General features: G+C 42.2%; 96 protein-coding genes and 2 tRNA genes (2 of these 98 only partly in view). 65 read left to right on the plus strand and 33 right to left on the minus strand.

The genetic code is table 11. The features are described 5' to 3' along the window. From MKO06_RS06675 to MKO06_RS06695, 5 genes are all read left to right on the plus strand, one after another. Window positions 1-533: the 3' portion of a UDP-glucuronic acid decarboxylase family protein gene (locus MKO06_RS06675; RefSeq protein ID WP_241549987.1), read on the plus strand. Its footprint begins 439 nt before the window's first position; the window shows 533 of its 972 coding nt (coding positions 440-972); its start codon lies off the left edge, out of view; its stop codon occupies window positions 531-533. Window positions 534-663: 130 nt separating this feature from the next. Next, a complete protein-coding gene (locus MKO06_RS06680; protein WP_241549988.1) occupies window positions 664-1,458 on the plus strand; it encodes a glycosyltransferase family 2 protein in 795 nt (264 codons plus the stop codon). 181 nt (window positions 1,459-1,639) lie between these two features. Continuing rightward, on the plus strand, window positions 1,640-2,908 hold the full coding sequence (locus MKO06_RS06685) for an exopolysaccharide biosynthesis polyprenyl glycosylphosphotransferase (protein WP_241549995.1): 1,269 nt from the start codon (window positions 1,640-1,642) through the stop codon (window positions 2,906-2,908). 30 nt (window positions 2,909-2,938) lie between these two features. Then, a complete protein-coding gene (locus MKO06_RS06690; protein WP_241550004.1) occupies window positions 2,939-3,703 on the plus strand; it encodes a polysaccharide biosynthesis/export family protein in 765 nt (254 codons plus the stop codon). Window positions 3,704-3,707: 4 nt separating this feature from the next. Next, window positions 3,708-6,071: a GumC family protein gene (locus tag MKO06_RS06695; protein WP_241550010.1), complete on the plus strand. Its 2,364-nt coding sequence runs from the start codon at window positions 3,708-3,710 to the stop codon at window positions 6,069-6,071. Between the two features lie 149 nt (window positions 6,072-6,220). Here the strand turns inward: MKO06_RS06695 and MKO06_RS06700 are convergent, their stop codons facing one another. After that, window positions 6,221-7,705, minus strand: a complete 1,485-nt coding sequence (locus tag MKO06_RS06700; RefSeq protein ID WP_241550011.1) for an aminopeptidase P N-terminal domain-containing protein — start codon at window positions 7,703-7,705, stop codon at window positions 6,221-6,223. A gap of 176 nt (window positions 7,706-7,881) precedes the next feature. On the opposite strand from MKO06_RS06700, the gene MKO06_RS06705 reads away from it, so the two are divergent. Further along, window positions 7,882-8,346 (plus strand): ArsI/CadI family heavy metal resistance metalloenzyme, encoded by a 465-nt coding sequence (locus tag MKO06_RS06705; RefSeq protein WP_241550012.1) that lies wholly within the window; start codon window positions 7,882-7,884, stop codon window positions 8,344-8,346. Window positions 8,347-8,391: 45 nt separating this feature from the next. Here the strand turns inward: MKO06_RS06705 and MKO06_RS06710 are convergent, their stop codons facing one another. Further along, window positions 8,392-8,958 carry a sigma-70 family RNA polymerase sigma factor gene (locus MKO06_RS06710; RefSeq protein ID WP_241550013.1) on the minus strand — a complete coding sequence of 189 codons (567 nt, stop codon included), beginning with the start codon at window positions 8,956-8,958 and terminating at the stop codon, window positions 8,392-8,394. Between the two features lie 57 nt (window positions 8,959-9,015). Further along, complete coding sequence (locus MKO06_RS06715) at window positions 9,016-9,882, minus strand: bile acid:sodium symporter family protein (RefSeq protein WP_241550014.1); 867 nt, start codon at window positions 9,880-9,882, stop codon at window positions 9,016-9,018. A gap of 220 nt (window positions 9,883-10,102) precedes the next feature. Here MKO06_RS06715 and MKO06_RS06720 point away from each other — a divergent pair, with 220 nt between their 5' ends. Further along, on the plus strand, window positions 10,103-12,139 hold the full coding sequence (locus MKO06_RS06720) for a protein-disulfide reductase DsbD family protein (RefSeq protein WP_241550015.1): 2,037 nt from the start codon (window positions 10,103-10,105) through the stop codon (window positions 12,137-12,139). 1 nt (window position 12,140) lies between these two features. Here the strand turns inward: MKO06_RS06720 and MKO06_RS06725 are convergent, their stop codons facing one another. Genes MKO06_RS06725 through MKO06_RS06735 form a run of 3 tightly spaced genes read right to left on the minus strand, consistent with a single transcriptional unit; the run spans window position 12,141 to window position 13,669 of the window. Next, window positions 12,141-12,638, minus strand: coding sequence for a hypothetical protein (locus MKO06_RS06725; protein ID WP_241550016.1), 498 nt, complete (start codon window positions 12,636-12,638; stop codon window positions 12,141-12,143). A 45-nt stretch (window positions 12,639-12,683) separates the two neighbouring features. Next, complete coding sequence (locus MKO06_RS06730; protein WP_241550018.1) at window positions 12,684-12,932, minus strand: hypothetical protein; 249 nt, start codon at window positions 12,930-12,932, stop codon at window positions 12,684-12,686. A gap of 11 nt (window positions 12,933-12,943) precedes the next feature. Further along, window positions 12,944-13,669 (minus strand): SDR family oxidoreductase, encoded by a 726-nt coding sequence (locus MKO06_RS06735; RefSeq protein WP_241550020.1) that lies wholly within the window; start codon window positions 13,667-13,669, stop codon window positions 12,944-12,946. Between the two features lie 146 nt (window positions 13,670-13,815). On the opposite strand from MKO06_RS06735, the gene MKO06_RS06740 reads away from it, so the two are divergent. The 8 genes from MKO06_RS06740 (at window position 13,816) to MKO06_RS06775 (ending at window position 24,497) form a co-directional block, all read left to right on the plus strand. Continuing rightward, entirely contained in the window at window positions 13,816-14,826 is a 1,011-nt protein-coding gene (locus tag MKO06_RS06740; protein ID WP_241550021.1) for a hypothetical protein, read from the plus strand. 149 nt (window positions 14,827-14,975) lie between these two features. Continuing rightward, complete coding sequence (topA, locus tag MKO06_RS06745; protein WP_241550023.1) at window positions 14,976-17,480, plus strand: type I DNA topoisomerase; 2,505 nt, start codon at window positions 14,976-14,978, stop codon at window positions 17,478-17,480. Between the two features lie 3 nt (window positions 17,481-17,483). Then, on the plus strand, window positions 17,484-18,644 hold the full coding sequence (locus MKO06_RS06750) for a formimidoylglutamase (protein WP_241550025.1): 1,161 nt from the start codon (window positions 17,484-17,486) through the stop codon (window positions 18,642-18,644). 116 nt (window positions 18,645-18,760) lie between these two features. Continuing rightward, window positions 18,761-20,125, plus strand: coding sequence for a T9SS ring complex lipoprotein PorK/GldK (gene porK, locus MKO06_RS06755; protein ID WP_241550027.1), 1,365 nt, complete (start codon window positions 18,761-18,763; stop codon window positions 20,123-20,125). Window positions 20,126-20,187: 62 nt separating this feature from the next. Further along, window positions 20,188-20,841, plus strand: coding sequence for a type IX secretion system motor protein PorL/GldL (gene porL / locus MKO06_RS06760; RefSeq protein WP_241550029.1), 654 nt, complete (start codon window positions 20,188-20,190; stop codon window positions 20,839-20,841). 52 nt (window positions 20,842-20,893) lie between these two features. Beyond that, window positions 20,894-22,438 (plus strand): type IX secretion system motor protein PorM/GldM, encoded by a 1,545-nt coding sequence (porM, locus tag MKO06_RS06765; RefSeq protein WP_241550031.1) that lies wholly within the window; start codon window positions 20,894-20,896, stop codon window positions 22,436-22,438. A gap of 12 nt (window positions 22,439-22,450) precedes the next feature. Then, the gene (gene porN, locus MKO06_RS06770; protein WP_241550033.1) at window positions 22,451-23,344 is read left to right on the plus strand and encodes a type IX secretion system ring subunit PorN/GldN; all 894 of its coding nucleotides are present in this window, start codon (window positions 22,451-22,453) and stop codon (window positions 23,342-23,344) included. A gap of 94 nt (window positions 23,345-23,438) precedes the next feature. Continuing rightward, on the plus strand, window positions 23,439-24,497 hold the full coding sequence (locus tag MKO06_RS06775) for an NAD(P)/FAD-dependent oxidoreductase (RefSeq protein WP_241550035.1): 1,059 nt from the start codon (window positions 23,439-23,441) through the stop codon (window positions 24,495-24,497). Here MKO06_RS06775 and MKO06_RS06780 read toward each other — a convergent pair. Further along, a complete protein-coding gene (locus MKO06_RS06780) occupies window positions 24,494-24,880 on the minus strand; it encodes a DUF983 domain-containing protein (protein WP_241550037.1) in 387 nt (128 codons plus the stop codon). The genes MKO06_RS06775 and MKO06_RS06780 overlap by 4 nt on opposite strands. A gap of 66 nt (window positions 24,881-24,946) precedes the next feature. Here MKO06_RS06780 and MKO06_RS06785 point away from each other — a divergent pair, with 66 nt between their 5' ends. From MKO06_RS06785 to MKO06_RS06825, 9 genes are all read left to right on the plus strand, one after another. Further along, window positions 24,947-26,863: an ABC-F family ATP-binding cassette domain-containing protein gene (locus tag MKO06_RS06785; RefSeq protein ID WP_241550039.1), complete on the plus strand. Its 1,917-nt coding sequence runs from the start codon at window positions 24,947-24,949 to the stop codon at window positions 26,861-26,863. 56 nt (window positions 26,864-26,919) lie between these two features. Next, window positions 26,920-28,071, plus strand: coding sequence for an efflux RND transporter periplasmic adaptor subunit (locus MKO06_RS06790; RefSeq protein ID WP_341849949.1), 1,152 nt, complete (start codon window positions 26,920-26,922; stop codon window positions 28,069-28,071). Beyond that, window positions 28,068-31,271, plus strand: a complete 3,204-nt coding sequence (locus MKO06_RS06795) for an efflux RND transporter permease subunit (protein ID WP_241550041.1) — start codon at window positions 28,068-28,070, stop codon at window positions 31,269-31,271. Before MKO06_RS06790 ends, MKO06_RS06795 begins: the two co-directional genes overlap by 4 nt. Further along, entirely contained in the window at window positions 31,255-32,589 is a 1,335-nt protein-coding gene (locus MKO06_RS06800) for a TolC family protein (RefSeq protein WP_241550047.1), read from the plus strand. Before MKO06_RS06795 ends, MKO06_RS06800 begins: the two co-directional genes overlap by 17 nt. 3 nt (window positions 32,590-32,592) lie before the next feature. Then, window positions 32,593-32,775 (plus strand): CPXCG motif-containing cysteine-rich protein, encoded by a 183-nt coding sequence (locus MKO06_RS06805; RefSeq protein ID WP_241550049.1) that lies wholly within the window; start codon window positions 32,593-32,595, stop codon window positions 32,773-32,775. Between the two features lie 61 nt (window positions 32,776-32,836). Beyond that, the gene (locus tag MKO06_RS06810; protein ID WP_241550051.1) at window positions 32,837-33,190 is read left to right on the plus strand and encodes a SpoIIAA family protein; all 354 of its coding nucleotides are present in this window, start codon (window positions 32,837-32,839) and stop codon (window positions 33,188-33,190) included. Between the two features lie 58 nt (window positions 33,191-33,248). Beyond that, window positions 33,249-33,321: transfer RNA gene (locus MKO06_RS06815), tRNA-Met, on the plus strand. A gap of 343 nt (window positions 33,322-33,664) precedes the next feature. Continuing rightward, complete coding sequence (locus MKO06_RS06820) at window positions 33,665-34,207, plus strand: hypothetical protein (protein WP_241550053.1); 543 nt, start codon at window positions 33,665-33,667, stop codon at window positions 34,205-34,207. 223 nt (window positions 34,208-34,430) lie between these two features. After that, a complete protein-coding gene (locus tag MKO06_RS06825; RefSeq protein ID WP_241550055.1) occupies window positions 34,431-34,805 on the plus strand; it encodes a hypothetical protein in 375 nt (124 codons plus the stop codon). A 65-nt stretch (window positions 34,806-34,870) separates the two neighbouring features. Here MKO06_RS06825 and MKO06_RS06830 read toward each other — a convergent pair whose 3' ends face one another. Beyond that, window positions 34,871-35,476 (minus strand): fasciclin domain-containing protein, encoded by a 606-nt coding sequence (locus MKO06_RS06830; protein ID WP_241550057.1) that lies wholly within the window; start codon window positions 35,474-35,476, stop codon window positions 34,871-34,873. A gap of 168 nt (window positions 35,477-35,644) precedes the next feature. On the opposite strand from MKO06_RS06830, the gene MKO06_RS06835 reads away from it, so the two are divergent. From MKO06_RS06835 to deoD, 6 genes are all read left to right on the plus strand, one after another. After that, entirely contained in the window at window positions 35,645-37,045 is a 1,401-nt protein-coding gene (locus tag MKO06_RS06835) for an amidohydrolase family protein (RefSeq protein ID WP_241550067.1), read from the plus strand. A gap of 464 nt (window positions 37,046-37,509) precedes the next feature. Further along, window positions 37,510-37,965 (plus strand): MgtC/SapB family protein, encoded by a 456-nt coding sequence (locus tag MKO06_RS06840; protein ID WP_341849950.1) that lies wholly within the window; start codon window positions 37,510-37,512, stop codon window positions 37,963-37,965. A gap of 17 nt (window positions 37,966-37,982) precedes the next feature. Next, window positions 37,983-38,609 carry a DUF4403 family protein gene (locus tag MKO06_RS06845; RefSeq protein WP_241550069.1) on the plus strand — a complete coding sequence of 209 codons (627 nt, stop codon included), beginning with the start codon at window positions 37,983-37,985 and terminating at the stop codon, window positions 38,607-38,609. Window positions 38,610-38,692: 83 nt separating this feature from the next. After that, window positions 38,693-40,060 carry an oxygen-independent coproporphyrinogen III oxidase gene (gene hemN, locus MKO06_RS06850; protein ID WP_241550070.1) on the plus strand — a complete coding sequence of 456 codons (1,368 nt, stop codon included), beginning with the start codon at window positions 38,693-38,695 and terminating at the stop codon, window positions 40,058-40,060. 43 nt (window positions 40,061-40,103) lie between these two features. Further along, window positions 40,104-40,754, plus strand: coding sequence for a deoxyribose-phosphate aldolase (deoC, locus tag MKO06_RS06855; RefSeq protein ID WP_241550072.1), 651 nt, complete (start codon window positions 40,104-40,106; stop codon window positions 40,752-40,754). After that, window positions 40,754-41,452, plus strand: a complete 699-nt coding sequence (deoD, locus tag MKO06_RS06860; protein ID WP_241550073.1) for a purine-nucleoside phosphorylase — start codon at window positions 40,754-40,756, stop codon at window positions 41,450-41,452. The genes deoC and deoD overlap by 1 nt, the downstream gene beginning before the upstream one ends. Window positions 41,453-41,454: 2 nt before the next feature. Here the strand turns inward: deoD and MKO06_RS06865 are convergent, their stop codons facing one another. Together MKO06_RS06865 and MKO06_RS06870 are read right to left on the minus strand one after the other, a co-directional pair. Further along, window positions 41,455-42,534, minus strand: coding sequence for a DUF6544 family protein (locus MKO06_RS06865; RefSeq protein WP_241550074.1), 1,080 nt, complete (start codon window positions 42,532-42,534; stop codon window positions 41,455-41,457). A 43-nt stretch (window positions 42,535-42,577) separates the two neighbouring features. Continuing rightward, window positions 42,578-43,414 (minus strand): universal stress protein, encoded by an 837-nt coding sequence (locus tag MKO06_RS06870; RefSeq protein ID WP_241550075.1) that lies wholly within the window; start codon window positions 43,412-43,414, stop codon window positions 42,578-42,580. Between the two features lie 218 nt (window positions 43,415-43,632). On the opposite strand from MKO06_RS06870, the gene MKO06_RS06875 reads away from it, so the two are divergent. The 14 genes from MKO06_RS06875 (at window position 43,633) to MKO06_RS06940 (ending at window position 60,422) form a co-directional block, all read left to right on the plus strand. Further along, window positions 43,633-43,854: a hypothetical protein gene (locus MKO06_RS06875; protein WP_241550076.1), complete on the plus strand. Its 222-nt coding sequence runs from the start codon at window positions 43,633-43,635 to the stop codon at window positions 43,852-43,854. 137 nt (window positions 43,855-43,991) lie between these two features. Further along, window positions 43,992-45,242: a PAS domain-containing sensor histidine kinase gene (locus MKO06_RS06880; RefSeq protein WP_241550077.1), complete on the plus strand. Its 1,251-nt coding sequence runs from the start codon at window positions 43,992-43,994 to the stop codon at window positions 45,240-45,242. 12 nt (window positions 45,243-45,254) lie between these two features. After that, window positions 45,255-46,304, plus strand: coding sequence for a response regulator (locus tag MKO06_RS06885; protein ID WP_241550078.1), 1,050 nt, complete (start codon window positions 45,255-45,257; stop codon window positions 46,302-46,304). A 94-nt stretch (window positions 46,305-46,398) separates the two neighbouring features. Further along, window positions 46,399-47,214, plus strand: coding sequence for a universal stress protein (locus MKO06_RS06890; protein ID WP_241550079.1), 816 nt, complete (start codon window positions 46,399-46,401; stop codon window positions 47,212-47,214). Beyond that, the gene (locus tag MKO06_RS06895; RefSeq protein ID WP_425248407.1) at window positions 47,201-49,630 is read left to right on the plus strand and encodes a heavy metal translocating P-type ATPase; all 2,430 of its coding nucleotides are present in this window, start codon (window positions 47,201-47,203) and stop codon (window positions 49,628-49,630) included. The genes MKO06_RS06890 and MKO06_RS06895 overlap by 14 nt, the downstream gene beginning before the upstream one ends. A 69-nt stretch (window positions 49,631-49,699) precedes the next feature. Then, complete coding sequence (ccoS, locus tag MKO06_RS06900) at window positions 49,700-49,894, plus strand: cbb3-type cytochrome oxidase assembly protein CcoS (protein WP_241550085.1); 195 nt, start codon at window positions 49,700-49,702, stop codon at window positions 49,892-49,894. Between the two features lie 2 nt (window positions 49,895-49,896). Beyond that, window positions 49,897-52,098, plus strand: a complete 2,202-nt coding sequence (gene ccoN / locus MKO06_RS06905; RefSeq protein ID WP_241550086.1) for a cytochrome-c oxidase, cbb3-type subunit I — start codon at window positions 49,897-49,899, stop codon at window positions 52,096-52,098. 11 nt (window positions 52,099-52,109) lie between these two features. Further along, complete coding sequence (locus tag MKO06_RS06910; RefSeq protein WP_241550087.1) at window positions 52,110-52,319, plus strand: CcoQ/FixQ family Cbb3-type cytochrome c oxidase assembly chaperone; 210 nt, start codon at window positions 52,110-52,112, stop codon at window positions 52,317-52,319. Then, entirely contained in the window at window positions 52,316-53,281 is a 966-nt protein-coding gene (locus MKO06_RS06915) for a cbb3-type cytochrome c oxidase N-terminal domain-containing protein (RefSeq protein ID WP_241550088.1), read from the plus strand. The genes MKO06_RS06910 and MKO06_RS06915 overlap by 4 nt, the downstream gene beginning before the upstream one ends. A 6-nt stretch (window positions 53,282-53,287) precedes the next feature. Beyond that, window positions 53,288-54,703, plus strand: a complete 1,416-nt coding sequence (ccoG, locus tag MKO06_RS06920; protein WP_241550093.1) for a cytochrome c oxidase accessory protein CcoG — start codon at window positions 53,288-53,290, stop codon at window positions 54,701-54,703. A 25-nt stretch (window positions 54,704-54,728) separates the two neighbouring features. Continuing rightward, the gene (locus tag MKO06_RS06925) at window positions 54,729-55,178 is read left to right on the plus strand and encodes a FixH family protein (RefSeq protein ID WP_241550095.1); all 450 of its coding nucleotides are present in this window, start codon (window positions 54,729-54,731) and stop codon (window positions 55,176-55,178) included. Continuing rightward, window positions 55,178-55,888 carry a sulfite exporter TauE/SafE family protein gene (locus MKO06_RS06930; protein ID WP_241550096.1) on the plus strand — a complete coding sequence of 237 codons (711 nt, stop codon included), beginning with the start codon at window positions 55,178-55,180 and terminating at the stop codon, window positions 55,886-55,888. The genes MKO06_RS06925 and MKO06_RS06930 overlap by 1 nt, the downstream gene beginning before the upstream one ends. 21 nt (window positions 55,889-55,909) lie before the next feature. Continuing rightward, entirely contained in the window at window positions 55,910-56,038 is a 129-nt protein-coding gene (locus tag MKO06_RS06935) for a hypothetical protein (protein ID WP_256946155.1), read from the plus strand. A 523-nt stretch (window positions 56,039-56,561) separates the two neighbouring features. Next, window positions 56,562-60,422, plus strand: a complete 3,861-nt coding sequence (locus MKO06_RS06940) for a triple tyrosine motif-containing protein (RefSeq protein ID WP_241550098.1) — start codon at window positions 56,562-56,564, stop codon at window positions 60,420-60,422. Window positions 60,423-60,502: 80 nt separating this feature from the next. On the opposite strand, the gene MKO06_RS06945 is transcribed toward MKO06_RS06940, so the two are convergent. The 4 genes from MKO06_RS06945 to MKO06_RS06960 form a co-directional block, all read right to left on the minus strand. Further along, window positions 60,503-62,902 carry a glycoside hydrolase family 31 protein gene (locus MKO06_RS06945; protein WP_241550100.1) on the minus strand — a complete coding sequence of 800 codons (2,400 nt, stop codon included), beginning with the start codon at window positions 62,900-62,902 and terminating at the stop codon, window positions 60,503-60,505. Between the two features lie 63 nt (window positions 62,903-62,965). Then, on the minus strand, window positions 62,966-64,873 hold the full coding sequence (gene glgB, locus MKO06_RS06950; RefSeq protein WP_241550102.1) for a 1,4-alpha-glucan branching protein GlgB: 1,908 nt from the start codon (window positions 64,871-64,873) through the stop codon (window positions 62,966-62,968). Between the two features lie 9 nt (window positions 64,874-64,882). Beyond that, window positions 64,883-66,532 (minus strand): trehalose synthase, encoded by a 1,650-nt coding sequence (locus tag MKO06_RS06955; protein WP_241550103.1) that lies wholly within the window; start codon window positions 66,530-66,532, stop codon window positions 64,883-64,885. A 3-nt stretch (window positions 66,533-66,535) separates the two neighbouring features. Then, on the minus strand, window positions 66,536-68,479 hold the full coding sequence (locus MKO06_RS06960; RefSeq protein WP_241550105.1) for an alpha-1,4-glucan--maltose-1-phosphate maltosyltransferase: 1,944 nt from the start codon (window positions 68,477-68,479) through the stop codon (window positions 66,536-66,538). Window positions 68,480-68,709: 230 nt separating this feature from the next. Between MKO06_RS06960 and MKO06_RS06965 the strand changes: the two genes are divergently transcribed. After that, complete coding sequence (locus MKO06_RS06965; RefSeq protein ID WP_241550107.1) at window positions 68,710-69,702, plus strand: hypothetical protein; 993 nt, start codon at window positions 68,710-68,712, stop codon at window positions 69,700-69,702. 31 nt (window positions 69,703-69,733) lie between these two features. Here MKO06_RS06965 and MKO06_RS06970 read toward each other — a convergent pair whose 3' ends face one another. Continuing rightward, the gene (locus MKO06_RS06970) at window positions 69,734-70,363 is read right to left on the minus strand and encodes a c-type cytochrome (RefSeq protein WP_241550109.1); all 630 of its coding nucleotides are present in this window, start codon (window positions 70,361-70,363) and stop codon (window positions 69,734-69,736) included. A gap of 135 nt (window positions 70,364-70,498) precedes the next feature. On the opposite strand from MKO06_RS06970, the gene MKO06_RS06975 reads away from it, so the two are divergent. Continuing rightward, window positions 70,499-70,957, plus strand: coding sequence for an RNA methyltransferase (locus MKO06_RS06975; protein WP_241550110.1), 459 nt, complete (start codon window positions 70,499-70,501; stop codon window positions 70,955-70,957). Window positions 70,958-70,964: 7 nt separating this feature from the next. On the opposite strand, the gene MKO06_RS06980 is transcribed toward MKO06_RS06975, so the two are convergent. Next, window positions 70,965-72,413: a TonB-dependent receptor gene (locus MKO06_RS06980; RefSeq protein ID WP_241550111.1), complete on the minus strand. Its 1,449-nt coding sequence runs from the start codon at window positions 72,411-72,413 to the stop codon at window positions 70,965-70,967. A gap of 153 nt (window positions 72,414-72,566) precedes the next feature. On the opposite strand from MKO06_RS06980, the gene MKO06_RS06985 reads away from it, so the two are divergent. Together MKO06_RS06985 and MKO06_RS06990 are read left to right on the plus strand one after the other, a co-directional pair. Next, window positions 72,567-74,072: a carboxypeptidase-like regulatory domain-containing protein gene (locus tag MKO06_RS06985; RefSeq protein WP_241550112.1), complete on the plus strand. Its 1,506-nt coding sequence runs from the start codon at window positions 72,567-72,569 to the stop codon at window positions 74,070-74,072. A 36-nt stretch (window positions 74,073-74,108) separates the two neighbouring features. Then, the gene (locus MKO06_RS06990) at window positions 74,109-74,555 is read left to right on the plus strand and encodes a VOC family protein (RefSeq protein ID WP_241550113.1); all 447 of its coding nucleotides are present in this window, start codon (window positions 74,109-74,111) and stop codon (window positions 74,553-74,555) included. A 2-nt stretch (window positions 74,556-74,557) separates the two neighbouring features. On the opposite strand, the gene MKO06_RS06995 is transcribed toward MKO06_RS06990, so the two are convergent. After that, window positions 74,558-76,099 (minus strand): SulP family inorganic anion transporter, encoded by a 1,542-nt coding sequence (locus MKO06_RS06995; protein WP_241550114.1) that lies wholly within the window; start codon window positions 76,097-76,099, stop codon window positions 74,558-74,560. A 245-nt stretch (window positions 76,100-76,344) separates the two neighbouring features. On the opposite strand from MKO06_RS06995, the gene era reads away from it, so the two are divergent. From era to MKO06_RS07010, 3 genes are all read left to right on the plus strand, one after another. Beyond that, window positions 76,345-77,232 carry a GTPase Era gene (gene era / locus MKO06_RS07000; protein ID WP_241550115.1) on the plus strand — a complete coding sequence of 296 codons (888 nt, stop codon included), beginning with the start codon at window positions 76,345-76,347 and terminating at the stop codon, window positions 77,230-77,232. Window positions 77,233-77,314: 82 nt separating this feature from the next. Continuing rightward, complete coding sequence (der, locus tag MKO06_RS07005) at window positions 77,315-78,619, plus strand: ribosome biogenesis GTPase Der (protein WP_241550121.1); 1,305 nt, start codon at window positions 77,315-77,317, stop codon at window positions 78,617-78,619. Window positions 78,620-78,710: 91 nt separating this feature from the next. Then, window positions 78,711-81,479 carry an outer membrane beta-barrel protein gene (locus tag MKO06_RS07010; protein ID WP_241550123.1) on the plus strand — a complete coding sequence of 923 codons (2,769 nt, stop codon included), beginning with the start codon at window positions 78,711-78,713 and terminating at the stop codon, window positions 81,477-81,479. Between the two features lie 2 nt (window positions 81,480-81,481). On the opposite strand, the gene nhaA is transcribed toward MKO06_RS07010, so the two are convergent. Further along, window positions 81,482-82,798 (minus strand): Na+/H+ antiporter NhaA, encoded by a 1,317-nt coding sequence (gene nhaA / locus MKO06_RS07015; RefSeq protein WP_241550129.1) that lies wholly within the window; start codon window positions 82,796-82,798, stop codon window positions 81,482-81,484. Between the two features lie 335 nt (window positions 82,799-83,133). Here nhaA and MKO06_RS07020 point away from each other — a divergent pair, with 335 nt between their 5' ends. Together MKO06_RS07020 and MKO06_RS07025 are read left to right on the plus strand one after the other, a co-directional pair. After that, entirely contained in the window at window positions 83,134-83,283 is a 150-nt protein-coding gene (locus tag MKO06_RS07020) for a hypothetical protein (RefSeq protein WP_241550133.1), read from the plus strand. A 239-nt stretch (window positions 83,284-83,522) separates the two neighbouring features. After that, complete coding sequence (locus tag MKO06_RS07025; RefSeq protein ID WP_241550134.1) at window positions 83,523-84,359, plus strand: MBL fold metallo-hydrolase; 837 nt, start codon at window positions 83,523-83,525, stop codon at window positions 84,357-84,359. A 105-nt stretch (window positions 84,360-84,464) separates the two neighbouring features. Here the strand turns inward: MKO06_RS07025 and MKO06_RS07030 are convergent, their stop codons facing one another. Together MKO06_RS07030 and MKO06_RS07035 are read right to left on the minus strand one after the other, a co-directional pair. Next, the gene (locus tag MKO06_RS07030) at window positions 84,465-84,746 is read right to left on the minus strand and encodes a GIY-YIG nuclease family protein (protein WP_241550135.1); all 282 of its coding nucleotides are present in this window, start codon (window positions 84,744-84,746) and stop codon (window positions 84,465-84,467) included. Window positions 84,747-84,791: 45 nt separating this feature from the next. After that, window positions 84,792-84,864, minus strand: a tRNA-Phe gene (locus tag MKO06_RS07035). A 103-nt stretch (window positions 84,865-84,967) separates the two neighbouring features. On the opposite strand from MKO06_RS07035, the gene MKO06_RS07040 reads away from it, so the two are divergent. From MKO06_RS07040 to MKO06_RS07070, 7 genes are all read left to right on the plus strand, one after another. Continuing rightward, complete coding sequence (locus MKO06_RS07040; protein ID WP_241550136.1) at window positions 84,968-85,699, plus strand: type III pantothenate kinase; 732 nt, start codon at window positions 84,968-84,970, stop codon at window positions 85,697-85,699. Next, window positions 85,696-86,952, plus strand: coding sequence for a BamG family beta-barrel-assembly machinery protein (bamG, locus tag MKO06_RS07045; protein WP_241550138.1), 1,257 nt, complete (start codon window positions 85,696-85,698; stop codon window positions 86,950-86,952). The genes MKO06_RS07040 and bamG overlap by 4 nt, the downstream gene beginning before the upstream one ends. 19 nt (window positions 86,953-86,971) lie before the next feature. Further along, window positions 86,972-88,345 carry a tetratricopeptide repeat protein gene (locus tag MKO06_RS07050; protein WP_241550140.1) on the plus strand — a complete coding sequence of 458 codons (1,374 nt, stop codon included), beginning with the start codon at window positions 86,972-86,974 and terminating at the stop codon, window positions 88,343-88,345. A 1-nt stretch (window position 88,346) separates the two neighbouring features. Continuing rightward, window positions 88,347-88,916, plus strand: coding sequence for an LPS export ABC transporter periplasmic protein LptC (lptC, locus tag MKO06_RS07055; protein WP_241550141.1), 570 nt, complete (start codon window positions 88,347-88,349; stop codon window positions 88,914-88,916). Continuing rightward, window positions 88,909-89,100, plus strand: coding sequence for a hypothetical protein (locus MKO06_RS07060; RefSeq protein WP_156285037.1), 192 nt, complete (start codon window positions 88,909-88,911; stop codon window positions 89,098-89,100). Before lptC ends, MKO06_RS07060 begins: the two co-directional genes overlap by 8 nt. Before the next feature lie 5 nt (window positions 89,101-89,105). Next, the gene (locus tag MKO06_RS07065) at window positions 89,106-90,392 is read left to right on the plus strand and encodes a hemolysin family protein (RefSeq protein WP_241550143.1); all 1,287 of its coding nucleotides are present in this window, start codon (window positions 89,106-89,108) and stop codon (window positions 90,390-90,392) included. A 95-nt stretch (window positions 90,393-90,487) separates the two neighbouring features. After that, window positions 90,488-92,608 carry a peptidylprolyl isomerase gene (locus tag MKO06_RS07070; RefSeq protein WP_256946156.1) on the plus strand — a complete coding sequence of 707 codons (2,121 nt, stop codon included), beginning with the start codon at window positions 90,488-90,490 and terminating at the stop codon, window positions 92,606-92,608. A gap of 51 nt (window positions 92,609-92,659) precedes the next feature. Here MKO06_RS07070 and MKO06_RS07075 read toward each other — a convergent pair whose 3' ends face one another. Next, window positions 92,660-93,592: a GYDIA family GHMP kinase gene (locus MKO06_RS07075; protein WP_241550147.1), complete on the minus strand. Its 933-nt coding sequence runs from the start codon at window positions 93,590-93,592 to the stop codon at window positions 92,660-92,662. Beyond that, window positions 93,593-94,906 (minus strand): hydroxymethylglutaryl-CoA reductase, degradative, encoded by a 1,314-nt coding sequence (locus MKO06_RS07080; protein ID WP_241550149.1) that lies wholly within the window; start codon window positions 94,904-94,906, stop codon window positions 93,593-93,595. A gap of 187 nt (window positions 94,907-95,093) precedes the next feature. Between MKO06_RS07080 and MKO06_RS07085 the strand changes: the two genes are divergently transcribed. The 3 genes from MKO06_RS07085 to MKO06_RS07095 all read left to right on the plus strand — a co-directional run bounded on the left by MKO06_RS07085 (window position 95,094) and on the right by MKO06_RS07095 (window position 99,531). After that, on the plus strand, window positions 95,094-97,307 hold the full coding sequence (locus MKO06_RS07085) for a S9 family peptidase (protein ID WP_241550150.1): 2,214 nt from the start codon (window positions 95,094-95,096) through the stop codon (window positions 97,305-97,307). A 16-nt stretch (window positions 97,308-97,323) separates the two neighbouring features. After that, on the plus strand, window positions 97,324-98,901 hold the full coding sequence (locus MKO06_RS07090; RefSeq protein WP_241550151.1) for a peptide MFS transporter: 1,578 nt from the start codon (window positions 97,324-97,326) through the stop codon (window positions 98,899-98,901). Between the two features lie 78 nt (window positions 98,902-98,979). Next, window positions 98,980-99,531: a thioredoxin family protein gene (locus MKO06_RS07095; protein ID WP_241550154.1), complete on the plus strand. Its 552-nt coding sequence runs from the start codon at window positions 98,980-98,982 to the stop codon at window positions 99,529-99,531. A gap of 6 nt (window positions 99,532-99,537) precedes the next feature. Here the strand turns inward: MKO06_RS07095 and MKO06_RS07100 are convergent, their stop codons facing one another. Genes MKO06_RS07100 through surE form a run of 5 tightly spaced genes read right to left on the minus strand, consistent with a single transcriptional unit; the run spans window position 99,538 to window position 104,335 of the window. After that, window positions 99,538-101,574 (minus strand): ComEC/Rec2 family competence protein, encoded by a 2,037-nt coding sequence (locus tag MKO06_RS07100; protein ID WP_241550156.1) that lies wholly within the window; start codon window positions 101,572-101,574, stop codon window positions 99,538-99,540. A 34-nt stretch (window positions 101,575-101,608) separates the two neighbouring features. Further along, on the minus strand, window positions 101,609-102,148 hold the full coding sequence (locus tag MKO06_RS07105; RefSeq protein ID WP_241550158.1) for a C40 family peptidase: 540 nt from the start codon (window positions 102,146-102,148) through the stop codon (window positions 101,609-101,611). Window positions 102,149-102,161: 13 nt separating this feature from the next. Then, window positions 102,162-103,277: a lipid-A-disaccharide synthase gene (gene lpxB, locus MKO06_RS07110; RefSeq protein WP_241550160.1), complete on the minus strand. Its 1,116-nt coding sequence runs from the start codon at window positions 103,275-103,277 to the stop codon at window positions 102,162-102,164. 1 nt (window position 103,278) lies between these two features. After that, window positions 103,279-103,560: a hypothetical protein gene (locus MKO06_RS07115; protein WP_241550162.1), complete on the minus strand. Its 282-nt coding sequence runs from the start codon at window positions 103,558-103,560 to the stop codon at window positions 103,279-103,281. Beyond that, complete coding sequence (surE, locus tag MKO06_RS07120) at window positions 103,553-104,335, minus strand: 5'/3'-nucleotidase SurE (protein ID WP_241550163.1); 783 nt, start codon at window positions 104,333-104,335, stop codon at window positions 103,553-103,555. The genes MKO06_RS07115 and surE overlap by 8 nt, the downstream gene beginning before the upstream one ends. A gap of 145 nt (window positions 104,336-104,480) precedes the next feature. On the opposite strand from surE, the gene MKO06_RS07125 reads away from it, so the two are divergent. Continuing rightward, a complete protein-coding gene (locus MKO06_RS07125; protein WP_241550165.1) occupies window positions 104,481-106,622 on the plus strand; it encodes a carboxy terminal-processing peptidase in 2,142 nt (713 codons plus the stop codon). 138 nt (window positions 106,623-106,760) lie between these two features. On the opposite strand, the gene rodA is transcribed toward MKO06_RS07125, so the two are convergent. Genes rodA through purH form a run of 6 tightly spaced genes read right to left on the minus strand, consistent with a single transcriptional unit; the run spans window position 106,761 to window position 113,809 of the window. Beyond that, on the minus strand, window positions 106,761-108,008 hold the full coding sequence (gene rodA, locus MKO06_RS07130; RefSeq protein ID WP_241550167.1) for a rod shape-determining protein RodA: 1,248 nt from the start codon (window positions 108,006-108,008) through the stop codon (window positions 106,761-106,763). After that, window positions 108,009-109,877 (minus strand): penicillin-binding protein 2, encoded by a 1,869-nt coding sequence (gene mrdA, locus MKO06_RS07135; RefSeq protein ID WP_241550171.1) that lies wholly within the window; start codon window positions 109,875-109,877, stop codon window positions 108,009-108,011. After that, window positions 109,874-110,380 (minus strand): rod shape-determining protein MreD, encoded by a 507-nt coding sequence (locus MKO06_RS07140; RefSeq protein WP_241550172.1) that lies wholly within the window; start codon window positions 110,378-110,380, stop codon window positions 109,874-109,876. The genes mrdA and MKO06_RS07140 overlap by 4 nt, the downstream gene beginning before the upstream one ends. Beyond that, window positions 110,370-111,194: a rod shape-determining protein MreC gene (mreC, locus tag MKO06_RS07145; protein ID WP_241550173.1), complete on the minus strand. Its 825-nt coding sequence runs from the start codon at window positions 111,192-111,194 to the stop codon at window positions 110,370-110,372. Before mreC ends, MKO06_RS07140 begins: the two co-directional genes overlap by 11 nt. 14 nt (window positions 111,195-111,208) lie before the next feature. Then, window positions 111,209-112,237, minus strand: a complete 1,029-nt coding sequence (locus MKO06_RS07150) for a rod shape-determining protein (RefSeq protein ID WP_083643564.1) — start codon at window positions 112,235-112,237, stop codon at window positions 111,209-111,211. 39 nt (window positions 112,238-112,276) lie between these two features. Continuing rightward, a complete protein-coding gene (purH, locus tag MKO06_RS07155) occupies window positions 112,277-113,809 on the minus strand; it encodes a bifunctional phosphoribosylaminoimidazolecarboxamide formyltransferase/IMP cyclohydrolase (protein WP_241550176.1) in 1,533 nt (510 codons plus the stop codon). A 283-nt stretch (window positions 113,810-114,092) separates the two neighbouring features. Here purH and MKO06_RS07160 point away from each other — a divergent pair, with 283 nt between their 5' ends. Then, a protein-coding gene (locus tag MKO06_RS07160) for an ABC transporter permease (RefSeq protein ID WP_241550177.1) crosses the window boundary here: on the plus strand, window positions 114,093-115,343 show its 5' portion. 9 nt of this gene lie beyond the right edge of the window; 1,251 of the gene's 1,260 nt are visible here — the first part of the coding sequence; its start codon is at window positions 114,093-114,095; its stop codon lies off the right edge, out of view.

The raw sequence follows: 115,343 nt of genomic DNA on the forward strand, positions 1-115,343 counted from the left end.
GAAAGAGATGTGCAGAAACCCTGTTCATGGACTATCATACCCAGAATGCTGTGGATATTAAAATAGTAAGGATCTTCAATACCTACGGGCCGCGAATGCATCCACATGATGGCCGGGTAGTTTCTAATTTCATAGTTCAGGCTTTAAAAGGAGAAGATCTTACCATTTATGGAGATGGTAGTCAAACCCGGTCCTTCCAGTATGTTACAGATCTCATTGATGGAATGATTCGCATGATGCACACACCCAGGGGGTTCCTGGGGCCGGTGAATATTGGTAACCAGAACGAATTTACCATCGCTGAGCTGGCCGCAAATATTATCGAACTAACAGGGTCGTCTTCTAGAATTGTATATAAAAAATTGCCAAAAGATGATCCAAAAATGCGACAACCGGACACATCTTTAGCCCGGCATGAGCTGGAAGGTTGGGAATGTAAGGTGCAATTAAGAGAGGGATTGCAGGAAACAATATCTTATTTTGATTCTGTACTTTCTAAAAATGAAGTATTCAGGAATGTTATAAGGGTTTGAGAAGCCCAAGGTCAAATCTGTGTCTTCAGTTTCCCTAAAATTTCTTTAGCCTTCCCGCCCCGGGAATACCATGATATTCATCTGCTTTTTAAGCCAGGATTTCAAGTTTAACCATAGAAAACGTTAGAAAATGAAAATTTCAATAATTACGGTGGTTTATAATAATGTGGATACTATTTCAGAATGTATTCGCTCAGTTTTAAATCAATCTTATAAGAATATAGAACTGGTCATTATTGATGGGGGTAGTAGCGATGGTACCCAAAAGGAGATCGAAAAGTTCCAAGATAAACTGGGTTATTATATCTCCGAAAAGGATAAGGGAATTTTTGATGCCTATAATAAGGGGATACGAAAAGCCTCTGGAGACGTTATTGGCATTTTGAATTCAGATGATCTGCTTTTTGGAAATGAAACCATAGCCAGGATAGTAGCTGCTTTTAGTAATTCGAATGCCCATCTGGTTTATGGTCATGGCATGTATATAGGAAAGAGAAATTCAAAATTGATAAAACGTATTTATTCATGCAGGAAATTCAGGAAAGGATTTCTTAAATACGGATGGATTCCATTACACCCCACTATCTATGTCAAAAAAGAGGTCTACCAAAAACACGGATGGTATAGCCTGGACTATTCCATAGCGAGTGATTATGATATGTCGCTTAGATGGTTTGAAGATGAACACTTAAAAAAAGAATTCCTGAATGAATGGATCGTGAAAATGAGGATGGGTGGAAAAAGCACCACTTTGAATCTTCAAAAGCGCAAATCCACTGAAGATCTTGATATTATTCAGAAACATAGGCTTTTAGGAGTTTTTACGCTGTTCTGTAAAATAGGCAGAAAAGTACCGCAATATGTGCAACCACGATTTATGAACTTTGATTCGATATTGAAGTTGCCAGTTTCCCTTGAAAGATAAAATATCAATATCTAAAAAGTATTTGAGTTCGAGAAAGGGGAGAAAAGAATAGTTCTGCTGAGAGAATCAATAAAAGGGAACGAAGAAAATGGGAGCTGTGAGAAGTATCAAAGGGTCAGATTTTATAATTCCTATTTCATTAGGGATTCACTTGCTCATATTAAATCTTACGTTATATGTAATGACCCCAGAGACCTATATAGATAGGTTTGCCATAATTTTCTATAACCTTGGCTGGATTGTGATATCCATCATTTTAAGCTTCTATACGCTTGAGCGGAAGGAACGGTTTATTACGAGGTTTCACAAGTTTGTGATGCAGTACTTCATATTCACCCTGGCATATTTCGCAGTATTCGCTTTCCGTGAAGTTGAGCTAGACGCCAGGCGCCAGCTAATTATTTTAACTGTTATATTTTTCCTGTTAGCGATATTCAGATGGACATTTTTCAGGGTAAGAAAATGGTACAGAAAAAATGGAGGGAATTATGTAAATGTAGTGGTTATAGGTTGCGGAAGGAATTTTAACAAAGTCAGGAAGATTTTCCACCGTTCTGATTATGGTTATAGATATCTTGGTTATTTCCACCATTTCGAGACAGAAGCGAAAGATTACCTGGGAAACTTTGATACCTGTTTCGATTTTATCATTAAAAATAAGGTAGATGAGATCTATTGCCTGGTCTCGGAATTATCAGATTGCGAGGTGAAAAAACTGATACACTTCGCCGATAACAACTTTAAAAAGCTGAAGCTTATTCCAGATAATAAAGGGATATATACCAGATCCATGTATGCCGAACTCTTCGAAACATTACCGGTTCTGAACATAAGAAGTTCAGCTCTTGAGTTGAATTATGCCAGGTTTGGCAAGCGGGTTTTCGACACTGTTTTCTCTCTACTGGTGATCATATTTATAATGTCATGGTTAATGCCTCTTGTTTATATCGCGATGAGGCTGGAATCCAAAGGTCCTTTGTTCTTTAAACAATTACGGCATGGATATAATCAGCAATCCTTTTACTGCTATAAATTCCGTTCGATGAGGATTAACGAAGACGCCAATGCTAAAATGTGCACAAAAGGTGATTGCCGGGTGACACGTGTAGGACGATTTTTACGCAAAACCAGCCTTGATGAATTCCCTCAGTTTTTTAATGTTCTCAAGGGTGATATGAGTGTAGTGGGACCCCGTCCTCATATGGAAGCTCATACTATGGAATATTCAAAATCTGTTAATAAATACCTGGTAAGACATTACGCAAAACCTGGAATAACCGGCCTTGCCCAAATCAAAGGTTATAGAGGAGAAATCAAAAAAAAGTCGGATATTATTAATCGTACCAGGCTGGATATCTTCTACTTAGAAAAATGGTGCCCCATTCTCGATTTTAAAATTATTTATCAAACCGTGTACAATTGTTTTCGCGGTGAAGAGAATGCATACTAAAATTAGTTAAACACCAAAAATTCTTTTATTATGAAGCCCTCCCTAACCCATTGTATTTCGGGCATTTTTATGCTCATTGTATTTAGTTCCTGTGTATCCCGTCAGGAGATAGTTTATTATCAAAATGACCTGGATAATGTAAACTTCGATTTAAATAAAAACCTTAAGATTCAGCCTAACGACCAGCTTACTATTCGGGTATCCACACCCGAGCAGGAGGCTGCGATTCCGTTTAATCTAACCAAATCGGTTACCTCCCAGGCAAATATGGGGGCTAATGTAGAACTGGAGACTTATATGGTGGCAGCAGATGGCACCATAGAATTTCCAGTTTTAGGGACCATAGAGGTAGAAGGTCTCAATACTTTCGAATTATCAAAAAAAATTAAGGATGCGATCTCCATATATGTAAAAGATGCCATAGTAAATGTAAGGGTCCTTAACTTTAAGATTAGTGTACTGGGAGAAGTGCAGAATCCTGGAACTTTTATTATTCAGGATGATTATATCAGTTTAACCCAGGCCTTAGGCATGGCTGGTGATATGACCATTTTTGGCAGGAGGGATAATGTGATGGTGGTTAGGGAAAATGATGGATCCAAAACCAAGGCCTATCTCGATCTTACAGACTTTAAAACGGTGGATTCACCTTACTTTAACCTAAGGCAAAATGATGTAGTATACGTGGAACCCATAGGAACCAGGAGACAATCAGCCGGTGTTATTAATAATGCATCTGGATATATAGCTATTCTATCATTCCTTATTTCAACCGTAATACTGGTAACAAACTAATATCATGTCTTATACAGATAATAATTCGGTACGACAACAGGTTAGAAAATTCAACCTTCGTAAGGAGCTGCAGAAGTATCTTAAATACTGGTATTGGTTTGTGATAGGTGTGATTCTTTCGGTAATTGGAGGTGTGACCTATGTTCGATATTCTACTCCGGTGTATAGTGCTTCAGCAAGTATCATAATCAATGAGGAGTCCGGAAGCGGTTCCAGTTCTGAAATGCTTGATGTAGGTCTCGCCGCCGGTCTTAAAACAAACAATCTTGAAAAGGAAATTGCGATCCTTAAATCAAGGAGGTTGATGAAGCGCGTGGTTAAGGCATTAGACTTAAATATTTCCTATTACATTGAAGGTCAGGTTAGGGATGTGGAATTATATAAAGACCTTCCTTTTGACCTTAAGATCCTAAAGTTCAATGAAAATGAAGAACAGGGTACAGGAGGAGGAAGTTTCGAAATTTCCTATTCAAAGGGTAAATTGTCTATAATTGATTTGAGTAATCTTAAAGAAGTCAGGGCAAGCCCTGACTCACCAATAGACCTGGGTTTTACAAGTGTGGTGATTCATCCTGAAAATGGGGTGGAAAACTTTTCTCCTATTATTGTGAATTTTACAGATCTCGAAAAAGCAGCAGATAGGTATCGTACCCGTTTACAGGTCTTTAAGGCCGAAAATAATTCTAATGTAATCAATCTGGTGCTCGAAGATCCCGTTGTTGAGAAAGCGAAAGACGTCATAGACCAGGTCATCTTTGAGTTTAACCGGGATGCCATTGAAGATAAAAATCTACTGGTAGGAAATTCTGCTAATTTCATCAACGACCGCCTGGATATTATCAACGATGAACTGGAATATATCGAATCTGGAAAAGAGGAGTTTAAGGAAAGCAATCGCCTTACCGATATACAATCTGAGTCCCAGATGTTCGTTCAAACGGCAAGTGAATATAATCAAAAGCGACAGGAAGTAGGCACCCAACTCGAACTGGTGAATGCCATGCTGGATTATCTTTCTTCCAGCTCCAATTCAGAACTGCTGCCTGCAAATCTGGGAATTCAGGAAAGTGCCGTTAATTCCCAAATTGCTGAATATAACGATCTGGTGCTTCAGCGCAATCGCATCATGAAAAGCTCGACCGAACTGAATCCCGCAGTTATTAGCATTAATGATAACGTAACTCAGATCAAATCTAATATTCTTCAAAGCCTGCAGAGATTGCGTAATAATTTGCAGATCTCACAAAATGATCTAAGCAGGCAGGTTCAAAGCATTGGATCTAAAATCCTGGCAGTTCCTTCCCAGGAACGGGAGTACAGAGGTATCGAACGGCAACAGAATATCAAAGAGGCGCTTTACCTTTTCCTTTTGCAAAAAAGAGAGGAGAATTCACTGGAGCTGGCGGTGACGGCACCCAAGGCCAAAATTGTGGATAATGCCTTTAGCTCCGGGTTTATAGTTTCACCTAATTCAAGAAGCATTTTGCTTGGATCGGTTATACTGGGTCTCTTTCTTCCTTTTTCTGTGATTTACGTAAGAGATCTTTTAGACAATAAAATTCGAAATCGTGAAGATGTTGAGGAAATAACAAGAGATATTTCCATAATTGGAGAATTGCCAGCCGTAAAAAATAAAGAAGATCTTCAAATTGAACACAATGATCACTCCATGCTTTCAGAGGCATTTAGATTCCTAATTACCAATTTACATTTTCTACTGGTGAATTCTGATGACCAGAGTAAGGGCAAGAATATTTTGGTTACCTCTACTATCAAAGGGGAGGGCAAAACTTTTACAGCACTTAATCTTGCCCTTATTCTAAGTTATAATGATAAAAAGGTATTACTGGTGGGAGCCGATCTTCGAAACCCCAAATTGAATGAATATCAAAAAAACAAAAGTACCGGAAGGGGTTTGAGCGACTATCTTGCCAATGCCGAACAGGATATCAGGAATCTTATCAAAACGTCAAAGTTCAATCCTAACCTTGAGATCCTTGGGTCGGGGAGTATTCCTCCAAATCCTTCTGAACTTCTAAGACAAAAAAAGCTGGATACAGTATTAACCGATCTTAAGAAGGAATATGATTATGTCATTATAGACTCGGCGCCTACCATGCTGGTGACAGATACGCTATTACTCAATAAATACGCCGATGCTACCCTGTTCGTGATCAAAGCGAACTTCACTGATAAAGATGTACTGAATTATGTTTTGGAATCTAATAAAAGGGGGGTAATGCCAAACGTATCCTTTATACTCAACAACGTCTCAAAAAGTGACCTTGGTTTTGGGAATAAGTACGGTTATGGTTATATGAATAGCAAAAAATCAGCTTTTCAATGGCGAGCTTTTCTGCCTTTCTAATATTCGTACGATATTGAAAATAAAAATCCCACTAATTTCTAGTGGGATTTTTATTTTCAACCTTTTCGGTCCAGAATCGAAATTACTTCTTCTGAATTTTTGGCAATCCTATTTCTAACCTATTTTTTAATTGAAAAGTTATCCTTTGCTTAGTCAAGCTCAGGCAATTTATAATTGCTTAACGGGCTATCCTGTTTCATCAGTGCTTCGATCTCCTCCGATTTACGAGGCGCTTCACCCGAAAGGTTTATTGGCCCGTTTTCGGTAATAAGAATGTCATCTTCAATTCTTACGGCAATTCCCCACCACTTTTCATCACAGGGGCTACCTTCCGGAATATAAATTCCTGGCTCCACGGTTAGTACCATATTAGGCTCGAATTTTCCATAAACTCCGGGATCGTGTACGTCCAGGCCAATGTGGTGTGAGGTGCCATGAGGAAAATACATATGCTTGGCATTCACGCTGTCGATTATGCCGAGTTCCACAAGCCCTTCGTTGATGATCTTTTTGGTGGCCACATTGGTAGCGCTTATCTCGTTTCCAACCTGGCAGGCTTTAATCCCGGCTTCCTGGGCTTTGTAAACCAGGTCATAGATCTTCTTTTGTTCCGGGCTAAATTTGCCATTTGCAGGGATGGTCCTGGTAACATCGGCTGTGTAGCCATGGTATTCTGCTCCCAGGTCCATTAAAACAAGGTCGTTCTCAACCTTTGTTTTGGAATTGTCTATATAATGCAACACACATCCGTTTTCACCGGCACCAACTATCGAAGGATAACCTTCATACTCACTACCGTATTTTTTGTAAACATATTCGTGTATTCCCTGAATCTCGGTTTCAGACATGCCTGGATGCATGGCTTTCATAATCTCTCTTTGTCCCTGGGCCGAGATGCGTACAGCTTTAGTGAGTAATTTCAGTTCTTCTTCGGTCTTTACCTGTCTCAATTCTGCCATATATTGATTAAGGATCTTGGTATCGATATTGGCGGTTTCAGGCTTTACCTCTCTGCCCTGGTTGATTTCGATATTCACATTCTTATCTTCTGAAGTTTCCTTTGTAATTGCCATTTCATATCCGGTTTGATTCTTGAAATGACTAATCAGGTCAAAAAGATCTGATTCATCCCTGGTATTTCGATAATCATTCTGAAATGGCTTCAGCATTACCTTATCAAAACCCTTGAAATTGATCTTGTTTTCCAGGAATTCAGAATTATTGAAAGCCTGCTCAAATCCTAATTTCGATTTTGTGCCTTCGGCGCCAAGCCTTCTGCCGGTCCACATTTCAGCAAACTCATTTTTTGGCTGTACATAGATCATTTCATTAAAACTATTGCCATTTTCATCTGATTGTTCTTCAGAAAACACCAGCAATACAGCGTGAGGCTCCCTGTAACCGGTGAGGTAATAGAAGTTCGGGTCCTGGTGATAAACATAGTCCACATCATTCGCACGGTTTCTCACTGCATTAGCAAAAAATACGGCAACCGAGTTTGGCGGCATTTTTTCTCTCAAGGCCTGTCTTCTCTCTTTATGGAATTCTGAAGATAAAAAATCGGTTGGCTGGTTTTCCTGAGCAAAAATGATGCTCGAAACCAGGAATAAACAAATGCTGAAAAACGCTTTCATGGGATAAAAATTTGATTGTCTAAAAATAGCATTTTTCCCCATAAAATTAGGCAGGCTAGCCCTGTTAGATCAATTGCTGGAAAAAGAAGATGAAAAAAAGTAAAAAATTTTTGCGTCTTTTTTGATGCTTTCCAGTCATGGTAGAAAGGAAGAATAAAAATCAAATTTCTATCATTATGAAAACATTTCACGTACACATCAGGGTAAAGGATTTACAGGAGAGTATGAACTTCTATACCGCGCTGTTCGCAAAACAGCCAAGCGTTCAAAAATCAGATTATGCAAAATGGATGCTTGATGATCCCAAAATAAATTTTGCCATTTCTAATGGTCATGCTGAAAACGGGATCGAACACCTGGGGATACAAACCGAAAGTAAGGAAGAACTTCAGGAAGTTTACAGGAATTTTGAAAGTGCAAAAGGAGAGATCTTCGAAGAAGGCGATTGTTCCTGCTGCTATTCAAAGAGTGAAAAATCCTGGATCACCGATCCTCAGGGGGTAGACTGGGAAGCTTTTTTCACCTATGGCGAGACCACTGTGTATGGGGAAGGCAGGAATGCAAAAAAATCTCCTGAAAGTATGGAAAACTGGAAAAAGGATGAATCGGCCGTGGCCTGTGACGGAAGTTGTTCTGCTTAAGAAAACCTGGCATAAGAAAGCACCTCAAAGAGGTGCTCTTCTCTTTTATTTCCCGCTTTTTTGCAAAGGTTTGCAGCCTGATTTTAACTGGAAACCGGTAAGGTTTCCCTTGTCGTTGATTTCAACATTTCCACATTCGAGGATCTGTTCTTTTAACTTCTGGCGTGCCCGTTGTATCCTTGTTTTGGTAGCGGTAAGGCTTAATCCCAGTAAGTTGGCTACTTCCTCCTGTTTTAATCCCTGGATGTCTGAAAGCTCCAGTGGCTTACTGTACTTCAATGGAAGAAGATTGATGAGCGAACTCATTAATTCAGCGGTTTCCTCATAAGTAAGATCTTCTTCAATCGCTTTAAAATCACTTTTTATTTCGGTGGTTTTGTTTTCCTGTTTAAAATGATCCATACAGGTGGTGTAGCAGATCTGGAAAAGCCATGATCGAATGTTCTTAATATCTCTCCCGGAACAACAGGAAGCATACACTTTCATAAGTACCTCGTGAGAAAGATGGTTTGCGGTATCTGCATTCTTCACGAACCGGAAAATATAATTTCGCAAGGCATCCTGGTATTTTAGCCAGTGTTCAGAAATATCTTTATATCTGTTAAGCTCCATAAAAAATCGATTAGGAATTAATCTAAAATTCTGAAAAATAGGGATAGGTCCTATGTTTTAATCGAAATATTTTTTCAAAATATAGGCGATCCCGAAGGTGCTGATAAGCGAAAAACTGCCATAAAGAATTGCAATGAGGCTAAGATCGGGTTCTTCGAGCAACTGGTTGGCAATATATAAGGCCAGAACGCTGTTCTGAAGCCCGATCTCTATGGCAATCGTATAGGCCGAATCCTTGTTAAGCCTCAGTTTTCTGGAAATGAAATAACCGGCAAGCATACTTATAAGATTAAAAAATATCAAAGGAATGAACAACGGGATGTAATCCAGGTAATGAACATCTTTGGTGGAATCGTCAAAAAAGATCACAAAGACCACGGCCACGAGTAACATGGAAGGAAGTATATACTTCAGGGGTTGGTGCAGCCTTGTGCGTTGCGATTCACTTAATAGATTTCCGATTAAAATTCCGGCCAGGACCGGGGCCACCACGCTGGTGGTGATCTGTTGCATGGTTTCCCAGAAGCTCAGGTTTACGGTTCGGCTATCCGATCCAAAAATGAAATAGCTAAACTGGATTATTAGCGGAATGGTGAACAGGATCAAAAAACTATTGAACGCGGTCATGGAAACCGAAAGCGCCACCCTTCCCTTGAGCATTTTGGTCACCAGGTTAGAGGCCGTTCCGCCAGGACAGGCGGCTAACAGCATGATTCCAATTTTATACATTGGATCCATCGGCCAGAAATAGATCAGCGCCAGGGCGATAATAGGCAATAGCAGGATCTGGCTTGAAAGTCCCACCAGGATGGCTTTTGGGTACAGGAATACCCTTTTAAAATCTGAAAATTTCAATTCCAGGCCTATTCCAAACATGATGATGGCAATGGAAGCCGGCATGATAATGTCTACGAGGTTTGGCAATCGGTTGGATTAAAAATGATTGATTAGTTGTGACGGTTAAATTAAAAATTAAAGGCTGAATGCTTTCTAAGAGAACGTTAATAATCAGCAAATCCTAAAAAATACTAGTGGGTTTAGTTTCTTGTGTAGATTAGGTACTTTTGTGGCGGTAAGGAATTAGGGCTAATTTCCTTAATTTTGAGCTATCTCAAATAGAAACTATTTCAGTTACTGGATAAATATGATCATAAACCTGCTTAAGAAAAGTCTTCCGTTTTTCGCTTTTTTCCTATGTTTCCTGGCTCAGGCTCAAATTTATGATCCGGTTCAATGGGAAACCCAGGTCAGGGAAATTTCTGAGAATGAATATGAGCTGGTAACAACCGCCATAATCGAACCTGGCTGGCATTTGTATTCCCAGGATGTTCCTGAGAACGGACCGGTCCCCACTTCCTTTACTTATAATTTGGAAAATAAGGCTGAGCTGATAGGCGAAACCACCGAAGAAGAAGGAACTGAAATTGATGATCCTATCTTCGAAATGCGGATCAAATATTTTGATGAGGAGGCAGAGTTTGTCCAGAGAATATCGGTAGGTGAAACAGTAGGTTCCATTACTGCCGTTGTAGAGTATATGGTGTGCGACGATGAACGATGTTTACCGCCTACTGAAAAGGATCTCACCTTTATCATCAATGAAAATTTGGCTGCTGAAGAAGTGGCCAAAGATCCAAATGCAGCCGAAGAAACTAAACAGGAGCAGCAGGAGAGCGTTGCAGATATGGATCAACCTGAAGAAAAACGTTCCTTCTGGGGCATATTTATAGTAGCCTTTTTATCGGGCTTCGCAGCGCTTTTAACACCCTGCGTATTTCCTATGATCCCCATGACCGTGAGTTTCTTTACCAAGCAAAGCAAATCAAGAGCTGCGGGGATAAGGAATGCCATCTTCTACGGAGTTTCTATCGTGGTGATCTACGTTTTACTGGGCTCCCTCGTTACCCTCATCTTTGGAGCTGATTCGCTGAATGCTCTTTCTACCAATGTCTGGTTTAATTTAGCATTTTTCGTACTTCTTATTGTATTCGCGACCTCCTTCATGGGCGCATTCGAAATAGTACTCCCAAGCAGCTGGGGAACAGCCATCGATTCAAAAGCCGATAAAGGTGGTTTAATTGGTATCTTTTTTATGGCCCTGGCCCTGGCCATCGTATCTTTTTCCTGTACCGGGCCTATCGTTGGGACTTTATTGGTAGAGGCCGCTTCTAAAGGTGGGATCGCCCCAATAATAGGAATGTTGGGATTCTCCCTGGCCATTGCCCTGCCGTTTGCCCTTTTCGCTGCCTTCCCGGGCTGGCTGAACAGCCTTCCCAAATCTGGAGGCTGGCTTAATACTGTGAAAGTGTTCCTGGGATTCCTGGAACTTGCACTGGCTTTCAAATTCCTTTCAAATGCCGACCTGGTTCTGCAGTTACACCTGCTGGAACGCGAGGTTTTCCTTGCGATCTGGATCGCGATATTTGGTGCTCTGGCCTTTTATTTATTTGGAAAGATTCGCCTGCCACATGATTCCCCGCTTGAACATATTTCAGTTGGAAGATTATTGATGGGTCTTGTGGTGCTTTCCTTTACGATCTACCTGGTGCCAGGCCTTTGGGGAGCACCCTTGAAAATTATAAGCGGATTTCCACCACCGCTTCAGTACAGTGAATCACCTTACGGGGTAGGAAACTCAAAAGGATCTTCGGCTGGAATCAGCAATGAACTTCCCGAAGGTGCCAAATACGGTCCCCACGACCTGGTGTCGTTTCATGATTATGAAAAGGGCCTTGCCTATGCAAAAAAAGTAGACCTGCCTGTACTGGTAGATTTCACCGGTCATGCCTGCGTGAATTGCAGGAAAATGGAAGAACGGGTGTGGAGCGAGCCAGAAGTGCTTGAAATTTTAAGAAATAAAGTGGTTTTGGTATCGCTTTATGTTGATGACAAGCGTTCGCTTCCGGAGTCTGAGCAATATATTTCTGAAACTACCGGAAAGGAAATCGAGACAATTGGAAATAAGTGGAGTGATTTTCAAATCGAACGCTATGAGGCGAATGCCCAGCCTTATTATGTAATGCTGGATCATTCCGAAAAAAAACTGGTAGCGCCATCGGCCTATGAACCAGATGCCAATGAATTCCAGGCATGGCTGGAAAAAGGACTGGAGAATTTTAAAGAAAATGGGTCATCCGGGTCCACTATTTTTTCTGAAAATTCCGAATCGGTTTTCCAGTAGGTCAATCCTTCTTTCTATAAATTCCGTTGAAAGTTTCGGTAAGTAGTTTGTCGTTTTCGTCCATTATTTCCCATAACTGGCTAACGCTTCCATCCTGGTTTCTGGTCCAGGTGATCTGGTTGTAGTAATTGCCTTTTTTGTCTTTTACCATTTGGCTTTTTAGTACCATTTTTCCGGGTTCAGCCTTTCCTTTTAATTTCAGAATGGTGCCTATATTGCTGACCCATAACTGGTTCCAGGTTTCATCTTTAGGATCGTAATAATTGAAGCTTTTGCCAGATCCGCCGCGATCGCCCTGCCAGTTCTCGCTAACAAGACAATTGTTCTCCAGTTTTTTAATGTGGTTTTCTCCCAGTTTTTCTCCTTCTTCATTAAAGACTTCCCATTCCCCCAGCCAAAAATCGAATTGATTATGTTGTTGAGTGCAACAGGCGCAATCTTCCTGGGCAAAAAGCCATACCGGAAGAAATAAGAGACAGAAAACCGTGAGATATTTCATGAAAATCGAATTTGTTTCGATTAAAAGTAATGAAAAAACGGTATTCTATTCTTCCACACTTAGCAGCGCTTCATCAGATCCATCAATATCATCAGCCTCTGCCAGTTCCTCGTGGTTTTTCTCCCTTCGTTTTTTATCCTGTAAGAGTTCATAAGCAAGGTAGCCACCGGCGATCAATGCGCCAGCCGCAATTCCTACATTTCCACCCCTCACGGCAGCTTTTTTTCCCGCTTTAAAAATAAAGCCTCGAATGGCAAATTTTCCTGCTAGTTTTAAAATATGTGCTAAGCTCATAATTGTGATTTTTAAGATTTCTTTGTTGGTTTTACAAGTAACTCGTTTACGTTTACCATTTCAGGTTGAGATATGGCATAAAAGACAGCATTGGCGATATGCTCGGGTTTCAACTTTGGCTCGTCGCCGCCATAATCCTTGTCTTCGAGTAATTCCTCGTCGGTAATATCTTCACGCAAATCGGTGTCAACTGTTCCGGGTTCTATTGCAGTAACCCTAATGTTGAATTCAGGTGAAAGCTCCATTCGCATTGCTCTCGAAAGTTCAATGACCGCTGCCTTGGACGCCCCGTATATGGCACCGCCCTGGTAGATCTCCTTTCCGTCTACCGAAGCAATATTAACAATATGCCCTCCTTTATTGGCCTTCATGCTGGGTAGTACCGCGTAAATACATCGCAATGTTCCCTTTACATTCACCTCTACGGTAGACAACCATTCATCCAAATGCCTGTTCTTTAGATAGGTCAAAGGCATAATTCCAGCCGAGTTCACCAGTATATCTATTCGCCCGTAGATCTCCATAATATTATTGAAACCCCTGGTAACACTTTCGGTAGAACTTACATCTAGCTCTAGCACTTCACTTTTAAAGGGAAGTTCTTGTTGTATCTGCGCAAGTTTTTCTGTACTCCGGCTGGCGAGAACGACGATGTATTTTTCTTCGGAAAGTTTTTTTGCGATCGCCTTTCCAATCCCGCTGCTCGCACCGGTGATCAATGCTACTTTCTCTTTCATTTTTGGTATGTTTTGGCAATCCTTTAATATGAAGAATAGGAATGGAAATTGCGTTAAAATTCATTCAAATAACAGATTTTTAACTCCATTGAACTATCCTTTATATTTGTTCGTTATATTTTATATTCGCAAAAAAATGTATGCTTTTGAAAACCTATAGGTATTTCCTGTTTTTTTTGATTTGCACTGCCATTTCCTGCTCAAAGGATGATTTAAGTTCGGGTGTTGAAACTTCCTCTACGGCACATCTATATGCAACAGGTGGATCTGGACTGGTTAAGAGATACGATATTAACACAGGGGAGGTTACCACCTATAATACGGGTGCTGTAAATGCTTCAGGGATCAAATTCTCGGCCGAGGGAGACGGATTTAGCCTGGTTTCTGCTGGCAATTCCAGGCTGGAATTCTTTTCAGATATAAGTATGATCCAATCTGGTGTCACAACAGATATTGAAGCAGATTATGGAGGGACTGATGATCTGGAAAACCCAAAAGATCTTGCAATAAATGGTAACTTCTATGTGGTTTCAGATAATACCGACCTCGATGGAGATGAAACCACGGCCGAGGGCAGGTTGTTCATTTATTTCAAAAATTCTGGAAATTATATTTTACGCAACGTGGTCACTACCCGTTTTAAGGTGTGGGGCATCGAATTTGTAGGAAATGACCTGTACGCTGCGGTAGATGAGACCAACAGGCTTGCCGTTTATAGAAATTTTCTTTCTACCCATACTTTAAACAGGATCATTACTGCCGATAAACATGTGGGCTTCCAGGGTTTGTTACAGATGCATGGGCTGGATTTCGAAGATGGAACCATGGTTCTTTCAGATATTGGTGAAATGGAATCCAACTCAGATGGTGCCATTCATATAGTAGAGGACTTTGTTTCAAAATTCGAAACGGCAGCTCCAGGCGGGTTTGTTCAGGCCGATCAGCAAAAACGGATTGCTGGAGGTAATACGCTTTTGGGAAATCCGGGTGACCTTGTCTATGACTCTGCCTATAACGTCGTTTTTGTAGCTGAAACTACCAATGGCAGCGGGCGCATCCTTGCCTTTAACGATGCCCGCGATAAGGAAGGTAATCTGGCGCCAGATCTCAGGTATGATTTTTCAGGTGTAACTTCACTGTTTTATCATACGCAATAAGCAGAATACTAAGCCTTTCCAGATTTTTTTAACGGAGTAAATCCTTGAAAAACAAGGTGTTTTCCTACTCCTTCCTGGCCTTTTTAAAGTTCGTTTAACAGGTGGAATAAAAATTTGCCATACTTTTGCAATTATAAACCAACAGATTTATGGCGAAGAATTTAGTGATAGTAGAGTCTCCTGCAAAGGCCAAAACCATCGAAAAGTTTCTGGGGAAGGACTATAAGGTCGCTTCCAGTTTTGGTCATATCGCCGATTTACCTACCAAGGAGATCGGGGTAGACACTGAGGGAGATTTTACACCTAAATATATAGTATCAAAAGATAAGAAGGATGTTGTTAGGAAGCTAAAAGGTCTTGCTAAGGACGCCGAAATGGTCTGGTTAGCGAGTGATGAAGACCGGGAAGGGGAGGCGATTGCCTGGCACCTGGCTGAGGAATTGAAATTGAAGGACGAAAAGACCAAACGTATCGTATTTCACGAGATTACCAAATCAGCAATTCTGAATGCGATAGATAATCCCAGAGGTATAGATTACAATCTTGTAAATGCCCAGCAGGCCAGGCGAGTACTGGATAGGCTGGTGGGATATGAGCTTTCTCCGGTACTATGGAGAAAAGTTAAAGGTGGTCTTTCGGCAGGAAGGGTGCAATCGGTAGCTGTGCGATTGATCGTGGAAAGAGAGCGTGAAATTCAGGATTTTGAGCCGGAAGCCTCTTATAGAATAGATGCCGAATTCATTACCGAGGACGGCAAAAGCTTCAAGGCTAAGATTCCGAAGAACTTTGAGACCAAAGAAGAAGCTGAACAGTTTCTCAAAGATAATATAGGTGCTAAATTCAAGGTTGCCGATCTTACCACCAAACCGGCGAAAAAGAACCCGGCTCCGCCATTTACCACTTCAACCCTGCAACAGGAAGCTGCGCGAAAGCTTTATTTTTCGGTTAGCAAGACCATGACGATGGCTCAGCGTCTTTACGAAGCGGGTCATATTACCTATATGAGAACAGACAGCGTGAACCTTTCCGAAGATGCAAGAAAAGGAGCCAAGGCTGAAATCTTGAAGGCTTACGGAGATAAATACTCCAAGTCGCGACAATTCAAGGGGAAATCCAAGGGAGCACAGGAAGCTCACGAGGCCATACGGCCCACCAGTTTTGCCAAACACAGCATTTCTGGTGATCGCGATCAGCAACGTTTATATGAATTGATCTGGAAAAGAGCCATTGCTTCCCAAATGAGCGATGCTCAATTGGAGCGAACCAATGTGAAGATCGAAGCCGATAAACATGATAATCTTTTCACCGCTAATGGTGAGGTGCTGAAATTCGACGGATTCCTGAAAGTGTACCTAGAAGGAAACGATGAGGAAGATGAAGAACAAGGCGGAATGCTGCCGGCATTAAAGCAGGGTCAGCCGCTTGAAAATGAATTTATAACTGCAACCGAAAGGTTTACCCGTCCCCCGTACAGGTATACCGAAGCATCGCTTGTGAAAAAGTTGGAAGAATTGGGCATTGGGCGACCTTCTACTTACGCGCCAACTATTTCCACCATTCAGTCGAGAAACTATATTGAAAAAGGTTCGGTAGACGGAACAGAGCGCGAATATGTGCAGTTCAGGCTTAAAAATGATAAGCTGGATGAGAAAAAATTAAGCGAAACCGTTGGAAGTGATAAAGGGAAATTAGTACCCACTGCAACTGGGATGGTGGTTAATGACTTTTTGGTAAATCATTTCTCTAATATTCTGGACTATAACTTCACGGCTAAAGTCGAGCAAAGTTTTGATAATATCGCTGAAGGGAACGAGGAATGGACGGCAATGATGAAGGAGTTCTATAAGGATTTTCATCCTCACGTTCAGGATGTCGCTAAAAATGCCGACCGTGAAGTGGGCGAGCGAATCCTTGGAGAAGATCCTGAAACTGGGAAGCCCGTAAGCGTGCGTTTAGGGAAATTCGGGCCAATGGTTCAAATTGGAAGTGTTGAGGATGATGAAAAGCCAAAATTTGCCAGTCTAAGTCCAGACCAGAATATGGAAACCCTTACCTATGAAGAGGCTATGGACCTTTTTAAGCTGCCTAAAACACTAGGGGAATACAAAGGCGAGACTGTAGAGGTTAATAATGGAAGATACGGTCCCTATGTTCGTTTTGGTAAGAAATTCGTTTCTCTTGAGAAAGGCGAAGACCCTATGAATGTTGATTTTGACAGGGCGATGGAGCTGATCAAGGAAAAGGAAAAAGCCGATGCTCCAATTTATGAGTATAAGGAATTGCCGGTTCAGAAAGGGGTGGGCAGGTTTGGTCCCTATCTTAAATGGAACAACATGTTCATCAATGTGAACAAGAAATATGATTTTGATAATCTTTCTGAAGCCGATATCGAGGAACTTATCGAAGACAAACTGAAAAAGGAGCGCGAGAAGATCATCCATAACTGGGAAGATGAAGGTATAAGGGTAGAAAAGGCCAGGTGGGGAAGGTTCAATGTAATTAAAGGAAAAACCAAGGTTGAACTACCAAAGACCACAAAAGCCGATGAACTCACTCTTGAAGAAGTGAAGGATATTCTGGAAAAAAGCGGTAAGACCAAGAAGAAAACGACCCGAAAAAAGACGACCAAAAAGAAATCTACGAAAAAGAAATAGCCTATGGATTACGATTTTCTTTGTCCGGTAGCCAATGAACTGCTGGACGAGATTCGCAATTTAAATTCCCAGACTATAGGAGCGCAACTTAAGGTTCATTCAGAAATTTCAGGAATTCCGGAAATTGAAGATGTGCAGGTTGCGATTTTTGGGGTCAGGGAAAATCGCCGGTCTAATTCCGGTTCCTCAGCACCTGTTTTTACTGAAATTAGAAGAAGTTTTTATAGCCTGTATCCTGGTAACTGGGGGCTAAGGCTTGCCGATCTTGGGGATATCGAGGCAGGTGCCACCGCCGAAGATACTTATTTTGCGGTACAGCTGCTCGTTGAAAGACTGGTGAAGGAGGATGTAATACCTGTTATTTTAGGAGGGAGCCAGGATCTTGTTTATGCTCAGTACAGGGCCTATGATAAACTGGATCAGATGGTTAACCTTGTAAATGTCGATAAAAAGTTCGATCTTGGCGACGCTGATAAGGCGATAAGCAATGAATCTTTTGTAGGAAAAATCGTAGTAGATAAGCCTTATAATTTATTTAATTATACCACGGTTGGTTATCAAACTTATTTCAATTCCCAGGAAGAAATCGAATTGATGGAGCGATTGTTCTTTGAAGCATACCGGTTAGGAGGGGTAACGTCAGATTTGTCGCTCATGGAGCCCATTTTTAGAAATGCCAATCTTGTAAGTATGGACCTGGGAGCAATAGATTCAGCCAGTCTGCAATCAGGAGTGTATAATTCACCTAATGGTTTCAATGGAAGGGAGATCTGCGCCCTTGCCAGGTATGCGGGTATTAGTGATAAAGTCTCCTCTTTTGGTATTTATGAATACCAGAGGGAACTTGGAAGCCTTGCTAACATGCTGGTGGCCCAGATAGTCTGGTATTTTATTGAGGGCGTAAATTATAGGTCTAATGAAAATACTATTTCTGCCAAAAAAGAGTTTATAAAATATCAGGTACCGATTGATGATGAGATCCTGGTGTTTTTTAAAAGCCCGCGAAGTGGGCGCTGGTGGATAGAAATACCATTTTTATCGACCGTAAATACTAAATTAAAAAGGCATACGTTATTACCTTGCAGTGAGGAAGATTATATAGAAGCCTGCAACCAGGTAATTCCGGAAAGATGGTATAAAGCAAAAAGAAAAAACGAAGTCTAAAAATTGTACTCAGGCATTAATCTGATTTACGCTATTTTTATCTGAAATATTGTTTTTTAGAAAATATTTAGATAGGTTTACTGCCGTAAATCAAAATGTCTTAACCTAAGATAATTATGAAGAAGTTTATTTCGCTCATCGCTGTTATGGCTTTGCTTTCCAGTTGTGGAGGTGGAGATCGTGGACAGTTAGTAGGTGCGGAGGGGAAGAAGTGGAATCCGGAGAAACCTTATGGTATGACATTGATCCCCGGTGGTTCATTCATCATGGGGAAATCTGATGATGACATTGCAGGGCAGAAGAATGCACCTCCTAAAACAGTTACGGTGCGTTCGTTCTATATGGATGAGACCGAAATTACCAATTCAGAATATAGGCAATTCGTAAATTATGTACGGGACTCTATCATTAGGGTTAACCTGGCGATAATGGCTGAAATGCAGGGCGCTACTCCTGGCGATGATGCTATTGGAGAATATGCCTTTGCTGATGCAGAAGAAGGCGATATGACTCCTTACGAAGAGTATATGCTGAATACGTATGGCCAGGGTGGTCCTACCGATGATTATGCGAACAGAAGACTGAACAAGAATATCGATATTATCTGGGATACCCAGGATTACCCAGATGTATATTACGCAGAGGTAATGGATTCGATGTACATTCCTCTTGACGAGGTGTATAATGGCCAGCGTACCATTGATGTTAAAAAACTTAAATTCCAGTATTCCTGGATGGATATTCAGGCTGCAGCCAGGGCCCAGGGAAATCGTAGTAACTTCATCAAAAAGGAAGAAGTGATGGTTTACCCGGATACTACTGTTTGGATCAAAGACTTCAATTATTCGTATAACGAGCCTATGCACAATGATTATTTCTGGCATAGTGCTTTTGATGATTACCCGGTGGTAGGTGTTTCCTGGAAGCAGGCTAGAGCCTTTACCCAGTGGAGAACGAAATACCATAACGACTTCCGTCGTCAAAAAGGTGATGCTAATGTGCCATCATATAGACTTCCTACCGAAGGTGAGTGGGAATACGCTGCACGTGGTGGTCTTGAGGGAGCTTCCTATCCATGGGGAGGACCTTATACCTTAAACGATCGTGGATGTTTTATGGCAAACTTTAAGCCTTTGCGAGGTGACTATGCAGCCGATCAGGCTCTTTATACCGTTGAGGCTAAATCTTACGACCCGAATGACTATGGCCTGTATAATATGGCCGGAAATGTCGCAGAATGGGTCGATTCTTCATACGATCCGGGATCTTATGAGTATATGTCTACGATGAACCCAACCGTTAACAACCCCGAAGATCGTAGAAAAGTAGTGAGGGGAGGATCCTGGAAGGATGTTGCTTATTTCCTTCAGGTAAGTTCCAGGGACTATGAATACATGGACTCTGCAAGGAGTTATATCGGATTTAGAACCGTTCAGGACTATCTGGGAACAGATGTGACCCTGAATCAGGATAACCGATAATAAAAACTGAACACTTAAACCTATTTATATCAATTATTAAGAAAATCTAAACATTAAGAGTTATGGCAAATTCAAGATCGACTAAAAAGCTTACCAATATGGTGTATGGGCTTGGAGCATCTGTGGTTATCCTGGGTGCACTTTTCAAAATCATGCACTGGCCTGGTGGAAACGAAATGTTAATTATTGGTCTTATCGTAGAGGCGTTGGTATTCGCTTATTCTGCGTTCGAACCAGTAGATGATGAATTGGACTGGAGCCTTGTTTATCCTGAATTAGCCGGTGGCGATTCAAGAAGAAAAGAGGCTGTGGTTGTAGAAGAGAAAGAAGCTGAAGGAATGCTTTCTAAAAAACTTGATGCTATGCTTAAGGAAGCTAAGCTGGATGCCAGCCTTATGGCTTCTCTTGGAGAGAGCATTAAAAACTTCGAAGGAGCCGCGAAAGGTATTGCCCCTACCGTAGATTCTATGGCTTCTCAGAAGAAATACAGCGAGGAGCTTGGAGTAGCTGCCGCTCAAATGGAAACTTTAAATAACCTTTATAAAGCTCAGGTGGAATCGGCTTCACGTCAGGCAGAGATCAACAACGAAGTGGTTGAGAACGCCAGCAGACTGAAAGCTCAAATGGATTCCCTTGCCGATAATATGGCTCACCTGAACAATGTTTATGGAGGCATGCTTACCGCTATGAATGGTAGAGCAACTTCCAGAGTCTAATTAACCGACTTTAAATTAAATTATTTATCAATTTAAAAAGAACTAATTAGACATGGCATCTGGAAAACAATCGCCACGGCAAAAGATGATTAACCTGATGTATCTGGTTTTCATCGCCATGATGGCACTTAATATGTCCAAGGAGGTTTTGACGGCCTTCGGACTTATGAACGAAAAATTAGATGAGACCTCTGCCAATTTCGCTGAAAGAAATCAGGCGTTAATGGCAGGACTCGATATGAAAGTGGAAGAACAACCTGCAAAGTATACTTCTATTAAAGAGGATGCCGACAGAATTCACCAGCTTTCGACCGAACTTAGTGAATATATCGAAGGGGTTAAGGATGAGCTTAAAGCTTCTGTAGACGATCCAACCGATTACGAGACCATGGATAAATCTAATGCAATGGATGAAATGTTCTTCCAGAGCGGAAGGGTTTCTCCAAGAGGTCAGGAATTCGTAGATCAGATAGATCAGTACAGGGAGGGTGTAGCGCAGATCCTAAGTGAGGATTATCCTGCGATTGCCTCCAAGGTAAACCTGCAACAGGAATTTTCTACCCAGGAAGTTACCAACAGGGAAAATGTAACCCAACCATGGTTGTACTATCATTATGCTGGATTCCCATTGATCGCTTCTATTACCAAGCTTACTCAAATGCAGGCTGATATTAAAAGTACTGAAAGTGAGATTTTATCAAGTATGTTCTCTGGTCAGTTAGAAAGTGATGTGTCACTTACAAACTATCAGGCCATCGTAGTACCAGATAAGACAGCTTTCTTTAGTGGTGAGAACTTTACTGGTAAAGTAGTGTTAGGTCGTGTTGACCAGACTTTACAGTTCGAAAATGTGATCATTAATGGTCAGAAAGTACAAAGTACCGAAGCTGGACAGGTTATGTTAGACTTTCCTGCTGGTAATGTTGGTGAAAAAGAAATCACTGGTGAGCTTCAGTTTCAGGAAGGCGACTCTTTAGTAAGAATTCCTGTAAAAAGTTCTTATGCAGTAATTCCTAAACCAAATTCTGCAGTTATTTCAGCAGATAAGATGAACGTGGTATATCGTGGGGTTCAAAACCCGATGACTATTTCAATCCCGGGAGTTGGAAGTGTTTCAGCTAATGCTCCGGGGCTTAGGGCTGCCGGTGGTGCTGGAAGTTATGTAATGGATGTTACTACCCTTCAGGCCAGAGAGGTGACCATTAATGTAAGTGGTCAATTACCAGGCGGAGAAACGGTATCAGATAGCAAAACTTTCAGGGTAAAGGATATTCCAAGACCGGTAGGAACTATACGTGGTGAAGACGGTTCGGTTTCTATGCAAAGAAACAGTCTGGAGATCGCAAACGTAGGTGCTGCCTTACCAGACTTCGATTTCGATCTTAACCTGAATGTAACTGGATTTAAATTTAAAGTACCGGGCCAGCCTACTATCCAGGTTAATGGAAGCAGGCTTGACGACAGGGCTAAAGCGGCTCTAAGACGTGCCGGAAGAGGAGAATCTGTTCAGATCTATGATATCAACGCTTCCCTTGCTGGTAACTCCAGCTATAAGCTAAAAAAGGTAGCTCCTGTAATTATTGAGCTTACAAACTAAAAGAATATTAAAATGAGCTTGAAGAAATTATTTGTATTTGGATTTGTGATGATGGCTGGGGTATCTTCTTTCGGTCAGGCAAATATCCTGAACGCCAATAAGCCTGAAGATATCGGGAAAAAATCGGAAGCTCAGGCAATGGTAGACAAGGAAGATAAACCACTGGAATACGGCTACGTGGGAGATCGCGATATTCTATGGTCTAAAGGGACCTGGGAGATCATCGATCTTGATGAGCGTGTTAATTTTCCGTTGTATTATCCTATAGATACCAACAATATTGGAACCAACAGGAGAGCTCTTTACGATGTACTGGTAAAGGCTATTAAAAGCGGTAAGATCGAAAATGTCTATGCCGATTCATATTTTACTGAAAAAAGAACTCTGAAGGATATCAGTGCCACTTTATCTAAAATTGATACGACCGATCTTGGTATCGAGCAGTACAATGCCGGTGAAGAGGTGGATGCGCAGTTTATAGATCGTCGTGATCTTGGTGCTGCCGATATCGCCGAATATCATATTCGTGGTCTTTGGTATTTCGATAAGCGTTTAGCTGAATTGAAATATCGTATCCTGGGGATTGCGCCAGTTGCTCCCGATGTGAACTTCATCGATTCAGGTCAAACCGATCTTGTTGAATTATTCTGGGTTTGGTATCCCGATGCTCGTGAAGTGCTTCACGACGCAAAGGTTTTTACTGGAGGTAACACTTCGCAGACCATTTCGTTTGATCACCTGCTCAATTCGAGAAGGTTTGACGGAATTATTTATAAAGAAGACAACGTTCAGGGAGATCGTGAGATCGACGAATACATAGTTGATAATGCTTTTATGCAATTGCTGGAATCGCAGCGAATCAAAGAGCAGATCAGGAACTTCGAACAGGATATGTGGAGTTATTAAACTTCAGAAAGTATATGAAAGAGCGCCCTTCAAAAAGGGCGCTTTTTTTATGTCTATTTTTGAAATTGAACCTGAGGCTTAATATCTTTAACCCATGCTTGATTATATAGTAGTTGGTCTTGGTCTTAGCGGACTGGCAGTTTCAGAAGAACTGGAAAAGCGGAACAGGAGTTTCGTTGTTTTTGATGATCACTCCCAGAATTCTTCTTATGTGGCAGGTGGGATCTTCAATCCGGTGGTCTTAAAGCGTTTTACACTGGCCTGGAAGGCCGATGAGCAGTTGAAAATTTCCATTCCTTTTTATAAAAACCTGGAAGACAAACTTCAGCAGAAGTTTATTAATAATTGGAATATTTATCGTCGGTTCCATTCGGTAGAAGAACAGAATGAGTGGTTCGTAGCTGCAGATAAGCCCGGCCTTTCCCGGTTTCTTGATCCTGGTTTAAAGAAGAATACCAATCCTAATCTCGACGTACCATATTCATTTGGGATGGTTCAGCAAACCGGGAATATTGAAACCGAAGACCTGCTTAATAACTATATAACTTATCTTCAAAAGAATGATAGCTTTATAAATGAACGCTTTGATTATTCTAAATTGGTGAGCCGGGATGGTTTTGTAGAATATAAAGATTTGAAGGCCAGAAATATTATTTTTTGCGAAGGCTTCGGAATACGAAATAACCCATATTTCAGTTACCTGCCGTTGCGCGGGAACAAAGGGGAGTATATCACTATTTATTCTGAAGATTTAGATCTTGATTTTGCCATCAAATCTTCTGTTTTTATCATGCCCTTAGGCAATCATCTCTATAAGGTTGGAGCCACTTATGATCACCAGGATAAAACGCCAGGGGTGACAGGCCAGGCCAGGGAAAAGCTCGTTAAGCAGCTTGGTTCCATAATTAAATGTGATTTTGAGGTGGTGGACCAGGTAGCGGGGATTCGTCCCGCAGTGGCCGATCGCAGGCCCCTGGTAGGAGCGCACCCCGAAATTAAGAATATGTTCTGTTGTAATGGTTTTGGAAGCAGGGGTGTGCTCATAGCTCCCAGCATGGCTCCTAAATTACTTGATCTTATGGAGAAGGATGTTCCGTTAGACAGCGAGATCGATCTTCAAAGATTCACTAAGAAACACTATAAGCCGTCTTAATTCTTTCCCGCTTTTTTATCATAGTTCATAAAAAGATTGATCCAGATATTCCTGGATAATCTCATGATAACCGGCATTAAAAATAACAGGGTAAATACAATGGTGAAGAACGAAGCCAGTAAGCTGGCGCCAAAGAAGTAATACGCGATGATAAATGCTGCTACTGCGAACGCCACGCCAACGCCGTAGCTCACATACATGGCTCCGTAAAAAAAGGAGGGTTCAATCTTATATTTGGTGCCGCAATTAGAACATTTTTCATGCATTTTTAAAGTATCCTTAAGCTTATAGGGATTTTTTGTCACATACATGCTTTCTTCCTGGCATACAGGGCAGGTGCCCGTGAAAATGCTGTAAATACTGGTGCCTTTAAGTAAACCCATCTTATTTTTTTTACAACCCAAATTTAGGCATCTTTGCAGCGATTTTAAAGTAACATTCATTACAAAATGCTGAATATTCATAATCTATCTGTTTCATTTGCCGGGGAGTATCTCTTTAAAGAGATCAGTTTTAGGCTTGGAGCTGGAGACAGGGTAGGATTAATAGGAAAGAACGGAGCCGGAAAATCCACCATGCTGAAGATCATAGCCGGGGAGCAGGAATACGATACGGGGCAGATCGCGAAAGACAAGGAGCTGAAAATAGGTTTCTTAAAGCAGGATCTGGATTTTGAGAAAGGCCGTACCGTGATCGAGGAAGCTCACCAGGCGTTTACAGAGATCAAGACACTGGAAAAGAGAATGGCTCATATCAACGAGCAGCTGGCTACCCGCACCGATTATGAAAGCGAATCTTATAATGACCTTATCCAAGAACTTAGCGAGGTCACTCATCAATACGAGATCATTGGGGGCTATAATTATGAAGGGGAGACTGAAAAGGTCCTGCAGGGACTCGGATTTCAACGCGAGGATTTCGATAAGCCAACCGAAACCTTTTCCGGAGGATGGCGAATGAGGATCGAACTGGCAAAACTTCTGCTTCAGAATAATGATATTCTCCTTCTGGATGAGCCTACCAACCACCTGGATATTGAAAGTATTATCTGGTTGGAGAGCTTTTTGAATAATTATCCAGGCTCGGTTATGCTGGTTTCTCACGATAAGATGTTCCTGAATAATGTGACCAACAGGAGTATCGAGATCTCCCTGGGTAATATTTATGATTACCGAAAACCATATTCCGAATTCATGGAATTCAGAACGGAACTCAGGGAACAGCAACTGGCTGCGCAGAAGAATCAACAAAAGGAGATTGAAAATACCGAAAAACTGATCGATAAGTTTCGTGCCAAGGCCAGCAAGGCTTCCATGGCCCAGTCGCTGATCAAAAAACTGGAGAAGATAGACCGTATCGAAGTAGACGAAGATGATAATGCGGTGATGGCTGTGAATTTCCCGGTTTCTGTGAACCCAGGGAAAGTAGTTATCGAGGCGGAGCATCTTGAAAAATCTTATGGTGATAAGACCGTGCTGGACGATATTAACCTGATGATCGAGCGCCAAAGCAAGATCGCTTTTGTTGGGCAGAACGGCCAGGGAAAAACCACGCTGGCTAAGATCATCGTGGGAGAGATCCCTCATAAGGGAAAACTGAAACTGGGGCATAATGTGCAATTAGGTTATTTTGCACAGAACCAGGCCGAATACCTGGACGGTAACAAGACCGTGCTTGAAACCATGATCGATTCTGCAAACGAAAAGAACAGGACCAGGGTACGTGATATGCTGGGTTCATTTCTATTTCGTGGTGACGAGGTTGAGAAAAAAGTGAAAGTACTTTCAGGAGGGGAGCGAAACAGGCTCGCGCTGTGTAAGATGTTGCTGGAGCCTTTCAACGTGCTCGTAATGGATGAGCCTACCAACCACCTGGACATTAAATCAAAGAATGTTCTAAAAGAAGCACTTACCCGTTTTGAGGGAACGCTAATCATGGTCTCTCACGACAGGGATTTTCTTCAGGGTCTCACCGGGAAGGTATATGAATTCAGAAATCACCAGATCAAGGAATACCTGGGCGATATAGATTATTACCTGGAACAGCGAAAGCTGCAGGATATGCGTGAAGTTGAAAAGAGCGATAAGGTTAAAAAACAGAAGAAGTTTTCTGGTGATTCCGAAAAAAGATCTTTCACAGACCAGAAGGAGGTAAAAAGGTTGAAGAATCGCCTTAGCAAGACCGAAGCCAAGATCACCAAGCTGGAAAAGGAGCTGAAAGCCAAGGATAAAGAGCTGGCTGAGAATTACCAGGCCACAGCTACCAAACCCGATTTTCTTAACAACTATAATGCTTCAAAAAAGAAGCTCGAAAAACTGATGCAGGAGTGGGAGGAGATTCAGCTGGAACTGGATCAAATGAACTAAAAAAAACTCCATAAAATTTCTTTTTGATTTAAACCAATGGGACTAATAAGCGTCCTATGTACACTATGGATAAACGCAAGATCATTCTTTCTGCTCTTGGCCTACTGCTAATCGTGGGAGCTGTATTTGGAGCTAAGTACATTATTGATAGCAATGTAAAGGAAAAACCGCCGGTAACTAAAACGGTAAAAAGTGTTTTTATAGATACGGTGAAGAACCGTGTCGTGCCTATCGTTGTACCCGCTAATGGTAATATCACCGCATTGCACAAACTGGAACTTTTTTCTGAAGTACAGGGAATATTTCGTTACAGCAGTAAGGATTTCAGGCCTGGACAGCCTTATAATAAAGGGCAGGTCCTGCTTAGCATAGATGCTGAAGAATACCGCGCAGGTGTCCAGTCGGCTAAGAGTGAGTTATACAATAATATCACCTCCATTATGCCCGATCTAAGGCTGGATTATCCTAAAGTCTTTCAGAAATGGGAAGCCTATCTCAACAGTTTTGATATGTCTAAACCCGTTCCTTCGCTTCCGGAATTAGAAACAGAAAAAGAGCGTTATTTTATAACTGGTCGCGGGATCGTTTCTTCCTATTATACCGTAAAAAACCTGGAAGAAAGACTTGCAAAATACACCATAGTTGCTCCTTATAACGGGATCCTTACCGAAGCACTGGTAAATAGAGGAACGTTGATAAGGCCTGGTCAAAAACTGGGAGAATTCATAGATCCAAATGTTTATGAGCTAGAGGTTTCCATCGCAAAGAAATTCAGCGACATTCTGGAAATTGGTAAAAAAGTAGAGCTTTCTAATCTCGAAGGCAATAAAACCTTTGAAGGTACAGTAAGCCGCATCAATGCAAAGGTGAACCAGGAGACCCAAAGTATCAGGGTTTATATCACTGTTCGAAATCCTGAGCTAAGTGAAGGTATGTACCTGGAAGCCAAACTGGATGCCAAGGATGAACCAGATGCCATCGAAATACCACGGGAATTGCTGGTAGAGCGTTCAAAAGTATTCGTAGTCCAGGATAGTACTTTAAACCTGGTTAACGTGAACCCGGTTTATTTTACCAATAATACGGTTGTGATCAAAGGGCTCGAAAACGGGACCCGTATACTTTCTGCCAACGTGCCAGGTGCCTATTCTGGTATGCTCGTGAAGGTTGAAGGGCAAAGGGACCTCCTTAAAAAAGAACAGTCTTGAGAAATCTCATCAATTACTTTATCAGGTTTGAGGTTGCGGTAAACGTCGTGATCATGGCTTTTGTGATCTTCGGGGTCATTGGGGTGCTAAACATGAAATCATCCTTTTTTCCGCTTCAGGAATCCAGGATCATCAATATCAGTATCGCCTACCCGGGTTCTGCTCCTGAAGAGATCGAGGAAGGGATTATCCTCAAAATTGAAGATAACCTGAAAGGACTTGAAGGGATTGATCGGGTCACTTCAGTGGCCAGGGAAAGCGGTGGATCCATCACCGTAGAGATCGAAAGAGGGGAGGACATAGACGCTATGCTAACCGAAGTTAAGAACGCGGTAGACCAGGTGCCTAACTTCCCAGGTGGAATGGAACCCCTGGTGGTGTCTAAACAGGAATTCGTCAGGGAAACCATCAGTTTTGCGGTAAGTGGTGAAAATGTGCCTTTATCGACCTTGAAAAGAATCAGTCAGCAGATCGAAAACGACCTGCGACTGCTGGACGGGGTTTCACAAATTAGCATTTCAGGTTTTCCGCAGGAGGAAATAGAAATTGCCGTTAGTGAAAACGATCTTCTGGCCTATAATCTTTCTTTTGACGAGGTAGCCCAGGCGGTACGAAATTCGAATATTCTTTCAACAGGTGGTACGATCAAGACCGAAGCAGAAGATTATCTCATTCGTGCGAACAACAGGGCTTATTATGCCGACGCACTTAATGATATTGTACTAAAATCCAATGTTTCCGGGGAGATCATCAGGCTCGGGGATATCGCCACGGTTCGAGACCAGTTTTCAGAAACACCTAATGCCCTTTATTTTAACGGGAATGTGGCGGTGAACGTATCCATTAGCAATACGAACAGCGAAGACCTGCTTTCCACGGCCGATAAGGTGAACGAATATATCGAGGAGTTCAACCAGAAAAACAGCAATGTTCAGCTGGACGTGGTGAGCGATGCTTCCATCACTCTTGGTCAGCGTACCCAGCTCCTGGTAGAGAATGGTGCCATGGGTATCTTGCTGGTACTTTTCTTTCTTTCACTCTTCCTGAACCTCAGGCTCGCATTCTGGGTTGCTTTCGGTTTACCGGTGGCTTTCCTGGGAATGTTCATTTTTGCAGGTTCGCTGGGAGTTACCATAAACGTGCTTTCCCTGTTCGGGATGATCATCGTGATCGGGATCCTGGTGGATGACGGGATCGTTATTTCAGAAAATATTTATCAGCATTCAGAAATGGGGAAAAGCCCCATTCGTGCTGCCCTTGACGGAACCATGGAAGTGGTGCCGCCTATACTTTCCGCCATTATTACAACCGTGCTGGCCTTTGCGACCTTCCTGTTCCTAGATAGCCGGATAGGAGAGTTCTTCGGGGAAGTTTCAACCGTGGTGATCCTTACCCTGGTTATTTCTCTCGTTGAAGCCCTTATAATTTTACCAGCCCACATTGCCCATTCCAAGGCTCTAAGGCGAACCAATTATAACGGGCAGCCTCAAAAAGGACCAAAAGCGATCTTTTATTATATGCGGAAGATCAATGCCTACGGAGACCGTTTTATGAGTTATATGCGTGATCGTATCTATAGCCCCGTGCTTCGGTTTGTCCTTACCCAGCAGCTTTTGGCATTTGGTATCCTGGCCGCTGTTCTTATTCTAACCATTGGGGCCATTGGCGGAAACTGGATACGGGTTACACTTTTTCCCAGTATTGCCAGTGACCGTGTGAGCATTGACCTTTTGATGCCTGAAGGTGTGAACCCTGCTCGAACAGATTCTATAATTTCGATGGTTGAGGCGGCCGCGTGGAGAGTGAATGAAGATTATACCGAGAGACAAACGGGCAACAAGCAGGTGGTTGAGAACATCATCAAAAGGGTGGGCCCTGGAAATAATAAGGCTTCCCTGCAGGTGAACCTGCTTCCTGGAGAAGAACGGGATTTTAGCTCTCCTGATATCACTAATTCGATCAGGGATGAAGTAGGCCCTGTTTACGGGGTTGAAAGTTTAACTTTTGGTTCTGGTGGGAATTTTGGTGGGTCACCGGTATCGGTTTCCCTGCTGGGAAATAACCTGCAAGAACTCGAAGCCGCCAAGGAAGAATTAAAGAACGAGCTTCAAAATAATTCACTGCTCAAGGATGTAACTGATAGTGATCCGCAGGGGATCAAGGAGATCAATGTTAGACTCAAGGACAATGCCTATGCTTTAGGTCTTGATCTTGGAGAGGTGATGAGGCAGATCAGAAACGGATTTTTCGGGGCTCAGGCTCAGCGATTCCAGAGAGGACAGGATGAGATCAGGGTTTGGGTGCGATATGATCTTGAAAACAGGTCTTCGATCAACGATCTAGACGAGATGAGACTGCTAACCCCTTCAGGTGAACGGGTACCTTTTGATGAGATCGCCAATTACGAGATCGTTCGAGGAACCGAATCCATCAGTCACCTTGACGGAATGCGAGAGATAAGGGTTTCCGCAGATATGGAGGATCCTAACGGCAGTTCTACCGAGATCCTGGAAGATATTCGCGAAAATATAATTCCACCAATCCTTGAAAAATATCCAAGTCTTACGGTTTCTTACGAGGGACAGAACCGGGAGGCAAATAAATTATCCAGCTCTGCGGGCAAGGTTATTCCAATCATTTTATTCCTCATATACGCGACGATTGCGTTCACCTTTAGAAGCTACAGTCAGCCTTTCCTGTTAATGATCATGATCCCGTTTAGTATAATCGGCGTGGCCTGGGGTCACTGGTTGCATGATTTTCCTATCAATGTACTTTCTGCATTGGGTATCATTGCCCTGGTCGGGATTATGGTGAACGACGGGCTGGTGTTAATTGGAAAATATAACAGTTTCCTCCGGGAGGGAATGGAATTCAAAAAAGCACTTTTTGAAGCTGGAAGATCGAGGTTTCGAGCCATTTTCCTTACCTCGCTTACTACCATAGCAGGGCTTGCACCATTATTGCTGGAAAAAAGCAGGCAGGCACAGTTTCTTAAGCCTATGGCTATTTCTATTTCCTATGGTATAGCCGTAGCAACCATTTTAACCTTGTTACTGCTGCCTTTGTTGCTTTCTATTAGCAATTCGGTTAAAGTAGGCGGAAGATGGCTTAAAACAGGCCAGAAACCTTCAAGAGAAGAAATGGAACGAGCTATCAAAGAGAAAAACGAAGAAGCGAAACATGAGAGTAACACATAGCCTAGGTCTTTTATTTATTGTTTTCTTATCATCTTTTCCTGCTTTTAGCCAGGAAAGTGTCTTAACCAAAGATGAAGTGATCGCCAGGGCGCTGGAGGAGAATTTCGGGATAAAGATCGCCAGGAACGATGTTGAGGTTGCTGAAAATAACCAGAGCATCTGGAATTCAGGCTACCTGCCTTCACTTACGGGCCTTGCCGGCGCTAGTTACGATATCAATGATCGTCTTACCGAACCTGAAGATCGTGAACCCTTCGAGCAGACCAATATTGAAAATAACCGGTATAATGCCAGTCTCAATGTGGATTATACGCTATTCGATGGGCTTGGCAGGCTTTACAATTTTAAAAGCCTGAAAGAACAATACGACCTTTCCCAACTGCAGGCCAGGGAAACCATAGAAAATACCATTCTCCAGATCATGAGCGTGTACTACGAGATCGCACGATTGACAGAGAATGTTGGAGTGCTTGAACAAGGCCTTGAAATTTCACAGGAAAGGGTCACCAGGGCCAAGTACCAGTTCGAATATGGCCAGGCTAACAATCTCCTTGTGCTGAACGCGAAAGTTGATGTGAATAGCGATAGTATTGCTCTTATTGAGGCTGAACAGCAGCTGGCTAATACCAAGCGTGATTTGAACGTGCTTCTTGACAGGGAGATCAGCAATAACGAATTTAGCGTGGATACTACGGTGAATTTCATTCCGGAGCTACAATTGGAGTCATATATCGATGAGGCCAGGATCAATAATGTTTCCCTGCTTCAAATAGAAAAAAACCTTGAGATCAGCGATTATGATATCAAGATCAATAAATCTGGGTATTTACCTATTATTGACCTGAATGGATCATATGGGTGGAACAGGAACCGAAGTGCAGCTTCGGCCTTCTTCCCGGGGTCTACGACTACCAGTGATGGATTCTCTGCCGGGGTAAGCCTTAGGTGGGATATCTTTGACGGAGGTGCCAGGCGGGTTCGCATTAAGAATTCACAGATCAGGTTTGAGAATCAGGAGATCTTACTGGAGCAGATAAAAAGCGAGGTAGAACGGGATATCCTGAATGCATTGGGTAACTATGAGAATAAACTGTATATTCTCAATGTGCAGGAGGAGAATGTCGCCACCAACCTGGATAACTTCAACCGTTCTTCAGAACAGTATAAACTTGGGCGAATCACTTCCATCGAATTTCGCCAGGCACAGATCAACTTGCTGAATGCCAAGACCAATTTCAACCTGGCAAAATATGATGCTAAATTGGCCGAATTGCAGGTGCTTCAGTTAACCGGTCAGTTGTTGAATGTAGAATTGTAGGTTATGTTTGAGCATTTTTTTCAGTGTCCGTATTGCTGGGAAGAGATATCAGTGTTGCTGGATCCTTCGGTTTCCAGGCAAACCTATGTGGAAGATTGTGAAGTTTGCTGCCGGCCTATCGAATTCCAGGTAGCCTTCGAAAATGGGGAGCTTGTGGAATTCCAGTCTTCAGATATAGGGCAGTAAAAAATTCGCCGGGTCCAATAGATTTATTCTTTAAATTTATTCCTCATCCTACACAAAAAATATGTTAGCAAGTTTCGAACTGGCCGGGCATGTGATTGGTTTGATCATCAACCGGGATCTTACCGGTGAAACCGTTGATGAGATAATCGCTGAATGCGACAAAAAGATCAGGAACTTTGATTCCCTAAACATCTTTATAGAATTAGAGAGAGGACATGAAGTTACTTTAAAAGGTCTGCTGAAAGGCATAAATTATAAATATTCTAATTCCGATTATTTCGATAAAATAGCGATCGTGACAGATAGCAGAAGTTTTCAAATAGCTGTAGATCTGAGCGATACCTTTCTTGATGTGGAAACACGCACCTATGAGCTGAAAGACCGGCTGGAAGCCCTTCAATGGATCTCCTTATAATTTTTCAAAAAAAGTTTGGTGTAATCCTAAAAATGATAGTATATTTGCCGTCCAATATCGCGGGATAGAGCAGTAGGTAGCTCGTCGGGCTCATAACCCGAAGGTCACTGGTTCGAGTCCAGTTCCCGCTACACAGATAAAAAGCCACTTGTAAGAGTGGCTTTTTTGTTTTCTGTACTTTCCAAATCCTTTGCTATACCTCCGCTTCCAGAAATAAACCTATTAATTTATAGGATTTGATTGTGTGCTGTGGGTTTGCCCTTTCTTTTAGCTCGTACTTTAACCGCGGGTTGAGTAACATTGGTTACTTCAATCGAAGGTATGAATGCCTAATTTCGCAGGCATATATGAACCCTTAAAACACCTGTAATTCTCGTTTTAGTTTTGTTGGCAGGTATAGGTTGCCAGGGCAAAGTGAAGACTACACTATCAAGAAAACAAACACATAAGCACCTTAATCTTTTCCATTTAACTATGAAAAATTCAGTGATACTGGCATTATTTATTCTTAACTTTTTTGTTGTCGCAAAGGCACAGAAATTAGAGCATATAAATGCTGCAAATTCCAGGCATTCAGCTATTAAAGGATTGCGTATCGCTGCAGTAATAGGCCATACCTACATTAATAGCGAAGGGATGGATGGTAATTTATATATTCCATCCTGGGGATTGGATATAGACTACTGGTTCAGCCATAAGTGGGGTATAGGAATGCATAATGACATTGAAATAGAAAATTTTGTGGTGGTACGAAATAATGAAGAGCAAATAGAACGTGCAAATCCACTTGTTTTTACCCTGGATGCACTTTATCATTTAGGCAACGGATTTGTTATAAGTATCGGTCCAGGTGTAGAAATAGAAAAAAAAGAGTCCTTTTTATTGGCTCGCCTTGGTTTAGAGTATGAGTATGATATTGGTGAAAAGGTTTATATTTTCCCGACCCTATTTTACGATCAACGTTTTGACGGATTCAGCACAACTACCATCGGATTTGGTTTGGGGTATAAGTTGTAATTCGTAAAGCTTATGGATTACCTCACCAATATTACTCGACTATAGATCAATGTTTCATTTGCTTGTGAATTTAATTTCACTTCCAAAAGGTTGAATTATCTGGTGTTTTCCTTAAATGTTAAAGTTTCCATCCATATTTAATTTTAGACCTAAACGTTTGGTTTTAGTGTTTTATATCCCTTGATTTGCGGGCTTAAACCTAATTAATACCTCAATTTTTAAGATGAAAAAATTTCTTACACTTAGCCTCTTGGCTATGATTGCCCTAGTGGGTTGTTCATCAGATGATGATCCTGGAAATCCCGAAGCTTCAAATTTTCTAATTGGTACCTGGGAGTCCAGAGAAAGCTACATTGGAGATGAAGTTTACGATGATGTAGATGGTGAATTCGTTTACACTTTTACTGAAGATATGGTTTCTTCAGAACAAAACGGTGAATTGGTAGGTGAGTATGAATACGACTACGATCCTGAAACAACCATGCTTAGTTTTGATGGAACATCGGTGATGGTTGATAAGATCGGTGATGATGAGTTGATCATGCATAATGGCTCTGAAATAGACTATCAGGGTCAGCTGGTAGTTCGTATCGATTAATCTAATAATTCTGTAACTAAAAAAAGCCACTCCGCGGAGTGGCTTCCTGTCAAAAAGAGATACTGTTATTCTGTAGGGAGAAGAACCGTATCTATAACATGTATAACACCATTACTTGCAGCAATATTTGCGGTTACTATATTGGCCTCACTGCCAATTGCGTCAATAGTCAAATCTGGATAAACATAAAATGAAGATCCCAAAAGAGTTTCTATTTCTCTCGAATTTCTTTTTGGTACCACACTATTGCTGAACCTTCTACCGTCAGTGACATGATATAATAATACATCGGTAAGAATTGCCTTGGTATCCTCGTCTATGTTTTCATAGTCAAAATCAGAACCCAAAACTGCGTCAAAGGCTTCATCGGTTGGAGCAAAAACAGTGTAGTTATCTTCTCCAGCAAAAACTCCGGCAAGGTCTGTAGCTACAAGTGCTGCCAGTAATTTGGTGAACTGTGGATTTTCTTCTTCGCTAGCAGAGGCTATAACGATTTCAGCTATGGTAGCATCCCCCTGCTGAGAGGCCGGTGAAGGATTGGCCATTTCGGAAGCCTTCGCGCTGGCATCAGCGGTAGTGACATTTTCTGAAAGGTTTTCCTTTTCACATGAGGCGAAAATAAAAATAAAAGCTAAAAAGCTTAATTTAAAAAGTGTTGTTGAAATTTTCATTGTAGTTATAATTTTTTGATTACTAGGTAAATATACCACCTCGCTGTAAATTGTTTAATTAAATTAACAAAAGATTAAACAAATATATTTGAGTTTGCTTTTTATCTGCTGAATTCGATACTTGTCTTATATTGTAAATTGTGACATAAAAATTATTAAGACCAGCTTATGTGGAAATTAAATAGAATTGTTATAGTCCTTGTATTTGTAAGTATGGGCCTGGCCCAGGCTCAGGATCAAAATATTAAAGCTTTGACTGGGGCTACTATCTACGATGGCAATGGAAACCAGATCACCAACGGCACTATTATCATTGGAAACGGAAAGATTGGTGAAATCGGGGAAAATGTGCAAATACCTGCCGGAGCTGAAAAAATTGATGTTTCCGGAAAATATATCATGCCTGGAATGGTAGATGCACATGTTCATTTTTTCCAGACCGGATTTTTCGATTCCAGACCAGATGCGGCAGATCTCAGGGATAGTATTCCACTCGAATCGGTGGTGGATTACCAGAGAACGAATCCAGACAGGTATTACCCGGCCTATATTGGTTCTGGCATTACGGCTGTCTATGATGTGGGAGATTATCTCTGGACGCTCAATCTTCAGAAAAATAATGATCAAATCCCCGATGCGCCTCATGTTGCTACCGCTGGCCCGCTAATCACACCGGCTCCTAAGGAACGAATTCAGATTTTTGATGTGGAAGGCGACCAAACTTTCGTTCACCTGGATTCAGAAGAAACCGGGAGAAAAGCGGTGCGTAAAAACTCGAATGCCGGAACCACCGGGATCAAGATCTGGGGTTTCCAGCCAGATGATCCTCAATTCATGAAGAATATCGAGGCTGTTGCCGATGAGATCGAAAAGCAGGATAATAAGATGATCGCCCATGCCACCAGTCTCCGGGAAGCGAAGCTGGCATTGGAACTCGGTGCAAAATTGCTGGTTCATAGTGTGGAGGATACAATCGTAGACCAGGAATTTCTTGAGTTGCTCAACAGGAATCAGGCTCTTTATAATCCTACCATGATCGTTTCAAGAGGCTACTACAATACCTATAATGCACTGCTGGGAGAAGAATTCGAGATCGATGACCCCAAAGGCCTGGTGGATTCAAAAACGAGAAACGTTTTGCAGAATGCTGCCGATTTTCAGAAATATCGCGACAGCGCTTCACTGGCCAGGTTGAAAAATGCATTACCCTCAATGGACAAAAGAATGAGCGGGACTTCTGAGATCATGAAGACCAATCTTAAAAAGGTATACGATTCCGGAGCAAAGATCGTAGTGGGAACCGATGCCGGAAATCCGGGTACTTTACACGGGATATCCTATATAAAGGAGCTGGAAGCCATGCAGGATGCCGGTATCCCTGCGAGGGACCTTATTATAATGGCTACCAGGAATGGTGCGATTGCTATGGAAAGGCTTAGTGACTTTGGAACCCTGGAGGCAGGAAAAGTTGCAGATCTACTTATACTTTCAGAAGATCCTGCCGAGGATATTAGCCATGTTAAGAGCCTTGAAATGGTCATGCGTAAGGGAGAATTTTATCAGGATTAGCCGGATGCCTTAATTAACTGTATTTCATAAGTTTATGTTTCTGTAAATTTGGATTGAACACATATTTTGGGCTATTGAGTTAATCTCAAATCCTAATTTGATCTATATTGCGAAACAATTTTCTATTAAGAAAGTATAAAGGGGATTCGATAGTGTAGGGCATTCGATCCCCTTTTTTAACACCACGAAAAAGATTAATTAACAGCACCTTATAAGGTCTGTGTATTAATTTACAGTAGCTTCCAGAAAATTTGTTTTTGATGGAGAATCTTGAAATTGTTGGTGGAATAACTATTATTATCGTTGCATTGATAATTCTGTACCTGGTACGTCGAAATCGCCGAAAAATGTAAACCTTAATCTTCTCAATCCTCGGCTCAAATAATCCAAAAACCCTGCATTTTGTAGGTATCTTAACTAAGTCTCCTTTTAATTTGTCCTAAATTAGATTCTCATCCTGGAATATGGCCATGGAAATCGATATCATCGAATTTTTTTTCAAAAGTGGTGCTGCCTGTCTTTCCGGCTTGTTTATGGGCCTTGAAAGACAGATGAAGGGCAAGCCGGCCGGCTTAAAGACCAATATGCTGGTAGCTCTGGGTGCCTGTGCTTTTGTAATTCTATCTTCCCTTTTTATTTCTGAAGAAAGTACCGATATGACCAGGATTATTGGTCAGGTGGTTGTTGGAGTTGGTTTTCTTGGTGCCGGAGTGATTTTGCACGGAGAAGATAACAGGAAAGTGGAAGGCCTGGCCACCGCGGCGACTATCTGGTGTAGTGCTGCAGCGGGTTGCTTTGCAGGTTTTGCTCTTTACGTGCCATTGCTTGTATTCACAAGTTTTGTGCTCATTATAAATCTCATTTTTGGGTACCTGAACACACAGGTAAAAAATCATGCAAAACAGGAAGAAGATGAATAAAAAGACTTAAAATTTATATGAACAGAACAGAAGATTATGCAGCTGAGGAAATTGGACTAAGCATTCCGGTGAAAATAAGTTTTCCGGTACTAAATGATTTGCTCAGGAAAAAGCTGATTGGTGAAATTATTAGCAAGGATAACTCGGAAGCATCGGGCTCTAATTATGCCCAGGTCTTGGATGCCTCGATTTACAGTTCAGAAAAGGAAGGTTTTGACCTGTGCCTGGAACTGGATCTTCAAACCCTTACTTCCTTCTTCAAAAACCGAAGGCTGAAGATATTTTTTCACGCAGCAGTTGAACTTGATATAGCCGAACAACAGGTATATCTAAAAGATTACAAGGCTGAAGGCCAGACCAAGAACTGGCTTGCAGATAAATTTCTCCAGACCCTGGTGAACAGCTGGATGTACGATAAGCTGAAAAAAAAGATGAGCCTGGACCTGATGCCTAAGATCAGGGAACAATTACTCGAAATCAATGATAAACTAATCAATAAATTGGAGGTCAAAGATGGAGTGTTTATGGAAGGTGAGGTACAGGATCTTGCCGTTACCGCTTTGCAAATGAATGATGAGGCCATATTCATTAGTTTTTCAACTACAGGAAAAATAATGGTCGAGCTAAAAAAAATACCAACCTGATCTTGGTTTCCGGCCAAACCTGATAATTATCATATTTTGGTTGAAGCCCTGAAAATACATTTGAGGTCCTAAACAAACCATAAATGCAGGCTTCAAAGTTCGTGAGTAAATATAATGTTCCTGGGCCCAGGTATACGAGTTATCCAACAGTGCCGTACTGGGTTGAAGAATCCTTCTCCTCAAGGAAATGGGTGCATACCCTGAAGAAGAGCTATAATGAGAGCAATTCCCGGGAGGGGATCAGTCTTTATATTCACCTGCCTTTTTGTGAAAGCCTCTGTACTTTTTGTGGCTGCAACAAGCGCATTACCAAAAATCACGAGGTAGAAATCCCTTATCTCAAATCGGTTTTGAAGGAATGGAAGCTGTATTGCGAAATTTTTGATGAAAGACCGGTGGTCAGGGAACTTCACCTGGGTGGTGGAACTCCCACATTTTTTTCTGCCGAAAACTTGAAATTGCTAATGGACGGTATCTTTAATCGTGCTAAAAGATCCCCGGAAGCCGAATTGAGTTTCGAAGGTCACCCGAACAATACTAGCCTGGAACATTTAAAAACACTTGCAGATTTAGGTTTTACCCGTGTGAGCTACGGAGTTCAGGATTATAACCCTAAAGTTCAGATGGCGATCCACAGGATCCAGCCTTTTAAAAATGTGAAGGCCGCTACCGAAAATGCCCGGCAGGCAGGATTTAATTCAGTAGGGCATGACATCATCTTCGGGCTCCCATTTCAGACCAAAGAAGATATTATTCACAGCATTGAAAGGACTACCCAATTAATGCCAGACAGGATCGCATTTTACAGTTATGCCCATGTTCCGTGGATAAAAGGTAACGGTCAGCGCGGTTTTAAGGAAGAAGATCTTCCCACTGCTGAAGAAAAACGAGAACAATACGAAACCGGAAGGGAATTGCTGCTGGAAGCCGGTTATGTTGAAATAGGAATGGATCATTTCGCCCTTAAAAAAGATTCGCTTTATAAAGCGATCGGGAATAACAGCCTTCACCGCAATTTTATGGGGTATACCTCTTCCAAAACACAGGCGATGATTGGCCTGGGGGTTTCGGCTATCAGTGACAGCTGGTACGGGTTTGCTCAAAATGTGAAGGGAGTTGAAGAATATCAGCATTTGGTGGAAAATAATATACTGCCGGTCTTTAGGGGTCATATTCTTAACAGGGAAGACCTGGTCATTCGCCGTCATATCCTTAACCTGATGTGTAAACTGCAAACTTCGTGGTTTACCTTGAATTATTGTTTTGAAGAATTACCAGATGTGATCTCACAGTTAGAGGAATTAAAACGAGATGGGCTGGTAGAGATTGAATCCAGAAATATTAAGGTGACTCAGGAGGGCCGTGCATTTATTAGAAATGTATGTATGGCCTTTGATCTTCGAATGAGACGAAAAAAACCGGATACCCAATTATTTTCCATGTGTATTTAATTTGACTTGAGAAATCGTAAATTCATCTTTCAAATCAAGGCTAATGGAATTGAATACCTTTATAGATCATACCCTGCTCGCAGCAACTGCAACAAAAAAGGAAATCAAAAACCTTTGCGAAGAAGCAATCAAATATCAATTCTATGCGGTTTGTGTGAACAGCAGCCGCATGAAACTGGCTGCTGAATTCCTTAAGAATTCTAATGTTAAACTTGCTGCAACCATAGGATTTCCGCTGGGTGCATCGTCGCTGGAATCTAAACTGGTGGAGGCCGATGCAGCCATTTCCCAGGGTGCTAACGAGATCGATATGGTTATGAATCTGGGTCTTTTCAAGGATGGAGAATTTGAAATGGTCCAGCAGGAGATCACGGCCATCAAAACCGCGATTGGTAAAAATGTATTGAAAGTGATCATCGAAACGGCTTACCTGGATAATTCAGAGATTGCCAAAGCCAGCGAAATAGTCATGAATGCAGGAGCCGACTTTGTAAAAACCTCTACCGGTTTTGGAAGTAGAGGCGCGAGCCTGGAAGATGTTCAGATCATGAAAAAGGTGGTTGGAGATCGGGTAAAGATCAAGGCTTCAGGCGGGATTCGCGATGCTGAAACTGCCAGGAAATACATTGATCTTGGAGTATCCAGGATTGGAACTTCCTCGGGAATAAAAATAATTTCGGTAAACAGCCAATAATGAGTTTACATATAAAAGCTAAAAAAGGTGAGATTGCAGAAAATGTATTGCTTCCGGGTGATCCGTTAAGGGCCAGGTGGATCGCGGAAACCTTTCTGCAGGATAGTGAGTGTTATAACGATATTCGTGGAATGCTGGGCTATACCGGCATATTTGAGGGAAAAAGAATATCGGTACAGGGTACCGGCATGGGTATTCCATCGGCCATGATCTATACTCATGAACTTATTAAGGAATACGGTGTCAAAAAATTGATACGTGTTGGCAGCGCAGGTGCGTTTAAGCCAGACCTGGAATTGATGGATATCGTCATAGCAATGTCCGCCTCCACCAATTCTTCCTTAAATAGGGAGCGTTTCAGGGGAGCCGATTTTGCTCCAACGGCCAGCTTTGATTTGTTGATAAAGGCGACCGATTTTGCCAGGAATAATAATATCGCCTTTCACGCAGGAAATATATTGTCATCAGATGTCTTCTATGATGAGGATCCCGATTATTATAAAAAATGGGCGAAATATGGCGTGCTTTGTGCCGAAATGGAAACTGCCGGGATCTATACCCTTGCCGCAAGATTCGGGGTGGAGGCCTTGTCCATTTTGACTATTTCAGATTCCCTGGTTAGCAAGGAGGAAATCTCTGCTGAAATGCGTGAGAGAAAGATGCACGAAATGGTGAAGATCGCCCTGAACTCTTTTTAGGATCATTCTTTAGGATTGAACTCGATCTCTTCCAGGTTGAATTTTCCGTAGACAAAATCTTCCTCGGGCAGGTTCCAGGTTGCTTCGCCATAGGTTGGAAGATGATATCCTCCAAAATCCTTATAAGTTCCTACCGGGGTTGAGAACATACATTTTTTATTGGTATTAACATCAAATCGGTCATTTGAATAGAAATCCAGCAGTCTGCCGGAATCATCGAATTTGAGCATGGCGCTGACTGATCGGCCCTGATGGCTATAAACTACCTTAACGCTGTCTTTTCCGGTTTGTTCCAGCTGAAATTGTTCATCTATCAAAGCCGCTGGTGCAAAAAGACAAATATCGTTGAGGTAGGTCACCATTTCAGACACCAGGAGTTCTTCGGTTTGTAAGGAAACTACCTTAAAAAGTGAAAATGCCTTTATGCACATTTTGGCCGTTTTCCCGGTATAGCTATGATATCCTTTGGTAGGAATTCCCATATAGATCGCTTTCATAAAAAAATGTCTGGACGGCGTTGAGATGGTGTTGAATTGCTGGGATCTAAATGGGAACCAGCCTTTTCCCTTTTCTCTCATTTCACCCGTAAACCTGATGCTAAGGATTTCTACTTTTGGTCTTCCCACAAAACCACATTGGGTGATGTAATGTTGAACAAGTTCCGGAAGATGTGCAATATCTTCCGGAGTAAGCATTTTAGTCTTTTTTTGATAGGTCTTAATTGCCCTGATGCGCTCATTTTGATAAGCATTTTGAAATTGCCACCCGGCAATGGTAACAATGGATACCAGTAAAATGATCAAATTGATGAAACTTCCTAAAAAAATAAGTTCTCCGTTGATTATGATCAAAACCTGGGATGCGATCACCGCAGTTATAGCCAGCAGTGTCCAGACAGGTTTCTTCAGCAGGAAAAATAGAGAAGTAACCATCAAAAGCAGGACGGCCAGCCACCAAAGGTAGGTTTGATTGGAATTGATAAAAGTTTGGCTATTGGTGATCCAGCCACTTGCCTTTCCTAATCCAATAAGATGTATCAGCAAATGAAGGAAAAGAAGTATGGCAAAGACTGTTCTCATCATCTATTGGTGCTGATTTTAAAAGTGAAGGGCAATTTGCTGGTAATTAGGAGATCCTAAAGGTCATCACCGGAATATCACTATGATTCGCGATGTCTTCCCCTACACTTCCGAAAAAGAAGTGAGCAATTCCCTTTCGGCCATGAGTGGGGATCACTATCATGTCCATTTTATGCTTATTGCAATAATTAAAGACGCCGCTCTCTACGGTATAATCATCATAGTAAACGATCCTGTTTTTGGACTCTTTTTCTTCCCACCCAAGATTTTTAGTGTATTTCGCAGCTTTATTCTGCATTTCCCGCGTACTCATGAACTTTTCAGGAACATTGATGAAAAGCAGTTTTAACTTTACATCAAATGATTGAAAGAAATCCTGCGCTCTTATAAATGCGTCCAGGGAATCTTCCTCAAGATCGGTTACGAAAACGGCTTTTTTTATGCTGCTGTCTTCAACTTCATTTTTGATTACTAAAACCGGCGTAGATGAAGTTCTAACCACTTTCTCGGTATTGGAACCAACGAATACTTCCTTTACACCTGAAACCCCATGCGACCCCATAATGATCAGGTCTGCAGCATATTCCTTTGCAACTTCTTCCAACTGGCTAAAAACCTTGTGGTCCTTAACCGCCTGTGTAACACTAATTCCTTCCAGGTAATCTTTATCGAGAAATTCCTGAAATCGCTGTTTGGTTAATTTTAAATAGTACATGGCGTTAAAGACTTCCTGCTTTTCATCTTTGGTTAAATGGGTTTCAGGTAGCCCCATCATATGTACCACAACAATTTTGGCATCGTGATTTTTTGCCAGGTCCGCGGCATACTTAAGCGCATATTCAGAGTGAGCTGAAAAATCTACAGGTACGAGTATGGTTTTCATGATTTTTGATTTTAGTTACAAACTGCCATTTGGCGATCACGGGTATTCTCAGGTTTTAAGTTCTAGTTTTAAAACTAGAGAGTCCTATTTATTTTTTAGTAAATCTAGCATCAAGTTATTGATAATAATATGATAAACATCAGCTATATTGATATTTACAGACAGTTTTTGGGGAATTTTTAAGAATGATTTCCTGGCAGTTTCTGTAAATTATAAGTATGAAAAGCACAGGGATCATATTATTGATAGTAACAACCTTTATTTTGGTATTACTTACTGTCCTGGTAGGCCTGGGTGTTGACTTTGCTCCGCTTTTCCTGCTCATGTGTGCAGGGCAGTTGCTATTGATCATCAGCGTTTACAAGATACTTACCGATAAATATACCACCAGCAAAACCTTCGACGATTTTTACGAAGATCATACTCCCGAAAATTTTTGATTTCCCTGCCGTTTTTTATTTTCTTGAACTCTAATTGCCGGGCTTTCTTTAAACTTTGCTAAAAAATCTTAATTTTAGTGCTGGAACAGCCGGGGATTAATTTTAAACCGAAGGCCTAAAATCTAAAATTTCAGAATTTGCAAAATTTCCTGGGTAACAGAGATATCTTCAACGTCCTTTTTCAGGCTGCTTCAGAAGGCATAATCGTGGTGAATTCCAAACAGATCGTAGTGGCTGCCAATCGCGCTGCCGAAGAGATGTTCGGTTATAAGGAAGGTGAGCTGGAAGATAACCATCTCGATATACTTATTCCGAAGGAATACCATCACCGCCATCATGGCCATTTCGAACATTTTATTGAAAATACCGAAAAAAGGCAGATGGGTCACGGTCGTGACCTTTATGGGGTAAAAAAGGACGGAACCCGTTTCCCGGTGGAAGCAGGGCTAAATCCCTTTCAGTTAGACGGGGAAGATTATGTGATGTCGCTGGTAATAGACATCACCATTAGAAAGGAAACCCAGCAACAGATCAGGGAGCTGAACACCCAGCTGGAAGAAAAGATCAGGGCCCGCACCAGGGAATTAAGCGAAACGGTCGAAGAATTACAGAAACTAAATCTTAACCTCGAAAAAGAGGTAAAACGCCGAACAGAAGCCGAGAGAAAGATAAAGGATGCACTTCAGAAGGAAAAAGAGCTGAACGAATTAAAAACCAAATTCCTTAGCCTGGTTTCCCATGAATTCAAGACTCCGCTTAGCGGAATCCTGACTTCGGCAACTCTTACAGAGAAATATACTCAGGAAGAACAACAACCCAAGCGGGAAAAGCACCTGGTTACTATCCGTAATAAGGTTCATTATTTAAATAATATTCTGAACGATTTTCTTTCGATAGAACGACTGGATTCCGGGAAAGGCCAGTATAAATTCACCGATTTCAGCCTGAAACGACTCATAAATGAAGTGGTTTATAATGCCAATATCACCTTGAAAGACGGGCAGGAGCTTATTTATCCCAAAGAGATTGATGAGCTGATGCTGTTTCAGGATGAAAAGATCCTCGAACTCATCCTTTCCAATCTCCTTGGAAATGCGATAAAATATTCACCTGAAAATACTATTATAAGGTTTGATCTTAAAATAGAAGGGGATGATATTGTTTTTGAGGTGCAGGACCAGGGAAGGGGAATTCCGAAAAAAGATCAGAAACATATATTCGAGAGGTATTTCCGGGCCGAGAATGCGCTGCTGGACCAGGGAACAGGTATTGGGCTCAATATCGCCAAGGCTCACCTGGAAAACCTGCATGGTGCTATTTCTTTTGAAAGTGAGGAGCACCAGGGTACGACCTTCAGGGTGCGGGTCCCGGTAAAAGCCAAAGCTTAAATAATTGATCGTATGAAGAAAGTATTGCTCATAGAAGACGATGTGACGGTTCGTGAAAATACCGCTGAACTCCTTGAATTATCGGGTTACGAAGTTGTGACAGCCCACAATGGCAAAAGCGGGATCGAAAAAGCAAAAAAGGAAGTCCCTGAGATAATCGTTTGTGATATCATGATGCCCGAGGTTGATGGGTACGGGGTATTGCAGCAATTGAGCAAAACGCCAGAAACGGCCAATATTCCGTTTATATTCCTTTCGGCCAAGACCGAGCATAAAGATATTCGAAGAGGAATGGACCTGGGTGCCGATGATTACCTCACCAAGCCTTTCGAGGAGGAAGACCTTTTGAGCGCGCTGGAAAGCAGGCTTGCCAAGGTCGAGATCCTGAAGTCCCATAATCAAAAGAATGGTATTGCAACGGCAACTGCTGAGGGAGACCTGAAGAGCCTGGATGATCTTAGGGAACTGTTCCGGGATTTTGAACTGCAGGAATTTAAAAAAGGGGAAACCATCTATGAAAAAGGTAAGAAATCGAATTTCTTTTACCTGGTAAAACGAGGGGTGGTAAAGGCCCATCGTATGGATAACCAGGGTAAGGAACTTATTACCGAATTATATAAAGACGATGACTTCTTCGGAAACCACGCCAGCGATCCGCAATCTTCCTACGAGGACTATGCGACTGCCATGGAAGATTCACAATTATACGCGGTTTCCAGGGAAGAATTTCATCGTATCCTTGCGAATAATCCCAGGATCACGCTTCAGCTTGTTGAGGTTTTAAATCATAACCTTTCAGAATTGAAGAAACAATTGATGGATATGGCTTACGGGTCTGTCCGGAAGAAAACGGCCAGCACCATTCTTCTTTTTGCTGAACGCATCAAAAAACATCCGCTCAAAAGCATCAGGATTTCGCGTGCCGATCTGGCCGGGGTTGCCGGGATGGCTCCAGAAAGTTTGATAAGAACACTTTCCGAATTCAAAAAAGAAGGCCTTATCGAGATCGAGGGCAGGAACATTAAACTGCTTGATCCCGAGTCGCTTAAAAACATCAGGTAAACTTCACAAATTTTAATTAATAAGGAAAGACTGATTTTAGTCATTTTTCTTGCTGAAGGCTTCACTTAATTTCGCTTGTATTAAGTGATGACCTATGAATGTTTTAATCCTTACCGATTTTTCGGAGGTTTCAGAAAATGCTGGCAGGTATGCAGTAGATTTTTTGCGGAAAAAGGCCGCGAATTTCTACCTGCTTAATATTCATGATTTCAATTTTAGCCGATCTGCAGCGACCCAACTGGAAGATGAATTGGTTTACACCCTCAAGAAATTACAATCGGGCATTGGTGACCTGGAACAGTATTCCGGAAATCCGGAACATAAATTTGCCACGGTACTTTCTTCAGATAACCTGATCAATGCAGTTAGAAAGCCGCTCGACGAAAAAAAGATCGAAATGATCTTTATAGGTGCCGCCAGCCAGGAAGTTCACCAGCATCCGCTGCTGGGAGACCATGCCTACGAGGTGATCAGGAAAATAAGATGCAATATCATGGCCGTGCCAGGGGAGAGCGTCTTCAAAGAGGTTGAAAATTTTGTGCTGCCGGTAGATTATTCCATGATCTCCCGGGAAAAAGCATTTCAACAAATGGAACGTGCCGAATTCATCGATAAAGGCAGGCTTACCGTGATAGAGCTCGATGAAGGATATAGGGTGAACACTACAAAAGAAATGGCCTGGCCATACCTGGCCGAAAGCGCTAAGGGTAATGCCCCCGGATATTCCAGCCAGAAAGATTCAAAATTGTTTAGCGAAGACCTGTTGATGGAAATCCAGGACAAATTCGATATGATCGTGATCCTGGGCAAGAACCTGGGGGTTTGCGATCACTTTCTTCATGCGAATTACGGGCTGTGTTCAACGGTTCACAATGTACTCCCCATCCTGGTGATCCATGAGTATGAATGATATGGAAAATTCAACCTGTTTCCATTGCGGCGACACCTGTAAGGACGAAGCCATACTTTTTGCCGAAAAGAACTTCTGTTGTTCAGGATGTAAAACAGTTTATGAGATCCTGAATTCCAGCGATCTTTCCTATTACTATGAACTGGAAGAATCACCGGGTATTTCCCCGAAATTCAGTGCCGATAAATTCGATTTTCTTGATAATGCTGAAATAAAGGAGCGCCTGCTGGAATTTAATGACGATAAATTACAGATCGTTTCCTTTACCATCCCTTCCATTCATTGCAGTTCCTGTATCTGGATACTTGAAAACCTGAATAAACTGCACGGGGGTATAAAAAGTTCGCAGGTAGATTTTCCCAGGAAGAAAATAAGGATAAGTTTTCTAGGGGAAGACCTTAGCCTGAAAGACCTTGTCATTCTGCTGTCCCGTGTAGGATATGAACCTTATATTTCACTAGAAAATTTTGAAAAGGAAGAGAAGACCTCCAGCCCAGACAGGCAATTGGTCTATAAACTGGGAGTGGCCGGATTTGCCTTTGGGAACATCATGTTTTTGTCTTTTCCCGAATATTTCGAAATGAACGAATTCTGGCTGGAGCGTTTTAAGCATGTGTTTCGATGGCTTATGTTCGCGTTCTCGCTTCCGGTGGTCTTTTATTCTGCGACAGATTATTTTGTTTCGGCTTATAAAGGCTTGCGCTCAGGAATTCTGAATATCGATGTGCCAATCGCCCTTGGGATCGCTGTGCTGTTTCTTCGAAGTACCGCTGAAATTATCCTCGATATTGGAACAGGCTTTTTTGATTCCTTAAGCGGACTTTTATTCTTCCTGCTTCTGGGTAGATTCTTTCAGCAAAAGACCTATTCTTTCCTGTCTTTTGAAAGGGATTATAAATCCTATTTTCCAATAGCTGTTACCCGCCTAACTGGCGACAAAAACCATCCTGAAGAGCAGGTTCCGGTTTATAAGATTGAAAAAGGTGACCGGGTGATCATTCGAAACGAAGAATTGATCCCTATGGACTGTATCCTTATCAACGGTGCTGCCCGAATAGATTACAGCTTTGTTACCGGTGAGGCAGAAGCTGTGCAAAAGAAAAGCGGAGATAAGCTGTTTGCTGGCGGAAGGCAGCAGGGCGGAATCATAGAAGTAGAAGCTCTTAAACCTGTTCAGCAATCCTACCTTACTGAATTATGGAGTGATGAAGTCTTTAAAAAGGATAAGGCCAGTGAATTCCAGAATCTAACGAACCAGATAAGCCGGCGTTTCACCTTCGGGGTTTTGAGTATAGCGATAATCGCTACCATTTTCTGGATGTTCCTGGATCCCTCTAAAGCATGGAATGTATTTACGGCGGTGCTTATCATAGCCTGTCCCTGTGCGATCGCACTGGCAGCCCCGTTCACCTTGGGTAACCTGTTGCGTATCCTGGGTAAGAATCAGTTCTATTTAAAGGATGCCGGTGTGATCGAGCAATTAGATAAGATCGATACCGTGGTTTTTGATAAGACCGGAACCATCACCACCAGCAAACGGGACAGCATCTATTACGAGGGAATGGAGCTAAGCGAGGAGGAATTGCAATTGCTCGGCGGAAGTCTTCGTGCGTCGAATCACCCGCTTAGCCGGTCGCTGTATGAGATCTTAAAGAAGAACCAGATCACGGTTCCCGAGCATTTCGAGGAACTCACCGGAAAAGGTCTTCAAACATCCCATCATACTATGAATCTCAAACTGGGTTCTGAAGACTTCGTGAAAAAGAACTCATCTTTTCATGATACAGCCTTGATCGAAAAGGAACATAAGAATACTTCGGTTCACCTGAGTTTCAACGATAGTTATAAGGGATGTTTCAATTTTCAGAATTCCTATAGAGAAGGGCTTTCGGAAGTTTTTAGCAGGCTTGTTGAAAAAAAGGAACTCATCATCCTTTCCGGAGATAATTCAGGGGAAAAACAGAAGCTGGAAAGTATGCTTCCAGCCGGAACCCGCATGGTCTTTAACCAGAGTCCCGGGGATAAACTTCAGTTTATAAGTGAACTTCAAAAACAGGGAAAAAAGGTGCTCATGGTTGGCGACGGACTTAATGATGCCGGGGCACTCGCACAGAGCAATGTAGGGATCGCAATTTCAGAAGACATCAATGTTTTTTCCCCGGCCTGTGACGGGATCATGGATGCCAGTCGCTTCTTCCAGCTGCCAGATTTCCTGGAACTGTCTTCCAGGGCGATCTCAGTGATCAAATGGAGCTTCGTTCTTTCGCTTTGCTATAACCTGGTAGGACTCGCATTCGCGGTTTCAGGAAACCTGATGCCTGTGGTCGCGGCAATTCTAATGCCGCTGAGTTCCATAAGCATTGTGGTGTTCACAACCCTGGCTACCCAGCTGCTTGGAAAGAAAATTCAGAGATAAATCCCAAAGCTGATAATTGTCATTTTTTAGCAGGGGCCCTCAAAATACTTTTACAGTCAAATTAACAGTATGGATATCATTTACCTTCTGCTTGGCATCAGTGTGCTGGTTGCCATCGCTTTCTTCACAGCCTTTATAATCTCGGTAAGGAAAGGGCAATATGATGATGTCTATACCCCCTCGGTTAGAATGCTTTTCGAGGATGAACTGGTTAAGACCAAATCAGAAAAGAATCAATCTCTCAATAAAGTGAAATCAAGTTAATTATGGAAGTACAGCAATTTTATTACGATAATAAGATCGTAAAGAAATTTATCATTGCCACTATGTTCTGGGGCATTATCGGGATGAGCGTAGGGCTGCTTCTCGCATTTATGTTCATTTTCCCCAATATTACCGATGGTATTTCGTGGCTGAGTTTTGGCAGGTTGCGACCCCTGCACACCAACGCGGTGATCTTCGCATTTGTAGGGAATGCGATCTTTGCCGGGGTTTATTATTCTACCCAGCGGTTATTGAAAGCGAGGATGTGGAGCGATGCCCTGAGCAATATCAACTTCTGGGGCTGGCAGCTTATTATCGTGGGCGCCGCAATTACCCTGCCCCTGGGTTATACCACTTCAAAAGAGTATGCCGAGCTGGAATGGCCTTTTGATATTGCCATTGCGCTGGTATGGGTGGCATTTGGTGCCAATTTGATAGGAACCATGATCAAGAGAAGGCAGCGCCATTTGTATGTTGCCATCTGGTTCTACCTGGCGACCTTTGTTACCGTTGCCGTACTTCATATCGTAAATAATATCGAGATCCCGGTTGGAGCTCTAAAAAGTTATTCGTTCTACTCCGGGGTGCAGGATGCGCTGGTTCAATGGTGGTACGGGCATAATGCCGTGGCATTCTTCCTTACCACGCCATTTTTGGGGCTGATGTATTATTTCGTTCCGAAAGCAGCTAACAGGCCGGTCTATTCCTATAGATTGTCGATCATCCACTTCTGGTCGCTTATTTTCATATATATCTGGGCAGGTCCACACCATTTGCTATACACCGCCTTACCAGACTGGGCACAGAACCTTGGAGTTGCCTTTTCTGTGATGCTGCTGTTCCCTAGCTGGGGAGGGATGATAAACGGATTGTTAACCCTTCGCGGAGCCTGGGATAAGGTTCGGGTAGATCCTGTTTTGAAATTCATGGTAGTTGCGATCACCGGTTACGGGATGGCGACTTTTGAAGGCCCCATGCTTTCACTTAAGAATGTAAATGCCATTGCGCATTTTAGTGACTGGATCATCGCACATGTGCACGTAGGCGCACTTGCCTGGAACGGTTTCCTAACCTTCGGAATGGTTTACTGGCTGGTTCCAAGATTGTTTAAAACACAGCTATGGTCCATAAAACTTGCGAATACCCATTTCTGGATGGGCACCCTGGGGATCATCATTTATGCCCTGCCAATGTATGTGGCCGGATTCGTTCAGGCCTCTATGTGGAAGCAATTCAATCCAGACGGAACCCTTACCTATGGAAACTTCCTGGAAACCGTGACAGAGATCATCCCGATGTACTGGATGAGAGCCATTGGAGGAAGTCTTTACATTCTTGGTGCATTCGTAATGCTTTATAACATCGTGAAAACCGTTCGCCAGGGTAGCGAGGTGGAAGATGAACTTGCCGAAGCTGCCGCCTTACAGCCCGTTACCAGTAAAAGAACTGTTGGAGAGGCTTATCATAGCTGGCTGGAAAGAAGACCGGTAAAACTTACCATTTTCGCAACTATCGCGATCCTTATTGGTGGAATGGTCCAGATCATTCCTTCGCTGATGGTAGATGAATATGTACCGGTTATTTCCAGTGTAAAGCCATATACGCCGCTGGAACTGGAAGGAAGGGATATCTACATACGTGAAGGCTGTGTCTCCTGTCACTCTCAAATGGTGAGACCATTCCGAAGCGAAGTGGAGCGTTACGGTGAATATTCAAAAGCCGGGGAATACCGGTATGATTATCCATTCCTGTGGGGAAGTAAACGAACCGGGCCAGACCTTCACCGGGTAGGCCAGAAGTATTCAGATAACTGGCACCTGAACCATATGTACGATCCGCAAAGCACCTCTTCGGGCTCCATCATGCCTTCTTACAAATGGCTAATCCAGGATGAACTGGATAAATCGAAGACCGAAGATAAGATGCGTGCCATGCAAACACTTGGGGTTCCATACACCGAAGATGAAATAGCCAGGGCCCAGGAATGGATGGCAGAGCAGGGTACTCAAATAGAAAAAAACCTGTATTCCGATCCCGATTTCGTGAAAAGTTACGAGGCAGATAAGGTGTATGCTGAAGAAAACGGACTTGAATTCACCGAAATGCGAAACCGGGAGATCGTAGCCCTTATCGCTTACCTGCAGCGACTGGGAACCGATATTAAAGCCCAGGATTCTAGTGTAGAAGTAACAACTAATAATTAAATCCAGAGACCATGTTGAAATTCGTAAAAGGTCCGTTAGAAAGCATAGAAGGGGTAGCGATCTATCCCATTATTTCCCTTCTGATATTCTTCATATTCTTCACCGCACTTTTCTGGTGGGTGATAACTGCCAAAAAAGATTATATCAAAAATGTGAGCAGTATTCCGCTGGAGTTAGAAGATGAAGAAGTTCCTAATCTTTCAAAAACCGACCTGCCATGAGAAAACTATATTCAGTATTAAGAATTCTTTGCCTAACTGCATTGGCCGTTATAATCGCTGAAACCACCCTGGAAACAGGAGATAGCTCAAGTTTTGAAACCTATCCGGTTTTATGGCTCATTCTGGGAATTGCCATAGTCATTGCCATAGCGATTGAGGTATCGGTTGCTGCTCTTCAGAATACCCTGTATTACAGTATGAAGCCCGAGGCACGACAACGATATGATGAGACTATGGCCGCCAGGGAAGAGAATCGCTTTGCCTGGATTAAGGAGGCCTATGAAAAAATGCTCGATAAAAAACCTATCGAGAAGGAGGAGGAGATCATCCTTGATCATAATTATGATGGGATCAAAGAGCTTGATAATAACCTGCCGCCATGGTGGCTATACGGGTTTTATGCTTCTATCATTTTTGCCGGGATCTACCTGGCCAGGTACCACATCTTTGATGGGGCTTCTCAAAAGGAGGAGTATCTGGTTGAGGTTGCAGAAGCCAGGGCAGCCGTAGAGGAATATAAGAAAAATGCCCGTGGTCTTATCGATGCCAATACCGTTGAACTATTAACCGGCGTAGAGGATATCAATGCAGGGAAAGCCATTTTTAGCGGAAACTGTGCTGCATGCCATAAGATCGATGGAGGTGGTGGTATAGGTCCTAACCTTACCGATTCTTACTGGATCCTGGGTGGTGGAATAAAGAACGTTTTCAATACCATTTCAGAAGGAGGACGAGCAGGAAAAGGGATGGTTGCCTGGAAAACCGATCTGAAACCAGGTGAGATCGCACAGGTTGCGAGTTATGTTCTAAGTCTGCATAGTACAACTCCTGCCGACCCAAAGGAGCCTGAAGGTGAATTATGGGTAGACCCGGACGCCAGGGTTGATGAGGTAGAAGTTACCACTCCCGATTCTACTTCGGTTGAAGTGATGATGGATTACGAGGAGGAAAGCACAAATTAAGCTGTCGTGGAACAGGAGAAGGAAAGATACAGGGATAGTATAAGCACGGTGACCAGTGATGGAAAGCGCTCCTGGGTATATCCCAAACAGCCTTCCGGGAAGTTGTACCGGTATCGTGAATATGTGAGTTATGTTTTGCTAATCTTTCTATTTATTTCACCATTTCTTAAGGTGAATGGAAACCAGTTCCTGATGTTCAACGTGCTGGAGCGCAGATTCAGCATTTTTGGGGCTACCTTCTGGCCTCAGGATTTTTACCTTTTCGTGATCATCATGCTAATAGGGGTGGTCTTTGTGGTTTTGTTTACAGTTGCTTTTGGAAGGATCTTCTGTGGATGGATATGCCCACAGACGATCTTTATGGAAATGGTCTTCCGGAAAATAGAATACTGGATCGAAGGTGACCGGGGAAAGCAGATCAGGCTCGACAAGCAAAAATGGAATGCTGAAAAGATCAGGAAGAAGGGCCTGAAGTGGTTCATCTTTTTTCTGATTTCCTTCTTTATCGCCAATATTTTCCTGGCCTACCTTATAAGCAGTGATAAATTGCTGCTCTATGTTCAGGAGGGACCTTCGGCACATTTGGGGACGTTTATCTCTTTATTGATCTTCACCGGTGTATTCTATTTTGTATTCGCCTGGTTCAGGGAGCAGGTTTGCGTGATCGCCTGCCCTTACGGCCGGCTACAGGGTGTGCTCCTGGATAATAAATCCATCGTGGTCGCTTATGATCATAAGCGAGGTGAAAAGGAAGAGGGGAGAGCTAAATTCAGGAAAAACGAAGACAGGGCGGCAAGTGGGAAAGGCGATTGTATAGACTGTTCACAATGTGTGCAGGTATGTCCAACCGGGATCGATATTCGTAACGGAACCCAGCTGGAATGTATCAATTGCACAGCCTGTATAGATGCCTGTAACCAGATGATGGATGCCGTTGATCTTCCTAGAGGACTTATTCGATATGCCAGCGAAGAGAATATCGAAAAAAAGGCAAGGTTCAGTTTTGGTCCGCGCTTAAAAGCATATACCGCGGTTCTGAGCATCCTCGTGTTGACCTTGACCGGCATGCTTTTCCTTAGAAATGATGTGGAAGCAAATATCCTGAGGTTACCAGGGCAGCTGTATGAGCACAAACAGGGAAATATCATCAGTAATGTGTATACCTATAAGCTCATCAATAAGACCACACTGGAATATACTGATGTTGAGTTCAGGCTGCTTTCTCACCAGGGAGCGATATTTCCGGTAAAAACTAACATACAGGTGCCAGGGAATGGGATGGCAGAAGGAACTTTATTCATTGAGATAGACAGGGCGGCCTTGGAAGACGAAAAAGATAAGCTGCGTATTGCGGTTTACAGCGGTGAAAAACTGATAGAAACTACCAGTACTACCTTCCTTGGACCAAGAAGTTATAATTAAAGCTGAATATTAAAAATAAGAAACTATGAAAATAAATTGGGGTACAGGTTTGCTCATCGGGATGCTGCTGTTTATTGGATTTATAATGTATTTCGTAGTGACCATGCTAAGCAGTAAGGAATATGATCATGACCTCGTGGTAGAAGATTATTACAGGGCCGAGTTATATTACCAGCAGGATATCGACGCCGAAAAGAATGCACTGGCCATGGAAGATCAGATCGAAGTCGTGAAAGAAGCAGGGCGATTAGTCATCAGGTTTCCGAAGACTCTGGAAACTGAACGGCTAGCGGGAAAAATTAGCTTTTACCGGCCATCCAATAAAATGCTGGATTTTGAGATCTCTTCTTCTGAAATAAATGAAAATGAATTCATTGCTCCCGACGAAAAACTGGTTCAGGGGAGATGGAATATCAATATCTACTGGCAAGAGGCCGGGAAAGATTTCCTGGTTAAAAAAGAACTGATTTATTAATGTTGATATCTGCCTTCATATTAGGCCTTTTAGGCAGTTTTCATTGCATAGGAATGTGTGGGCCCATAGCCTTTTTACTGCCGGTAGACCGGCAGCATTCCGGGCGAAGATTTTTCCAGATCATGCTCTACCACTCTGGAAGGCTTGGTGCCTATGCTGTCATAGGCCTGGCCTTCGGACTGGTTGGTAAGAGCCTTTCGCTATTTGGATTTCAGCAGCAATTATCCATCTTAATTGGAGTTTTGATGCTGGCTTTTATCCTTTTCCCTCGAATAAGTTTTGGGCAGAATAAACTAAGCAGATCCTGGTATAGATTGATCTCCGGCTTGAAGAATGCTTTGGGAAAGGAACTAAAAAAGCAAAGACCTGACACTTTTTTCAGTGTTGGTTTTCTAAATGGATTTCTGCCCTGCGGCCTGGTTTATATGGCCGTATTTGCCGCCATAGCCACTGGAGGTGCAGCCAGCGGGAGCCTTTATATGGTTTTATTCGGGTTGGGGACCGTTCCTTTGATGACCAGCGCGATTTGGATTGGAAATTTTATCTCGGTAAAAGCAAGGACTCAGATACGCAGGCTGGTTCCTGTTTTTCTCAGCATTATTGCTTTGATGTTTATACTCCGGGGTCTTGGATTAGGAATTCCATATGTCTCACCAAAAGCACAACAGGACCAGGTGACAGCTACCTATGAGTGCCATACACCTGATTGATTTTAATTAAAACTAACTTCTATGAATACTTTAATTCTGCCACTGGTTAACTGGAGTCTGGGAACAGGGATCATCATGTTCTTCGGCATCGTTTGCATTGCGCTTATGCTAATAGTAGGCAATATGTTTAGGAAAAAGAGAGATAATTAAAACTGGGGGAAATCCCCTATATTTCATCATAAATTAATAAAAGATAGGAAGGCTGGAAAAAGCTTCGTATCTTTAAATAGTCATTACTTTAAAAAGGTAAGACTAAAGGCTAGTTGGTTATGCGTTTGTATAGCAATTAGCCTTTTTTTATTAGCAAGCTTCGGTTTTTGGCAGTTTTCTAAGCGCTTTTTTTAGCCATTTTTCAAATCCTTAATACACTATTCCAACCTTTTTGCAGGTGTTATTGCTTTCCATAATAGCCTGAAAATAGAGTCTGGATAACCGGACTTTAAAGTCTTATAAATACGGGAATACCCATAAATAACAGTGGACCGTTATATATTATTCATATTCTGGCTGTTTTTCTTCTTAAACTTTCAGGAACTGCCGGGGGTTATTGAAGATATCTTTAAATTGTTAATATCGTCTTAATAAATTCCCTTCAAATCTGTATAAAACAGGGTTTTAAGAGATTCATAATTCCTAAATTATTCCCTGGATTATTTAATTTAAAATTCAAGATTTGGGGCATTTTAAATTCAATATCCTGTTTTCCTTATCAATGATTTTAGGATTTACCGGTATGCTAACCGGGCAGGATGCAGGTACCGTAAAACGAATCGAAGCCGTAGATGCGTTTCTCAGGGCAGATGAGGTTCACATTCAGCAGGATTCCGGGGATGATCTCTGGATCACGACTCCTGTTAAGCTGCTTCGCTACAACTCGGTTGAGGTTGAGCATTTCAATAAGTTCAAAGGCATTCCCAGGGAAGTTGGGGAGGAATATCTTTCTACCTACACCGACTCTCAAAACAACATCTGGCTGGCTGCCGATAAAGGCCTGGCTGTTCTGGAAAAAGCTTCTGAAGAATTCAAATATGTAAGCGCTGTAACCGGGAAAGTGTATGCCATGAGGGAAGATTCTGGCAATCAGCTTTGGATCGCAGCTGAGAACGGGATTTTTAAGCTGAAGACCGATGCTTCTTCCGAAGACTTCGGGATTTCAAGATTCCTTTCAGAAAATACCATGGCGGCAGATGTGGTGCTCAACGGAAATGAGGTAGTATTTGCAGGGCCCAACGGAATACTGAAGATAGATCGCCGCTCCGGGAAATTCGACAAGGTTGACATGGGCTATTTCCAAAACCTGAATATTACCAGTATCCTTCCTTTAGGGGATCAGCTTGTTTTTGGAACCCGGGCAAGTGGATTGTACAAACTTGATGGTGATCTGAAGAGAATTCAGAAGATATATTCTATCCCGTACGAGCTGGCCACAAAAGAGATCACCTCACTTCAGGCCCTGAACGACGAATTGCTGGTTTCCATCAATGGTGGCGGGATTATTCATTTAAATAAAAACCTGGAACTTTCCGGGGAGATCAACCAGGCCTATCCCAAACAGATCTATGCTACCTACTTAAATGATCAAAACCTGCTTTGGATGGTTTCCAAAAAGGGACTTTACCTGAGCAATCTGGCAGGTAATGCTGTGCAGAATCTTACTCATGATCCTGCGGTTTACTCCAGCCTGGCGAACGACCTGGTAACGGCCGGTGAAAAGGATGCTTTGGGCAATGTGTGGTTTGGAACTTCTGAAGGTCTAAGTATCTGGAATCCTGAAACCTCCCGATGGAGGCATATCAAAAATCTTAATTATAGCCGGGCCATGGAAATGCCCGATGAAATAACCGATCTCGCTGCGACCGGAGAACATATGTGGGTAGCCACGGCCAATGACGGTGTCTATAAGATCAATATCTATACCCTCAAACGTGCGCATTACTCGGTTGATGCCCTGTTTAAAACAAAGATTCAGTCGGCAAGGACGGTTTATATAGATCCCAGCGAAAATGTGTGGATTGGTGGGGATGATGGGTACTTAACCCAGGTAACACCTAAAAACGAGATTAAGGAATTCCCGATAAAAAATGTGCAGGCTCTTGCTGAACTGGGGCCGCAGAAACTTATCGTGGCTACCCGCATCCGGGTTCATTCACTCAATCCATCAACCGGAAGGATCAGCGATCTTTCCGTGCTGAATGCGGGTGAAGATCTGGTGTATTATACTATCAACGACCTGAAGATCACCCATGACGGGATTGGCCTTTTTGCCACTGAAGGTGCCGGATTACTTCTTTATAATTTTGAGGAGGAATCTGTTAAACAGATCGATAGAACACGGGGTCTTCCCTCTGATAATATAAGCGGAATCTATGGCGAAAACAGCGATGAGATCTGGATAGCTACAGATAAGGGCATGGCCTGTTACCAGGATAGCGATTCAGAAATGATGGTTTTTTCTGAATACAATGGATTGAATACGGCTGAACTTACCACTGGCTTTGTTGAATTACCCGATGGCAGCCTGGTGATTGGAAGTACAAAAGGCGTAAATATTTTTAAGCCTAAGGTCATGCTTGCCCAACAGGAATTCACACCGCGGCTGGAGCTTTTGCAGTTAAACCTGCCGGGGGAGAAAGACCCGGCAAAGCGGGAATTGGATATTTTGAATGGGAATAGGATTAAGATTGACGAAAATACAGGTTTCCAGGTTAGTTTTGCCGGCTATTCACACCTTGATCCCGAAAAGATCCTTTACTCCTGGAAAATGGAAGGCCTGGATGAGAATTGGCGGGAACCAACAAATTTGAATACTGCAAGTTATTCCGGTCTCGCGCCTGGATCCTATGTGTTTAAGGTGAGAGCCAAACTAAATGGTTCCGGCTGGTCTGAGGTGCAGGAAGTGCCAGTTTCGGTTCAACCGGTGGCTGGCGCCATTCCCACGGTATATGTGTTCATGGGAATAAGCGTGATAAGTATGATCGCTATTTTTGCCTTTGTGTTTATTCACCGGTCTAAAAATGCCGACAAGATGGCGCGTAAGGAGCTGCGAGATCAGCTACAGAAGGAATTTAAAAAGCCCGTGGAAAATGCGGTTAAATCCCTGAGTAAGATATCAGCTTCCCAGGAAGCCGGTGAGAACGAAGACCTGCAACGATTCGCTGCCCGCTTTGACGAACTGTTCAACCAGATCCTGAATTTCAGCTATGAGGAATCGGTTTACGAGATCTCCAGGATCGATCTGCACCGACATTTTCCAGAGATTCTTGAAGAGATCGAACCGGTTTATCAACTAAAGGAACTGGAAATGATCACTAACGACCAGTGGGGGAATAACGAGTTCTTCTACAACAAGGAAATGCTGGATAAGATATTTTTCAGCCTTATTTCTGGAAGCGCCGGTTATTCTTTCAAAGGCGGCAAGATCATTGTAAACCTTATCGAGACAAGCGTGGGCGATCTTAAGCTCCAGATCACCGATAACGGCCGGGGAATCCCTTCTTACGATATCAGGGAGCTCGAACGTAAAAAAGTGGATGAATCCAGGCTCAATCCAAGGGACAAGAGCGGACTTCGCTATATCCTGAAGGCCAGGGACCTGATCGCGAAAGCCGGCGGAAGTTTCAGTTTTGAGACCGAAAAGAACGAAGGTTCTACATTTACCGCTATTCTGAAGAACAGGCAGAAGGATTATAAAAAAGCACCGGAAAGAGCGGCGGCTGTTTTTATGGCTGAAAAGACCAAAAAACAGGTAACGCCCGAAGTCCCTTCAGAATTGAAAAATCTGAGCGATGCCAAGATCCTGGTCATAGAAAATGATGAAACCACCCGAAATGTTCTAGTAAATAATATCGGGCGATATTGCCAGGTTTACCAGGCTTCGACCGTAGAGGAAGGTTTGGAAAAGGCCGGAATGATCTTTCCGGATATCATCATCTCTGCACTTGTGCTGCCAGATATGAATGCCTTCCAGTTCACTAAAATGCTGAAAAGAAATATAAGCCTCAATCATATCAATGTATATCTGCTCGCAGAGGAAGGCGAACTTTCAGAAGAGCAGCTTGCTGAATTTTCAGAATATCTCCTGAAACCGGTGAACGTGGCCGAATTGCTGAATAAGCTCACTAAAACTCTGGTCTGGCAAAAGGAGCTTCGAAATTCTTTTGTGAAAGCACACCTGGAAAATAGCCAGGTACCATTCAGGAATGAATCCGATGAAAAGTTCATTTCCGAACTCAGGAAACTCATAATTGCAAATATCCAGAACGAGAATTTCTCGGTTCACGACCTGAGCGCTAACCTGGGGATGAACAGCAACAGCCTTTTTATGAAACTGAAAAGCCTCACGGGACTTTCTCCGCAGGATTTCATGGAATTCGTACGGCTGGAATACGGCCGGCAATTGCTTAGCCGTGGCGATCTGAATGCGATGGAGGCTGCCTATCGTTCAGGATTTTCAAGTCCGAGTATTTTCCAGGGATCCTACAAAAAGTTCTTTGGACAGGAACTGGAAGTGACACTGAATAATAATACCGAATAAACCTTTTTTTGCCCTAACGAAGAACAGCCTGTCTGGAGTGATCCAAACAGGCTGTTTCTTTTTAGTCAAATTTCAGGAAATTAACCAACCAGGTGCAATTCGCTGAAGTCCTTATCGATGATCATGCTGTTCTCTTCAGCATTATACTGAAGATCTTCCAGCGTTACTTCTTCGTTTTCATAGAAAACCCTCTTGATCTCGAAAGGAATTCCATGTAATTTTAGTTTGAATGTTGAATAGGGAGCTGAATATTTTCCGCTCTTATGCTGCTGAAGGATGACTTCATCTTCCTTACCCGTTAATTTGAAGGTTCTTAGACTGTAAACATTCTGCCTGTATTCATAACCGTCATGGGCGTCTTCATAGAAATCGGAAGTTTCCTTTCCAAGCTTGTAATACAGGTCCAGGTTGATCTGTTCCAGTTTCTTTTCATCCACGTATTGCTGGACGGGATATTTCGGGATCAATGCACCTTCTTTGATAAAGATAGGAATGATGTCCAGTGGGGCGTCGATATACATTTCCCGTCCACCGGTGATCAATTTATCATTCCAGAAGTTATACCATTTTCCGCGTGGAATGTACATCCTGCGACCCTGCACATTTGGTTCCTGAACCGGGCAAACCAGGATCTTGTTACCGAAGATAAATTCATCAGACCTGTAGTGGGTTTGCACATCTTCCTGGTCGAAATACACCAAAGGTTTCAAAATAGGCATTCCCTCCTGTACATACTTGTAAAAGGCCGTATATAGATAGGGCAATAACTGGTAGCGCAGTTCCACATATTTCCTGGTTATTTCCAGCACTTCTTCGCCAAAGAACCAGGGTTCCTGTTCCCCATGATCTCCAGAGGAGTGCACCCTGCAGAATGGATGGAAAATTCCTAATTGTAACCAACGAGTATATAATTCTCCTGAAGGCTGCTCGGCAAATCCACCAATATCAGAACCGGCAAAACTCATCCCGCTCATACAAAGTCTTTGGATCTGGACATTTGCTAACCAAAGGTGTTCCCAGGTAGCAATATTATCGCCGGTCCAGGTTGAGGTATAGCGCTGCCCGCCAGAGTAATTAGCACGGGTTATGATAAATGGTCTTTTTGGGAAATTGAATTTCTTGACCCCTTCATAAGTAGACCTGGCCATCTGCATTCCGTAGATATTATGCGCCTTCCTGTGGCTGCAACGGTTCCCATCATATTCATGGCGAACGTCCAGCGGGAAGGTTTTCCCAGGTACCTCCATAACTGCAGGCTCGTTCATATCGTTCCAGATACCTTTTACACCAATATCTCCAATAAGTTCACGATACAGGCCGCTCCACCATTCCCTTACTTCCGGGTTGGTAAAATCGGGGAAATAACATTCGCCCGGCCAAACCTTTCCGCGCATATAAGGCCCGTCTGCTCTTCGGCAGAAATAGTCGTTTTCAAGTGCCTCCTTGAAAACACTGTAATTAAGGTCAATTTTGATTCCTGGATCGATAATGGCTACGGTCTTGAAACCATCTTCCTCAAGCTCCTTTACCATTCTCTTAGGATCCGGGAAATATTCCTTGTTCCAGGTAAAACAGCGGAAACCGTCCATATAATCAATGTCCAGGTAGATCGCATCACAGGGGAAGTTCAATTCCCTGAATTTGGAAGCGATCTCCTTTACCTTGCTTTCCGGGTAGTAACTCCATTTGCACTGGTGGAATCCCAGCGCCCACATTGGAGGCAGTTCTGGTTTCCCGGTAAGATCGGTATAGGTGGTAAGCACATCGCTCATCTGCGGGCCATAGATGAAGTAATAGTTCATCTCACCGCCATCTGCCCAGAAACTGGTCACGTTCCTGCGTTCATGGCAGAAATCGAAATGTGTCTTAAAGGTATTGTCGAAAAAGATCCCGTAGCTCAAATTATTATGAAGTCCCATATAGAACGGTACAGCCTTATATAATTCTACGGTGTCTTTCCCGTAGGCATACTGGTCTGTATTCCACAGGCTGAGCCTTTTGCCTTTCAGGTTGAAATTGGTTGGCTTGTCTCCCAGTCCGAAGAAATTCTCCTGGTCACGAGAGGCCTTGCTCATCTTTACGAAATTCCCGCCAAATTCAAAGCTTTCCTCCCAGTGGAATCCAAGCTCATCCTCCACGATTGGTTTGCCTTCCAGTGTATACATTCCAACCCTGATGTCATCTCGTGCTACTTTACAAATGAACTTTTCAGTAGTGATGATGATATGGGTTTGGTCTTCCTCTACCTTGAGTTGATTGAAACCATGCGGATGATCTTCATCCACCGCATAGGAAAAATCGTCTTCAAAGATTCCGTTGGTCGTATACCTGAAACGGATCATATTATCTCTTAGAATGGTAAGTTGAAGCCTTACGCCGTTCTTGGTTATAAAATTGATTGAATCCTGGTCATGTTCGTAGGATATCAATCCGGTGGGGTACAGGTTCCCCTTATGTTCTAGTTCAGTATTGGTGATCATAGTCTAACGTCTTAAATGCCACTTACAAAAGAAATCCTTTCCCTTGAATTATGATACAGTTGTTTATAAAATTTGAAAAACCACTGCGCCCAGCGGAGGTATGGTGATCTTAACAGATTGTTCTTTTCCGTGAAAACTTTCCTTTTCTACCTTTAGGGTCTTATTCTTAATTCCCGAGCCGCCGAATTTTTTGTCGTCTGAATTGAAAATCTCCTTCAGTTTTTGAGCCTTCGGAACGCCAATACTGTAATCCTGAAGCGTATTCGGGGTAAAGTTACAAACGATTACCAGTGAATCTTTCGGGTCTTCACCTTTTCGAATAAATGCGAGTACCGAATTCTGGCTGTCATCATAAGAGATCCATTCAAAACCTTCATTGCTGAATTGTTTTTCGTGCAGGGCCGGTTGTTTTTTATAGAGTTTGTTCAGCTCAGTGATCAGCTCTTTGATACCTTTATGATAGTCATATTGCAGTAAGTGCCAATCCAGGCTGCCGTTGTAGTTCCATTCTTCATGCTGACCAATTTCGGCTCCCATGAACAGTAGGTTTGTGCCAGGGTGGGCAAACATATAAGAATATAAAAGTCTCAAATTGGCAAAACGCTGCCATTCATCGCCGGGCATACGCCCCAGGATCGATCTTTTCCCGTAAACCACCTCGTCATGACTAAGCGGAAGTGTGAAATTCTCGCTGAAGGCATAGGTCATACTAAAGCTGATATCGTTCTGGTGATATTGCCTGTAAATAGGATCTTTTTTGAAATATTCGAGCGTATCGTGCATCCAGCCCATCATCCATTTCATTCCGAAGCCAAGCCCGCCAAGGTCAACCGGTTTTGACACCATTGGAAAGGAGGTGGATTCTTCGGCGATGGTTTGAACGCCTTCAAAGCTCCCATAAACTTCATTATTTAGATCTCGCAGAAAACTGATGGCTTCCAGGTTTTCCCTTCCGCCGTGTTCATTTGGCTCCCATTCTCCGTCTTCACGGGAATAATCGAGATAAAGCATCGAAGCCACGGCATCAACACGAAGGCCATCTACATGATATTTATCCAGCCAGAAAGCGGCGTTACTAATAAGGAATGATCTCACCTCGTTTCGTCCATAATTGAAAATTAGACTTTTCCAATCAGGGTGATAGCCTCTTCTTGGGTCGGGATGTTCATACAAATGTGAACCGTCGAACAGGCCTAAACCGTGTTTGTCTTCCGGGAAATGGGAGGGAACCCAGTCCAGGATAACTCCTATCCCGGCTTTATGAAAAGCATCTACCAGTTCCATGAATTCCTGCGGAGTTCCAAAGCGGGAAGTCGGTGCAAAATAGCCGGTTAACTGGTAACCCCATGAAGGATCATAGGGATACTCCATGATAGGCATGAACTCCACATGAGTGAACCCGGTTTCCCTGACATAATCCACCAGTTCTGTGGCCATTTCAGAATAGGTAAGCGATCGGTTTTCATCCATATTTCGTCTCCAGGAACCCAGGTGAACCTCGTAGATCGAAAAAGGTTTGTCCAGCCTGTTCATTTCCTTGCGGGTGCCCAGGTATTTTTTATCTTTCCACTTATAGTCAAGATCCCATACTACTGAGGCAGTATTTGGCGGATGTTCGCAACTAAGCGCATAGGGATCTGCCTTTTCCAGTTTCTGGTCATTCACATGAGACTGGATCTTATATTTATATTTCGTTCCTTTTTGAACTCCCGGAATAAATCCTTCCCAGATGCCGCTTTCATCCCATCGAACATTCAAAGGGTGCTCGCCTTCCATCCAGTAATTAAAATCCCCGATCACCGAAACCGACTTTGCCGATGGTGCCCAGACGGCAAAATAAACGCCTTTCTCGCCATTCACTTCCATGATGTGTGCACCAAACTTTTCGTAGAGCCGGTAATGTTTTCCGGATTTAAAAAGATATATGTCGAAATCTGAAAATAAAGAGTGTACCTGTACTTCTTTTTTCATAGTTGGTTGTTAGTTTTTCTTGTTCTTTAATATACTGGCGATCCCTCTAAGCGGGATGATCGTCCAGCGAGGCCTGGAATTGAGCTCGTAACCCAGTTCATAGACCGCTTTTTCCAGCAGGCAGTAATCCAGCAGGAATTCGATCTCCTGGCGGTAACCTATGTTGAGATTTTCGGTTTGAACCTTATCTACATAAGTTTCCATGAAAACGCCTATCATGTATTTATATAAGATCTCCCCGGCTCTGAACAGATCTTCCTGGGAGGTCTCGAAACTGCCATCATTGTTAAAGATGGTCGAATATATGGCATAATGAAATGATCTGAACATTCCAGCCACATCTTTTAATGGCGGCTGTTTTACTTTTCTATCCTGAATGGTACTTTCAGGTTCTCCCTCAAAGTCCAGCAGGTAAAAATCATCATCATCCACCAGTACCTGGCCCAGGTGATAATCACCATGGATCCTGATTCGTTCACTTTTCATTTTTGTCCAGTCGAAATTGAGGAAATGCTCCCTGATCTCTTTTTTTCGGTCCAGAAAATCTTTGGCAAGCTGTAGGGCTTCTCCGTCCAATTTGTGCATATTGTTCTCAATAGTATTCAGCCTGTTCTGGAACATATAGATGAGCCTGTTTTTCAGCCAGACCGCATAATCCCCGTTATATTTCGTTGGAGTAAATGCTGTATCCTGCATGTCGCTGCCAAGGGCTATGTGCATTTCAGCCGTTCTTAGCGCCAGTTTGGACGTCTTTAGGAAAATATTTAGCCCGGCATAATCGATGATCTCTGGCGGAATACTGCTAATTGGCTGCCTTTGGTATAATGGAATATCGGGTAACCTGTTAACACTGATCCTTTTCTTATGAATATTGCTGAAGACCGGCTTCAATTCTTCCAGCATATATTTCCAGGCATCGCCCTCATTGTTCAGTAATTCCTGCATTAGGGAAAGGGTGATGGTATCGCCATTTTCCAGTGCAAGGTTGATGCTGCCCACATAAGCCGGGGTATTCCTGAAATGGCTCTTTTCAGTTAGGAACCTGCTTATCTCATAATCTGGATTTTTACTGGTATAGATACGCCTGAAAAATTTCATCACGTATTTATCATTATAGATAATGGAAGTATTGCTCTGCTCCCCACCCATGAATCTTGAGGATTTGTACTTACCGGGAGTGATGGTCTCAGAGCGATGGTAGATCACCTTACTGCCTTCTTCCTGTTCTACCGAATATCCCATGATCTTATCGAATACGAGGTGCCTGAAGTCCTCGATATGTATGGCATCGATCAAATGTCCTTCAACCCCGTTGAAGGTGACGGTAGAGATGACGGTTCGGGTTTCCAGTTCTCCCTGGCTAAGCGGAATAAAGCTTAGGGGAATAAAATAGTTCTGAAAAAAGGCCTCGCTGAAGTTGATCTCGATAAGAGCGCCGTGAAAAATGTTTTTTTTCGAATTCAGCATCCCGTGATCCACCACATCTATATATTTAAGCGTGCTTGATTTCCCGGCATACCAGCGTTTCTTCAGAATATAATCCACCAGTATCTCTGTGGTAAAGGTTTTTATGAATTCTGAATCATTGAAAGCGTCTTTCCAGTCACATTTGAACCGGAATTCTGAAATCTGAACGTCAGTATTTTTGGGTTTGGACATGGTTTAGGATTTATGAATTTTGAACAGGTGGAACGGCATATCCGTATGCAATTCGATATAGTTCCACTCGTCGTGCCAGGTGTAGGAATTGCCGGTAATGAGATCTTCCACGTTAAGAGCCTGCCCGTCATAAAGACCAATTTCATTTCTGGGTATCCGAACAGAATTCTTTTTTACGTTGTCCGGGTCGAGACTAACCACCATAAGCGTCTGGTTGGTCTTATCCTGGTTGAATTTGTAATATGCCATAAGCCCGTCATCGTGGATATCGCAGAACTGAATATTATTGGTTTGCTGAAGCGAGGCATTCTCCTTTCGCGCCTGGTTGATCTTGGCGATCACTCGCATCAGTTTATTTTCCGCCTTCCAGTCCCAGTGTCTTGTCTGGTATTTTTCTGAATCGTGGTATTCCTCTTTTCCGGGAATGGCATCAGAAACCATGAATTCGAAGACCGGTCCGTAAATTCCGGTATTGGAACTCAAAGTTGCGGCCAGGAAGTAACGGATCATGAACATGGCTTCGTTAGCACCCTGAAGGTGATACGGATTGATATCTGGTGTATTCGGCCAGAAATTAGGCCTGAAATATTCTTTCAGTTTGGTTTTGGTGAGCTCGTCTACATATTGCTGAAGCTCATGTTTGTTGGTACGCCAGGTAAAATAGGTGTAAGACTGAGTGAATCCTTGCTTCGCCAGCTGTTCCATGATCTTTGGCCGGGTAAAGGCTTCAGAAAGGAACAGGATATCAGGATGTTTCTTTTTTACTTCAGCGATCAGCCAGCCCCAGAAATAAAAGGGCTTTGTATGCGGATTGTCTACCCTGAAAACCTTTACGCCCGCTTCCTCGATCCAGTAAAGCACGATATCGCGGAATTCCTCCCACATCTTCTTCCATTCTTCCGATTCAAAATAGATGGGAAGTATGTCCTGGTATTTCTTAGGCGGATTTTCAGCATACTGAATACTGCCGTCTGGTCTCCACCTGAACCATTTGGGATGATCCTTTACATAGGGATGGTCTGGTGCCGCCTGCAGGGCAAAGTCCATCGCGACCTCTATATCCATTTCCCTGGCCTTTTTCACCAGTGATTTAAAATCCTTCAGACTGCCCAGTTCAGGATGTATGCCTTTATGCCCGCCTTTTTTAGAGCCGATGCCCCAGGGTGAACCCACATCGCCTTCGGCAGCATTGGTAGAATTGTTTTTGCCTTTTCGGTTTACCTCTCCAATGGGATGAATGGGCGGGAAATAAAGCGTATCGAAGCCCATATCGGCAACGCGTGGAAGAATGGCTTCACAATCCTTGAAAGTGCCGTGTTTGCCTTCCTGGGCAGAAGCCGATCGTGGAAAGAATTCATACCAGGTGCTGAATCGTGCTTTCAGCCTGTCCACATAAACCGGAAATTTATCGGTTTCATAAGGCACCGCTTTATGGGGATATTTCAATAATATCTCTTTCAGCCGTTCATCCAGGCAGATATTTACCGCCTCTTCGTAGTCTTCTTTATTTGAAAAACTGTGGATGGCCTTTTTGACCAGTTCAGCTTCCGGCTTATTGCATTTTTTGAGAATTGATTTCAGGATCTCTGCACCTTCCAACAGTTCTGAACTTACCTGCTGTCCATCCTCGATCTTTTTGATGATCCCGTGCCGCCAGTTCAGGCCATGGTCTTCCCAGCCCTGAATATAGAATGAATAATCACCCTGTTTTTCTACTGAAAAGCTGCCTTCCCAGCCATCATTGAAAGTTGGCCGCATCCGGTTCTCTTTCCAGCTTCTTTCTTTTGAATGTTTGTAAAAAACGGAGGCCTGGATAATGTCATGGCCATCCCCGAAAATATCTGCATAAACCTGTACTATTTCATCAACCACCCGCTTAACGGCATAATCCCCGCAATTGATCACAGGTTGGATATTTTCAATAACAATTCTGCTTTTTTCCAGCATAAGTTTTTCTTTTTTAATTGGTTAGATATCCCGGAATCTTAAATTTAATAAACAGAAATCTAAATTCGTATCGATTTAGGAACTTGTTCCGGATTTTGACAATTAATTAAGTTTTTGAAGGGAATAAGGGATGTGGGATTGCTGATTTTTTGGTGTTTAGGCTAATTTTTTACTAATTTAATACTGCCCTATCTGAAAATTATATTCTGAAAATTTTAAAACCAACCAATATGAAGATCCAGAATTCAATCTCAGGCGTACGAAACTTTTTTTTACTGTTAAGCCTTTCCATCTTCAGCCTCTCCTGCCAGTTCGGAGAGAATAAAGCTAAAGATGAAGGCGGGGCCGTTAATCAACAGGAAGAAGTCGAAACAAAACAGGAATCTGATAAACAGGAATTTACCGAGATCATTACCACCAGCATGGAATTTCAAACCAAAGATACCCTGAAGTCTGGCTGGAATACCTTTAAATACAAAAACCGGTCAAATGAAACTCATTTGATCCTTTTCGATAAATATCCCAAAGGAAAAACGATTGCAGATACCAAAAGGGATATCGTGCCTCCATTCCAGGAAGGTATGGACCTGATCAACGAGGGAAAAATGGAGGAAGCCGGAAAGGCTTTTGGCAAATTGCCTGAGTGGTTCCAGGAGGTTGAATTCGTAGGTGGTGTTGGGCTTATCTCTCCACAAAGTACGGCCCAGTCTACCATGAAGCTGGAACCAGGAACCTATATCATAGAATGTTATGTAAAAATGCCAAATGGGGTATTTCATACCACGCAGGGTATGGCCAAGCAAATAGAAGTAGTGGAAGAAAAGACAGATCTCTCTGAACCATCAGCCGATTATACCATTTCAATTGCTGCTGAAGAAGGCATTAAATTTGACCAGGATGTAAGTACCGGAGAAAAGACTTTTGCAGTGAACTTCGGAAAGCAAAAAGTGCATGAACATTACCTGATGCATGATGTGAACCTTGTTTGGGCTGAACCAGGCGCCGATCTTGCGGAATTGGAAAAATGGGTGAACTGGTCAGATCCCGAAGGTTTACAGACTCCGGCACCAAAGGGATTCAAATTCCTTGGTGGAATGCAGGAAATGAACGAGGGAAAAACAGGGTATTTTACTGCCGACCTAAAACAAGGAAGATACGTCCTGATTGCCGAGGTTCCGGGCTCCCGGGAAAAAGGCATGCTTAAGGAGTTCATGGTAAAATAAAAAAAGAATCCCGCCACTGGCGGGACTTTTATTAGGCTGTTTTCAAACTGTCCAGCTTATTTGGTGGAATAGGTGCAGGTACTGCATTATTCACCGGTTTCGTGCTTTTCAGGTATTTGAACATCGATTCCAGGTCTTCATCGCTTAATTTGGCAAAATTCTGCCAGGGCATTGGTGGCAGCATCATTCGGCCTCCCTTATCTCCTTTAAGTCTTCCTTCACGCATGGCGGTTTTCCAACGCTCCATAGTCCAGTTGCCTATTCCGGTATCGTCTGAAGTAAGGTTCGCGGAGAAAGAAACTCCCCAGGGTCCAACGGCGGCGGTAAGGTCTCCGGTCATCAGCATCCAGCCATTTTGTAGGCTTTCGCCGTTTATAGGTGGCAGGCCATCACCTGCCTGGTGTCCTGATAAGGCAAGCTCTTCGATTTCCATAGGTCCCTGCTCGGTCATTCTTTTTGGTGAATGGCAGTCATGGCATCCAATGGTCTTCACAAGGTACTCCCCGCGCTTGATGCTGTCCTGAAGAGTCATCGCCTGTTCTTCAGGCTTTTCTTCATATTTTCCATCATTACAGGCTGAAAACATGATTAGGGAAAGAAAAACCAGGAAAAAATATTTTCTTCCCGAAAATTTGGATGATTGTTTAAGTATAGTTTGCATTTTGAATGATTTTTTGGTCGATTGAATTTAGTTTATGTTTTTGATATTCAGATCAATAATCGTTGAATATCGATATTTTTCGATGAGTGAACTACTTAAACAATCTGGTTTTTTACAATTCATTATTTTTGCCGAATGAAAGTAGATAATCTGGAACAGGGATTCTTCGGGATCGGAATTCAAAATGGCAAAACCCCAGAAAATTTGGGTGTTTTATGGAGATCTGCCCAAAATATGGGCGCCAGTTTTATTTTTACTATTGGGAATCGCTATTCAAAACAGGCCTGCGACACTCATAAGGCGGTAGGTGCCATGCCGTATTTTCACTACGAGAATTTCGAAGATTTTTATGCTCATCTTCCTAAAGGGGCCATGCTGGTGGGTGTTGAACTTACAAAAGATGCGCAGCCCCTGGAAACCTTCAAGCATCCACGAAGATGTGTATACCTTCTGGGAGCTGAAGATCACGGTCTTTCTAATGAAGCCATTGAAAAAGCCCAACATTTAGTGAAATTTAAATCTACTCTTAGTCTTAATGTTTCGGTAGCTGGCAGCATCGTGATGTACGACCGGAGCATGAAAACAGAGTTTTGAACCTAGATCAGGATTTTTCCGAAGTAGCCGATTTTCTTTTCCGGAACATGTTTTTCTCCTTGATCATATTGGCAGTTAGATCTGGAACCATTTCCTCCCATTTCTCATCACGCTCCAGGATCATTTCATGTACTCTCCTGGGATTGATCTTTAATGCTTCCTTGTCGTAATCTTCGATATCGATTACCCGGTGGTTGTCTATAAAGAATTTATAAAGTTCCTTAAGTCTTGGATGGACTTTAAGGTTTTTGCTGTTGATCACCTCCCCGGTTTCCTCGTCGAGGATAGGGTAGAGATATACTTTCAGTTTTTTGAAGAACAGCTTCCCGAAGGCTTCCAAAATTCCCCCGCTCAGGTCCCTGTAGTATTTTTCGTTGAATATATCCTGCAGGTTATCTACTCCTAAAACAAGGCCCAGTTGAGACTTGGTATGCTGTGAGAAATATTCCACGACTTTATAATATTCCTGGAAGTTGGAGATCATTACCGTATGCCCAGAGGCACATAGAAGGTCTGCGCGGTCCAGGAAGTCTTTTTCGTCTATTCCACCCTCGTCCTTTAGATTATTCAGCGTCATTTCAAAAATGATGACCGTATTATCCTTATTGACGGTTTCCTCGTCCAGAAACAATCTTCGGGCGGTTCGGAACATGTCCAGGTTGAGATTTGTAACCGGCCGGAAACTGCCTCTAAGTGTAAGAATGTTTTTTTTGTAAAGCGCATTGGCCGGAAGTATATTATTTCCGTCTTCAGCAAACATGACCGCGTCAGTAATGCCTTCTTTCACAAGGTGGAGACTCATTAACCTGTTATCAACATGTTCGAAGACCGGGCCATTGAAATTGATGGAATCGATCTCGATCTTATCACTGTCCAGGTGATCATACAGGCGGTGCATAATTTCTGTAGGATTATCGCTTTGGTAAAATGCCGCATAGATAAGATTTACACCCATTATTCCCAGGCTAATCTGCTGGTGAGCTGCGCTGTTTTCGTGAAGCTGAACGTGAAGAATGATCTCACTATACTCCTGTTTTGGTTTTCGCTGGAACCTGATGCCCATCCAACCATGGCCCTTGTATTTTTTGGCCCAGTCTATGGTCGCTACGGTATTGGCATAACTAAAGAATAATTTTTCGGGATGTTTTACGCGTGAAATACGATCTTCAATTAGGCCGGTTTCGTACTTTAGCATGCTCTTTAACCTAAATTCGGTCACGTACCTGTTATGTGGATCCAGCCCGTAAATCGCATCGCTAAAATCTTTGTCGTAGGCGCTAAGGGTTTTGGCAATCGTTCCTTTTGGATTTCGGGCCCTGAAGAAATGCCGTACGGTCTCCTGCCCGGCACCTATTTCAGCAAACGTCCCGTAAATGTTCTCGTTGAGGTTAAGCCGGGTACATTTATTCTGAATGGATAAAATATTTTCAAACTCATCTTCGATTACCTCGGTCATGGATCAATGCATTTATTCGTTTCTGAAAGTTAGGGATATTAAATTTTTCCCCTATGGATTTTAAGTAATGTTTAAAATTTAATCTTTTAAATAACCACTTCCAATTTTATGTAACATACCTTTAGTTAATGCGTCTTCTTAGAAACCATTTATATGAAAATTGCAGTTTTCTTTGTTTTCTTTTTTAGCTTATTGAGCAGTCAGCTTCAGGCCCAGGGAATTACCGCTACACTGCTGGAAGAAGGTACAGATAAACCAATACCCTTTGCAACCATTCAATTTGAGAAGAATAGGGGAGTGATTAGCAATGAGGATGGGGTTTTTAAGATACCTGATTCAGATAAAATATCTGAAATAAGCATCTCCTCAATTGGTTATGAAATCAAAACCCTAAGCCTGGAAGACATGATGCCTGTGATTTATCTCAAGCCGGCCACCATAGAACTTACCAGTGTATTTATTTCTGATAAAAACCTGGGAGCTGAAGATATCCTGGAAAGGGCAATTGCAGCTGTACCCCAGAATTATGAGTTCGATCTTAGAAAAAAACGATTCTTTTTAAGGAGGTCTTATGTAGATCACGTAAACGATTTCAAGCTGGATATCGAGGAAAGCACGATTGAAGGGTTGGACCAGCCATTCATGGATAAAATTATTAGTAAGGTTCCCAAATATGTGGATAGTTACAGGGAATATCTGGGTGATCTCTACGGAAATTATGACGACCAGAAAGTACAGCTTCTTAAAGTGGCCAATCTTGAAAATCCCCTGAATGAAGAGTCTGTTGAGGACATGGTAAAAAGATTTGAAAAAATCTTACAGGATAATGTAACCGAAGGTACTTTTTTAAAAATCAAGTCTGGTATTCTTGCTGTGAAAATGGATGCCGATGAAGTGAACGAAGAAATTGAAGAAAGCAAGTCTTCCAGGGATCCTGAAACTCCTGAAGAACTTGAAAAACAGCAAAAGAAAAGGCTCGAGAACACACAGAATTCAGCAAACAGAAGCATTGGCAGGTTGATGGATAATATGTTCTGGGAGGAAGATATTGTGCTGGACGTTTTTGAAAAATCCAGGAAATATGAGTTTACGAACGAAGGATTTATCAATATTAACAATTCAATCGCCTATGTGCTGGCCTTTGAGCCGAAAAGAGGAGCCGATTTCAAAGGAAAGGTTTATATAGATACCGAAGATTTTGGGATTCACCGTCTGGATTACGAAAATGTAAAGAATTTAAAGTCCTTTAGTCTTTTAGGGATCAGGACCCAGGACCATTTGTATAGTGGGAAAATAATCTTTAATAAAGGTGAAAATGGCAAATATGGCCCCAGGTTTATCGAGCAATATTCGGGAAGCAAGGCTGAGATAGAGCGGCCATTCACACTTCTGGTCAAGAAGGAAAAAGGATTTATCTTCAAAAAGAAACTGGAAGAAGTAGATATGGAATTTAAGATTAACACCACCAACCTTAATAAGACCGAACTGGTGGTCTATGAGGATGAAGCTCTGCTGGAAAGTGAATTCGAAAACCTTTCCACCGCGATGGATTTTGATTTCAGGACCTTTAAGGAATATGATCCTGAATTCTGGAGCGGTTACAATATCATCGAGCCTAATGCAGCCATTAAGGAATTTACAGCCCTGGAGACCGATTAAAAAAATAGTTCTATCTTAGGAACATATCATTAATAAATGAAAGTTAGTTTTTTTCTATTGATAGCATTATTTTCCATGACATTCACTTCCGCCCAAAATTCATTCAAACTGAAAAAAGACCATGATGCGATCCAGGTTTCAGACCTTTCGGTTTCAGCACGCTTTTACGGAAAAGTACTAGGGCTGAAGGAAATCCCGAATGGAGGTCTGGGAGATCATATTCGCTGGTTCGAACTTGGTGAAAAAGTACAGATACATCTTATTGAAGGCGATAAGAAGATCGAAAAGACCAAGGGAGTTCATTTCGCCTTGAATACGGAAGATCTCGAAGCCTTTATGGATCATCTTCGGGAAAAGAAGGTTCCCTTTGAGAACTGGCCCGGGGAACAGGGAGTCACCAATACCCGCCCAGATGGGATCAAGCAGATCTACCTGCAGGACCCAGACGGATACTGGATCGAGGTCAATGATAACAGGCTTTAAACCTATAGTTCATCAGTCGCTACTTTGTAGGTAGGATCTTCAATGATGTTCACTTCGATGATCTTATCGGCATTGTCCAGCAATCTTCGGCAATCCGGGCTTAAATGTCTTAGGTGAAGTGTCTTTCCCTGTTTCAGATAGCGTTCGGTAAGCTTATTTAAAGCTTCGATCCCGGACATGTCTACAACTCGGCTTTCAGAAAAGTCAATGATCACTTCTTCAGGGTCATTCAACACATCAAATTTGCTGTTAAAGGCTGAAATCGATCCGAAGAAAAGAGGCCCATATATTTCATAATGCTTTACCCCGTTTTCGTCGATACTTTTCCTGGCACGAATACGCTTGGCATTATCCCATGCGAATACCAGCGCCGAAATGATCACTCCAACCAGAACAGCAAGGGCAAGGTTATGCAGGACAACGGTAACACCTGTTACCAAAACCATTACGATTACATCAGATTTTGGCATTTTATTTAAGGTCTTTAAGCTAGCCCATTCAAAGGTTCCTATGGCAACCATGACCATTACCCCGGTTAAGGCTGCCATTGGTAACTTTTCGATCAGGTCTGCCCCAAACATGATAAATACCAGCAGCATGACCGCTGCAGTTATGCCGGATAATCTTGCTCGTGCACCCGATGACACATTGATCAAACTCTGGCCAAGCATGGCGCATCCACCCATTCCGGAGAAAAAGCCAGAAAAAACGTTAGCTGTTCCCTGAGCGACACACTCTTTGTTTCCACGTCCACGAGTTTCTGTGATCTCATCGATAATGTTAAGTGTTAACAGGCTTTCAATGAGGCCGACTCCTGCCATGATCAGGGCATAAGGAAAAATTAATGAAAGGGTCTCAAAATTGAAAGGTACCATTGGAATGTGGAATGGAGGAAAGCCACCACTAATAGATGCAATATCTCCAACGCTCCTGGTGTCTATCCCAAACGCCACTACTATTCCAAAGATAGCCAGGATAGCTGCCAGGGAAGAAGGGAATACTTTTGTTAGCTTGGGTAGGCCCCAAATGATTAACATGGTGATCAATACCAGGCCAAGAAAAATATAAAATGGCTGCCCGGTCATCCATACCATTTCTCCATCAGCATTTACGGTTTTAAACTGGGCCAGCTGCGACATGAAAATTATAATTGCCAGTCCGTTTACAAACCCGAAAATAACCGAATGAGGCACCAGTCTTATGAGTTTTCCAAGTCTGAAAACCCCGGCGAGCACCTGTAAGATCCCCGCAAGGACTACGGTGGCAAATATATATTCAGGTCCATGTGACACTGAAAGTCCTACGATCACTACAGCAACTGCTCCCGTTGCCCCAGAGATCATCCCGGGTCTGCCTCCCAGAATAGAGGTTATTAGACCCATTACAAAGGCAGCATATAATCCTGTTAGTGGCGATAGTTTTGCGATCATGGCAAACGCCACCGCTTCAGGAATCAGTGCCAGGGCAACGGTTAAACCAGCAAGGATCTCGGTCTTGTAATTTACTTTCTGTGAAAAGTCAAAAAGGTTCAGGACTTTTTTCATGTCGGGTTATTTTTGCTCTTTTTTAAGAAGCGGCAAAATTAGGTATTAAAAATGGAAGGGCCATTCAATACAGCTTGAGATTTTTATTTTTATGGAAAACTGATTTTTAGATACTTATAATTATTTATTCGATAATTTTAAACTGTTAAACCAAAAGTGAATCCTCTTCAAGTCTCAATTGTTAGAAAATAGATAAACATTAGGTAACAGCTTTTAAATGAAATACCTTTGCAAAAAATATCAGTATGGCACATAAAGCCGGATTCGTAAATATCATAGGTAATCCCAATGTTGGGAAATCAACTCTTATGAATGCCTTCGTGGGGGAGCGATTGTCTATCATCACCTCCAAGGCTCAAACCACCCGTCACCGTATCCTCGGGATCGTGAACGGAGAGGATTTCCAGGTAATTTTAAGCGATACCCCCGGAATTATAAAACCTGCCTACCAGCTTCAGCAATCGATGATGGAATTCGTGAAATCGGCCTTTGAAGACGCCGATGTGCTGGTATATATGGTGGAAATTGGTGAAAAAGCGCTTAAAGATGAAGCATTCGCCAATAAGATCGCAAATTCGAAGGTGCCTGTATTATTGCTTCTGAATAAAATAGATAAATCTAACCAGGAACAGCTGGAAGAACAGGTTACCTACTGGCAGGAGCAATTGCCAACAGCCGAGATACATCCGATCTCTGCCCTGGAAGGCTTCAATATTTCTGCAGTTTTTAATCGGATCGTGGAATTGCTTCCTGAATCCCCGGCTTTTTATCCTAAGGACGCGCTTACCGATAAACCCGAGCGCTTTTTTGTGAACGAGATCATTCGCGAAAAGATCCTGATGCACTATAAAAAAGAGATCCCGTATAGCGTGGAGATCGAAACCAACGAGTTTTTCGAGGAAGAAGACATCATCAGGATGCGAAGCATCATCATGGTAGAACGGGAGACACAAAAGGGGATTATTATAGGCCATAAAGGTTCAGCCTTGAAGAGAGTAGGGGTTGAAGCCAGACAGGACCTGGAAAAGTTCTTCGGAAAACAGGTTCACCTCGAGCTCTATGTAAAGGTTAACAAGAACTGGAGAAGCGATGCGAACCAGTTGCGCAGATTCGGTTATACCGATAAAAAATAAATAAACTTTTCAGCTTAAGACAGGTAGCCTTTTAAATTGCTTTAAAAGCCTTAATTTTGCTCCCTGAAATCAAATTAGAATTATGGGCAATATCGTTGCTATTGTAGGAAGACCCAATGTAGGAAAATCTACCTTTTTTAACCGCCTTATCCAGCGCCGTGAAGCGATCGTGGATTCGGTTAGCGGGGTGACCCGGGACAGGCATTATGGAAAGACCGACTGGAACGGGCATAGATTCTCGCTTATAGACACGGGAGGTTATGTTAAGGGAAGTGACGATGTTTTCGAGGCAGAGATCGACCGCCAGGTGGAGCTTGCTATCGATGAGGCCGATGCCATCATCTTTATGGTTGATGTAGAGTCTGGTGTAACGCCAATGGATGAGGATGTTGCCAAACTTCTTAGAAAAGTTGAAAAGCCGGTTCTGCTTGCCGTAAACAAAGTAGATAATAATAAGCGTTTGGAAAATGCTGTGGAGTTCTACTCGCTTGGACTGGGCGAATATTTTCCAATTGCCAGTACCAACGGAAGTGGAACGGGAGATCTCCTGGATGCTGTGGTAGAGGCACTGCCTGAAGTTGAAGACGAAGAAGAAAACGAGCTGCCAAGATTCGCCGTGGTTGGAAGACCCAATGCAGGTAAATCGAGTTTTATCAATGCCCTGATAGGGGAAGAACGATATATAGTTACCGATATAGCCGGGACAACCAGGGATTCGATGGATACTCGCTATAACAGGTTTGGTTTTGAATTTAACCTGGTAGATACGGCCGGGATTAGAAGAAAATCGAAGGTAAAGGAAAACCTGGAGTTCTACTCGGTAATGCGATCGGTTAGAGCGATCGAGAACTGTGATGTTTGCCTGTTGGTACTGGATGCAACCCGTGGTTTTGACGGACAGGTTCAGAATATCTTCTGGCTGGCGCACAGAAACCATAAAGGCATCGTGATCCTGGTTAATAAATGGGACCTTGTAGATAAGGAAACCAATACCTTAAAGGAATATGAAGCCATGATAAGACGGGAGATCGAACCTTTTACGGATGTGCCTATCGTATTTATTTCGGTGCTAACCAAACAACGTGTTTTCAAGGCAATAGAAACCGCTGTTAAGGTATTCGAGAGCAGAAGCAAAAAGATCAAAACAAGACAGCTTAACGATATCATGCTTCCTATCATCGAAAAGAATCCGCCGCCGGCGTATAAGGGTAAGTATGTGAAGATCAAATTCTGTACTCAGTTGCCTACTCCACACCCACAATTTGCATTTTTCTGCAATTTGCCTCAGTATATCAGGGATCCTTATAAACGATTCATAGAGAACAAGTTGAGGCAGGAATTCGATTTCCAGGGGGTTCCAATCACTATTTATTTCAGAAAAAAATAGGCTGCGCTTTAAACGATTTATCAATTTTGGGGTCATAAAGCCTGCAACCATAACTTTTAGTAGGTCTAAACGTTAAAAATAAATCATCTTAATGCGTTTGTCAATCAGTTTGCTTATGCTGTTCCTAAGCAGCATAGGTCTTTCCCAGAATTTCCAGATCACCGGGACCATCACCGATAATGAATCACAACCACTAGAATCTGCCACTGTATATACTGAAAAGATTGCCGACAGCAGTCTTGTAGAATATACCATTGCCGAAAAGGACGGAAGCTTTCTTATCGAAGGAACTACCGACCTGGAAAAACTACGGCTCATAGTTAGCTATGCTGGTTTTACACCACATATCCAGGAGGTGCCGGTTCAGCAGAAAATAGATTTAGGTAATATAAGCCTTAAAGTAATGGACAATGCTCTTGATGAGATTACCCTTAACGCTAGCCGGGCACCCATTACCATAAAAAAGGATACCCTGGAGTTCAATGCGAACTCTTTTAATACCCGTCAGGATGCCAACCTCGAGGAGTTGATGAAGAAACTTCCTGGCGTGGAGGTGGATTCACAGGGGAATATTACCGTGAATGGGAAACCTGTTTCAAGGATCCTTGTGAATGGAAAGGAATTCTTCGGGAATGACCCACAGATCGCCACAAAAAACCTTCCGAAGGAGATCATCGATAAGATCCAGGTGACCGATACCAAAACCAGAAGCGAGGAATTTACCGGAAAGGCGGGAAATCCAGATGATAAAACCATCAATATCGAACTTAAGGAAGATAAGAACAAAGGCTATTTCTCAAGGCTCACTGCAGGAGGCGGAACCAATGATCGATATGAATTAAGCGGGATAGGAAACTACTTTAAAGATGAAATGCGGGTTAGTGTACTGGCTAGTTCCAATAATATCAACAGTTCAGGTTTTAGTTTTGATGAGGTCTTTGATATGATGGGCGGTAATGCGAGAAGTATCATGGTAAGCCAGAATGGGGCCTTCAACATCAATGGAATGGGCTTTGGCAGTTCAGGAGGGATCACCAAGGCCGAAACCGCCGGATTTAACTTCGTCAACGAATGGAACGATAACCTGGAGTTGAGCACCGATTATTTTTTCGGAAAGAACGATACTGAAACAAGAACCCGGGTAGAGCGCGAGAATATTTTACCAGATTCGAGGTATTTCACCAATTCCCTAAGCGAAAGTAACCTGGTAAACGATAGTCACAGGGCTAACCTGAGGTTTGAAGTGGAATTTGATACTCTCACCAGGTTGTCGATTAGTCCAAGACTAAATGCCAATTTTGGCTTATCCAATAGAAGCCGGGACGAAGAAACACTTGACGAAAACAGGGAGCTTCAGAACGCTTCCATGATCCGCGAAAACGAAGACCTGGAAAACATAGATTTTGCCAACAGGGTCGATTTCATAAAACGCTTTGGAGGGAGAGGTTCTTATTTGCAACTGGATTTAAATCATTCTCATAACCGCCAGCGCAATGATAACTTTTATTATTCGGAAAGTGTCTTTGTTTCTGGGGCAGGTGAGGATGTTCAAATCCAGGACCAGTTCATAGACCAGGATGAAAATGAAAATACGCTCGAATTGGGAGCTTCAAAAAGAAGTGTGCTGGCAGAAAAACTGTTCCTGGATGTGAATTATAATTTCCGGACTGCCAAATCGAGGAATACCCGTAATGTTTTTGATGCTGAAAATGGCGAATTTACGAACCTGAACGAGTTGCTAAGCAATGATTTCGAGGTGTTGAGCTATATTCATACTCCTAATGCCGGGGTGAACTACGAAGGCGAAAAATGGAGATTCAGCAGTGAATTCGGACTTTTGAGCACCAGCCTGGAGACAAATAACTTTATCGATAATGTTAGATTTGATAATACCTACAATAATCTTTTTGTAGACGCCGATATTCGGTATTCCCCGGAGCGTTCAAAAAGCATTTATTTTGGCTACAGCACCAGTGCAGATGTACCTTCGGTTAGACAGTTGCAACCTGTAGAAGACCGTACTAATCCTTTGAACATCGTAGTAGGTAATCCCGAGCTGGAGCCAACTTACGAACAGCGTTTCCGGGGAGGCTTCAGAAATTATGATTTTTCCACCCGGAGCGGCTTCTTCAGTTATATGAATGTAAACCTCAGAAACAACCAGGTAGTTGCGGTGAGCAGGCTAAATGAGGATTTTGTTAGGGAAACCACCTATACCAACGTTGATGGGGTGATCAATTCCTACCTGGGTGGAAGTTATTCCAAATCCTATAAGAAGAAGGAACGGGAATTCAGGTATCGAGTTGGTATCAATGGAAACTATAATAAGAATGTTGGATTTATAAACGGGGTGAAATACAATTCAGATCAGTACGCCATAACTCCAACTTTAAACCTAACCTATGCTATAGATGAACTTTTTGAGATCAATCCTAGTTACAATTTCAGTTACAATGAAATCGCATATGATATTAACAGCGGCAGGGATCAGGCTTATGTGAATCATAGTCTGGGCTTCGAGGCAACTACTTACTGGCCTAAAAATGTTGTTTTTGGAAATGATATTTCTTATAACACTTTTGGGAATGTATCACCGGGATTCGATAATACCTCGCTTCTATGGAATACCAGCCTGGGATACCAGTTCCTTAAGGACAGGGCTACTTTAAAGGTAAAGGTATATGATATGCTGAATCAAAACGTGGATACAAGGAGGCTGGTTGGAGACGACTATATTCAGGATGTGAACAATTTGATCCTGAGGAGGTATGGAATGCTAAGTTTTACCTATAAATTCAGCAGTTTTGGTGGTGGCCAGGCACCAGGCAGAGGTCGGGGCGCACGAGTTATAAGAATGTAAGGCTACCTTCTTGTTTTTCTAAGGTAGAGATAGCCAATTATACCGGCTAGAAGGGAGGCAGTAAATATTCCAATTTTTGCCTGTTCCAGGTAGATTTCAGACTCGAAGGCGAGGTCGGTTATAAAAAGGGACATAGTGAAACCTATGGCTCCCAGCATGGCTATACCGTAGATATCCTTCCACCTTACTTTTTCCGGAAGCTTTGAAATTTTAAAAAATAACATAAGTCTGGTAAAAATGACGATTCCTGCAAATTTACCAAGGATTAGCCCAAGCAGAATTCCCAGGCTTACCGGCTGCACGAGATAATGGAGGCTTTTTTCATGAAAACTTACCCCGGCATTGGCAAACGCAAATAAAGGCAGAACAACAAAACTAACAAAAGGGTAAAGCGCGTGTTCCAGTCGTTGAAGGGGCGGGGTGGCATCCTGGGTAAGCAGGCTGAATTTTTCAATAGTGCCGGTGATCTTTTCCTGTTTTTTCTGGTCTTTTTGAGATTTGCGAAGCTGATCTTTTATGGAATAAGAAAGCAATTTTACTTTTCTAAGGAATAGCGGCGGGTCAATTCTTTTCTTGTTAGGAATGGCAAATGCTGCGAGTACCGCGGCGATCGTTGCGTGTATTCCTGAAAGCATGATGGCCAGCCATAATCCGCCTATTCCCATTACGGCATAGAACAGCATATTGCGAATGCCGATATAATTTGCAGCCAGTAATATCAAAAGGAAGAAAAGACCAATCCCAAGGCTTTGCAGTGAGATTTGTTCAGTATAAAATAAGGCGATGACGAGCACTGCTCCCATATCATCTGCTATTGCAATGGCCGTAAGAAAAACCTTGAGGGACACCGGAACCGTATCATTAAGAAGGTAAAGGATGCCCAGGGCAAAAGCGATATCGGTGGCCATTGGGATACCCCAACCCGAAATCGAATCATAACCTGAATTGAAAAAGTAATAGATCAACGCAGGGAATAACATTCCGCCGATAGCTGCCGCAACAGGAAGACTAGCCAGTTTCAGGCTTGAAAGTTCACCATACATGATCTCTTTTTTCAGCTCCAGCCCTATCAGGAAAAAGAATATGGACATTAAGCCATCGTTGATCCAGTGAAGGAGGTTTTTGCGTATAACGAGTTCATTCAGGCCAACGAATATTTCCTGTTTCCAGAACTCGTGATATGCACCTGCCAGAGGTGAATTGGCGATGACCAGCGCAAGTATGGTTGCGATAATAAGGCTTACACCAACCGAAGTTTGTTTTTCTATAAAGTTCTTAATTGGTAAAAGGAAGTAAATATCCAGCCCTGATTTTCTCATCTTCAGTCTTTGATGAATCGATATAGAGTTTGAAGATACGCTATGTTTTTGACCCTTAATATGATGAGGGTCATGTGATTTGGTCTTAATATCTAATGGAGGGATGCTATAAATACCTGTTTATAGTGTCCGGTTATAATTTATAAGCTATTTCAACTTAGTAAAATTTTAACATTATGTCGCTTTCTCTTACAGATTTTATGAGTTTTTAAAGCAGTGAAAACTCAAATTTTCCTTATAGCTAATTTATTGTGTGTTCAACGATTATTTTTTGATTCAGGCCTATAACTGCTTATATTTAAGAAGGTTGAATATGAATTAAAAAATGATCGCTTATGGAAATTTTTACCGATTTTGTAGACAATTACAATAATTCCCTGCGAGGCCTTAACATTTTTGCAAAGGTAGCGGTCAATCTGGCTTTAGTGCTAATCTTATTGGCAGTAATTGGAGCCATCATTAATGTGATCGTGCATACCGTATAATTAGTAATTGTCTAAGACTTTTAAGTCATTACAAAGAATCCTGCTTTAGAGCGGGATTCTTTATTTTTTTGGTGCGGTTATAAAACAAAATCATGATACAATTTTGGTCTGGGCAGCTTGGCTGCCTCTACACTGGATCCAGATCTCAATTTGATGAAATGGTCCGCCTTGCATAAAATTTACAGCCTATTTTTAACAGTCATTCAGCTACTAATTCATTTAATTACTAAAAAAATTTAATGCAGTTCTATAAAGTTTTCTACTTACTTGTTTTTTGTGCATTCGGTCTTCAATCTCAGAGCCAGGAAATGAGAACCATAGAAGCCCAGGAAAACATTTACCTGGTCGGTGACAGGACCTTTTCATTATTTTATGTTACAGACAGCTCTGTGGTGGTGATCGATCCAATAAATATTTCCCATGCGGAAACTACGCTCAAAGCGATCAGGGAAATCACCGATAAACCGATAAGCCATTTGTTTTACAGCCATAATCACTGGGATCATATTAGTGGTGGTAAAGTTTTTAAAGACGAAGGAGCAACGATTATTTCGCATATCCGGGCTAAAGAAAATATCCCCGAAAATGATGATGTTCTTATACCTGATGAAACCTGGGGCGGACCTTCAAAAACCTACCTTATTGGAAATAAAGAGCTTCAACTGCATTATTTCGGAAGGAATCATGGTGCCGGGATGACCGTTTTTCGATTCCCGGAACACAATGCGGTTTTCATCATAGACCTGGTGGTTCCAGACAGGGTTCTTTATGCCTATCTTCCGGATGCCGATCCTTCTCAATGGAGAAAGAGCCTTGAAAAGATCCAGAGCTTAGAATTTGATCAGGTGCTAATGTCTCATGTTAGGGCCATTGGGAACCGGGACGATTTACAATTGATGCAGGATTATTTCCGGGATCTTTACGAGGCGGTAGAAACAGAATTGGAAAATGACACCCCGTTTTTTGAAATTCCCAAAAAGGTAAAATTACCACAGTATGCTCATTTGAAGAATTATGAGGAATGGCTGGAAATGAATGTGTGGCGCATTCTTATGGAAAAGTCCATAGGACAGTAAAAGTAAAAATTGACTTATGCTTTATGGAAATAAAAAACCCGCTCCATAAGAAGCGGGTCTTTAAGGTGGTACCTCCAGCCCCGAAGCGTCGGGGGGAACCAGGGGCTATCTTTTCTTTAGTAAATCCTGAAGAATTGAAGGTTCTTCAATAACCTTCTCAATGAACTTTTTGCTTTTCATTCGCTTTAAAAATTTTTCAAGATAAAGAGCTTCTTCTTTGCAGGCCGTTTCAAATTTCAAAGCTACCTTCCAATCGTTTGCCGCGTTAGTGAAGCTTGATTTAAAATGATGATCATTGTGTAGTTTTATGCGAAATTCAACATCATTAGTTTCTCCTACGTAAAACCGGTTAATTTTTTCAGAAAACAGGATATAGAGATAGTGCATGTTCTAAAATAAAAAACCCGCTCCATAAGAAGCGGGTCTTTAAGGTGGTACCTCCAGGAATCGAACCAGGGACACACGGATTTTCAGTCCGTTGCTCTACCAACTGAGCTAAGGTACCATTGCTTTCAAAAGCGGTGGCAAATATAATTTCAATTTTAGGAACTCACAAAGGAAATTTTAAAAAAATGCTTTTGTATTTTTAGCGATCAAAGAATAATTGAATGAATTTGATCATAGATGCAGGGAATACCTTTGTGAAGACGGCTGTTTTTCAGGATGATATGCTCCAGGATAAAAAGGTTTTCAAAAAGGAAGAATTTTCTGAAAATTTTAAAAAGATCAGGGAAAAATTCCCGAAAATCGTCCAGGCTGTTATTTCAAGTGTCGCTTCAAACGATTCCAGCATCCTTTCTGAAGTAAAAAAATTCTACCCGCTTCTTGAGATCGATCAGAATATCCGGTTGCCATTTGTCAACGATTATGCTACACCAGCTACGCTTGGGAAGGACAGGATCGCGTTGATCGCCGCCGCAACCAGGTCTTTTCCCGGGAAGAATGTCCTGGTAATAGATGCCGGTACCTGTATAACCTATGATCTTAAAACTTCAGGCGAAGTATACAAGGGAGGTAGTATTTCACCTGGGATGGAAATGAGATTTAATGCGGTACACAAGTTTACTGCAAAATTACCGTTAGTTAAACCAAAGCCGGAAGTAGCTCTTATTGGTGATTCTACCGAGAATAGTATACTATCTGGAATTATTAATGGTATTAGAATGGAATTACAGGGCTTCATCGCCGCCTATGAAGCTGAATTCGAAGATTTAACAGTTATTTTTACGGGTGGTGATAGTCTATTTTTGTCTATACCATCAAAAAATAGCATATTTGCGAACTCAAATTTTTTGTTAGAAGGATTAAATTTCATTCTAGAATTTAACAGGACTCAATGATAAAACGATTTATAGTAATCGTAGCTGTATTACTGGCATTTACGGCCAAAGCACAGGAAAACGTATCTTCACCTTACTCTTATTACGGGATTGGATTAACAAATTTCAAAGGAACGGTAGATAACCGGTCCATGGGTGGTTTAGGGATCTATTTGGATAGTATCCATGCCAATCTTCAAAACCCGGCAACTTATGGGAGACTAAAACTAACTAATTTTACGGTTGGAGCAAGTCATGACCGTATTAGGCTTGAGTCTGCAGAAGCCATTGATAATGCTAAAATAACTTCTTTTGATTATATAGCTCTTGCCTTGCCTTTAGGCCGCAACTTTGGAGTTGGTTTCGGATTGGTTCCATACACTTCAGTTGGTTATCGTATTCTCGATATCGAAGAGGATATCGCGAGCAGGCTTAGTGGCCGGGGAGGTATGAACCGTGTATTCTTTTCAGCAGGTTACGGAATTACTGAAGAATTAAGTATAGGGGTTGAAGCCAACTATAACTTTGGGAATTTTCAGAACACCCGAACGGTGATCAGGGAAGGGATTCAATTGGGTACTGAAGATGTGAATAGATCAGATATACTGGGCTTTAATTTCAATTTTGGTGCGAACTACCAGAAAATAATTTCAGATAACCTGAGATTGCAACTTTCGGCCAATTATTCCCCGGCGAAAAACCTGGATTCTGAAAATTTCAGGGAAATTTCTACAGTAACTTTTATAAATTCATCAGAAGTTATAGTTGATACCCGCGAAGTTGACGTAGAAAATGTTAGTTTTACATTTCCATCTGAATACAGTTTTGGTGGAGGTATAGGAAAACCGCATAAGTGGTTTGTAGGTGCAGAATATGTTCACCTTGGAACTTCGGTTTACCAGGGCGATTTTAGATGGAGAGGAGATGGAGGTGAGTTCGAAGATGCTTCCCAATTCAAAATAGGAGGTTTTTATATTCCTAAATATGACTCGTTTACGAGCTATTTTGACCGGATTGTGTATCGTGCCGGCTTCCGTTATGATGGTACTGGGCTAATCATCAATAATGAGTCCATCAATGAGTTTGGCATGTCTTTTGGTTTAGGATTGCCAGTTGGAGCCGCGAACAGGGATTTATTCTCGAATGCGAACCTCGGAATTGAGCTTGGACAAAGAGGTACCAAAGATGCAGGCTTGATTCAGGAACGTTTTATTAAGTTCTCGATAGGTTTATCCCTGAACGATAAATGGTTCACAAGAAGAAAATTTGATTAACCACACAATAAACAAGAAAATGAAAAAGAGATTTCTAGCACTATTTGCAGTTGCCTTAATGGGTACAGGGGCTATAAATGCACAGTCTGGTGATTGTGCGACCATGGCAGCACTTGCCTATGACGATGCTAAAGCCAAAAATTACGATGCTGCCTATCCTGCCTTATTAAAGGTAAGGGAAGAGTGTCCTAAATATAGTTTAGCGACTTATCAATATCTAGAAAGAGCCATTAATCATAAATTGGAGTCTGCTACCGGACAGGAGAAGGAAGATCTTGTGGAAGAGATGATCGCTGTTTGGGAAGACAGGTTAGAGCTTTACCCAGAGAAAACCGAAAAAGGTAAAGTTTATTCTGATATCGCTCTTTTACAATTTGATAATAAAATAGGAACCAAAGCCGAGCAATACGAAGCTTTTGATAGAGCCTATACTGAAGATAAAGATAATTTTACCAGTCCTAAAGGTCTTTACGCTTATTTCGACCTTATGGTGGAGATGCAGGACGCCGGTGAAAGATCATTACAGGATGTTTTCGAAAACTACGATAGAGTATTCGCGAAGATCGAAGAAGAGGAGAACGATGCGGCTGAAAATCTTGCCCCGCTTTTGAAGAAGCAGGAAGAAGGTGCAGACCTTACTTCTAAAGAAGAAAAGCAGATCAAGTATGCCGAGATCAACCTTTCCAACTATTCTAAGGTAAAAGAGGCTATTAATGCCAAACTGGGTGCCAGAGCAGATTGTGAAAACCTGATCCCTCTGTATAATAAAGACTTTGAAGAAAAGAAAACTGATGTTGATTGGTTGAAAAATGCCAACGCGAGACTTTCAGCTAAAGATTGTACTGAAGATCCATTATTCATCCAGGTTTCTGAAGCACTTCACCAGTTGGAGCCTTCTGCAAAATCTGCCTATTCTTTAGGTCAGCTTGCTGAGTCTGAAGGTGACTATACTAAAGCTCTTAAGTATTATAACCAGGCTGCCGAATTGGAGACTAATAAGTCAGACCAGGCTAAGATCTACTATAGAATTGCGAATAACTATAAGGATAAAGGAAACTTTAGCCAGGCGAGAAGTTTTTATAACAAAGCTTTGAATGCAAGACCTTCAATGGGTAGTGCTTACCTTCAGATTGCGAGCATGTATGCACAGAGTGCAAACAACTGTGGTGATGATACGTTCTCAAAAAGAGCTGTATACTGGTTAGCTGCAGATTATGCTTCTAGAGCTGCAAGGGTAGATCCTTCGATCGCTAGTAACGCAAACCAGGCTGCAGCTGCCTATAAAGGTAGAGCGCCTCAGAAGTCAGACGTGTTCCAGTCTTCTTACTCAGTTGGAGATAATATCTCATTCAGCTGTTGGATTGGAGAGAGCGTTCGAGTTCCGAACCAATAAGATGAAGCTTACATATAGCAATATAATTTCAGGCATTGTCACGCTTATCGGCGTGACAATGCTTTTTTCATGTGAAGGTAATTTGCAGGAGGTTAGGGCGTTTAGTCTTGAGGAGGATGCGCCGCAGGCCATTGCTGAAGGTATCAATCTTAAATATACCGATTCAGGAAGGCTCGTCGCTACCCTCTCCAGCCCTAAAATGCTGGATTATACCAATAAATCCTTTCCGTACCGCGAATTCCCAGATGGCCTGATGGTTGAGTTCTTCGATGAGGAGAACCGGAAGAACACCGTGGAGGCTGATTATGGGATCGTATATGAGCAAACCAACCTGATCGATCTACAGGGGAATGTTAAGATCTTAACGGCCGATAGTACCAAGCTTGAGGCAAGCCAGTTGTTCTGGGATCAGGACAGGAGCTGGGTATTTACTGATAAACGCAATATTATTCGCTTTCCAAATGGGGCTTTAAATGAAGGTCTTGGTTTTGATTCTAATCAGGATTTCAGTAATTTCCGTTCAAGAACCAACACTGGTGTACAAATAATTGAAGAAGAAGCCGATGAATAAATTTTTCAGGTATTTTGAATATGCTTATCTCTTTTTCGCAGCATTTTTCATTTTTGAGGCAATCAGGATCTGGAATACAGAACGCAACAGAGCATATTTGTTCCTGTTCTTTGTTTGTATAGCTATTTTCATGTTCTTTTTTAAAAGGCGATTCCGAAGAAAATATGAGGATCGTAATAAATAGGCCCGATGGAGGTTGATATACTTATAATTATTTGTGCTCTCCTGCTCTCCGCTTTCTTTTCAGGTATGGAGATCGCTTATGTTTCTTCCAATAAGATCTATATCGAGATCGAAAAAAGGCAGAACGACTTTCTTGCCAAGGTGTTGAAAAGGCTTACCAAAAAGCCGTCGAAGTTCATCGCGACCATGTTAGTGGGTAACAATATTGCCCTGGTGATCTACGGATTTTTTATGGGGGATCTTTTAATGGAGTGGCTTAGGGGTATAGAATCTGGCAGTTCTTTAATTAATTACATTATCACCGATCTAAGCCTTTTAACCCAAACGATCATTTCTACTCTTATTATTTTGCTTACTGCTGAATTTCTTCCAAAGGTATTCTTTCAGATCTATGCCAATACGATGCTGAAATTCTTTGCGGTACCGGCGTACATTTTCTATTTGCTGTTCAGCTTTATTTCCTCTTTTATCATTTGGATTTCAGATATTATTCTGAAGCGTTTTTTCAAGACCGAAGGTGATGAGGTTCAGCTGGCCTTTAGCAAGGTTGAGCTTGGAAATTTCATCAGTGAACAGATGGAAACTGTAGAGGAACATGAGGAAGTGGATAGTGAGATACAGATCTTTCAGAATGCACTGGAATTTTCAGAAATAAAGGCTCGTGAGGTGATGATCCCGCGAACAGAGATCATAGCAGTAGATCAGAACCAGGCACCAAAGGACCTGATCGAGACATTTACCGAGACCGGACTTTCAAAACTGCTCGTTTATAACGAAACCATAGACGATGTGATTGGTTATGTGCATTCGTTTGAGTTGTTCAAGAAACCAAAATCCATCAATTCTATTTTGCTTCCGGTGATCTTCGTCCCTGAAACCATGTGGATAAAGGACGTACTGAATATCCTTATCAAAAAGCGCAAAAGTATCGCCGTGGTGATCGATGAATATGGAGGAACCAGCGGAATGATGACCGTGGAAGACATTGTGGAAGAATTGTTTGGAGAGATTGAGGACGAGCATGATTCGGCAGTGATGATCGAAGAAAAACTGGATGATGGTCATTTTAAATTTTCTGCAAGGCTGGAGGTCGATTACCTTAATGAGATCTATAAATTAGAAATCCCGGTTGGAGAGAACTACGAGACTTTGAGTGGTTTTATCGTTAATCATACCGAAGAAATCCCGCAGCAGGGAGATATTATTCAAATAGAGGATTTCGAGATAAAAATCCTGGAAACTTCCAATACAAAAATCGAACTGGTAGAGCTCAAAACCGACTCTGGAAATTAGCTTTTAAAAGTTAAGAATTTGCTAATTTTAAATTTTATTATTAGGCTAAAAACCTTATTTTCGCCCCCTATATTTTTCGATAAACTTAAATTCTAATGGCAGTATTAAATAAAATCAGACAAAGGTCTGTTTTCTTGATTATTATCATTGCATTGGCCTTATTTTCATTTGTTCTTGCCGATGTGATCAGAAATGGAGGAATGGGATCTCAAAGTTCTCAAAATGTGATAGCTACGGTTAATGGTAAAGAGATCGCTAGAGAGGAATTTGCGCGTAATGTGGAGGCCTTTGAAAGAAATATGGGTGGAAACATGAGCACTACCCAGGCGGTAAACCGTGTTTGGGATCAGAAATTAAGAGAAGTGATCATCGAGCAGGAATTGGAGAAACTTGGGATTAGAGCTGGTGAAGGACAGGTGACCAACCTGGTTCGTACTCAAATGGCCGGAAACCCGAATTTCATGAACGAGGCCGGTATGTTCGACGAGAACAGGTTAAGAGAATACGTTGCCAATTTAAGAGAGACTTCTCCACAGGCTTACGAGCAATGGCAGAATTTCACCTCTAATCTTGCCAATACTGCCAGGATCAATACCTATTATAATATGGTTAGTGCCGGTGTAGGTGCAACCTTGCTGGAAGGTGAGCAGGCTTACCGAATGATGAACGACAATATCAATATGAAATTCGTTCAGTTACCATATTCATCTATTCCTGATAGCGAAGTAGAGGTGACAAAATCTGATATTAAGAACTATATTGAAGAGCATCCTGCTCGTTTCGAAACCGAAGCTTCCAGAAACATTCAGTATGTGATCTTTGAAGAAAACGCTTCAGAAGAAGATAAGAATGAAGCTCGTGAATCATTAACTGCACTTCGCAACCAGCGAGTGGAGTACAATGCTGCGATTGGAGCGAACGATACCTTGCCAGGTTTTGACAGTACCAACGACTATGCAGAATTCGTAGCGAATAACTCAGACCTTCCATTTGAAGATCGTTTTAAGTTCAGAAATGACTTCACCGGGCCAAATGCCGAAAACATCTTTAATCTCGAAGAAGGAGAAACTTTTGGACCTTATGAAGAGAATGGATACTGGAAATTGAGCAAGGTTATCGAAACCAAGAACATTCCAGATTCAGTACAGGCCAGCCATATTCTTATTTCCTACGAAGGAACTCAGTTAGGTGCAGGTTCTGGAAGAACCAAGGCTGAAGCTGAAGCCCTTGCCGATAGTCTTGCTGGTGTGGTAAGAAATAACAATGATAAATTTGCTGAACTTGCTTCAGAATATTCAGCCGATACTTCTAACAAGGAAGAAGGCGGAGACCTTGGATACTTCACTCCAGGAATGATGATACCTGAATTTGAAGAATTTGCTTTCAATAATTCAACCGGAGAAGTTGGGGTGGTTGAGACTCAGTTTGGTTACCATGTGATTTCTATTGAAGATCAAACCGAAACTGCCAGAGCGGTGAAGGTTGCAACCCTCGCGAGAGAGATCGATGCATCAGAAAAGACCATGAACGACCTGTTCAACGAGGTAACCAAGTTCGAGATCGCTTCTTCTGAAGGTGATTTCGCTGAAGTTGCAAAAGCCGATAATTACGACGTAAAAACCGTTCGTGACGTAAAGGCTTTAGATGAAAATATTCCCGGTGCAGGCGCTCAGAGAAGAGTGATCCAGTGGGCATTCGAAGATGAAGCTGAAGTTGGGGATGTAAGAAGATTCGATACCAATAATGGTTATATCGTTGCCCAGCTTACTTCAAAAAGCAAAAAAGGATTGATGAGCGTGGAAGAAGCATCTTCTATTGTAACTCCAATCCTTAGAAAAGAGAAGAAAGCTGAAGTCATCAAAGGCAGGTTAAAAGGGAATACGCTACAGGAGATCGCAAACAATCACGGTGAAAGCGTTCAAACTGCTGATGCGGTGAACCTGGAAAATCCAACCCTTGCCGGAGCAGGAGAAGAGCCAGAAGTAGTGGGTGCTGTTTTTGCGATGGAACCTGGAAAAGTTAGTCAGCCAATCGCAGGAGAAAAAGGTGTTTACGTGGTAGAGCTTGTAAGCAGGTTCGAAGCGCCAGCCATGGACTCTTACAAAGGATACGCTCAGCAGGAAAGTATGGCACGTCGTGCGCAGGCTTCCATGAGGGTGTTCGAAGCTCTTAAGAAGAAAGCCGATATCGAAGATAACAGAGCTAAATTCTACTAGGATTTAGAAAAAAATGATATAAAATAAAAACCCGCCAGATGGCGGGTTTTTTTATAGGATTAAATCTGAATAGTCGAAGATGGTGTCGTAGCCTTTATTGCGGAAGTACTCCTGGTTTTCACTGCTGCCCGTGGCCAGGATGAAATCTCCGCCCCAGCCGCCAAGGCTTTTTATGCAGCCCGGATAATCAGGGAATAGCTGTTGCTTTACTTTTGGAAGCTCTATTGCTTTGGAGATCAAAGTTTCATGGGCCTGTACCAGCATTTCAAATTCCTGGAGGCTATCACAGCTAATGATGCTTTCAGTAAGCCCTGAGATCTTTTCTATAAGCTTCTGAAGATGTTCTGGATTCTGGTTGCGATAATGCGCAATGGCTTCCCGGCTGTTCTGTTTTCGGTTAAGATATACGAAGAAAAGCCTGTCCTTAAAATCAGGATTGAAGTCGGCTGCAAATGATACAGGGCCATTTTTAGTGATCTGAAAAGTCACAGGATTATTACTCTGTGCTGCAGCTATATCATAACCGCTTCCGCCAAAACTTTCTTTCAGCAGGCTGTAGGGATCAATTTCAAGCCAGTTGCTGATGTTGTTGATCAGGGTTGAAGAAGATCCCAATCCCCATTTCCGGTCGAATTCAAGTCTGGTACTTAGGCTGTATGAATTTTCAAATTTCCCTGGATTAGCTCTAAATGCCGACTGGAGTATCTTCTGTAACTGGTCTGCGATCGTCTTTGCTTCCGGGTCTTTCTGATCTTCCTCGCTCAGGACAGGGTTAAAATGCCCGTTTTCGGTTCGGAATTTAGCATTGAACCAGATCTTATTTTCTGGATCGAAACTTTTCCACTCTATTTGGTCTTTCTCATCAATTTCGGAAACCTGCAGGCTCTGTCCCATTCGTGTTGGAAGAGCCAGGGCCTTGGCTCCGTCGAGGACGGCATATTCACCGGTAAGTAAAATTTTTCCGTTGCTGTTGAAATGTTGCATTTAGGCTCTCAGTTTTTCCAGTTGTTCGATCACGCTGCTGTGCGTAATGGTGTGATGGGTAAAGAATTCGATCATTTCGGTCTTTTCCTGTTCAGTGGCCTGGTGCTGGTTCAAAATATTCATCAGGTGCATTTTCATATGGCCCTGCTGAATTCCGGTAGTGATAAGAGATCTCAGGGCGGCGAAATTCTGAGCCAGTCCTGCAGCTGCGGTAATTTCCATCAATTCGCTGGCTGAAGGCCTTTGAAGGATATCCAGAGCCAGTTTCACCATCGGGTGGAGACTGGTAAGTCCGCCTACCGTACCCAGTGCCAGTGGAATTTCCATCCAGAATTTAAAGATGCCGTTCTCGATGCTTGCGTGGGTTAAGCTGGTGTATTGACCATCCTTAGAAGCAAAGGCATGAACTCCCGCTTCAACGGCTCTAAAATCATTCCCCGTAGCCAGAACCACCGCATCAATGCCATTCATTACTCCTTTATTATGGGTCACTGCCCTGTAAGGTTCGATCTCGGCTATTTTTACCGCTCTTACGAACTTTTCGGCGAATTCTTCACCGCTCATTTGGGAGTTTTCTGATAAGTCTTCAACAGGGCAGCTTACTTCAGCGCGAACCAGGCATTCCGGAACATAGTTGGAAAGTATGCTCATTACCACCTGTATGTCCTGGCCGGAGGTTAAAATTTCAGAAGATTTGGCTTCAGCCTGAAGAACTTCCGCGAATTTTTCAAGACAGGAATTGATGAAATTAGCTCCCATGGAATCCCGGGTGTCGAAATGCGCAAATAACTGGTAGTAGTTCTCCAGTTCAGCAGTTTTGTCTACAAGACTAATGTCAAGAATACCACCACCACGCTTTTCCATATTGGCGGTAATTGGCCTGACAGCATCGTAAAACTTCGGTTTTATGTTCTTGATGAATTGCTGAAGTTCTGGCTTTTTACCCTGGAACATAAAATGAACCTGGCCAATCTTTTTGTTGTTGATGACACGGGTTTTGAATCCGCCTCGCTCACTCCAGAATTTAGCAGCCTTGCTGGCCGCTGCTACAACCGAAGATTCTTCGATCACCATTGGCAGGGTGTAGTAGCGTTCGTTGATCAAAAAGTTGGGAGCCAGTCCCAGCGGCAGGTAAAAATTACTTACCGTGTTCTCAATGAACTCATCGTGGAGCTGTTGAAGTTTTTCATCATCGTTCCAGTATTTCTTCAAGGTATCTATAGCCTCAGCCCGATCATCCAGGTAATTTTTAACCAGCCATTCAATTTTCTGGATCTTGGTGAGTTTCGAGAATCCGCTTACTGCTTTTGTCATTCTTTAAAAATTTCAAAGCCCAAAGATACAATTCCTATTTTTTAAGATCGAAGGAAATCCGCTATTCACCCCCCGCCGACGCCCTGCATTGTTTTTAACAATTCCTTAGTATTTAACAAACTGGAATATCATTTTTTGGTTAAATTTTAGTAAACTTGGCCTTCGTTAAAATATTCTTATAATTTATATGAAATTCCCTACATTTTTAGTTGCCTTTTTGATCGCAACTTCATCTGTGCTTCAGGCACAAAAAAAGCAAGTAAGTCTCGAGGAAATATGGAGTGGAGCATTCAGAGAGGAAAGGCTTCAATCCCTACAATCTCTTAATAATGGAGAGGAATATGTGGTTTTGAACAGGGACAGGAATTCGGGGTCTGTAAGTATAGATGTTTATTCCTATAAAAGCGGTGAAAAAACCAGGACGCTGGTGAACTCGACAGATATTCCTGAAATCGATTCGTTCCAGGCTTTCAAATTCAGTAAAAATGAAAATAAGGTCCTACTTTCAACAGAAGTGGAGCCGATCTACAGGAGATCTTCGAGAGAGATTTTTTATGTTTATGATATTGCATCTAAAAAGCTAACAAAAGTTAGTGATCAAAAGATCCAGGAGGCATCTTTTTCTCCAGATGCATCCAAGATCGCTTATGTACGGGATAATAATATCTATATTTTCGACCTAAATAGTGGCGAAACCAAACAGGTTACCAGCGATGGAGAGATCAATAGTGTGATCAATGGTATTACCGACTGGGTTTATGAGGAAGAGTTTTCGTTCGTGAAAGCTTTTGCCTGGAATCCAACAGGTGAGAAGATCGCTTATTTGAAATTCGACGAATCTGAAGTTCCTGAATTCTCCATGGATCTGTTCGGAAAAGATCTTTACCCTTCTCAACATGTTTTTAAATATCCAAAAGCCGGCGAATCTAATTCAAAGGTGAGTCTTCACATGTATGATGTGGCCTCTTCAGCTTCCCAGGAAGTAGATCTTGAGAATGCGGTAGATCTTGCCTCGAATTCGGCCGATAAGGACGATGTTTTCAGTGCTTATTATATTCCAAGGATTGAATGGACGGCAGATCCAATGCAATTAAGTGTACAGGTGTTGAATCGCCACCAGAACGATTTGAACCTCATTTTCGTAAATGCTAAAGATAACTCGTCTAAAGTTGTTTTGAACGATACCGATAAGGCTTATGTTGATATTACTGATAACCTTACTTTTCTGGAGGATAACAGTTTTATCTGGACAAGCGAAAAGGATGGCTGGAATCATATCTACCACTATGACGAAAGCGGAAAGCTACTGGAGCAGGTAACCGAAGGCGATTGGGAAGTGACTAATTACTACGGCTATGACCCAAAGTCAAAAAGGATATTTTACCAGAGTACTGAAAATGGTAGTGTGAACAGGGATGTTTATTCTATCCGTTTAAATGGACGATCCAAAACAAGGCTTACCGAAAAGGAAGGAATGAATTCTGCCGATTTCAGTGCGGACTTCAGCTATTTCATCAACTCATTTACGAGCGTGAACACTCCTCATGTCTATACCCTTCACAGGGCGAAGGATGGAAAACAGGTGCGAGAGATCACTAACAATGCCGAACTTTTGAAAAAGGTTGAAGGCTATGATTTCGCTCCAAAGGAACTTTCTACCATCAATGTTAATGGGAACGATCTGAACATGTGGATGATCAAACCTTCAGATTTTGATGAAAATAAAAAGTATCCATTATTAATGTTCCAGTATTCGGGACCGGGATCTCAGTCGGTTTCCAATTCTTATTTCAACACCAACGATTACTGGTATCAGCTTCTGGCTAATAAGGGCTACATCATTGCCTGTGTGGACGGTCGCGGAACCGGTTTTAAAGGAGCCGATTTCAAAAAAGTGACTTACCAGGAACTCGGAAAATATGAGGTAGAAGATCAGATTTCGGCTGCCAAAAAACTGGGTGAAAGAAATTATATAGACTCAGATAGAATTGGGATCTGGGGCTGGAGTTACGGAGGATTTATGTCTTCCAATGCCATTTTAAAAGGAAACGAAACCTTTTCTATGGCCATCGCGGTTGCACCGGTTACAAGCTGGAGATTCTACGACACGGTTTACACCGAAAGATATATGAGAACTCCGCAGGAGAATCCTACAGGTTATGATGAGAACTCTCCTTTGAACCACGTTGAAAAACTTAAAGGTGATTACCTGTTAATCCACGGTGGTGGAGACGATAACGTGCATCTTCAGAATACCATGAGAATGGTGGAAGAACTGGTGCAGGCTAATAAGCAATTCGACTGGGCGATCTACCCAGACAGAAATCATGGAATTTACGGGGGCAACACCAGGTTGCATCTATATAATATGATGACAGATTTTATACTCGAAAAACTATAATTTAAAACAGACAAAAATGGAATTTAAATTCGGAGGTTCTGAATATAATCAAAGAACGGTGCTAGGGCATCCTTCAGGACTTTTTGTGCTTTTCTTTACCGAAATGTGGGAGCGTTTCTCTTATTACGGAATGAGGGCCTTACTCGTACTATTCCTAACCGCCTCATTAATGGACGAAGGTGGATGGGGCTGGCCCAGGGAAGACGCCTTGATTTTATACGGATGGTACACAGGTTTGGTTTATATCACTCCAATTTTTGGTGGTCTTATAGCAGATAAGCTGTTAGGTTATAGAAACGCAGTTGTTTGGGGAGCTTTATTAATGACCCTAGGCCATGCTTCCATGGCTCTGGAGGTCTTTACAAATGTTTTCTTTTATTTAGGCCTTCTCCTGCTGATTTTAGGTAACGGGCTTTTTAAACCGAATATTTCTTCTATTGTTGGACAATTATATAAGACAAACGGAAAGGAAAAGGATGCAGGATATACCATTTTCTATATGGGGATCAATGCCGGTGCGTTCCTGGGAATCCTTCTTTGTGGATATATTGGAGAAAAGGTAGGCTGGCATTATGGCTTTGGTCTGGCTGGTATCTTTATGTTTCTGGGGATGCTACAGTTTTATTTTGCTCAAAAACTTTTCGGAAAAATTGGTTTAACCCCTAAAGAAGCTGCTGCATATAAGCATGGGGTTGCAACCGGAGAAGAAGGAGAGGATGAAACAGAAGGTAAGGTTCCAGCAAATGTTCAAAAGGATAGATTGATTGTAATTGGATTCTTTGCATTTTTCACCATTTTCTTTTGGTGGGCCTTCGAACAGGCTGGTGGATCGATGACTATATTTGCGGCAGATTATACAGACAGGGTTCTAGTAGGTGATCAGGCTTTAACTTTTAAGATCATTAATTCTGTCATAACCCTGGTTCCGATGGTTGTGATCACCTGGGTTCTGTTCATGCTATTCAGAAATATCTTTAGTGCTTATGCCAAATCAAATATTTTCCTGGGGCTTAGTTTTGTGATCATTTGGGGTATTGTGATTTGGATGCTTTATCGTGAATTCCTTGCTGATGCTACAGAGGTTCCGGCTTCGTGGTTCTCGGTATTGAACTCTTTATTTATTATACTTTTTGCACCGGTATTCTCAAAGATCTGGGAAAGCAGATTCAATCCATCTGGTCCGGTTAAGTTCGCAATAGGTCTGGCTCTTTTGGGTATAGGTTTTGGTGCGCTTGCATACGGAGCATATGGAATTCCGCAGGGTGCGCAAACAGCGTCTGTGAGCATGATATGGTTGGTTTTTGCTTACCTGTTCCACACCCTAGGAGAACTTTGCGTGAGTCCTGTGGGGCTGTCTTATATTAGTAAACTTTCACCGAAAAGGCTGGTAGGTCTTATGTTCGGTGTTTGGTTTATGGCGAATTTCATCGCAAATCTGCTTGCAGGTCTTACGGGAAGTTATATAGACTATATCACTGAAAATTATAATATGACCACTTTCTTCATGATATTCACTCTGGTGCCTATAGGAGCCGCTGTAATCATGATGCTTTTGAGCAGGATGCTGGTAAAGAAAATGCATGGTATCAGTTAAGTTTCAGTTACCTCAAAAAAGAAATGCTCCAGTTTTTGGAGCATTTTTTGTTACTTTGAAAAGCTAAATGATGAATTTATGAAAAGGACTATCCTGTTGTTTATCTTTTTAATGGTTGGTGTAGCCCAAATTGGGTTTGCGCAGGAAATCAACTGGATGAGCATGAATGAGGCGCTGGAATTGCAGAAGAAACAACCAAAGAAGATCTTTGTTGATGCTTATACTGTTTGGTGCGGGCCCTGTAAAATGCTTGATAAATATACCTTTACCAACAAAGATGTTGTCCGGTATATCAATGAGAATTACTATGCTGTTAAGTTCAATGCAGAAGGTGACGAAGTGATTCAGTACAGGGATAAGACCTTTAAGAATCCAAATTTTGATCCTGAAAAAACAAAAGGTCGTAACAGTGTTCATCAATTTGCTCTTGCCATGGGAGTAAGTGCCTATCCAACTATGGTATTCTTCGATGAAAAAGGAGATTTCATATCTCCGGTAAAAGGCTATTTAAAGCCTGAGCAGCTGGAGATCTTTCTGAAGGTATTTGCCAGTGACGATTATAAGGAAATGACCACCCAGGAAGCCTGGCAGGAATACCAGGAAAATTTTAAAGGAAGTTTTTCAAGCTAATGCTTTTCATCTTAATCGAAAGGCTCCCTTTTCTGCTGTAATGTGTAGTGGGATATGATGGTCATCAGCGGTTTCCTTCCACCTCCTGATCAGGTATCTTGAATTGCTGCCATCTGCTATCAACTTTACGGGTTTGAAATGATTCAGCAGTCTCTCCAGGTTGACCTTCGGATTGTTTTTTAAAAGAATGATGTCGGGTTGTATCTTGGTTTTCTCATAAGCAGTTACCGAATCAATCACGAGAATAAGATTATTATGCACTTTTAGAATGGGCTCTACAGGCCTGAAGCTTAGATTCCTGATTTTTTCCACACGTACATAATCATCGATAAATGAAGGAATCGAAGTCGTATCGCTCAGGATTGTCAGATTTTCCTGCGATTTCAAGCCTATATAGGTTTCATTACTCCTGTGAAAGATCGTAAGTTCCTGGGATGAGTTGGTCCATTTACCATATAAAACTGAAGCCTGGAAAAGCAAGATTCCGGTAAATAGTAAAATCAATTTTCTGAAATCTGGTTTAATCAGAACCATGACAAGGATCATGATTATCAGGTATAGAACTAGGGTTTGACTCAAACTGATTTCGATATTTTCAATTAAAAAGGTTTCCTGTCGGGCAATTTGTCGGACCAGTAAATTCATTTTATTCAGAACAAATTCCAGTGAAGCTATAATGAAACCTGGTAGAAGATCTATGCTGGCAAGAAAGATAGCCAGAAAGCCCAGACCCATTATTAATCCTAGTACTGGCAGGATCAAAAGGTTCGATAATAGGAATAAACCCGGAAACTGGTGAAAATAATATAGACTTAATGGTAATACCCCAATTTGCGCTGCGATACTTACCGTGATGATCTTCCAGAAATAATCGGGAATTCGTGACTTGAAACTGATCATCTGGTACAACCTGGGTTGAATAAGGATGATTCCCAGAACGGCTAGGTAACTTAACTGGAATCCTACCTGGAAGAGCAGGTATGGGTCGTAAACTAACAGGAAAAACAGGGAAAGAAAAAGGCTGTTTATAGTGCTGGTTTTTCTTTTGAGCTGCATGCCTACGGCGAGGAATGAGAACATACAAACCGCTCTTACTACCGAGGGGCTTAATCCTGTTAATATTGCGAATGCCCAGAGCAGGGAAACGATTGCTATCATTTTTAGAATGCTGCCGTATGCTAGCTTTCCTAAAGGTTTTAAAAGAAAATTGAGGAATAGCAGTAAGATACCAATATGAAGTCCGGAAATCGCCAGGATGTGTATGGCTCCGGCAGCTGCATAATCCTGGTATAAATCATTAGTGATATCCCGTCTCTGGCCCAGTATCAAAGCCTGCAGTACAGCCATGGCCTCCGGATTCATTCCCTGCTTTTTGATGTCATTTATCAATTTCTCTCTTAAATTCCAGGCCATCGCCCTGGTGCTACCGCTATTTTCCTGTATAACGCTAAGCTCTGAAAAATCCAGGTTAAGTTGTTTGTGAACTTTGAGGCTACGCATATAGCGGGAGTAATCGAACTGGTATGGATTCAAAGGAGACCGAATTGAATCAGGTTTCCAGTGAACAATTATTCTTGATCCAGGCTTTATTTGAGCTGTGACAAGACTATCACCCTTAATATTTAACAGGACCCTTCCGTGGATTTCTTCTTTCGAATCAGCCGTGAAAATTCGGTTTATATCGGCAAGGTAGCGGTGGGTGAAACTGGGTTTAAGCTCCTCGGTAATGCTGATTTCTGCCAGTCTATTCATTTCAGCCTTATCTGAATGGAGATAATGCCCGGGCTGGTTTTCGGGTTGTGCAAAATAGGCAATTGTAAAGCCTAGGCTTAATACCAAAAGAAAACCGAACAGGCCGGGCCAGAAATCAACGAAAAGCCGTTGCCTGGAACGAATAAGGCTAAGAAGGAAGAATAGTAAGATGCCTCCCGAAATGCCAATTATAATCCCTGGATCAATTTGAACCGGGATATAAAAGGCACAAAGTATACCCGCCATCAGGTAAATGCTAAGGCGCAGGAAGATGAATTGAAACTTCTTCAATGAATGTTAATTACATCAAGAAGGTATGAAAAAATTAAATTACTCGCCTGGCCATCACGAAATTAGATCGCCAATAGCCTTCCAGAAGGGAGGAAATGATAACGCCCCGGGAACTTGAAGAATGTATAAAGCGGATATTATCGCCTGAAACTTCGGTTACGAGTCCTACATGGTTGATGACTTTTCGGTTTTTGTTGGTTTCAAAGAATAACAGGTCGCCTGGTTCAACTTCCTCCAGGTACAGCCGTTTGCCTTCTAAAGACATCGCACGGGAAGTCCGTGGAAGACTGATGCCTTCCTCCAGAAAAGAGACATAAACTAGTCCGGAGCAGTCCATACCCTTACGATCGGTTCCTCCAAACTTATATCTGGTGCCTTCAAATTGAATGGCCGTATTCACGATCCTGTTCACTTTGGCAGGCGCTTCTTTATTGAGCTTAGCTTCTGAAGGTGCCGGGTTTCGATATTCCCGGGCATTTTCTTTTTTGGTAGTGACAACCCTTGATTTCGACGAGCCGCAGGAAGTTATGATAAAACTGAAAATAAGAAAGGTTAGAAATCTGGCTATTTTCATGGTCGTTTATTGATCAATCTTTAATAGAGTTATAGATGAGATTTGCTGTTTTCTGGCTGGCGCCCGCTCCGCCCAGTTTCTGCTCAAGTTCGTGATAATCTTTAAAGATCCTTTTGCGGTTAGTTTCGTCGAGTATCTTGTTGAGTTCTGCCTTGAGTTGTTTTTTGTTGAATTCTGTCTGAATTAGTTCTTTAACAACTTCCCTGTTCATGATCAGGTTCACCAGGGAAATATAATCCAGGTTGATCACCTGTTTGGCGATCTGGTAAGAAAGATAATTGCCTTTATAACAAACCACTTCCGGGACTTTGAACAAAGCGGTTTCCAGGGTCGCTGTACCCGAAGTGACCAGTGCTGCATAGGCAATACTCAGGATATCATAAGTGCGATTCATAATAAGCTTGATGTTCGAGCCTTTCATGAATGAATGATAAAATTCCTTATCCTGGCTGGGTGCACCGGCAATAACAAACTGGTAATCCTTGAAATCTGAAGTAATGCTGAGCATTACCTGAAGCATTTTTTCGATCTCCTGCTTCCGGCTACCGGGCAAAAGGGCGATCACCGGGCGGGAATCCAGCCCGTTCTCCCGTTTGAACTGTTCGATGTCTACCGGTTGCCTGTTTTCGATCGCATCCAAAAGCGGGTGACCCACAAAATGGACTTTAAAATCATGTTTTTTGGTGTAAAAATCCTCTTCAAAGGGAAGGATCACGTACATCTCATCCACATCCCGCTTGATCTTTTTTATGCGATTCTCCTTCCAGGCCCATATTTGAGGAGAGATATAGTAATGGGTTTTATAAGATTCATTCCGGGCCCACTCTGCAATTCGCATATTGAATCCCGGGTAGTCTATAAAAATGATCACATCGGGGTTAAAGGCATTGATGTCTTCCTTGCAAAATTTGATGTTTTTAAGGATGGTCCTGATGTTTAAAAGCACTTCCGCAAAACCCATAAAAGCCAGTTCCCGGTAATGCTTAACCAGGGTGCCACCCTGTTTTTCCATGAGTTCTCCACCCCAAAACCGAAATTCGGCATTTTCATCGACCTTTTTGAGAGCTTTCATGAGGTTGGAGGCATGAAGGTCTCCTGAAGCTTCACCGGCTATGAGGTAATACTTCATTTTAAAAGAATTTATAGATTGCAACGGCAACGGCAACGCTAACGGTTGCCAACAGGACACCCCGCGCGTGGTAATTCTGTTTCTTTTTCAGGAAAACAAAGAATGGCAGGAAATTGATGACCGCTCCTAGGGCAATGATCTTTCCCAGGTAATCGTTTTCCACCGCATCTTTCAAGGTGGCGTCGAGGTCGGCCCTGGATAACAGGGTGACGTAGAGGATCACTCCGCCTATATTAGCTGCGATTCCCGTAAGAAAACCTATAAAGACATTCTGTTTAATCATTGAGAGACCAGCTGCTTAAATCTTTTATAAATTGATGGGCGGTAAGGTCGAATTGTACGGGAACCACGGAAACATAACCTTCTTCCAGTGCCTTTTCGTCGGTATCCTCACCTTCATCCATATTTATGAATTTTCCGGTTAACCAATAATATTCACGTCCCTGCGGATTGGTTCTTTTATCAAATTCTTCTTCCCAGTGGGCATTAGCCTGCCTGCAAACCTTGATCCCTTTAATTTCAGATTCCTTGAGTTTTGGAAAATTCACATTTAAAACAACTCCTTTTGGGAGTCCATTTTTAAGGACATTACGGGTAATGGTCTTGACAAATTTCCGGGTGGGTTCAAAATCAGCATTCAGCGAATAGTCCAGTAACGAGAAACCAATAGCAGGAATTCCTTCGATACCTGCTTCAACCGCGGCGCTCATAGTTCCCGAATAGATCACGTTGATAGAAGAATTTGAGCCATGATTGATCCCGCTCACGCATAGATCGGGTTTTCGGTGGAGGATCTCCTGGGTTGCTATCTTAACACAGTCGGCAGGGGTACCGGAACAACTATATTCTTTATGTTTATAAGTTTCCTTGATGGTTACCTGTTCGCAAAAAAGGGTGTCACTAATGGTGATCGCATGTCCCATGCCGCTCTGGGGGCTGTCTGGCGCTACCACCACAACATCACCAATTTCTTTCATTACTTCAACAAGGGTTCTGATTCCAGGTGCGGTTATCCCATCATCATTGGTAACCAGGATAAGTGGTTTTTTCTTTTCCATTAAGAAATATTTGGTTCAGCTAAAATAAGAATTTAAATAAGGAAACCTTATATTAGTAGTTTAACAAATTGATGGCGATTTGTACTTTGTTGGCATAGTTTTTACTATAATTATGCTAACCACGAAGATGAAATTAAAACGAGTTATGAAAAGGAATTTTAAATTATTGGCGGTTATCCTATTAATGGCCGCCGCTGCCTGTAGTTTTACTACCAAAAACTTTGATGACCCCAATAAGGATAAGCTTTTGATAGATCTTATCACCTATGTGCTTAATCAGGGACATTATGATGCGAAGGATATCAATGACGAATTCTCTGCCAATGTATACGAGGATTACCTGGAAGGCCTGGATCCTTCAAAACGTTTTTTATATGCTGAAGACATTAAGGAATTCAATGCCTATAGGGATAAGATTGATGACGAGATAAAGAACAAGAATATCGAATTCTTCAACCTTACCCATGAGCGTTTGCTTAATAGGATGGAAGAGGCACGGATACTTTATAAGGACATTCTGTCTCAGCCTTTCGATTTTACCGAAGACGAAAGGATCAATACCGATTTTGATGAACTGGACTATGTTTCTTCAAAAGAGGAAATGAGGAAAAGGTGGAAAGAACAGTTGAAGTTCAACACTCTTATCACCTATTACGATATGAAGCAGGATGAAGAGACCAAGAAAGAAAAAGATGCTTCATATGAAATGAAATCTGATACACAATTGGAAAAAGAAGCCAGGGAAACCACGATGTCTAACCTGGACAGGTATTATGATTTCACCGATGATCTTGAAAGAGATGACTATTTTTCAATTTATATAAATGCCATTGTTGAGGAATTCGATCCTCATACCTTTTATTTTGCACCTCAGGATAAGGACAGATTCGATATACAGATGTCTGGTAAACTGGAAGGGATTGGTGCTCGGTTGATGAAAGAGAATGATGATATCACGATCACCGAGGTGATTTCTGGAGGCCCGGCCTGGAGGAGCGATCAGCTTGGCGAAGGTGATGTGATCTTAAAAGTTAAGCAGGCTGATGAGAAGGAGGCTGTTAGTATCGTAGGTATGAGACTGGATGATGCAGTAGACCTTATAAAAGGCCCTAAGAATACTGAGGTTACTTTAACCGTTCGCAAAAAGGTCATGGGTAATATCGAGGAAATCACCCTTACAAGAGATGTGATCGAGATCGAAGAGACCTATGCAAAAGCTTCAGTGGTTGAAAAAGAAGGTAGAAAATACGGGGTGATCAATCTTCCTAAATTCTATTTCGATATGACCGATTACGAAGAGCGCAACGCGGCTTCAGATATCAAACAGGATATAATAAGATTGAAAGAAGAAGGCATGGAAGGACTTGTTTTAGACCTTAGAAACAACGGAGGTGGATCTTTAAAGACCGTTGTTGACATCGCCGGGATGTTCATTGAAGAAGGGCCTATTGTTCAGGTTAAATCAAATGGGCAACGCAAGGAAGTGTTGAGAGATCAGGATCCCCAGGTTCTTTGGGACGGTCCATTAGTAATCCTGGTGAATGAACTTTCGGCTTCAGCTTCAGAAATCCTCGCAGCTGCTATGCAGGATTACAAAAGAGCCATCATTATTGGTAGCAAACAAACCTATGGAAAAGGAACGGTTCAGAATGTGATCGATCTTAACAGGTGGATCAAAGGTAACGATATGGGTGATATGGGTGCTCTAAAGATCACTACCCAGAAATTCTATCGTGTAGATGGAGGATCTACTCAGCTTGAAGGAGTAAAGAGTGACGTGGTGGTTCCAGATAGATACAGCTTTGTAGACATCGGTGAAAAAGACCAGGAAAATCCATTGCCATGGGATAAGATCGATGCAGCCAAATATGACACCTGGGAAGGTTATGTTGGTTTCGAAGAGGCTATAGAAGCCAGTAAAAAGCGTATGAGCCAGAATGAGCAGCTTAAACTTATCGAGGAAAATGCAAGATGGGTAAAAACCCAAAGTGATAATTCCAGCTACCCGCTTAATTATGCTCAGTATGCCAGTGAAGCTAAAATGGAAAAGGAAAAGCTTAAAGAGTTTGACGCCATAAAAGATTATCAAACAGATCTTACTTATAGCTCCCTGCCTTATGAGAAGGAGTTGTTTGTGAATGACACGATTCTTAAGGAGAAAAGGGAAAGATGGCATCAAAGCCTAAGCAAGGATGTTTATATGGAAGAAGCGATTAATGTTCTTTCAGATATGAAACTTAACAATATCAAACTTGCCGGAGTAGATAAGAAAAAAGTAAAGAACTAACTCTGCAGTATAATTTACAAGCCCGGAAATTGTTTTCCGGGTTTTTTTATGTCCTATATTATGAAAAGAAAGTACGTCTATCCGGTTTTGATACTTATCGTAGCGGCCGCATTACTACTCGCCGATAAATGTGCCTGATCAATAGGAAAGTCGGTCTGAGTCCAGTTTAATGAAAATAAATAGCAGGATGGTAAATCCCCATAATCCGGAGCCTCCATAACTAAAAAACGGCAGTGGAATACCCACGGTAGGGAAAATTCCAATTACCATCCCAATGTTCACCAGGAAGTGAATAAACAGGATTCCTATAACCGAGTAACCATAAACCCGGTGAAACTGGTTGCGTTGCCTTTCTGCCATATAGAGCAGTCGTATCATTAGCAATACGAATAGGATCACTACCATGGCGCTACCCATAAAGCCCCATTCTTCTCCAACCGTACTAAAAATATAATCGGTATGTTGTTCTGGTACAAAATGGCCTTTGGTCTGGGTGCCCTCGGTCCAGCCTTTTCCTAGCCAGCCTCCACTTCCAATGGCGATCTCACTTTGGTTGGTATTGTATCCTATACCTCGGGAATCTACTTCCTTTCCTAATACGATATTGAACCGGTCCCGGTGACGTTGTTCAAAGACGTTTTCGAAGATATAATTCACTGAAAAACTAAGAACGATCGAAACTATCGTGAAAATGCTGATTAAGATCCTGCCAGGACGTTTTTTTCTTTTTCTTAAGAAAATCATCAGGGCGATCACGAACACGCCTCCACTTACCCAATAGGGGCCTACCAGCAAGGTCATGATAAAAACGGCTACCGCCGAAATTCCTGTTACCAGGTAAAAACCGGAAAGCCCTTCCCTGTATAAAGGGAAGAAAAATGCTGCGTAAACCAGGGCACTTCCGGGATCGGGTTGTGGGACTATTAAAATGGCCGGAATCGCGATTATGATAAATGCCTTGACCTGGTGACTTAGTTTCCTGATATTGGTTTGAATATCGCTTAAGTATTTAGCAAGCGCCAGGGCTGTGGCGAATTTGGCAAATTCAGAAGGTTGAAGGCTGAATCCTCCAAAGGCATACCAGGAGGTAGCTCCCGAAATGGTTTTTCCAAAAACGAATAGCCCCGCCAGGGAGAGCAGGGAAATAATATAGATGACACTTGAAAAGCGCTGGTAGAATTTGGCTTCAATCGATAGGATAATAATGATTAGGAAAATGCTAAGCCCGATAAAAAGGGCCTGCTTTCCGTAAGGTTGATCGAGATCAAAATAGGAGCCTGTATTGGTTCCTAAACTTGCCGAATATATATTGGCCCAGCCAAAAAGGATCAGAACCAGATAAATGCAAATACTTATCCAGTCGAAGCCTGCACTGTTTCTGCTCATTTAATAGTTTATTTTGAATGGTTCACCACTTAGAGGTTTGGCATATTCTTCCTCCAGGCTGTGGCTCAGGATCCATTCTTCCATATCGGTTCTGGTTATGGTGCCTTTTAGATACTTTTCTATCATTAGGCTGGCAATTCTCCCGCCATAGCGACTTCCCCAGTAACCGTTTTCAACGAAAACGGCAATCGCGATCTGTGGATTATCTACCGGTGCAAAGGCAACAAATATAGAATGGTCAGTCAATTGTACTCTTTTTCCGTCGATCTTGGTGAAGTTTTCTGCCGTCCCGGTTTTTCCGGCGATCTCTATTCCAGGGATTCTTAAGGTGGTTGCGGTTCCGCTTTTGTATACTTCGTGCATGCCCTCAACTACGGGCTCAAAATGCCGTTCCTCTATACTTGTGTAGTTCTTTTTGGTGAACTTTTCATTTTTTATGGGGGTTCCTTCTATTTCCTTAAGAATATGCGGTGTGTAATACCAGCCTTTATTACCAATAATGGCAGCCATATTTGCCAGCTGGATAGGGGTCATTAGAACTTCTCCCTGCCCAATCGCATTAGAGATAGTGGCTGTTGAATACCATTTATAGGTTGGGTAGTTGTAGATCTGATTGTAATATTCCGCATCCGGGATCTTACCAGGTCGACCTGTTTCCAGGTCGTTCCCCATGAATTGGCCTAAACCAAAACTTTTAAGATGTGCATTCCAGGCGTCCATCCCTTCCTGCGGGGTTGGGTATTTTTCAATGATCCTTCGATAAACATTGGCGAAGTAAGCATTACAGGATTGGGCAATTCCGGGAATCATATCCAACGGACTCCGATGTGCATGACAGCCTAATCTACGACCTCTTCCGTAAGTATAACCATGATTACAGGAGAATTTGTCATCTGTATCCACCACGCCTTCCTGTAACCCGATAAGTGCATTCAGTGTTTTGAACGGGGAACCTGGAGGATATTCTGCAAGCAGACCCCTGTCGTATAGAGGGCGCGCAATGGTATCGTAGTATAATTCGGTAAAATTTGGAGAACGCTTTCGGCCCACAAGGTCTGCCGGGTCATAGGTAGGAGCGGTGATAAGGGCCAGGATCTCCCCGGTTCCCGGCTCCAGCGCGATGATTCCGCCGCGTTTGTTTTCCATTAATTTGGTTCCGTAAGCCTGTAGATCGGAATCTATGGTAATGGTGATGTCTTTCCCTTTTTCCGGAAGGGTGTCATAGATACCATCCTTATACGGCCCGATATCCCTGTTGAAGCGATCCTTCTGAATATATTTAACACCTTTTACCCCTCGCAGCAACTCTTCATAATAACTTTCTACTCCAGCACGACCAATTAAATCTCCTGAAATATAGTACGGGTTCTCGTTGATCTTTTTCTGGTTTACTTCAGCGATATAGCCCAGGACATTCGCGCTATGATCTACCTCGTAATCCCTTAATGAACGTTTCTGAATATAAAAACCCTGGTATTTCCTCATTTTCTCCTGAAGGATAGCATACTCACTTTTGGTAAGCTGCGGAATGACTACCGAAGGAAGCATGGGGGAGTAGATACGAGCCTTGTCCAGTTTCTTTTCCAGGTCTTCCTGGCTAATGTTCAGAATATTGCAGAATTCGGTCGTATCGAAAGGCTTCAGGTTTCTTGGAATAACCATGACATCGTAGGACGGCTGGTTGGAAACCATGAGTTTTCCATTGCGATCGTAGATATATCCACGCTGCGGGTAATCGTACACGACTTTAATGGCGTTGTCTCTTGAGCGGATCGCCAGCGAGGTGTCAATCACCTGCAAATAGAATAGCCTGCCTATAAAAAGCAATCCGGTAGTGAGAACGGTAATGTAAAGTAAGATCTTTCTCATCTATATTTTCTGCTGAATAAAGTAAGGCTTAGAAGAACCAATATTACTGTGAATATACTGGAAAATATTGTTTTTTTCAGTATAAGAAGTATATGGTTTAAGCTGAACATTTCCAAAGAAAATAAAACAAAATGATGAACAAGAACCATCAAAAAAACATAGCTCACTTTCGATCCAAATGGGGTATTGGCCAGCCGAATGTTCTGGTGATCGTAACTGATCCCGAATGAAAATCGAAGTAAATTTGGTCTGATAAAAGCTGCCACGAGACATGCTGCTGCATTGATCCCGCCGCTGTCCTCAAAAATGTCGATGCTTACTCCCAGTAAAAAGGATACAAAAAGGAACAAGCTCTGGTTTCCAGTAAACGGATATAGAAGAATGAAAAGCACATACAGATACGGGTTGATGTATCCTGCAAAATTGATATTGTTCAGGATAAGGACCTGAAGAAATATCAGGATAACGAACCTGGAAATATTTGAGATTAGTTTACTGTTCATTGATTTCCTGTAATTCCTGTATTGCCTCTTTGTTCACGTTTTCGATAACATATACATACCCGATATTGGTCATATCATTGAACAACTCAATATTGATCGTATAATAACTCTGGGTCTCATCCAGGCTAAAATCCAGGATCTTACCAACCGGTAGGCCCTTTGGAAATATCAGCGATCTTCCGCCGGTAATGATAGTGTCGCCTTTTTGAACCGGAGCCTGTCTTGGCACATCGATAAGCTGAACGATGTTAGGATCCTTACCATCCCAGATAAGACTTCCAAAATGATTCGTCTTTTTAAGCTGGGCATTGATCCTGGATCTACTGTTCAAAATGGAAATAACCCTGGCGTAATCGTTATTCACACGGTCTATTATCCCTACGATCCCCTGGCTGGTGATCACTCCAAATTCTGGATTAATTCCAGAACTGGCACCTCGATTTAAGGTGAGGTAATTATCGGTTTTTGCAAAATTGTTATTGATCACCTGTGCAGTTCGAAACAGGTAATCACCTTCAAATGAAGTGCTGTCCAGCTGTTTTTCGATCGAGATACTATCATTAAGATCTGAAATCATATTGCGAAGCTTGTTGTTCTCTTCCAATAGCCTCTCGTTATATTCGTCCAGATGCAGGTAAGTATTTACCCCGTTTGCCCAGCCGTAAACCCCACCGGTTACCACATTCGCCGAACTGATAAACCTGCTTTTGTGAAAAGCGTGGTTCTGGATGGTGAGAAAAACAGATACAGCAAAAAGGAGCAAGAACAGAATTGAATTCTTATTCCGGATAAGAAAATTAAATATTTGCTGCATAGACTAAACTTCTCCTACTTGATCAAAATTCCCTTGTACCGGTTTAAAGTTTTTAGGGTTATTCCGGTACCACGTACTACGGCACGTAATGGATCTTCGGCAATATAAACCGGCAGATCGGTCTTCTGAGATAAACGTTTGTCGAGTCCTCTAAGCATGGATCCACCTCCGGCAAGATAAATTCCGGTATTGTAAATATCGGCAGCCAGTTCTGGTGGAGTTTGTGAAAGTGTTTCCATAACCGCATCCTCAATTCTTAGAATTGATTTATCGAGGGCCTTGGCAATTTCACGGTAAGAGATATTAACCTGTTTAGGTTTTCCGGTTAGAAGATCCCTACCCTGAACGCTCATTTCCTCTGGCGGAACCTCAAGGTCTTCGGTAGCTGCTCCAATCTGGATCTTAATTTTCTCTGCAGTGCGCTCTCCAACGTATAAGTTATGCTGGGTTCGCATATAGTAAACAATATCGTTGGTGAACACATCACCAGCGATCTTGATGGATTTATCACAAACGATCCCTCCAAGTGCGATAACCGCAATTTCGGTGGTACCACCACCTATATCCACGATCATATTACCTTTAGGCTGCATGATATCAACCCCGATACCTATTGCGGCAGCCATAGGCTCATGGATAAGATAAACCTCTTTTCCATTCACTCTTTCGGCACTTTCCTTAACGGCACGCATTTCCACTTCAGTAATTCCTGAAGGAATACAAATAACCATTCTCAAGGCCGGAGTAAAAAGTTTCTTTTTTAGCGCCGGGATCTCCTTGATGAACATGGTGAGCATTTTTTCGCTCGCGTCAAAGTCGGCGATCACACCATCCTTCAATGGCCTGATGGTTTTGATATTCTCATGGGTTTTACCCTGCATCATTGCAGCTTCCTTACCTACAGCCGTGATCTTGCCCGAAGTTCTGTCTCGAGCTACGATCGAAGGGCTGTCTACAACTACTTTATCGTTATGGATTATAAGGGTGTTGGCTGTTCCTAAGTCTATCGCAATTTCTTCAATGAGAAAATCAAAAAATCCCATAGTGTATTTTAAGTATTGAGGTTTGGTAAATGTAGTAAATTAATGTTTAAAATGGCGTGTTCCCGTCATCACCATTGCGATATTGTTTTCGTTGCAATAATCAATGCTTAGCTGGTCTTTGATAGATCCACCAGGCTGAATTACAGCCGTGATTCCAACTTTACCCGCGATCTCCACGCAATCTGGAAACGGGAAAAATGCATCACTCGCCATCACAGCTCCATTCAGATCAAAATTAAAGGAATGGGCCTTTTCGATACTTTGTTTTAAAGCATCAACTCTTGAGGTTTGACCAGTTCCACTTGCGCAAAGCTGTTTGTTTTTTGCCAGGACGATGGTGTTCGATTTTGTGTGTTTACAGATCTTCGACGCAAATACCATGTCAGATAACTCATCATCTGATGGTTTATTGCTAGTCGCCTGTTCCAAATCTTCCTGTGAGTCGGTTTTAAGATCTTTATCCTGAACCAAAACCCCATTTAGGCAGGTTCTTACCTGGGTTTTTGGAAGTTTGGTTTCTTTTTGAACCAAAAGTATCCTGTTCTTCTTTCCTTTTAAGATTTCTTCAGCTTCTGAAGAAAATGATGGAGCGATCACCACTTCACAGAATAATTTGTGGATTTCTTCAGCAGTTTTTGCGTCAATTTCCACATTGCTGATCAAAATTCCGCCAAAAGCCGAAACCGGGTCTCCGGCCAGGGCATCAACATAGGCCTGGTGAATCGTGTCACGCTGGGCAAGACCGCACGCGTTATTGTGTTTTAAAATGGCAAAAGTTGGCGCTTCTCCTTTGAATTCGTTCATCAGGTTCACCGCGGCGTCTACGTCCAGCAGGTTGTTGTAAGAAAGCTCCTTGCCGTGAAGTTTATCGAACATCGCCTCAAAATCACCGTAGAAAGTTCCTTTCTGATGAGGATTTTCCCCGTATCTCAACTCTTTGCCTTTAATCTCACTTTGTTTGAATGCAGTAACCTCTTCTTCCTGGTTAAAATAATTGAAGATAGCCGAATCGTAATGAGATGAAATATTGAATGCCTTGGTTGCGAATCTTTTTCGGTCTGCAAGACTGGTTTTTCCTTGTTTTTCATTCAGAAGATCCAGGAATTCCTGGTAGTCGTCTACTGAAGATACACAGGTTACATCCTTGAAATTTTTCGCGGCTGCACGAATCAGCGAAATACCACCAATATCGATCTTTTCAATGATATCCTGTTCTGAAGCTCCTGAAGCCACGGTCTTTTCGAATGGATAAAGGTCCACGATAACAATGTCTATCTGCGGAATTTCATATTGTTCCAGTTCCTTTACGTCTCCTTCATGATCCTGGCGGTTAAGAATTCCACCGAAAACTTTAGGGTGAAGTGTTTTTACCCTTCCGCCTAAAATTGAAGGATAGGAAGTAACATCTTCAACCGGGATTACATCGATGCCAAGATCCTTGATGAACTTCTCGGTACCACCTGTAGAATAGATGCTTACACCCAGATCGTTCAACTTTTTAACGATGGGTTCAAGCCCGTCTTTACTGAAAACTGAAATTAAAGCAGATTTTGCTTGTTTTAATTCGCTCATTGTGTTGTGTTTGTTAAAGCTGCAAAAGTAACTATTTAAGCTAAAAAGATGAAGTTGATCTGGCTGAATTATCGCTTAAAATTTGAATGTTTCTGAAATGCTTTTAATGCAGCGGGTGAGGTCATTTCAAAATCGATGAATGGTCCTGTGTTTAATCGAATGATGAATTCAAATAACCCGGAGCTTGAAATTCAAATTGAGCCGATTTTCAATAAAAAATGTAACAGATCAGCCTTGTTAGCGTCCTACCTTTAAGTTATCTATAACCAGCTGATTTTTCGTTATGTTGATGTATCTTCGCGTATTCAAGGAAAGCTTTGTTTTTGCCCTGAATGCCTTAAGGAATAATAAGTTAAGGACCTTTCTTTCCCTTCTGGGCGTTACCATAGGGATTTTCTCGATTATCGCTGTCCTTGCTGCGGTAGATTCACTGAAGAAGGATATCAAGGGTAGTCTTAGCGCCCTGGATAACAGTACGATCGTTCTGATGCGATTTAATTTTGGTCCCTCAGATGTTCCCAGGTGGAAAAGGGAACAATTTCCCGATGTGACCTATGAAGAATACCAGCAATTAAAGAAATCCTTACCTGACCTGGAGAGTATCGCTTTCGTTCTGGGTGTTCCTGGAAGTTCGTCCATAAAATACCAGGATGTTACCAGTACAGGGGTTGATGTAGGTGCTGTAACTCATGAATTTTATGATATCGAAGCTTTTGAACTGGAAGGTGGAAGATTTTTTAATGAGCCGGAAGCAGTAAGTGGTTCCGGAGTTGCCGTACTCGGTCACGAAGTGGCTAAGAATCTTTTTGGAGAACCAATAAGCGGAATAGGCAAGGAGATCAGGATGTTTGGAAGAAGGGTCACGGTAATCGGAGTTCTTAAGAAACAGGGACAATCGCTGTTTACAGGTTCCCGGGATGGTCAGGCCTTTGTGCCAGCAAACTTCGCCCGTCGCGTTTTTGGAACCAAGAAGGGTTCTGTTTTTCCACAGATCATTATGAAGCCAGTGGAGGGTGTGGACAACGATGAATTTATTGCCATGCTGGAACAGCAACTTCGCAATATGCGTGGGGTTAAGCCAGGTGAGATCAATAATTTCTTTGTCAATCAACTTCAGGGATTTGCTGATTTTATTGATAATATTACGGGGCAGTTGAACGTGATCGGGATCGTGATCAGCGGATTTTCACTGCTGGTTGGAGGTTTTGGTATCGCGAATATCATGTTCGTAAGTGTAAAGGAGCGAACCAACCTTATCGGGATCCAGAAGTCGCTTGGTGCGAAGAACAAATTCATTCTCTCCCAGTTTCTTTTTGAGGCCATCATTCTTTCGGTCATTGGCGGGTTGTTTGGATTATTCCTGGTATGGATAGTTTCCATTATCGCCTCGCAGTTTACAGGTGATTTTGAATTCGTTTTATCGCCTTTCAATATCCTGATTGGAACCATTGTTTCTGCGTTGATCGGACTCATCTCCGGGTTGATTCCGGCTATTTCGGCTTCCAGGCTGGATCCGGTGGAAGCGATCAGGACC

Origin of the sequence: Christiangramia oceanisediminis, assembly GCF_022570735.2 — a bacterium.
Classification (GTDB): domain Bacteria; phylum Bacteroidota; class Bacteroidia; order Flavobacteriales; family Flavobacteriaceae; genus Christiangramia; species Christiangramia oceanisediminis.

Excerpts from the sequence above, each read along its gene's own strand:
- MKO06_RS06735 (WP_241550020.1), bottom strand. The coding sequence starts at position 13,669 with ATGAAAGAGAAAGTAGCATTGATCACCGGTGCGAGCAGCGGGATTGGA.
- MKO06_RS06825 (WP_241550055.1), top strand. The coding sequence starts at position 34,431 with ATGAAAAAATTTCTTACACTTAGCCTCTTGGCTATGATTGCCCTAGTG.
- lpxB (WP_241550160.1), bottom strand. The coding sequence starts at position 103,277 with ATGAAGTATTACCTCATAGCCGGTGAAGCTTCAGGAGACCTTCATGCC.
- MKO06_RS06910 (WP_241550087.1), top strand. The coding sequence starts at position 52,110 with ATGTTGAAATTCGTAAAAGGTCCGTTAGAAAGCATAGAAGGGGTAGCG.
- MKO06_RS07025 (WP_241550134.1), top strand. The coding sequence starts at position 83,523 with ATGCAGTTCTATAAAGTTTTCTACTTACTTGTTTTTTGTGCATTCGGT.
- MKO06_RS06700 (WP_241550011.1), bottom strand. The coding sequence starts at position 7,705 with ATGAAAGCGTTTTTCAGCATTTGTTTATTCCTGGTTTCGAGCATCATT.
- MKO06_RS06990 (WP_241550113.1), top strand. The coding sequence starts at position 74,109 with ATGAAAGTTAGTTTTTTTCTATTGATAGCATTATTTTCCATGACATTC.
- MKO06_RS06830 (WP_241550057.1), bottom strand. The coding sequence starts at position 35,476 with ATGAAAATTTCAACAACACTTTTTAAATTAAGCTTTTTAGCTTTTATT.
- MKO06_RS07060 (WP_156285037.1), top strand. The coding sequence starts at position 88,909 with ATGAATAAATTTTTCAGGTATTTTGAATATGCTTATCTCTTTTTCGCA.
- der (WP_241550121.1), top strand. The coding sequence starts at position 77,315 with ATGGGCAATATCGTTGCTATTGTAGGAAGACCCAATGTAGGAAAATCT.
- deoD (WP_241550073.1), top strand. The coding sequence starts at position 40,754 with ATGAGTTTACATATAAAAGCTAAAAAAGGTGAGATTGCAGAAAATGTA.
- MKO06_RS07105 (WP_241550158.1), bottom strand. The coding sequence starts at position 102,148 with ATGAAAATAGCCAGATTTCTAACCTTTCTTATTTTCAGTTTTATCATA.
- MKO06_RS07070 (WP_256946156.1), top strand. The coding sequence starts at position 90,488 with ATGGCAGTATTAAATAAAATCAGACAAAGGTCTGTTTTCTTGATTATT.
- rodA (WP_241550167.1), bottom strand. The coding sequence starts at position 108,008 with ATGAGCAGAAACAGTGCAGGCTTCGACTGGATAAGTATTTGCATTTAT.
- MKO06_RS07010 (WP_241550123.1), top strand. The coding sequence starts at position 78,711 with ATGCGTTTGTCAATCAGTTTGCTTATGCTGTTCCTAAGCAGCATAGGT.
- MKO06_RS06835 (WP_241550067.1), top strand. The coding sequence starts at position 35,645 with ATGTGGAAATTAAATAGAATTGTTATAGTCCTTGTATTTGTAAGTATG.
- MKO06_RS06875 (WP_241550076.1), top strand. The coding sequence starts at position 43,633 with ATGAAAAGCACAGGGATCATATTATTGATAGTAACAACCTTTATTTTG.
- MKO06_RS06970 (WP_241550109.1), bottom strand. The coding sequence starts at position 70,363 with ATGCAAACTATACTTAAACAATCATCCAAATTTTCGGGAAGAAAATAT.
- MKO06_RS06865 (WP_241550074.1), bottom strand. The coding sequence starts at position 42,534 with ATGATGAGAACAGTCTTTGCCATACTTCTTTTCCTTCATTTGCTGATA.
- nhaA (WP_241550129.1), bottom strand. The coding sequence starts at position 82,798 with ATGAGAAAATCAGGGCTGGATATTTACTTCCTTTTACCAATTAAGAAC.
- MKO06_RS06685 (WP_241549995.1), top strand. The coding sequence starts at position 1,640 with ATGACCCCAGAGACCTATATAGATAGGTTTGCCATAATTTTCTATAAC.
- era (WP_241550115.1), top strand. The coding sequence starts at position 76,345 with ATGGCACATAAAGCCGGATTCGTAAATATCATAGGTAATCCCAATGTT.
- MKO06_RS07150 (WP_083643564.1), bottom strand. The coding sequence starts at position 112,237 with ATGGGATTTTTTGATTTTCTCATTGAAGAAATTGCGATAGACTTAGGA.
- bamG (WP_241550138.1), top strand. The coding sequence starts at position 85,696 with ATGATAAAACGATTTATAGTAATCGTAGCTGTATTACTGGCATTTACG.
- MKO06_RS06780 (WP_241550037.1), bottom strand. The coding sequence starts at position 24,880 with ATGGGTTTACTTAAAGGCACCAGTATTTACAGCATTTTCACGGGCACC.
- MKO06_RS07090 (WP_241550151.1), top strand. The coding sequence starts at position 97,324 with ATGGAATTTAAATTCGGAGGTTCTGAATATAATCAAAGAACGGTGCTA.
- MKO06_RS06695 (WP_241550010.1), top strand. The coding sequence starts at position 3,708 with ATGTCTTATACAGATAATAATTCGGTACGACAACAGGTTAGAAAATTC.
- MKO06_RS06935 (WP_256946155.1), top strand. The coding sequence starts at position 55,910 with ATGAATACTTTAATTCTGCCACTGGTTAACTGGAGTCTGGGAACAGGG.
- MKO06_RS06690 (WP_241550004.1), top strand. The coding sequence starts at position 2,939 with ATGAAGCCCTCCCTAACCCATTGTATTTCGGGCATTTTTATGCTCATT.
- MKO06_RS06790 (WP_341849949.1), top strand. The coding sequence starts at position 26,920 with ATGTACACTATGGATAAACGCAAGATCATTCTTTCTGCTCTTGGCCTA.
- MKO06_RS06980 (WP_241550111.1), bottom strand. The coding sequence starts at position 72,413 with ATGACCGAGGTAATCGAAGATGAGTTTGAAAATATTTTATCCATTCAG.
- MKO06_RS06730 (WP_241550018.1), bottom strand. The coding sequence starts at position 12,932 with ATGAGCTTAGCACATATTTTAAAACTAGCAGGAAAATTTGCCATTCGA.
- MKO06_RS06995 (WP_241550114.1), bottom strand. The coding sequence starts at position 76,099 with ATGAAAAAAGTCCTGAACCTTTTTGACTTTTCACAGAAAGTAAATTAC.
- deoC (WP_241550072.1), top strand. The coding sequence starts at position 40,104 with ATGGAATTGAATACCTTTATAGATCATACCCTGCTCGCAGCAACTGCA.
- MKO06_RS06870 (WP_241550075.1), bottom strand. The coding sequence starts at position 43,414 with ATGAAAACCATACTCGTACCTGTAGATTTTTCAGCTCACTCTGAATAT.
- MKO06_RS06965 (WP_241550107.1), top strand. The coding sequence starts at position 68,710 with ATGAAGATCCAGAATTCAATCTCAGGCGTACGAAACTTTTTTTTACTG.
- MKO06_RS07065 (WP_241550143.1), top strand. The coding sequence starts at position 89,106 with ATGGAGGTTGATATACTTATAATTATTTGTGCTCTCCTGCTCTCCGCT.
- MKO06_RS06915 (WP_241550088.1), top strand. The coding sequence starts at position 52,316 with ATGAGAAAACTATATTCAGTATTAAGAATTCTTTGCCTAACTGCATTG.
- MKO06_RS06750 (WP_241550025.1), top strand. The coding sequence starts at position 17,484 with ATGGATTACGATTTTCTTTGTCCGGTAGCCAATGAACTGCTGGACGAG.
- porM (WP_241550031.1), top strand. The coding sequence starts at position 20,894 with ATGGCATCTGGAAAACAATCGCCACGGCAAAAGATGATTAACCTGATG.
- MKO06_RS06705 (WP_241550012.1), top strand. The coding sequence starts at position 7,882 with ATGAAAACATTTCACGTACACATCAGGGTAAAGGATTTACAGGAGAGT.
- glgB (WP_241550102.1), bottom strand. The coding sequence starts at position 64,873 with ATGAAAAAAGAAGTACAGGTACACTCTTTATTTTCAGATTTCGACATA.
- topA (WP_241550023.1), top strand. The coding sequence starts at position 14,976 with ATGGCGAAGAATTTAGTGATAGTAGAGTCTCCTGCAAAGGCCAAAACC.
- porK (WP_241550027.1), top strand. The coding sequence starts at position 18,761 with ATGAAGAAGTTTATTTCGCTCATCGCTGTTATGGCTTTGCTTTCCAGT.
- MKO06_RS07140 (WP_241550172.1), bottom strand. The coding sequence starts at position 110,380 with ATGAACAGTAAACTAATCTCAAATATTTCCAGGTTCGTTATCCTGATA.
- mreC (WP_241550173.1), bottom strand. The coding sequence starts at position 111,194 with ATGCAGCAAATATTTAATTTTCTTATCCGGAATAAGAATTCAATTCTG.
- MKO06_RS06930 (WP_241550096.1), top strand. The coding sequence starts at position 55,178 with ATGTTGATATCTGCCTTCATATTAGGCCTTTTAGGCAGTTTTCATTGC.
- purH (WP_241550176.1), bottom strand. The coding sequence starts at position 113,809 with ATGAGCGAATTAAAACAAGCAAAATCTGCTTTAATTTCAGTTTTCAGT.
- MKO06_RS06945 (WP_241550100.1), bottom strand. The coding sequence starts at position 62,902 with ATGATCACCAATACTGAACTAGAACATAAGGGGAACCTGTACCCCACC.
- MKO06_RS06890 (WP_241550079.1), top strand. The coding sequence starts at position 46,399 with ATGAATGTTTTAATCCTTACCGATTTTTCGGAGGTTTCAGAAAATGCT.
- MKO06_RS07020 (WP_241550133.1), top strand. The coding sequence starts at position 83,134 with ATGGAAATTTTTACCGATTTTGTAGACAATTACAATAATTCCCTGCGA.
- MKO06_RS06810 (WP_241550051.1), top strand. The coding sequence starts at position 32,837 with ATGTTAGCAAGTTTCGAACTGGCCGGGCATGTGATTGGTTTGATCATC.
- MKO06_RS07115 (WP_241550162.1), bottom strand. The coding sequence starts at position 103,560 with ATGATTAAACAGAATGTCTTTATAGGTTTTCTTACGGGAATCGCAGCT.
- porL (WP_241550029.1), top strand. The coding sequence starts at position 20,188 with ATGGCAAATTCAAGATCGACTAAAAAGCTTACCAATATGGTGTATGGG.
- MKO06_RS06960 (WP_241550105.1), bottom strand. The coding sequence starts at position 68,479 with ATGCTGGAAAAAAGCAGAATTGTTATTGAAAATATCCAACCTGTGATC.
- MKO06_RS06725 (WP_241550016.1), bottom strand. The coding sequence starts at position 12,638 with ATGAAATATCTCACGGTTTTCTGTCTCTTATTTCTTCCGGTATGGCTT.
- MKO06_RS07040 (WP_241550136.1), top strand. The coding sequence starts at position 84,968 with ATGAATTTGATCATAGATGCAGGGAATACCTTTGTGAAGACGGCTGTT.
- MKO06_RS06895 (WP_425248407.1), top strand. The coding sequence starts at position 47,201 with ATGAGTATGAATGATATGGAAAATTCAACCTGTTTCCATTGCGGCGAC.
- MKO06_RS06925 (WP_241550095.1), top strand. The coding sequence starts at position 54,729 with ATGAAAATAAATTGGGGTACAGGTTTGCTCATCGGGATGCTGCTGTTT.
- MKO06_RS06785 (WP_241550039.1), top strand. The coding sequence starts at position 24,947 with ATGCTGAATATTCATAATCTATCTGTTTCATTTGCCGGGGAGTATCTC.
- MKO06_RS07030 (WP_241550135.1), bottom strand. The coding sequence starts at position 84,746 with ATGCACTATCTCTATATCCTGTTTTCTGAAAAAATTAACCGGTTTTAC.
- MKO06_RS06845 (WP_241550069.1), top strand. The coding sequence starts at position 37,983 with ATGAACAGAACAGAAGATTATGCAGCTGAGGAAATTGGACTAAGCATT.
- porN (WP_241550033.1), top strand. The coding sequence starts at position 22,451 with ATGAGCTTGAAGAAATTATTTGTATTTGGATTTGTGATGATGGCTGGG.
- MKO06_RS07050 (WP_241550140.1), top strand. The coding sequence starts at position 86,972 with ATGAAAAAGAGATTTCTAGCACTATTTGCAGTTGCCTTAATGGGTACA.
- ccoN (WP_241550086.1), top strand. The coding sequence starts at position 49,897 with ATGGAAGTACAGCAATTTTATTACGATAATAAGATCGTAAAGAAATTT.
- MKO06_RS07125 (WP_241550165.1), top strand. The coding sequence starts at position 104,481 with ATGAAAAGGAATTTTAAATTATTGGCGGTTATCCTATTAATGGCCGCC.
- MKO06_RS06680 (WP_241549988.1), top strand. The coding sequence starts at position 664 with ATGAAAATTTCAATAATTACGGTGGTTTATAATAATGTGGATACTATT.
- MKO06_RS06955 (WP_241550103.1), bottom strand. The coding sequence starts at position 66,532 with ATGTCCAAACCCAAAAATACTGACGTTCAGATTTCAGAATTCCGGTTC.
- MKO06_RS06885 (WP_241550078.1), top strand. The coding sequence starts at position 45,255 with ATGAAGAAAGTATTGCTCATAGAAGACGATGTGACGGTTCGTGAAAAT.
- MKO06_RS06805 (WP_241550049.1), top strand. The coding sequence starts at position 32,593 with ATGTTTGAGCATTTTTTTCAGTGTCCGTATTGCTGGGAAGAGATATCA.
- MKO06_RS06820 (WP_241550053.1), top strand. The coding sequence starts at position 33,665 with ATGAAAAATTCAGTGATACTGGCATTATTTATTCTTAACTTTTTTGTT.
- hemN (WP_241550070.1), top strand. The coding sequence starts at position 38,693 with ATGCAGGCTTCAAAGTTCGTGAGTAAATATAATGTTCCTGGGCCCAGG.
- MKO06_RS07085 (WP_241550150.1), top strand. The coding sequence starts at position 95,094 with ATGAAATTCCCTACATTTTTAGTTGCCTTTTTGATCGCAACTTCATCT.
- MKO06_RS07095 (WP_241550154.1), top strand. The coding sequence starts at position 98,980 with ATGAAAAGGACTATCCTGTTGTTTATCTTTTTAATGGTTGGTGTAGCC.
- MKO06_RS07075 (WP_241550147.1), bottom strand. The coding sequence starts at position 93,592 with ATGCAACATTTCAACAGCAACGGAAAAATTTTACTTACCGGTGAATAT.
- MKO06_RS06985 (WP_241550112.1), top strand. The coding sequence starts at position 72,567 with ATGAAAATTGCAGTTTTCTTTGTTTTCTTTTTTAGCTTATTGAGCAGT.
- mrdA (WP_241550171.1), bottom strand. The coding sequence starts at position 109,877 with ATGAGAAAGATCTTACTTTACATTACCGTTCTCACTACCGGATTGCTT.
- MKO06_RS07080 (WP_241550149.1), bottom strand. The coding sequence starts at position 94,906 with ATGACAAAAGCAGTAAGCGGATTCTCGAAACTCACCAAGATCCAGAAA.
- lptC (WP_241550141.1), top strand. The coding sequence starts at position 88,347 with ATGAAGCTTACATATAGCAATATAATTTCAGGCATTGTCACGCTTATC.
- surE (WP_241550163.1), bottom strand. The coding sequence starts at position 104,335 with ATGGAAAAGAAAAAACCACTTATCCTGGTTACCAATGATGATGGGATA.
- MKO06_RS06775 (WP_241550035.1), top strand. The coding sequence starts at position 23,439 with ATGCTTGATTATATAGTAGTTGGTCTTGGTCTTAGCGGACTGGCAGTT.
- MKO06_RS06710 (WP_241550013.1), bottom strand. The coding sequence starts at position 8,958 with ATGGAGCTTAACAGATATAAAGATATTTCTGAACACTGGCTAAAATAC.
- ccoS (WP_241550085.1), top strand. The coding sequence starts at position 49,700 with ATGGATATCATTTACCTTCTGCTTGGCATCAGTGTGCTGGTTGCCATC.
- MKO06_RS06975 (WP_241550110.1), top strand. The coding sequence starts at position 70,499 with ATGAAAGTAGATAATCTGGAACAGGGATTCTTCGGGATCGGAATTCAA.
- MKO06_RS06800 (WP_241550047.1), top strand. The coding sequence starts at position 31,255 with ATGAGAGTAACACATAGCCTAGGTCTTTTATTTATTGTTTTCTTATCA.
- MKO06_RS06720 (WP_241550015.1), top strand. The coding sequence starts at position 10,103 with ATGATCATAAACCTGCTTAAGAAAAGTCTTCCGTTTTTCGCTTTTTTC.
- MKO06_RS06840 (WP_341849950.1), top strand. The coding sequence starts at position 37,510 with ATGGCCATGGAAATCGATATCATCGAATTTTTTTTCAAAAGTGGTGCT.